The sequence below is a fragment of the Streptomyces sp. NPDC032721 genome (assembly GCF_055579625.1).
This window is the reverse complement of sequence record NZ_JBVIMX010000027.1, coordinates 1-108,286: the sequence shown is the minus strand read 5'-3', so window position 1 is coordinate 108,286 and position 108,286 is coordinate 1. Positions and strand designations below refer to the sequence as shown.

The 108,286-nt window shown below is 71.2% G+C and carries 100 protein-coding genes, 3 pseudogenes and 1 riboswitch; of the genes and pseudogenes, 61 read left to right on the top strand and 42 right to left on the bottom strand.

Annotation, left to right across the window (positions count from 1 at the left end; translation table 11 throughout):
• Positions 1-179 precede the first annotated feature (179 nt).
• From ACZ5PB_RS38775 to ACZ5PB_RS38730, 10 genes are all read left to right on the top strand, one after another.
• Positions 180-788 (top strand): CDP-alcohol phosphatidyltransferase family protein, encoded by a 609-nt coding sequence (locus tag ACZ5PB_RS38775; RefSeq protein WP_468697898.1) that lies wholly within the window; start codon positions 180-182, stop codon positions 786-788.
• A 114-nt stretch (positions 789-902) separates the two neighbouring features.
• Positions 903-3,398: a sugar phosphate nucleotidyltransferase gene (locus ACZ5PB_RS38770; RefSeq protein WP_468697897.1), complete on the top strand. Its 2,496-nt coding sequence runs from the start codon at positions 903-905 to the stop codon at positions 3,396-3,398.
• Positions 3,399-3,495: 97 nt separating this feature from the next.
• Positions 3,496-4,422, top strand: a complete 927-nt coding sequence (locus ACZ5PB_RS38765; RefSeq protein ID WP_468697896.1) for a DUF881 domain-containing protein — start codon at positions 3,496-3,498, stop codon at positions 4,420-4,422.
• Positions 4,419-4,751: a small basic family protein gene (locus ACZ5PB_RS38760; protein WP_040019805.1), complete on the top strand. Its 333-nt coding sequence runs from the start codon at positions 4,419-4,421 to the stop codon at positions 4,749-4,751. The genes ACZ5PB_RS38765 and ACZ5PB_RS38760 overlap by 4 nt, the downstream gene beginning before the upstream one ends.
• Positions 4,751-5,509 carry a DUF881 domain-containing protein gene (locus ACZ5PB_RS38755; RefSeq protein ID WP_468697914.1) on the top strand — a complete coding sequence of 253 codons (759 nt, stop codon included), beginning with the start codon at positions 4,751-4,753 and terminating at the stop codon, positions 5,507-5,509. Before ACZ5PB_RS38760 ends, ACZ5PB_RS38755 begins: the two co-directional genes overlap by 1 nt.
• Positions 5,510-5,591: 82 nt before the next feature.
• Positions 5,592-6,530, top strand: a complete 939-nt coding sequence (locus ACZ5PB_RS38750) for an FHA domain-containing protein (RefSeq protein WP_468697912.1) — start codon at positions 5,592-5,594, stop codon at positions 6,528-6,530.
• Positions 6,531-6,548: 18 nt separating this feature from the next.
• On the top strand, positions 6,549-7,292 hold the full coding sequence (ftsR, locus tag ACZ5PB_RS38745) for a transcriptional regulator FtsR (RefSeq protein WP_468697893.1): 744 nt from the start codon (positions 6,549-6,551) through the stop codon (positions 7,290-7,292).
• A 65-nt stretch (positions 7,293-7,357) separates the two neighbouring features.
• Positions 7,358-7,831 (top strand): bifunctional nuclease family protein, encoded by a 474-nt coding sequence (locus ACZ5PB_RS38740; protein ID WP_185033262.1) that lies wholly within the window; start codon positions 7,358-7,360, stop codon positions 7,829-7,831.
• Between the two features lie 218 nt (positions 7,832-8,049).
• Complete coding sequence (locus ACZ5PB_RS38735; protein WP_468697892.1) at positions 8,050-8,655, top strand: MerR family transcriptional regulator; 606 nt, start codon at positions 8,050-8,052, stop codon at positions 8,653-8,655.
• A gap of 38 nt (positions 8,656-8,693) precedes the next feature.
• On the top strand, positions 8,694-10,109 hold the full coding sequence (locus ACZ5PB_RS38730; RefSeq protein ID WP_468697891.1) for a DNA polymerase IV: 1,416 nt from the start codon (positions 8,694-8,696) through the stop codon (positions 10,107-10,109).
• 179 nt (positions 10,110-10,288) lie between these two features.
• Here the strand turns inward: ACZ5PB_RS38730 and ACZ5PB_RS38725 are convergent, their stop codons facing one another.
• The gene (locus ACZ5PB_RS38725) at positions 10,289-10,654 is read right to left on the bottom strand and encodes a PRC-barrel domain-containing protein (RefSeq protein WP_468697889.1); all 366 of its coding nucleotides are present in this window, start codon (positions 10,652-10,654) and stop codon (positions 10,289-10,291) included.
• A gap of 124 nt (positions 10,655-10,778) precedes the next feature.
• A riboswitch (glycine riboswitch) is annotated at positions 10,779-10,878 on the top strand.
• Between the two features lie 202 nt (positions 10,879-11,080).
• Between ACZ5PB_RS38725 and gcvP the strand changes: the two genes are divergently transcribed.
• Positions 11,081-13,966: an aminomethyl-transferring glycine dehydrogenase gene (gcvP, locus tag ACZ5PB_RS38720; protein ID WP_468697888.1), complete on the top strand. Its 2,886-nt coding sequence runs from the start codon at positions 11,081-11,083 to the stop codon at positions 13,964-13,966.
• A 152-nt stretch (positions 13,967-14,118) separates the two neighbouring features.
• On the opposite strand, the gene ACZ5PB_RS38715 is transcribed toward gcvP, so the two are convergent.
• Together ACZ5PB_RS38715 and ACZ5PB_RS38710 are read right to left on the bottom strand one after the other, a co-directional pair.
• Complete coding sequence (locus ACZ5PB_RS38715) at positions 14,119-14,316, bottom strand: DUF5999 family protein (protein WP_468697886.1); 198 nt, start codon at positions 14,314-14,316, stop codon at positions 14,119-14,121.
• Between the two features lie 382 nt (positions 14,317-14,698).
• Positions 14,699-15,301, bottom strand: coding sequence for a hypothetical protein (locus tag ACZ5PB_RS38710; RefSeq protein WP_468697885.1), 603 nt, complete (start codon positions 15,299-15,301; stop codon positions 14,699-14,701).
• Positions 15,302-15,828: 527 nt separating this feature from the next.
• Here ACZ5PB_RS38710 and ACZ5PB_RS38705 point away from each other — a divergent pair.
• Entirely contained in the window at positions 15,829-17,337 is a 1,509-nt protein-coding gene (locus ACZ5PB_RS38705; protein ID WP_468697884.1) for a glutamate-cysteine ligase family protein, read from the top strand.
• 222 nt (positions 17,338-17,559) lie between these two features.
• Here the strand turns inward: ACZ5PB_RS38705 and ACZ5PB_RS38700 are convergent, their stop codons facing one another.
• Positions 17,560-19,335, bottom strand: coding sequence for a substrate-binding domain-containing protein (locus tag ACZ5PB_RS38700; protein WP_468697883.1), 1,776 nt, complete (start codon positions 19,333-19,335; stop codon positions 17,560-17,562).
• A gap of 222 nt (positions 19,336-19,557) precedes the next feature.
• Here ACZ5PB_RS38700 and ACZ5PB_RS38695 point away from each other — a divergent pair, with 222 nt between their 5' ends.
• Entirely contained in the window at positions 19,558-20,358 is an 801-nt protein-coding gene (locus ACZ5PB_RS38695; protein WP_468697881.1) for a CPBP family intramembrane glutamic endopeptidase, read from the top strand.
• Positions 20,359-20,406: 48 nt separating this feature from the next.
• On the opposite strand, the gene ACZ5PB_RS38690 is transcribed toward ACZ5PB_RS38695, so the two are convergent.
• Positions 20,407-21,249 (bottom strand): PhzF family phenazine biosynthesis protein, encoded by an 843-nt coding sequence (locus ACZ5PB_RS38690; protein WP_468697880.1) that lies wholly within the window; start codon positions 21,247-21,249, stop codon positions 20,407-20,409.
• Positions 21,250-21,446: 197 nt separating this feature from the next.
• Between ACZ5PB_RS38690 and ACZ5PB_RS38685 the strand changes: the two genes are divergently transcribed.
• Together ACZ5PB_RS38685 and ACZ5PB_RS38680 are read left to right on the top strand one after the other, a co-directional pair.
• Positions 21,447-21,686 carry a hypothetical protein gene (locus ACZ5PB_RS38685; RefSeq protein WP_468697879.1) on the top strand — a complete coding sequence of 80 codons (240 nt, stop codon included), beginning with the start codon at positions 21,447-21,449 and terminating at the stop codon, positions 21,684-21,686.
• Between the two features lie 925 nt (positions 21,687-22,611).
• Positions 22,612-24,087, top strand: coding sequence for a SulP family inorganic anion transporter (locus tag ACZ5PB_RS38680; protein WP_468697877.1), 1,476 nt, complete (start codon positions 22,612-22,614; stop codon positions 24,085-24,087).
• A 40-nt stretch (positions 24,088-24,127) separates the two neighbouring features.
• Here the strand turns inward: ACZ5PB_RS38680 and ACZ5PB_RS38675 are convergent, their stop codons facing one another.
• Positions 24,128-24,559 carry a type II toxin-antitoxin system Rv0910 family toxin gene (locus tag ACZ5PB_RS38675; RefSeq protein WP_468697876.1) on the bottom strand — a complete coding sequence of 144 codons (432 nt, stop codon included), beginning with the start codon at positions 24,557-24,559 and terminating at the stop codon, positions 24,128-24,130.
• A 334-nt stretch (positions 24,560-24,893) separates the two neighbouring features.
• Here ACZ5PB_RS38675 and ACZ5PB_RS38670 point away from each other — a divergent pair, with 334 nt between their 5' ends.
• The 3 genes from ACZ5PB_RS38670 to ACZ5PB_RS38660 all read left to right on the top strand — a co-directional run bounded on the left by ACZ5PB_RS38670 (position 24,894) and on the right by ACZ5PB_RS38660 (position 27,613).
• Positions 24,894-25,340, top strand: coding sequence for a peptidase (locus tag ACZ5PB_RS38670; RefSeq protein WP_468697911.1), 447 nt, complete (start codon positions 24,894-24,896; stop codon positions 25,338-25,340).
• Between the two features lie 115 nt (positions 25,341-25,455).
• Complete coding sequence (locus tag ACZ5PB_RS38665; RefSeq protein WP_468697874.1) at positions 25,456-26,460, top strand: EamA family transporter; 1,005 nt, start codon at positions 25,456-25,458, stop codon at positions 26,458-26,460.
• Positions 26,461-26,641: 181 nt separating this feature from the next.
• Positions 26,642-27,613, top strand: a complete 972-nt coding sequence (locus tag ACZ5PB_RS38660; RefSeq protein WP_468697909.1) for a DMT family transporter — start codon at positions 26,642-26,644, stop codon at positions 27,611-27,613.
• An 84-nt stretch (positions 27,614-27,697) separates the two neighbouring features.
• Here ACZ5PB_RS38660 and ACZ5PB_RS38655 read toward each other — a convergent pair whose 3' ends face one another.
• Positions 27,698-28,399 (bottom strand): pyridoxamine 5'-phosphate oxidase family protein, encoded by a 702-nt coding sequence (locus ACZ5PB_RS38655; protein ID WP_468697872.1) that lies wholly within the window; start codon positions 28,397-28,399, stop codon positions 27,698-27,700.
• Positions 28,400-28,434: 35 nt separating this feature from the next.
• On the opposite strand from ACZ5PB_RS38655, the gene ACZ5PB_RS38650 reads away from it, so the two are divergent.
• Positions 28,435-29,826, top strand: a complete 1,392-nt coding sequence (locus tag ACZ5PB_RS38650; protein WP_468697870.1) for an aminotransferase class I/II-fold pyridoxal phosphate-dependent enzyme — start codon at positions 28,435-28,437, stop codon at positions 29,824-29,826.
• 119 nt (positions 29,827-29,945) lie between these two features.
• On the opposite strand, the gene ACZ5PB_RS38645 is transcribed toward ACZ5PB_RS38650, so the two are convergent.
• Positions 29,946-30,995 carry a DMT family transporter gene (locus ACZ5PB_RS38645; RefSeq protein ID WP_468697868.1) on the bottom strand — a complete coding sequence of 350 codons (1,050 nt, stop codon included), beginning with the start codon at positions 30,993-30,995 and terminating at the stop codon, positions 29,946-29,948.
• Positions 30,996-31,032: 37 nt separating this feature from the next.
• Between ACZ5PB_RS38645 and ACZ5PB_RS38640 the strand changes: the two genes are divergently transcribed.
• The gene (locus ACZ5PB_RS38640) at positions 31,033-31,938 is read left to right on the top strand and encodes a LysR family transcriptional regulator (RefSeq protein ID WP_468697867.1); all 906 of its coding nucleotides are present in this window, start codon (positions 31,033-31,035) and stop codon (positions 31,936-31,938) included.
• Positions 31,939-31,976: 38 nt separating this feature from the next.
• Here ACZ5PB_RS38640 and ACZ5PB_RS38635 read toward each other — a convergent pair whose 3' ends face one another.
• Positions 31,977-32,477 carry a pyridoxamine 5'-phosphate oxidase family protein gene (locus ACZ5PB_RS38635; RefSeq protein WP_468697866.1) on the bottom strand — a complete coding sequence of 167 codons (501 nt, stop codon included), beginning with the start codon at positions 32,475-32,477 and terminating at the stop codon, positions 31,977-31,979.
• 150 nt (positions 32,478-32,627) lie between these two features.
• On the opposite strand from ACZ5PB_RS38635, the gene ACZ5PB_RS38630 reads away from it, so the two are divergent.
• Entirely contained in the window at positions 32,628-33,281 is a 654-nt protein-coding gene (locus ACZ5PB_RS38630; RefSeq protein WP_468697864.1) for an isochorismatase family protein, read from the top strand.
• Positions 33,282-33,507: 226 nt separating this feature from the next.
• On the opposite strand, the gene ACZ5PB_RS38625 is transcribed toward ACZ5PB_RS38630, so the two are convergent.
• Genes ACZ5PB_RS38625 through aspT (ACZ5PB_RS38610) form a run of 4 tightly spaced genes read right to left on the bottom strand, consistent with a single transcriptional unit; the run spans position 33,508 to position 40,135 of the window.
• Positions 33,508-35,040 (bottom strand): phosphatase PAP2 family protein, encoded by a 1,533-nt coding sequence (locus ACZ5PB_RS38625; RefSeq protein WP_468697863.1) that lies wholly within the window; start codon positions 35,038-35,040, stop codon positions 33,508-33,510.
• A gap of 20 nt (positions 35,041-35,060) precedes the next feature.
• Positions 35,061-36,722 carry a bifunctional aspartate transaminase/aspartate 4-decarboxylase gene (locus tag ACZ5PB_RS38620; protein WP_468697862.1) on the bottom strand — a complete coding sequence of 554 codons (1,662 nt, stop codon included), beginning with the start codon at positions 36,720-36,722 and terminating at the stop codon, positions 35,061-35,063.
• A 30-nt stretch (positions 36,723-36,752) separates the two neighbouring features.
• On the bottom strand, positions 36,753-38,456 hold the full coding sequence (gene aspT, locus ACZ5PB_RS38615) for an aspartate-alanine antiporter (protein ID WP_468697861.1): 1,704 nt from the start codon (positions 38,454-38,456) through the stop codon (positions 36,753-36,755).
• Positions 38,457-38,458: 2 nt separating this feature from the next.
• Positions 38,459-40,135: an aspartate-alanine antiporter gene (aspT, locus tag ACZ5PB_RS38610; protein ID WP_468697860.1), complete on the bottom strand. Its 1,677-nt coding sequence runs from the start codon at positions 40,133-40,135 to the stop codon at positions 38,459-38,461.
• Between the two features lie 200 nt (positions 40,136-40,335).
• Here aspT (ACZ5PB_RS38610) and ACZ5PB_RS38605 point away from each other — a divergent pair, with 200 nt between their 5' ends.
• From ACZ5PB_RS38605 to ACZ5PB_RS38555, 11 genes are all read left to right on the top strand, one after another.
• Entirely contained in the window at positions 40,336-40,983 is a 648-nt protein-coding gene (locus tag ACZ5PB_RS38605) for an HdeD family acid-resistance protein (RefSeq protein WP_468697859.1), read from the top strand.
• A gap of 120 nt (positions 40,984-41,103) precedes the next feature.
• On the top strand, positions 41,104-41,472 hold the full coding sequence (locus tag ACZ5PB_RS38600; protein WP_468697858.1) for a VOC family protein: 369 nt from the start codon (positions 41,104-41,106) through the stop codon (positions 41,470-41,472).
• 214 nt (positions 41,473-41,686) lie between these two features.
• The gene (locus ACZ5PB_RS38595) at positions 41,687-42,565 is read left to right on the top strand and encodes a glycoside hydrolase family 19 protein (protein WP_468697907.1); all 879 of its coding nucleotides are present in this window, start codon (positions 41,687-41,689) and stop codon (positions 42,563-42,565) included.
• 418 nt (positions 42,566-42,983) lie between these two features.
• Complete coding sequence (locus ACZ5PB_RS38590; protein ID WP_468697856.1) at positions 42,984-43,256, top strand: hypothetical protein; 273 nt, start codon at positions 42,984-42,986, stop codon at positions 43,254-43,256.
• Positions 43,257-43,286: 30 nt separating this feature from the next.
• The gene (locus tag ACZ5PB_RS38585; RefSeq protein WP_468697854.1) at positions 43,287-44,159 is read left to right on the top strand and encodes a HipA family kinase; all 873 of its coding nucleotides are present in this window, start codon (positions 43,287-43,289) and stop codon (positions 44,157-44,159) included.
• Positions 44,156-44,569: a DUF3037 domain-containing protein gene (locus tag ACZ5PB_RS38580; RefSeq protein WP_468697853.1), complete on the top strand. Its 414-nt coding sequence runs from the start codon at positions 44,156-44,158 to the stop codon at positions 44,567-44,569. The genes ACZ5PB_RS38585 and ACZ5PB_RS38580 overlap by 4 nt, the downstream gene beginning before the upstream one ends.
• Positions 44,570-44,726: 157 nt before the next feature.
• Positions 44,727-45,488, top strand: a complete 762-nt coding sequence (fabG, locus tag ACZ5PB_RS38575) for a 3-oxoacyl-ACP reductase FabG (RefSeq protein WP_468697851.1) — start codon at positions 44,727-44,729, stop codon at positions 45,486-45,488.
• 41 nt (positions 45,489-45,529) lie between these two features.
• Positions 45,530-46,291, top strand: a complete 762-nt coding sequence (locus ACZ5PB_RS38570) for an SDR family oxidoreductase (RefSeq protein WP_468697850.1) — start codon at positions 45,530-45,532, stop codon at positions 46,289-46,291.
• Between the two features lie 111 nt (positions 46,292-46,402).
• Positions 46,403-47,989, top strand: coding sequence for an ABC transporter substrate-binding protein (locus ACZ5PB_RS38565; RefSeq protein ID WP_468697906.1), 1,587 nt, complete (start codon positions 46,403-46,405; stop codon positions 47,987-47,989).
• A 109-nt stretch (positions 47,990-48,098) separates the two neighbouring features.
• Complete coding sequence (locus ACZ5PB_RS38560) at positions 48,099-48,782, top strand: uracil-DNA glycosylase (RefSeq protein ID WP_468697849.1); 684 nt, start codon at positions 48,099-48,101, stop codon at positions 48,780-48,782.
• 75 nt (positions 48,783-48,857) lie between these two features.
• Positions 48,858-49,337, top strand: a complete 480-nt coding sequence (locus ACZ5PB_RS38555; protein WP_468697847.1) for a hypothetical protein — start codon at positions 48,858-48,860, stop codon at positions 49,335-49,337.
• 45 nt (positions 49,338-49,382) lie between these two features.
• On the opposite strand, the gene ACZ5PB_RS38550 is transcribed toward ACZ5PB_RS38555, so the two are convergent.
• Complete coding sequence (locus tag ACZ5PB_RS38550) at positions 49,383-49,970, bottom strand: hypothetical protein (protein ID WP_468697846.1); 588 nt, start codon at positions 49,968-49,970, stop codon at positions 49,383-49,385.
• 102 nt (positions 49,971-50,072) lie between these two features.
• Complete coding sequence (locus ACZ5PB_RS38545) at positions 50,073-50,669, bottom strand: TetR/AcrR family transcriptional regulator (RefSeq protein WP_468697845.1); 597 nt, start codon at positions 50,667-50,669, stop codon at positions 50,073-50,075.
• An 82-nt stretch (positions 50,670-50,751) separates the two neighbouring features.
• Between ACZ5PB_RS38545 and ACZ5PB_RS38540 the strand changes: the two genes are divergently transcribed.
• On the top strand, positions 50,752-51,990 hold the full coding sequence (locus tag ACZ5PB_RS38540; protein ID WP_468697843.1) for an FAD-dependent monooxygenase: 1,239 nt from the start codon (positions 50,752-50,754) through the stop codon (positions 51,988-51,990).
• Positions 51,991-52,020: 30 nt separating this feature from the next.
• A complete protein-coding gene (locus tag ACZ5PB_RS38535; RefSeq protein WP_468697841.1) occupies positions 52,021-52,926 on the top strand; it encodes a Gfo/Idh/MocA family protein in 906 nt (301 codons plus the stop codon).
• Here ACZ5PB_RS38535 and lnt read toward each other — a convergent pair.
• Both lnt and ACZ5PB_RS38525 read right to left on the bottom strand, forming a co-directional pair.
• The gene (gene lnt / locus ACZ5PB_RS38530; protein ID WP_468697839.1) at positions 52,850-54,523 is read right to left on the bottom strand and encodes an apolipoprotein N-acyltransferase; all 1,674 of its coding nucleotides are present in this window, start codon (positions 54,521-54,523) and stop codon (positions 52,850-52,852) included. The two genes, ACZ5PB_RS38535 and lnt, sit on opposite strands and share 77 nt — an antisense overlap.
• A gap of 68 nt (positions 54,524-54,591) precedes the next feature.
• Positions 54,592-55,119, bottom strand: coding sequence for a nuclear transport factor 2 family protein (locus ACZ5PB_RS38525; RefSeq protein WP_468697838.1), 528 nt, complete (start codon positions 55,117-55,119; stop codon positions 54,592-54,594).
• 163 nt (positions 55,120-55,282) lie between these two features.
• Between ACZ5PB_RS38525 and ACZ5PB_RS38520 the strand changes: the two genes are divergently transcribed.
• Positions 55,283-56,245 (top strand): S8 family serine peptidase, encoded by a 963-nt coding sequence (locus ACZ5PB_RS38520; protein ID WP_468697836.1) that lies wholly within the window; start codon positions 55,283-55,285, stop codon positions 56,243-56,245.
• Positions 56,246-56,297: 52 nt separating this feature from the next.
• Here ACZ5PB_RS38520 and ACZ5PB_RS38515 read toward each other — a convergent pair whose 3' ends face one another.
• Positions 56,298-57,173 carry an undecaprenyl-diphosphate phosphatase gene (locus ACZ5PB_RS38515; RefSeq protein WP_468697835.1) on the bottom strand — a complete coding sequence of 292 codons (876 nt, stop codon included), beginning with the start codon at positions 57,171-57,173 and terminating at the stop codon, positions 56,298-56,300.
• 188 nt (positions 57,174-57,361) lie between these two features.
• Positions 57,362-58,237, bottom strand: coding sequence for a TVP38/TMEM64 family protein (locus tag ACZ5PB_RS38510; RefSeq protein WP_468697833.1), 876 nt, complete (start codon positions 58,235-58,237; stop codon positions 57,362-57,364).
• Positions 58,238-58,358: 121 nt separating this feature from the next.
• Between ACZ5PB_RS38510 and ACZ5PB_RS38505 the strand changes: the two are divergent.
• The 5 genes and pseudogenes from ACZ5PB_RS38505 to ACZ5PB_RS38485 form a co-directional block, all read left to right on the top strand.
• Positions 58,359-58,460 (top strand): annotated as a pseudogene (locus ACZ5PB_RS38505) (DNA alkylation repair protein); the annotation flags it as partial.
• Between the two features lie 407 nt (positions 58,461-58,867).
• Positions 58,868-60,040, top strand: a complete 1,173-nt coding sequence (gene tuf, locus ACZ5PB_RS38500; protein ID WP_468697831.1) for an elongation factor Tu — start codon at positions 58,868-58,870, stop codon at positions 60,038-60,040.
• A gap of 311 nt (positions 60,041-60,351) precedes the next feature.
• Positions 60,352-60,819, top strand: a complete 468-nt coding sequence (locus ACZ5PB_RS38495) for a phospholipase (RefSeq protein WP_468697829.1) — start codon at positions 60,352-60,354, stop codon at positions 60,817-60,819.
• 83 nt (positions 60,820-60,902) lie between these two features.
• The gene (locus ACZ5PB_RS38490) at positions 60,903-61,760 is read left to right on the top strand and encodes a patatin-like phospholipase family protein (protein WP_468697827.1); all 858 of its coding nucleotides are present in this window, start codon (positions 60,903-60,905) and stop codon (positions 61,758-61,760) included.
• A 101-nt stretch (positions 61,761-61,861) separates the two neighbouring features.
• Entirely contained in the window at positions 61,862-62,710 is an 849-nt protein-coding gene (locus ACZ5PB_RS38485) for a spermidine synthase (protein ID WP_468697825.1), read from the top strand.
• Here the strand turns inward: ACZ5PB_RS38485 and ACZ5PB_RS38480 are convergent.
• Positions 62,697-63,935: an MFS transporter gene (locus ACZ5PB_RS38480; RefSeq protein WP_468697824.1), complete on the bottom strand. Its 1,239-nt coding sequence runs from the start codon at positions 63,933-63,935 to the stop codon at positions 62,697-62,699. The genes ACZ5PB_RS38485 and ACZ5PB_RS38480 overlap by 14 nt on opposite strands.
• Positions 63,936-64,055: 120 nt before the next feature.
• Positions 64,056-65,192, bottom strand: coding sequence for a DUF8017 domain-containing protein (locus ACZ5PB_RS38475; protein WP_468697822.1), 1,137 nt, complete (start codon positions 65,190-65,192; stop codon positions 64,056-64,058).
• Positions 65,193-65,336: 144 nt separating this feature from the next.
• Between ACZ5PB_RS38475 and ACZ5PB_RS38470 the strand changes: the two genes are divergently transcribed.
• From ACZ5PB_RS38470 to ACZ5PB_RS38460, 3 genes are all read left to right on the top strand, one after another.
• Positions 65,337-65,774, top strand: coding sequence for a DUF4442 domain-containing protein (locus ACZ5PB_RS38470; RefSeq protein ID WP_468697905.1), 438 nt, complete (start codon positions 65,337-65,339; stop codon positions 65,772-65,774).
• Between the two features lie 183 nt (positions 65,775-65,957).
• Complete coding sequence (locus ACZ5PB_RS38465) at positions 65,958-67,631, top strand: carboxylesterase/lipase family protein (protein ID WP_468697820.1); 1,674 nt, start codon at positions 65,958-65,960, stop codon at positions 67,629-67,631.
• Between the two features lie 102 nt (positions 67,632-67,733).
• The gene (locus tag ACZ5PB_RS38460) at positions 67,734-68,441 is read left to right on the top strand and encodes a DedA family protein (protein WP_468697819.1); all 708 of its coding nucleotides are present in this window, start codon (positions 67,734-67,736) and stop codon (positions 68,439-68,441) included.
• A 127-nt stretch (positions 68,442-68,568) separates the two neighbouring features.
• Here the strand turns inward: ACZ5PB_RS38460 and ACZ5PB_RS38455 are convergent, their stop codons facing one another.
• Positions 68,569-69,579 carry a Gfo/Idh/MocA family protein gene (locus tag ACZ5PB_RS38455; RefSeq protein WP_468697818.1) on the bottom strand — a complete coding sequence of 337 codons (1,011 nt, stop codon included), beginning with the start codon at positions 69,577-69,579 and terminating at the stop codon, positions 68,569-68,571.
• A 92-nt stretch (positions 69,580-69,671) separates the two neighbouring features.
• A complete protein-coding gene (locus tag ACZ5PB_RS38450; RefSeq protein ID WP_468697816.1) occupies positions 69,672-70,799 on the bottom strand; it encodes a LacI family DNA-binding transcriptional regulator in 1,128 nt (375 codons plus the stop codon).
• Positions 70,800-71,039: 240 nt separating this feature from the next.
• Between ACZ5PB_RS38450 and ACZ5PB_RS38445 the strand changes: the two genes are divergently transcribed.
• The 8 genes from ACZ5PB_RS38445 to ACZ5PB_RS38410 all read left to right on the top strand — a co-directional run bounded on the left by ACZ5PB_RS38445 (position 71,040) and on the right by ACZ5PB_RS38410 (position 77,823).
• Entirely contained in the window at positions 71,040-72,350 is a 1,311-nt protein-coding gene (locus ACZ5PB_RS38445) for an ABC transporter substrate-binding protein (protein WP_468697815.1), read from the top strand.
• Entirely contained in the window at positions 72,350-73,393 is a 1,044-nt protein-coding gene (locus ACZ5PB_RS38440) for a carbohydrate ABC transporter permease (RefSeq protein WP_468697814.1), read from the top strand. Before ACZ5PB_RS38445 ends, ACZ5PB_RS38440 begins: the two co-directional genes overlap by 1 nt.
• Before the next feature lie 3 nt (positions 73,394-73,396).
• On the top strand, positions 73,397-74,299 hold the full coding sequence (locus tag ACZ5PB_RS38435; protein WP_468697813.1) for a carbohydrate ABC transporter permease: 903 nt from the start codon (positions 73,397-73,399) through the stop codon (positions 74,297-74,299).
• 106 nt (positions 74,300-74,405) lie between these two features.
• Positions 74,406-74,951: a gamma carbonic anhydrase family protein gene (locus ACZ5PB_RS38430; protein WP_468697812.1), complete on the top strand. Its 546-nt coding sequence runs from the start codon at positions 74,406-74,408 to the stop codon at positions 74,949-74,951.
• A gap of 182 nt (positions 74,952-75,133) precedes the next feature.
• The gene (locus ACZ5PB_RS38425; protein ID WP_468697811.1) at positions 75,134-75,364 is read left to right on the top strand and encodes a hypothetical protein; all 231 of its coding nucleotides are present in this window, start codon (positions 75,134-75,136) and stop codon (positions 75,362-75,364) included.
• A 278-nt stretch (positions 75,365-75,642) separates the two neighbouring features.
• Positions 75,643-76,356 carry an acyltransferase gene (locus ACZ5PB_RS38420; RefSeq protein WP_468697903.1) on the top strand — a complete coding sequence of 238 codons (714 nt, stop codon included), beginning with the start codon at positions 75,643-75,645 and terminating at the stop codon, positions 76,354-76,356.
• A gap of 103 nt (positions 76,357-76,459) precedes the next feature.
• Complete coding sequence (locus tag ACZ5PB_RS38415; RefSeq protein WP_468697809.1) at positions 76,460-77,032, top strand: XRE family transcriptional regulator; 573 nt, start codon at positions 76,460-76,462, stop codon at positions 77,030-77,032.
• A gap of 77 nt (positions 77,033-77,109) precedes the next feature.
• Positions 77,110-77,823 carry a hypothetical protein gene (locus tag ACZ5PB_RS38410; RefSeq protein ID WP_468697808.1) on the top strand — a complete coding sequence of 238 codons (714 nt, stop codon included), beginning with the start codon at positions 77,110-77,112 and terminating at the stop codon, positions 77,821-77,823.
• A gap of 21 nt (positions 77,824-77,844) precedes the next feature.
• On the opposite strand, the gene ACZ5PB_RS38405 is transcribed toward ACZ5PB_RS38410, so the two are convergent.
• A complete protein-coding gene (locus ACZ5PB_RS38405; protein ID WP_468697807.1) occupies positions 77,845-78,252 on the bottom strand; it encodes a CoA-binding protein in 408 nt (135 codons plus the stop codon).
• Positions 78,253-78,344: 92 nt separating this feature from the next.
• Between ACZ5PB_RS38405 and ACZ5PB_RS38400 the strand changes: the two genes are divergently transcribed.
• The 3 genes from ACZ5PB_RS38400 (at position 78,345) to ACZ5PB_RS38390 (ending at position 83,200) form a co-directional block, all read left to right on the top strand.
• Entirely contained in the window at positions 78,345-78,971 is a 627-nt protein-coding gene (locus ACZ5PB_RS38400) for a YigZ family protein (protein ID WP_468697805.1), read from the top strand.
• 69 nt (positions 78,972-79,040) lie between these two features.
• Positions 79,041-80,210 (top strand): exonuclease SbcCD subunit D, encoded by a 1,170-nt coding sequence (locus ACZ5PB_RS38395; protein WP_468697804.1) that lies wholly within the window; start codon positions 79,041-79,043, stop codon positions 80,208-80,210.
• On the top strand, positions 80,207-83,200 hold the full coding sequence (locus tag ACZ5PB_RS38390; RefSeq protein WP_468697802.1) for an AAA family ATPase: 2,994 nt from the start codon (positions 80,207-80,209) through the stop codon (positions 83,198-83,200). Before ACZ5PB_RS38395 ends, ACZ5PB_RS38390 begins: the two co-directional genes overlap by 4 nt.
• A gap of 28 nt (positions 83,201-83,228) precedes the next feature.
• Here ACZ5PB_RS38390 and ACZ5PB_RS38385 read toward each other — a convergent pair whose 3' ends face one another.
• On the bottom strand, positions 83,229-83,678 hold the full coding sequence (locus ACZ5PB_RS38385; RefSeq protein ID WP_468697801.1) for an Lrp/AsnC family transcriptional regulator: 450 nt from the start codon (positions 83,676-83,678) through the stop codon (positions 83,229-83,231).
• A 93-nt stretch (positions 83,679-83,771) separates the two neighbouring features.
• Here ACZ5PB_RS38385 and ACZ5PB_RS38380 point away from each other — a divergent pair, with 93 nt between their 5' ends.
• The gene (locus ACZ5PB_RS38380) at positions 83,772-84,311 is read left to right on the top strand and encodes a rhodanese-like domain-containing protein (RefSeq protein ID WP_468697800.1); all 540 of its coding nucleotides are present in this window, start codon (positions 83,772-83,774) and stop codon (positions 84,309-84,311) included.
• Positions 84,312-84,346: 35 nt separating this feature from the next.
• On the opposite strand, the gene ACZ5PB_RS38375 is transcribed toward ACZ5PB_RS38380, so the two are convergent.
• The 3 genes from ACZ5PB_RS38375 to ACZ5PB_RS38365 all read right to left on the bottom strand — a co-directional run bounded on the left by ACZ5PB_RS38375 (position 84,347) and on the right by ACZ5PB_RS38365 (position 87,644).
• Complete coding sequence (locus tag ACZ5PB_RS38375; RefSeq protein WP_468697799.1) at positions 84,347-85,237, bottom strand: ATP-grasp domain-containing protein; 891 nt, start codon at positions 85,235-85,237, stop codon at positions 84,347-84,349.
• A 176-nt stretch (positions 85,238-85,413) separates the two neighbouring features.
• Positions 85,414-87,096: a DUF885 domain-containing protein gene (locus tag ACZ5PB_RS38370; protein WP_468697798.1), complete on the bottom strand. Its 1,683-nt coding sequence runs from the start codon at positions 87,094-87,096 to the stop codon at positions 85,414-85,416.
• A gap of 68 nt (positions 87,097-87,164) precedes the next feature.
• A complete protein-coding gene (locus ACZ5PB_RS38365; RefSeq protein ID WP_468697797.1) occupies positions 87,165-87,644 on the bottom strand; it encodes an Lrp/AsnC family transcriptional regulator in 480 nt (159 codons plus the stop codon).
• 59 nt (positions 87,645-87,703) lie between these two features.
• Here ACZ5PB_RS38365 and ACZ5PB_RS38360 point away from each other — a divergent pair, with 59 nt between their 5' ends.
• Complete coding sequence (locus ACZ5PB_RS38360; RefSeq protein WP_468697796.1) at positions 87,704-88,957, top strand: trans-sulfuration enzyme family protein; 1,254 nt, start codon at positions 87,704-87,706, stop codon at positions 88,955-88,957.
• Here ACZ5PB_RS38360 and ACZ5PB_RS38355 read toward each other — a convergent pair.
• The 4 genes from ACZ5PB_RS38355 to pdxR all read right to left on the bottom strand — a co-directional run bounded on the left by ACZ5PB_RS38355 (position 88,896) and on the right by pdxR (position 92,804).
• Complete coding sequence (locus tag ACZ5PB_RS38355) at positions 88,896-90,338, bottom strand: GNAT family N-acetyltransferase (RefSeq protein ID WP_468697794.1); 1,443 nt, start codon at positions 90,336-90,338, stop codon at positions 88,896-88,898. The two genes, ACZ5PB_RS38360 and ACZ5PB_RS38355, sit on opposite strands and share 62 nt — an antisense overlap.
• A 150-nt stretch (positions 90,339-90,488) precedes the next feature.
• Positions 90,489-90,800 (bottom strand): winged helix-turn-helix domain-containing protein, encoded by a 312-nt coding sequence (locus ACZ5PB_RS38350; protein ID WP_468697793.1) that lies wholly within the window; start codon positions 90,798-90,800, stop codon positions 90,489-90,491.
• The gene (locus ACZ5PB_RS38345; RefSeq protein ID WP_468697791.1) at positions 90,797-91,216 is read right to left on the bottom strand and encodes a hypothetical protein; all 420 of its coding nucleotides are present in this window, start codon (positions 91,214-91,216) and stop codon (positions 90,797-90,799) included. The genes ACZ5PB_RS38350 and ACZ5PB_RS38345 overlap by 4 nt, the downstream gene beginning before the upstream one ends.
• Positions 91,217-91,307: 91 nt before the next feature.
• Positions 91,308-92,804, bottom strand: coding sequence for a MocR-like pyridoxine biosynthesis transcription factor PdxR (gene pdxR, locus ACZ5PB_RS38340; RefSeq protein WP_468697790.1), 1,497 nt, complete (start codon positions 92,802-92,804; stop codon positions 91,308-91,310).
• Positions 92,805-92,850: 46 nt separating this feature from the next.
• Here pdxR and ACZ5PB_RS38335 point away from each other — a divergent pair.
• Positions 92,851-93,702: pseudogene (locus ACZ5PB_RS38335) on the top strand (EamA family transporter); the annotation flags it as partial.
• 93 nt (positions 93,703-93,795) lie between these two features.
• Here the strand turns inward: ACZ5PB_RS38335 and ACZ5PB_RS38330 are convergent.
• On the bottom strand, positions 93,796-94,626 hold the full coding sequence (locus tag ACZ5PB_RS38330) for an alpha/beta fold hydrolase (protein ID WP_468697789.1): 831 nt from the start codon (positions 94,624-94,626) through the stop codon (positions 93,796-93,798).
• A gap of 190 nt (positions 94,627-94,816) precedes the next feature.
• On the opposite strand from ACZ5PB_RS38330, the gene ACZ5PB_RS38325 reads away from it, so the two are divergent.
• Both ACZ5PB_RS38325 and ACZ5PB_RS38320 read left to right on the top strand, forming a co-directional pair.
• Positions 94,817-95,710, top strand: coding sequence for an RNA polymerase sigma-70 factor (locus tag ACZ5PB_RS38325; protein WP_468697788.1), 894 nt, complete (start codon positions 94,817-94,819; stop codon positions 95,708-95,710).
• 244 nt (positions 95,711-95,954) lie between these two features.
• Positions 95,955-96,719: a GntR family transcriptional regulator gene (locus ACZ5PB_RS38320; protein WP_468697787.1), complete on the top strand. Its 765-nt coding sequence runs from the start codon at positions 95,955-95,957 to the stop codon at positions 96,717-96,719.
• Between the two features lie 31 nt (positions 96,720-96,750).
• Here ACZ5PB_RS38320 and ACZ5PB_RS38315 read toward each other — a convergent pair whose 3' ends face one another.
• From ACZ5PB_RS38315 to ACZ5PB_RS38275, 9 genes are all read right to left on the bottom strand, one after another.
• A complete protein-coding gene (locus tag ACZ5PB_RS38315) occupies positions 96,751-97,917 on the bottom strand; it encodes an ROK family protein (RefSeq protein ID WP_468697902.1) in 1,167 nt (388 codons plus the stop codon).
• 142 nt (positions 97,918-98,059) lie between these two features.
• Positions 98,060-98,596 (bottom strand): G/U mismatch-specific DNA glycosylase, encoded by a 537-nt coding sequence (mug, locus tag ACZ5PB_RS38310; RefSeq protein ID WP_468697900.1) that lies wholly within the window; start codon positions 98,594-98,596, stop codon positions 98,060-98,062.
• A 19-nt stretch (positions 98,597-98,615) separates the two neighbouring features.
• Entirely contained in the window at positions 98,616-100,049 is a 1,434-nt protein-coding gene (gene purB, locus ACZ5PB_RS38305; RefSeq protein ID WP_468697785.1) for an adenylosuccinate lyase, read from the bottom strand.
• 81 nt (positions 100,050-100,130) lie between these two features.
• Positions 100,131-100,934 carry an SGNH/GDSL hydrolase family protein gene (locus tag ACZ5PB_RS38300; RefSeq protein WP_468697784.1) on the bottom strand — a complete coding sequence of 268 codons (804 nt, stop codon included), beginning with the start codon at positions 100,932-100,934 and terminating at the stop codon, positions 100,131-100,133.
• Positions 100,935-101,084: 150 nt separating this feature from the next.
• Complete coding sequence (locus ACZ5PB_RS38295) at positions 101,085-102,104, bottom strand: hemolysin family protein (RefSeq protein WP_468697783.1); 1,020 nt, start codon at positions 102,102-102,104, stop codon at positions 101,085-101,087.
• Positions 102,101-103,447: a hemolysin family protein gene (locus ACZ5PB_RS38290; protein ID WP_468697781.1), complete on the bottom strand. Its 1,347-nt coding sequence runs from the start codon at positions 103,445-103,447 to the stop codon at positions 102,101-102,103. The genes ACZ5PB_RS38295 and ACZ5PB_RS38290 overlap by 4 nt, the downstream gene beginning before the upstream one ends.
• Before the next feature lie 182 nt (positions 103,448-103,629).
• Positions 103,630-104,100: a GNAT family N-acetyltransferase gene (locus ACZ5PB_RS38285; RefSeq protein ID WP_468697780.1), complete on the bottom strand. Its 471-nt coding sequence runs from the start codon at positions 104,098-104,100 to the stop codon at positions 103,630-103,632.
• 182 nt (positions 104,101-104,282) lie between these two features.
• Positions 104,283-106,850 (bottom strand): FtsX-like permease family protein, encoded by a 2,568-nt coding sequence (locus ACZ5PB_RS38280; protein ID WP_468697779.1) that lies wholly within the window; start codon positions 106,848-106,850, stop codon positions 104,283-104,285.
• A 38-nt stretch (positions 106,851-106,888) separates the two neighbouring features.
• Positions 106,889-107,698 carry an ABC transporter ATP-binding protein gene (locus ACZ5PB_RS38275; protein WP_468697778.1) on the bottom strand — a complete coding sequence of 270 codons (810 nt, stop codon included), beginning with the start codon at positions 107,696-107,698 and terminating at the stop codon, positions 106,889-106,891.
• Between the two features lie 191 nt (positions 107,699-107,889).
• Here ACZ5PB_RS38275 and ACZ5PB_RS38270 point away from each other — a divergent pair, with 191 nt between their 5' ends.
• Together ACZ5PB_RS38270 and ACZ5PB_RS38265 are read left to right on the top strand one after the other, a co-directional pair.
• The gene (locus ACZ5PB_RS38270) at positions 107,890-108,114 is read left to right on the top strand and encodes an antitoxin (protein WP_468697777.1); all 225 of its coding nucleotides are present in this window, start codon (positions 107,890-107,892) and stop codon (positions 108,112-108,114) included.
• Positions 108,111-108,194 (top strand): annotated as a pseudogene (locus ACZ5PB_RS38265) (fic family toxin-antitoxin system, toxin component); the annotation flags it as partial. The gene ACZ5PB_RS38270 and the pseudogene ACZ5PB_RS38265, both read left to right, overlap by 4 nt.
• Positions 108,195-108,286 lie beyond the last annotated feature (92 nt).

Below are 108,286 nucleotides of genomic sequence, written 5' to 3'. Positions count from 1 at the left end.
AGGGGGGACCCTGTGGGAGAGTAGGACGCCGCCGAACAATCATTGTGGGAAAGCCCCGCACCTTATGGTGCGGGGCTTTTCTGCGTTTACGGCGCGGGCACCCCTGTGCGGTCCACCGGTGTGGCTGGGGGTAGGGTCAGGGGGAAAATCGTTGGCACGTTCCCACAGGAGGCCCCCGGGTGGAGGTCCAGGAGACTCGCGTTCAGACCGACCGAGTCCTCACCATCCCCAACATTCTGAGCATGGCTCGTCTTGTTGGCGTGCCCCTGTTCCTGTGGCTGATTCTCCGCCCTGTGTTCGGCGGGCCCAACAGTGACTTGTGGGCGCTGCTGGTGCTCATGCTCAGTGGTGTCAGCGACTACCTCGACGGCAAGCTGGCGCGTAAGTGGAATCAGATCAGCAGCTTGGGCCGGCTCCTCGACCCGGCCGCCGACCGGCTCTACATTCTGTCCACTCTGGTCGGGCTGACCTGGCGCGAGATCCTGCCCTGGTGGGTGACAGCGGCTCTTCTGGCACGTGAGCTCATGCTTCTCGTGATGGTGGGTATCCTCCGTCGGCACGGCTATCCGCCGCCCCAGGTGAACTTCCTCGGCAAGGCAGCCACGTTCAATCTGATGTACGCCTTCCCGTTGCTGTTGCTCAGCATCCGGCCCGGGTGGCTCGGGGAAATCGGTGCTATTTTCGGATGGGCGTTCGCCGGATGGGGTACAACGCTCTACTGGTGGGCAGGGATTCTTTACGTGGTTCAGGTCCGTCGGCTGGTCAAGGCGGACGCCGCGGCCGATTGAGCCTGTCGAAGTGGCGCAGTGAGGCGCCGGCCCTCCCGGACCTCTGACGTCTTCGGGGGGCTCGGGGCGGGCGAAGTCGGCTAGATCTTCTCTTCTAAGGAGGACGCTTCCGACATGAAGGCCGTCGTGATGGCCGGCGGCGAAGGCACACGCCTTCGCCCCATGACTTCGAGCATGCCCAAGCCACTCCTGCCGGTCGCCAACCGGCCGATCATGGAGCACGTGCTGAGGCTGCTCAAGAGGCATGGGCTCAATGAGACCGTCGTAACCGTGCAGTTCCTGGCTTCACTCGTCAAGAACTACTTCGGCGACGGGGAAGAGCTCGGCATGGAGCTCACCTACGCGAACGAGGAGAAGCCGCTCGGTACTGCAGGCAGCGTCAAGAATGCGGAAGAAGCGCTGAAGGACGATGCCTTTCTGGTCATCTCCGGTGACGCTCTCACCGACTTCGACCTGACCGACCTCATCCGCTTCCACAAGGAAAAGGGCGCGCTTGTCACGGTGTGTCTGACCCGGGTGCCGAATCCACTGGAATTCGGCATCACGATCGTGGACGAAGAAGGAAAGGTCGAGCGTTTCCTGGAGAAGCCGACCTGGGGGCAGGTTTTCTCCGACACGGTGAACACGGGCATCTACGTGATGGAGCCCGAGGTCTTCGACTACGTCGAGGCCGATGTTCCGGTGGACTGGTCGGGTGATGTCTTTCCCCAGCTGATGAAGGAAGGCAAGCCGATCTACGGCTATGTCGCCGAGGGCTACTGGGAAGACGTCGGGACGCACGAGAGCTATGTGAAGGCCCAGGCCGACGTCCTGGAGGGCAAGGTCGACGTCGAGCTCGACGGATTCGAGATCTCGCCCGGAGTCTGGATCGCCGAGGGTGCCGAGGTGCATGCGGACGCCGTGCTCAGGGGCCCGCTGTACATCGGTGACTACGCCAAGGTCGAGGCCGGGGCGGAGATTCGCGAGCACAGCGTCATCGGATCGAACGTCGTGGTCAAGAGCGGGGCCTTCCTGCACCGGGCCGTCGTGCACGACAACGTGTACATCGGCCAGCACAGCAATCTCCGTGGATGTGTGATCGGCAAGAACACCGACATCATGCGGGCGGCCCGGATCGAGGACGGGGCGGTCATCGGGGACGAGTGCCTGGTCGGGGAAGAATCGATCATTCAGGGCAATGTGCGGGTGTACCCGTTCAAGACCATCGAGGCCGGCGCCTTCGTCAACACCTCGGTGATCTGGGAATCGCGGGGACAGGCCCATCTCTTCGGGGCGCGCGGGGTCTCCGGGGTGCTTAACGTGGAGATCACGCCGGAGCTGGCCGTGCGGCTGGCGGGGGCGTACGCGACGACCTTGAAGAAGGGGTCCACCGTCACCACGGCGCGGGACCACTCCCGTGGTGCCCGGGCGCTGAAGCGGGCGGTGATCTCCGCCCTGCAGACCAGCGCCATCGACGTACGGGACCTGGAGAACGTGCCGCTGCCCGTGGCGCGGCAGCAGACCGCGCGGGGCAGTGCCGGCGGGATCATGATCCGTACGACACCCGGTGTGCCGGACTCGGTGGACATCATGTTCTTCGACGAGCGCGGTGCCGATCTCTCGCAGGGCGGGCAGCGGAAGCTGGACCGGGTGTACGCGCGACAGGAGTACCGGCGGGCGTTCCCCGGTGAGATCGGGGATCTGCACTTCCCGGCGAGCGTCTTCGACTCGTACACCGGCTCCCTGCTGAGGAACCTGGACACGACCGGGATCGCGGACTCCGGGCTGAAGGTCGTCGTGGACGCCTCCAACGGCAGTGCGGGGCTGGTGCTGCCCAGTCTGCTCGGGCGGCTGGGGGTGGACTCGCTGACGATCAATCCCGGGCTGGACGAGGCGAGGCCGACCGAGACGGCCGACTCCCGGAGGGCCGGGCTGGTGCGGCTCGGTGAGATCGTGGCGTCGGCGCGGGCGGACTTCGGGGTGCGCTTCGACCCGGTCGGTGAGCGGCTCTCGCTCGTGGACGAGCGGGGCCGGATCATCGAGGACGACCGGGCACTGCTGGTCATGCTCGACCTGGTGGCGGCGGAGCGGCGCAGCGGGCGGGTGGCGCTGCCGGTGACGACGACGCGGGTGGCCGAGCAGGTGGCGGCGTACCACGGGACGCAGGTCGAGTGGACGACCACCTCGCCCGACGATCTGACGCGGGTGGGGCGTGAGGACGCGACCATCTTCGGCGGGGACGGGCGCGGCGGGTTCATCGTGCCGGAGTTCAGCAGTGTCTTCGACGGGGCCGCGGCCTTCGTAAGGCTGATCGGGCTCGTGGCCAGGACGCAGTTGACGCTCAGTCAGATCGATGCGCGGATTCCGCGGGCGCACGTGCTGCGGCGGGACCTCGCCACGCCGTGGGCGGTCAAGGGGCTGGTGATGCGGCGGGTGGTCGAGGCGGCCGGCGAGCGGTCGGTGGACACCACCGACGGCGTACGGGTGGTCGAGGCCGACGGCCGATGGGTGATGGTGCTGCCGGATCCGGCCGAGGCCGTCACTCATCTGTGGGCCGAGGGACCGGACGACGACTCCGCCCAGGCGCTCCTCGACGAGTGGTCGGCGATTGTCGACAGCGCAGGTCACTGACGTAGCGCCGGTGTGCGGGAAGGGGCCCTGCGGCGCCTTTCCGCGCACCGGTGGGGCCATTCGGTGGTAGCGGCTGCGACGTGCGACGATGTGCGGCATGTCGCAGCAGCCCCCCGTCCGGAGCGCCCCCTCTCCACCGCGCCGCCCCGATGCGTCGATGTCGCTGCTGACGAACGTGATGGAGCACAGCCTCGACGACGGGTACGCGGAGGCGGCGGCCCGTCAGAAGGCCGACGGCACCGCGGGAATGCCGCGCACGCTCAAGACGAAGCTCGCCCTGGCGGCCGGTCTCGTACTGGCGGCAGCGGTCGTCACTCTGGGAGCGGCGAACGCGCGGATAGCGGCACCCGTGGTGGCGAAGGAGCGTCAGGAGCTCGTCGAGCGGATCCAGAAGGAGACCTCCGGCGCCGACACCCTGGAGAAGGACGTCGAGACGCTCCGCGCTGACGTGGGCGAGCGCCAGCGCAAGGCGTTGGAGGAGCACGGCGGAGACCAGGGCGCACTGGTCGCTCTGCTCTCGGGAGCAACCCCTGTGCAGGGTCCGGGCGTCAAACTCGTCGTGGACGATGCCAAGGAGACCGGCGAGGGTGCCGACGGGCCGCGCGGGAGCAGCGGGTTCTCCGACACCGGCCGGGTGCGGGACCGCGACATGCAACGGGTCATCAACGGGCTCTGGCAGTCCGGCGCCGAGGCGGTCTCCATCAACGGGCAGCGGCTCACGATGCTGTCGGCGATCCGGGCGGCGGGCGACGCGATACTGGTCGACAACAAGCCCCTGGTGCCGCCCTACACGGTGCTGGCCGTGGGCGGCAAGCACCTCAACACCGCGTTCAACGACAGCGCCGACGGGCAGTACCTCCATGTGCTGCAGGAGAGCTACGGCATTCGCACCAGCATGTCCGACCAGGACGAGGTACGGCTGCCGGCCGCGCCGAGCCTGATCGTACGGATCGCACAACCACAGGCCGCGGACGCCGCAAAGGGCGCGGCCGACACCAAGAAGACGGAGAAGGGCACATCGTGATCGCCGTACTGGGCCTCGTCGTGGGAGTCGTGGTCGGATTGCTGGTCCGGCCCGAAGTGCCGGCGGTGGTCGAGCCCTACCTGCCGATCGCCGTCGTGGCCGCGCTCGACGCGGTCTTCGGAGGGCTGCGGGCCATGCTCGACGGGATCTTCGTCGACAAGGTCTTCGTCGTCTCCTTCCTGTCGAACGTGGTCGTGGCCGCCCTGATCGTCTTCCTCGGCGACAAGCTGGGCGTCGGCGCACAGCTGTCGACCGGTGTGGTCGTCGTCCTCGGAATCCGGATCTTCTCCAACGCTGCCGCCATCCGGCGGCACATCTTCCGGGCGTGATGCCGGTGAGCACGGAGGAGAAGGAAGAGCGCACGGAGCTGACGGGGCGCCAGCGGCTCGCGGCGGGGCTGTGGCCGCCGAGGTTCAGCCGGGCCCAGCTCATCGTCGCCCTGCTGCTGTTCGGGCTCGGACTGGGCCTGGCGATCCAGGTCAATTCGACCAATGACAACGGGGCGCTGCGCGGTGCCCGCCAGGAGGACCTCGTACGGATCCTGGACGAGCTGGACGACCGGACGCAGCGGCTGGAGGACGAGAAGCAGCGGCTCACCGACCAGCGCACCGAGCTGGAGAGCAGCTCCGACCAGGCCGAGGAGGCCCGTAAGCAGACGCTGGAGAAGGAGCGTCAGCTCGGTGTGCTCGCGGGCACGGTGGGCGCGCAGGGGCCGGGAATCACCCTGACCATCAACGACCCGCGCAAGGGGGTCGAGGCGGACCGGCTGCTGGACACCATTCAGGAGCTGCGGGCGGCCGGTGCGGAAGCGATTCAGATCAATGACGTACGGGTAGTGGCCAACACCTATTTCACCGATGCGGACGGCGGCATCCAGGTGGACGGCAAGAAGATCGCCGCGCCGTACCGCTTCAAGGTGATCGGCAAGCCCCAGGATCTGGAGCCCGCGCTGAACATTCCCGGCGGAGTCGTGCAGACTCTGGAGAAGGAGCAGGCCACGGCCGTGGTGCAACGACTTGAGAAGATCGTCGTGAATGCCTTGCGACCGGCGAAGCGGCCTGACTACGCTCGGTCGTCATCCCAGTGAAGGCGGGGCGAATGAGGACCGTCGGACAAGGGCATGAGGTTGCGGGGGGTCGGCGCATCCAGGACGCGGTGCGTGGTGGAAACTGTCTGATGGATACGGACGTTGTGCAGATGTCCAAGTCAGCAGGTTGTTAGTTGATGCAGGGTTCGTCCTGCCCCACGGGCGGGTCTGTTTCGGTCAAGGGGAATCGCCCGTGAAGTTGTTTGCGAAATTGTTCGGCAAGAGTGCACGTGACGACAGCAGCTCCCGTACTGCCCGTCACCGTGCCCCGCGCCCCGGTGAGGCCGAGGAGCAGAGCGGCGAGCGGCCGCTCTTCCGTGACGAGGTCGGCGGGCGCGGCGCGCCGTCTGTTGACCCGGCCGGTCCCGGCCGCATAGGTTCCGGTGAACCATCAACCTCAAGTACGGGTGGAGAGTTCGCTCCCGATCCGTACGCAACCAGCGCCCACCACGCGGGGCAGCCGCGGCAGGAGGATCCGTCCATGTCGGCCTTGCCGGTTTGTACGAGGTGCGGGCACCGAAACGCCGCGGACAGCCGCTTCTGCTCCAACTGCGGTGCGCCGCTGAAGGCCGGGGCCACCGCCGAGCGTCCCTCGGAGACGACCTCGACCATCTCGATCTCCGGACTTGAGGCGTACGAGGCGGAGAAGACCGGCCAGACCGCGCTGCCGTCGCTGTCGCCCGAGGCCCAGGCCGCGGTCGACGCGCTGCCGCTCGGAGCGGCGCTGCTGGTGGTGCGGCGTGGTCCGAACTCGGGGAGCCGCTTCCTGCTGGACGGTGAGCTGACCACGGCCGGCCGCCACCCGCAGAGCGACATCTTCCTCGACGACGTGACCGTCTCGCGACGGCACGTGGAGTTCCGCCGGGGTGCGGACGGCGGGTTCACCGTCTCCGACGTCGGCAGCCTCAACGGCACGTACGTCAACCGGGAGCGCATCGACGCGGTCCCGCTGGCGAACGGCGACGAGGTGCAGATCGGTAAGTACCGGCTGGTCTTCTACGCGAGCCAGCAGGGCGTCTGATCCTTCCAGGGAAGGTCCATGCTGCGAATCCCGACGGGCGGTGCCGTGCGCGGCACCGCCTCAGCCGGCAGCCGGCTGATGAGCATCGGTTCTGTGCTCAGCCTGCTGCGTGAGGAATTTCCCGAAGTAACGATCTCGAAGATCCGCTTCTTGGAGGCGGAAGGGCTGGTCGAGCCACAGCGCACGCCCTCCGGGTACCGGAAGTTCAGCCCGGCGGACGTCGAGCGGCTCGCCCAGGTGCTGCGCATGCAGCGCGATCACTATCTGCCGCTCAAGGTCATCAAGGAGCACCTGGACGCGCTGGAGCGCGGCGAGCAGGTCCAGCTGCCGTCCCCGGGCGGGCCGCGCGAGCTGCTCGACGGCGCTCCCGACGTGGCGGCCGAAGCGCCGACCGCGGCCCGTATCGGGCGCGAGGAGCTGCTGGCCGCCGCCGAGGTGGCAGAGGGCGACCTGGACGAGTGGGAGGCGTACGGGCTGATCTCGGCGCTGCCGGACGGCGGCTACGACGCCGAGGCCATCACGGTCGCACGACTTGTGGCGGATCTGGGGCGATTCGGCCTGGAACCGCGTCATCTGCGGGCGATGAAGGCGGCGGCGGACCGGGAGGCCGGGCTGATCGGCAACATCGTCGCGCCGCTGCGGAGGCACCGTAATCCGCAGACCAGGGCGCATGCCGAGGCGACGACGCGGGAGCTGGCCGGCATCTCCGTACGACTGCATGCGGCGCTGGTACAGACGGCGCTGAGGTCCGGCTCGAACTGAGCCGGACTTGGAGTGAACAGGAGCCCGACTACCCAAACCGGTCGGGCACGTCCTAGGGTTGCTGTGTGAACGAGCTCGACGTCGTAGGTGTCAGGGTGGAGATGCCCAACAACCAGCCGATCGTGCTCCTGCGTGAAGTGGGAGGCGATCGGTACCTTCCCATCTGGATCGGACCGGGTGAGGCCACAGCGATCGCCTTTGCACAGCAGGGGCTGGCGCCCGCCAGGCCGCTGACGCACGACCTCTTCAAGGACGTGCTCGAAGCGGTGGGCCAGGAGCTCACCGAGGTACGGATCACCGATCTGCGGGACGGGGTCTTCTACGCCGAGCTGGTCTTCGCCAGTGGAGTGGAGGTCAGTGCGCGTCCGTCCGACGCGATAGCGCTGGCGCTGCGCACCGGGACGCCGATCTACGGCAGCGACGGTGTGCTGGACGACGCCGGGATCGCGATTCCGGACGAGCAGGAGGACGAGGTGGAGAAGTTCCGCGAGTTCCTCGACCAGATCTCGCCGGAGGACTTCGGTACCAACAGCCAGTGAGCGGCGTTGCCCGGCCGGGATTCCCGGCCGGGCTTCGGTGCGTTCCGGGGCCCGTGAAGCCCTGGGATTTCAGCGCATTCGAGTAGCCTTTCCCCGAGGAGAGATACGGGAAACCACTCTCAGGGTGATTATCACTCGGCGTGCCGAGTGTGGCGATCGTTGACGCACCCCGGGTGACTGCCTACCGTCGACAAGGCAGGTCAAGGACGGAGGTCGGCGTGAGAATCAGCGGCGACGGTACGGCGACGGGCGGGCCGTATCCGCTCGGCAGTTCGGCCGACCCCACGAGCAGTCAGCACCCCGCCGTTCCGGCGCGGGCCGCCGAGGCGCCCGAGAAGGTCGGATACCGGGGGCCCACCGCGTGTGCCGCCGCAGGCATCACGTACCGGCAGCTGGACTACTGGGCGCGCACCGGGCTGGTCGAGCCGAGTGTGCGGCCGGCCTACGGGTCGGGGACGCAGCGGCTCTACAGCTTCCGCGACGTGGTCGTCCTCAAGATCGTCAAGCGGTTCCTGGACACCGGGGTCGCACTGCAGAACATCCGTACCGCCGTGCAGCACCTGCGGGCGCGCGGGTTCGAGGATCTGGGGCGGATGACGCTCATGAGCGACGGTGCCACCGTGTACGAGTGCACGTCGCCGGACGAGGTCGTGAAGCTGCTCCAGGGCGGGCAGGGCGTCTTCGGGATCGCCGTGGGCGTGGTGTGGCGGGACGTCGAGACGGCCCTGTCGCAGCTGCACGGGGAACGGGTCGACACCGGCGAGACGCTGGTCGGGAACAACCCGGGGGACGAGCTGGCGCGGCGGAGGAACCGGGCCGGCTGACCGGCCGATTGTCAGTGGCGTAGGGCAGCATCGTCGGTGTGAGAAGCGTGCCGACCATTCTGCATCTGGACATGGATGCCTTCTACGCCGCCACGGAGCAGGCGGCGAAGCCGAGCCTGCGCGGGAAACCGGTCGTGGTGGGCGGGCTGGGGCCGCGCGGAGTGGTGGCCACCGCTTCGTACGAGGCACGGCGTTTCGGAGTGCACTCGGCGATGCCGACGGCGCAGGCGCGGAGGCTGGCGCCCAATGCGGCCTATCTGGTGCCGCGCTTCTCCCTGTACCGGGCGGTGAGCGACCAGGTCATGGAGCTGCTGGGGCGGTTGTCACCGCTGGTCGAGCCGTTGAGCCTGGACGAGGCGTTCGTGGACCTGGAGGCGGGCGGGTCCGCCGATGACTCGGAGTCCGCGCGGGCGGTGGGGGAGCAGCTGCGGCGGGACATTCGCGCGGTGACGGGGCTGAGCGGGTCGGTGGGGCTCGCGGGATCCAAGATGCTCGCCAAGATCGCCTCCGAGGAGGCGAAGCCGGACGGGCTGCTGGTCATAGAGCCGGGGACGGAGCGGGAACTGCTCGCCCCCATGTCGGTGCGGATCCTGCCGGGGGTCGGGCCGGCCACCGGGGACCATCTGCGGCGGGCCGGGATGACGACGGTGGCCGACCTCGCGTCCGCGGGCGTGGACGAGCTCGTACGGCTGCTGGGGAAGGCGCACGGGGCCTCGCTCCACCGGATGGCGCTCGGGCTCGACGACCGGCCCGTGGTGGCCGAGAGGGACGCGAAATCGGTGTCGGTCGAGGACACCTTCGACGTGGACCTGCATGACCGGGTGCGGGTGCGGGGCGAGGTGGAGCGGTTGGCCGAGAGGTGTGTGCAGCGGCTGCGCGGGGCGGGACGGTCGGGGCGGACCGTGGTGCTCAAGGTGCGCAGGTTCGACTTCTCGACGCTGACCCGGTCGGAGACCCTGCGGGGGCCGACGGATGATCCGGGGGTGGTGCGGGAGGCGGCGGCGCGGCTGCTGGAGGGGGTGGACACCACGGGCGGGGTGCGGTTGCTGGGGGTGGGGGTGACGGGGCTGGCGGACTTCACGCAGGAGGACCTGTTCGCGCAGGTGGCGGCGCGGGAGGCGGAGGCGTTGGCTGGGGCCGGGGCTGTTGAGGGGGAGGTGGGTGCTGCGGCTGGGGAGGCCGTGGAGGGGGCGGCCGTCGTCCCGGCGGTGGAGGAGCCGGGGACGGGGGAGGAAGCCGCGGAGGTCGCCGAGCGGCGGTGGCATGCGGGGCATGACGTACGGCACGCGGAGTACGGGGCCGGGTGGGTGCAGGGGAGCGGGGTGGGGCGGGTGACGGTGCGCTTCGAGGAACCCGGGTCGGCGGGGCCGGGGCGGGTGCGGACCTTTCGGGTGGACGACCCGGCGTTGGAGGCGGCGGAACCGTTGCCGTTGGTGGGGGAGGAGCTGGCTTAGGGGGAGTGGATGTGCGGGAGGGTCGCGCCTGCGGCGGGCTTTGTCCCTCCCCGCCCCTTCCCTGAACCGCTGGCCGCGGGGCTGGAGGGTTTCTGGCTGCGGGAGCGTCGTTGGTTGCTCGCGCAGTTCCCGTGCCCCCGACGGGGCGGGGTGGGGGAGGGAGGATGGGGTGGGGGTTGTCAGGGGTCGTCGTTGGCCAAGGTGCCGAAGTCGCGGTCCGGGGTGGTGGAGGGTGGGGTGTGGAGGCCGTAGTGGCGGTAGAGCTGGAGTTCTTGTTCGGGGGAGAGGTGGCGGCCTACGCCGAAGTCGGGGGCGTCCTTGATGAGGGACTTCTCGAAGGGGATGCGCAGGGTGTTGTCGACGAGGGAGCTGGGTTCCAGCGGGACGAAGGCGTCCCGGGAGAAGAGGCCGGTGCGGACGGCCGCCCACTCGGGGATGCCGGTGGCGTCGTCCAGATAGACCTCGTCCACCGTTCCGATCTTGGTGCCGTTCCGGTCTAGTGCCTTGCGGCCGATCAGGCTGCGCGGATCGATGTCGGTCTGCACGGTCCCTCCAACTGGTCGCAACTGCTGCATGAACCCCGTAAAACACTACGAAAGTGCAGATTCGTGAGGCTGGCCACTCGAGGGATCGGAGCGGGAGTGCGCTGGTAGGCTGGCCAACGGCTGCTGACCCCGTGCGGGAGAGTCCTTCGAGGATGATTTGTCGGAGGCGCCGAAGGAGCAACTCCTCCCCGGAATCTCTCAGGCCCCTGTACCGCATGGACGAGGTCACTCTGGAAAGCAGGGTGGAACACGGGCACGGCGCAGGCCGGGGCGTGATCCATCCTCACCGACGGTGAAAGTCGGGGCGTCGATGATCTCGGTGCTCCGGTGAAGCTCTCAGGTTGAGATGACAGAGGGGGAGGCCGTCCGGGCGCCCGTGCCGTGGTGCCCCTCGCAGGTCGTGTCAGACCAGGAGGCCTTCCGCAGATGACCGCCAACCGCATTCCGCTCGCCGAGCTTGAGCGTGGCATTCCCTTCGAGCAGCGTCACATCGGACCCGATGTGGAGGCGCAGGCGAAGATGCTGGCGCAGGTCGGGTACGGGTCGCTCGACGAGCTGACCGATGCCGCCGTGCCGGACGCCATCAAGAACGCCGCCGCCCTCGGGCTGCCGGACGCGCGAACCGAGGCCGAGGTGCTGGCCGAACTGCGTACGCTCGCCGACCGGAACCAGGTGCTCGCCCCGATGATCGGGCTCGGGTACTACGGGACCTTCACTCCGCCGGTCATTCTGCGCAACGTCATGGAGAACCCGGCCTGGTACACGGCCTACACGCCGTACCAGCCGGAGATCTCGCAGGGCCGCCTGGAGGCGCTGCTCAACTTCCAGACCATGGTTGCCGACCTGACCGGGCTGCCGACCTCCGGTGCCTCGCTGCTCGACGAGGGCACCGCCGCCGCCGAGGCCATGTCGCTCGCGCGCCGGGTGGGCAAGGTCAAGGGCGGGGTCTTCCTGATCGACGCGGAAACGCTTCCGCAGACCATTGCTGTCATCCAGACGCGTGCCGAGCCGACCGGGGTCGAGGTCGTCGTCGCCGATCTGGCCGAGGGGATTCCGGCCGAGGTCGCCGAACGCGGCGTGTTCGGCGTGCTGTTGCAGTACCCGGGCGCCTCCGGTGTCGTACGCGACATCAAGCCGGTGATCGACGCGGCGCACGAGCTCGGTGCCATCGTCACCGTGGCCGCCGACCTGCTGGCGCTCACGCTGCTCACCTCGCCCGGCGACCTTGGTGCCGACATCGCCGTCGGTACGACCCAGCGCTTCGGCGTACCGATGGGCTTCGGCGGCCCGCACGCCGGATTCATGGCCGTACGCGAGAAGTTCGCGCGCAGCTTGCCCGGGCGGCTCGTGGGTGTGTCCGTCGACGTGGACGGCAACAAGGCGTACCGGCTGGCGCTGCAGACGCGTGAGCAGCACATCCGCCGCGAGAAGGCCACCAGCAACATCTGCACCGCGCAGGTACTGCTCGCCGTGATGGCCGGGATGTACGCCGTCTACCACGGTCCGGACGGGCTCAAGGGCATCGCCCGGCGCACCCACCGCTACGCCGCGATCCTCGCCGAGGGGCTGCGGGCCGGCGGCGTCGCGATCGCGCACGGCTCGTTCTTCGACACCGTGACCGCGCAGGTGCCCGGCAAGGCCGCCGAGATCGTCGGCGCCGCCCGGGACAACGGGGTCAACCTGCGTCTCGTCGACGCCGACACCGTCTCCTTCGCCTGCGACGAGACCACGCTGCGCGCCCAGGTCGCCGCGGTGTGGGCGGCCTTCGGGGTCGAGGGCGACATTGAGGCGCTGGACGCCTCGACCGAGGAGACGCTCCCCGAGGGGCTGCTGCGGACCGACGAGTTCCTGACCCACCCGGTCTTCCACCAGCACCGCTCCGAGACCGCGATGCTGCGCTACCTGCGCAAGCTGGCCGACCGCGACTACGCGCTCGACCGGGGCATGATCCCGCTCGGCTCCTGCACCATGAAGCTGAACGCGACCACCGAGATGGAGCCGGTCACCTGGCCCGAGTTCGGCCAGATCCACCCCTTCGCACCGGTCGAGCAGGCCGCCGGTTACCTCACGCTCATCCGTGAGCTGGAGGAGCGGCTCGCCGAGGTCACCGGGTACGACGCGGTGTCGATCCAGCCCAACGCCGGTTCGCAGGGCGAGCTCGCCGGACTGCTCGCCGTACGCGCGTACCACCGGGCCAACGGCGACGAGCAGCGCACCGTGTGCCTGATCCCGTCGTCCGCGCACGGCACCAACGCCGCGAGCGCCGTGATGGCCGGGATGAAGGTCGTCGTGGTCAAGACCGCCGACGACGGCGAGGTCGACGTCGAGGACCTGCGCGCCAAGATCGAGCAGTACCGCGACGAGCTGTCGGTGCTGATGATCACCTACCCGTCGACGCACGGCGTCTTCGAGGAGCACGTCGCCGACATCTGCGCGACCGTGCACGAGGCCGGCGGCCAGGTGTACGTGGACGGCGCCAACCTCAACGCGCTGGTGGGCCTCGCCAAGCCGGGCAAGTTCGGCGGCGACGTCAGCCACCTGAACCTGCACAAGACCTTCTGCATCCCGCACGGCGGCGGCGGCCCGGGCGTCGGCCCGGTCGGCGTGCGCGCGCACCTCGCGCCGTACCTCCCCAACCACCCGCTCCAGCCGTCGGCCGGTCCGGAGACCGGCGTCGGCCCGGTCTCGGCGGCACCGTGGGGCTCCGCGGGCATCCTGCCGATCTCGTGGGCGTACGTACGCCTCATGGGTGGGGAGGGCCTCAAGCGCGCGACGCAGGTCGCCGTCCTTGCCGCCAACTACATCGCCAAGCGTCTGGAACCGCACTACCCGGTTCTCTACACCGGTCCGCACGGCCTCGTCGCCCACGAGTGCATCGTCGACCTGCGCCCGCTGTCGAAGTCGACGGGCGTCAGCGTGGACGACATCGCCAAGCGGCTCATCGATTACGGCTTCCACGCGCCGACCATGTCCTTCCCGGTCGCCGGGACGCTCATGATCGAGCCGACCGAGAGCGAGAACCTCGACGAGCTGGACCGCTTCTGCGACACGATGATCGCCATCCGCGGCGAGATCGAGAAGGTCGCCGGGGGCGAATGGCCCGCCGAGGACAACCCGCTGCGCAACGCCCCGCACACGGCTGCCGCCCTCGGCGGCACGTGGGACCACGCGTACACCCGCGAGGAGGCCGTCTTCCCCGCCGGGGTCTCGGCGGCCGACAAGTACTGGCCGCCGGTGCGCCGCATCGACGGTGCCTACGGCGACCGCAACCTGGTCTGCTCGTGCCCGCCGATGGACGAGTACGACAACTGACGACTAGCGCCTGACGGCGGGCAGTCGGGCGGACGCTGACGTGCGTCAGGGCCGGTTCGGAGTGGAAGCTCCGGGCCGGCCCCTCGTCGTAGGTAAGGCGATTCTCCTGTGTCTTTCGTGCGCTGTGCTCTAGGTCTGCTCTCGGTGTGCTTTCAGGCAGCGGTGGCCACGTCCAGCGGGCGGTGCGGCGCGATGATCTGCCCGTTGGGCAGCAGTTCGCCGGTGTCCTCGAAGAGGAGGACGCCGTTGCACAGCAGGCTCCAGCCCTGCTCCGGGTGGTGCGCCATCGGACGGGCGGCCTCCCGGTCGGCGGATTCGGCGGTCGGGCAGAGTGGCTGGTGCTGGCACATGGAAGGGTTCTTTCGCTGCGTCGTGGTGATGACAGTGTTCCTGCGGCTTGAATCGGTGTTCATGGCCGCGCCCCCGTATCAGTCGGTTCGGTCCCAGTGTTGCCCTACGGGCGGCGATCCGCAGGGATTTCACGGCAGCACTTCTTATTGGTTGAGGACGCATCACCCGTGCGGACGGTTCAGCCCAACTGGCCCCTCTCTTCGGGTGGTTCGGGGTGGCCCGAGTGGACTAGTCCGGATGGGGCATACGGGTGGCGGGCCGTCGGTGCCTACGTGCCTTCGTGCACGGGTGTGCGGGCAGCGTCGTGCCCCGCGCCCGGGGAGCCGGGGCGGGGCACCGTACGACGGGAGGAATCGGGCGACCTGAATCGGGCGCCGGGAATCAGGCGAGCTGGCTGAGCAACGGCGACGCCTGGGCCGGCACGGGGTGCAGCCGCAGGGACAGTACGGGCAGCAGGTCGGCCACGGTGCAGGGGCGGTGCGCGACGATTCCCGGTGGTGCGGGGGCCAGTGGCACCAGGACGTCGGAGGGGGCGGGAATGCCCGTCGAGGCGTCGGCGGTGGGGTCGGCGTGCAGCCACAGGGTCAGCATGTACAGGGCGGGAATGGACAGCAGACGCGGCTGGTAGGCGGCGGGCATGGCCTCCGCGTGCCGCAGCGCGCGCTCGGTGGAGCTCAGGTAGGGGCCCTCGAAGAAGTGCGAGAAGGTCCAGCCGTCGGGAGTCAGTACGGTGTCGGCCGCGGCCACGGCCCGGTCGGCGCTGCGGATCAGGAACCGCCAGCCGGTGAGCCGGGTGCGGGGCGGCCGGCTTTCCACGGTGATCTCGTCCCAGACGTGGACGGGAAGCGGCAGTTCGGGAGTGAGCGGCCCCTGGTGGGACCGGAGGGCCGGGGTGCGGGGCTCGCATACGGCGGTGGGGGAGCCGAGTGCTGCGAGGACGCTGCGCAGGGCGGGCGCGGGAGCCGGGGGTACGTGCAGCGGCATGGTGGGTCGCCTCTCGCTCGGGAGACACGGTGGAGCCTGGGCAGTGCGGACGACGCTGTCAGCTGTGCGGGGCCAGAGGGGGCCTTGGGCGATGGCCCGGCGTCAACTCTCTGCCTCGTTCGCGGAGTTTATACGACACGTGTTCACACGATGTTTCGTCTAGCTGTCGTGGATATTGCCCGCAAGGCGATATCCGGCCCTTCCGCAAGCCTGGCAGGTGCGGGAAATCGCCCGGTTATGGAGCTGCTTCGGAGGGTTTTTACAGGTCTTCTGCGGGCCTTCTCCGGGTCTTCTTCTCCGGGGCGGTCGGCTTGAACTCGTCGGCGTTTATCACCACTTCATCGAAACCGGTAACCGCACCCTGCGACATGCCCGTGGAATGTGCCTGTCCCAAGCCGCTCCGAGGGTACTGCGTACCTGGTGCGAGCGGGGCGTTATGGATCAGTCCGCCGGGGCATCATCGACCGTGAACCACACAGGTCCAGCGGCTGTCGCCGCAGGATCTCCCGGTCCAGGAAGGAAGCTCGATGGGTGAGAAGGTCGTGGCAGACGGATTCGATCTGTCGGACCGGCAGCGGTACCGGCGGAAGCTCCACGAGTGTCTGGAGGGGCTCGGGAGGCTCCTGGACGAGAAGAGGTTCGACCGGCCGAAGAATCTCATGGGGCTGGAGATCGAGTTGAATCTCGCGGGTTCCGACGGGATGCCGAAGATGATGAATGCCGAGGTGCTGGAGCGTATTGCGAGCCGTGATTTTCAGACCGAGCTGGGGATGTTCAACCTCGAAGTGAACATCGTTCCGCACCGGTTGGGCGGCCGTGTTCTCGATCAATTGGCGGAGGAACTGCGGACCGGGCTCGGATATGCGCACCGGAAGGCCGCCGAGCTCGATGCGGGAATCATGATGATCGGCATTCTGCCCACGCTGGGGCAGGACGACCTGGTGCACGGGAACCTGTCGGACGTGGACCGCTATGTGCTCCTCAACGACCAGATCGTGGCCGCCAGGGGCGAGCACTTCCAGTTGGACATCGAGGGAGTCGAGCGGCTGAACTGCACCTCCGCCTCGATCGTGCCGGAATCCGCTTGTACTTCGGTGCAGTTGCACCTCCAGGTCACGCCCGGGCGGTTCGCCGACGTGTGGAACGCGGCGCAGGCGGTGGCGGGGGTGCAGATCGCGGTGGGCGCCAACGCGCCGTTCGTCTTCGGGCGGGAGCTGTGGCGGGAGTCGCGGCCGCCGCTGTTCCTCCAGGCGACCGATACCCGGCCGCCGGAGCTGGTCGCCCAGGGCGTACGGCCCCGGACCTGGTTCGGGGAGAAGTGGGTGGACTCTGCGTACGAGCTCTTCGAGGAGAACCTGCGCTACTTCCCCGCGCTGCTGCCGATCTGCGACGAGGAGGAGCCGCTGCGGGTGCTGGACGACGGTGGGGTGCCCCGGCTCCAGGAACTGGTGCTGCACAACGGGACCGTCTACCGGTGGAACCGGCCGGTGTACGGGGTCGCCGACGGCGTGCCGCATCTGCGGGTGGAGAACCGGGTGCTGCCCGCCGGGCCGACGGTGACGGACGTCATCGCGAACGCCGCCTTCTACTACGGGCTGGTGCGGGCGCTGGCGGAGGATGCCAGGCCGGTGTGGCGGCGGATGGGGTTCGCGGAGGCGGAGGCGAACTTCGACGCGGCGTGCCGGTACGGGATCGACGCCGAGCTGGTGTGGCCGCGGGCCGGGCGGGGGTCGGGGACGCAGCGGGTGCCGGCGGTGAAGCTCGTGCGGGACGAGCTGTTGCCGTTGGCGGCCGCGGGGCTGGATGCGTGGGGGGTGGAGGCGGCGGACCGGGACCGGTATCTGGGGGTGATCGAGGAGCGGTGCCGGAGGAGGGTGAACGGGGCTTCCTGGCAGGTGGAGACGTATCACCGGGCGGTGGAGGCGGGGTTGGGGAGGGAGGCGGCGTTGGCGGCGATGACGAGGAGGTATGGGGAGTTGGCGGGGGAGGGGGAGGCGGTGCATTTGTGGCCGGTGGGGTTTCCGGGGCAGGGGTGAGGTTTGGGCCTCGGGCCGGGGTGGGGTTTGGCCTTGGGGTGGGGGCCGTGGCGTAGGTGGGGCGGGGCCGGAGGGTGCGACTCCGTCGGGGGCCGCCCCCTTGCCCGCCCGTTCCGCCCCCGGGGGGCGGCCCCGCCGCCCAAGGGGGCGGGGCAACGTGGGCGGCCGCGCCGCCCAAGGGGGTGGGGGTGTAGCGGCGGCTTCGCCGCGTAAGGGGTGGGGTTAGGGGGTGGGGGATTGGGCGGATTGGGTTATGGCTTTGAGGATGATGGCGGGGACTTCGGAGGGGTCGTTGACCTGGTAGCCGTCTCCGCCGGTGGCGCGGGCTATTTGCTGGACCTCTTCCTGGTCTGCGTCCGGGCCGACCGCGATGGCGATCAGGGGGATCGGGCGCCGCGGGTCCGCGAGGATCTTGAGCTGGGCGATCAGGGCGCTGCGGGTGAGGGACACCGTGTCCTGGTTCGAGCCGTCGGTGAGGATCACGACGGCGTTGAACTTGCCCTTCGCGTAGGTGGCCTGGGCGTCCTTGTAGGCGGCGAGAGTGGTGTCGTACAGGCCGGTGGCCCCGCCCGGTTCCGGCTGGAGCGCGCTGAAGGCGGCGTTGAGCCGGGTGCGGTGGGTGCCGCCCGGGGCGGGACCGCCGAGGCGTGAGGTCGGGACGAGTTTGCGGTAGTCCCGGGGGCCGTCCAGGTTCGTGGCGAACTCCCACAGACCGATCTCGTCCTCGTCGGTGAACTGGCTGAGTGCCGTGAGCAGGGAGTTCTTGGTGACGTCCATCCGGGTACGGCCGCCGCTGCCGGGCACCGGGGTGGCCATCGAGCCCGACGCGTCGACCACCGTGATGAGCCGGGCGCTCTGGACGGTGATCGTCCACATGCCGAGCGTCTCGTCGACGGCCTTCGCGGCCGGCGGGCTCTCCGCGGTGGCGGCGTAGGGCTGTGGCGCGCTGCTGCCCGCCGCGCGTGCGAGGGACTCGTCGGCCGGTTTGCCCGGGGTGCGGAAGCCGTGCCTGGCCAGGATGCGGCGGCCCTCGGCGTCTTCCAGGAACAGTTGGAAGCGCATCGCGGCCCGGGTCTGGTCGGTGGGCAGCTGCGGCTCGTTGACCAGGGTGAACGGGTAGTCGAGCAGTGCCGTGCCGTCCTTCGGGTAGAAGAGCCGGAGGCTCGGGGCGCCCTTCGACGCGCGGTGCGCGAACGCGGCCTGCTCGGACAGGAACACGGCCTGGTTGCGCCTCGGATTGCCCTGTTCCGAGGAGGAGTCGTTCTGCGGGAGCGTGCCCATGACCTGGGCGTCGCTGTTCGCCATGCGCTGCGAGAGCAGTTTCGCGACGGCCGCGGACCTGGTCTGCGCCTCCGGGTCCTTGGTGGCCCCCGCCGACTCGCCGACGCTGGTGAGGGCGAGCAGACCGGTCGCGCTGCGGGACGGGTCCGCGGTGCCCAGGCGCAGCGCCTTCCTGGAGGTGCTCTCGCCTGCCAACTCGGCCCAGCTGTACGTCTTGCGGGGCCAGCCGAGCGAACGGGCCGCAGCGGGCACCGCGGCGACTCCCACCGGCGAGACGGCCACCTTGCCGAGCGCGGTGAGCGTGATGGAGCTGGTACTCCTCGGGCGTTCGAGCCACAGTGCCGCGTCCGGGACCCAGATCTGGAACTCCGGGGTGGCCCCGCCCGAGCTGAGCGCGTCGGCCACCTGGGAGGAGTCGCGGGCGACCACCCGTACGTCGAGGCAGTCGCCGTCCGACTTGAGCTCCGTCCGGCGGGCGTCGTCCGCGGCGGCGCGCAGGGCGGGCGCCATGTCGGGGGAGACGGCCATGTCGAGGCGCACCGTACCGTCGCCGCAGGAACCGGAGCCGAGCAGCCCGCTCTGTACGGCGTACGTGGTACCCGCGGCCACGGCCAGCACCAGGGCGGTGGCGATGGCGACGGTCCGGCCGCGTACCGGTGAACGGCCGGACCTGGCTGTGTCCGCGCCGTGCTCGTCGGGCAAGCTGTGACGTCCCATGCGGTGGTGCCCCTCCTTGAGCCTGCTGGCAGTGAGCCTCTGAAGCGCGGCGAGCCTTGAAGCCAAGGAACGAGGGGGGGGTACGGCCGTTGAATGGCGCTCGACCCCCCCGGCCTGTCGCGCGCGATCTTCGTACCTGCATTCGAGACCCTAGCGGTGCGGAGATCTGGATGAGGCGGGATTACACAACTGGAGGTTGCGGTGCAAGCGGATCCGGGGCAGATGGCCGGTATGTCGCCTGAAGGGCCCGTTTTCCCGCGTGAACGGGTCCTGACCCGGCGGATGTTGGGGACCGAATTGCTGCTCGTGCTGGCCCTTTCGCTGGGCGCCAGCGGGGTGTCCGCCCTGATCAGGTTCGTCGGGGCGCTGACGAGGCCGGGTGGGCTGAAGGACCAGGCGGCGAACCTGAACAGTTCTGCCGCGCCGGGGCGGCCGTGGCTGGATCTCGTATGGCAACTGTTCAGCATTTCCACCGCTTTGGTGCCGGTGGCGCTGGTGGCGCACCTGCTGCTCAGGGAGGGGAGCGGGCTGCGCGCGATCGGGTTCGACCGGCTGAAGCCGTGGTCGGACCTGGGGCGCGGGGTGCTGATCGCGGCGGGGATCGGGAGCGCCGGTCTGGCCTTCTATCTGGTGGCCAACGCGAGTGGGTTCAATCTGACCGTGGTGCCGGAGTCGCTTCCCGAGGTGTGGTGGAAGTACCCGGTGCTGATCCTCTCGGCGATCCAGAACTCGGTGCTGGAGGAGGTCATCGTCGTCGGCTATCTGCTGCGCAGGCTGGGGCAGTTGGGGTGGACGCCGATGGCCGCGCTGGTGGCCAGCTCGGTGCTGCGGGGGTCGTACCACCTGTACCAGGGGGTGGGCGGCTTCATCGGGAACGTGGTGATGGGGGTGGTGTTCGTCCTGCTCTACCGGAAGTGGGGGCGGGTGGGGCCGCTGGTGGCGGCCCACGCGCTGCTCGACATCGGGGCTTTCGTGGGGTACGCGGTGCTGGCGGGGAAGGTGGACTGGCTGCCCACCTTGTAGCGGACGCGGTGAGTGGCTGGCGTGTGTGGCTGTGGTGGGTGGCTGTCGTCAGTGGTGGTTGTCGTACGGGTGCAGGAGGTCGCCCTCGATCACGGTGACCGCGTGTCCGGTGAGGTGGGTGCGGTCGCCGTGCAGGGCGGTGCGTACGAGGCCGGTGCGGGCGCCGCCCTGGAGGCCGGTGAGCTCCGTGCGGCCCAGGCGGGCGGACCAGAACGGGGCGAGGGCGGTGTGGGCGCTGCCGGTCACCGGGTCCTCGTCGACGCCCACGGCGGGGAAGAAGCAGCGGGTCGCGAAGTCGTAGCCGTTGGCGGGGTCCTGGGCCCGTGCGGTGGCGATGACGCCCCGGCGGGAGAGGGCGGCCAGGGCCCGGAGGTCGGGGGCGAGAGCCCGGACCTCCTGCTCGGAACGGCACTCGACCAGGAGGTCGCCGACCAGGTCGCCGGTGTAGTGGACGCTGAGCGGCTCGGCCCCGAGGGCCTCGGCCAGGCCGGGCGGGGCCTCCACCGGCACCAGTGGTGCGGTGGGGAAGTCCATGGTCAGGGAGCCGTCGGGGTGGGCGGTGGTGGTGAGGATGCCGCTGCGGGTGGTGAAGCGGACGGTGCCGGTGGCGGTGCCCGTGGTGTGGAGGACATGGGCCGTGGCCAGGGTGGCGTGGCCGCACATGTCCACCTCGGTGGTGGGGGTGAACCAGCAAAGGGCCCAGTCGGCGTCCTGGCCGTCGCCGGTGGGGAGCGGGTGGGCGAACGCCGTTTCGGAGAGGTTGAGCTCGGCGGCCGTCTGCTGGAGCCAGGTGTCCTCGGGGAAGGCGAGGGCGTCCTCCAGGAGGAGGACGGCGGCGGGGTTGCCCTGGAAGGGGGTGGCGGTGAAGGCGTCGACGGTTCGGATGCGCATGCGGAGAGGGTAAGGCGGGTGGTCGGGGGCGGGTACAGGGCCAATTCGGGGCGGGCGGACTGGGGCGGGTCGGCTGCCGGAGCTTCGGCTCTGCCGGTCTCGGAAGCGGGGTTGGGCTCAATGGGTGGTTCTGGGAAGGGTGTTGGGGTTTGGGAGGTTAGGGTGCTTCGGTTCGTAGTTGGGGCTGAGGAGGCGTTGTGGCGGTATTTATGTTGCAGTTGGCCGAGGGTGTCGACGATGTGGTCGAGGCGCAGGCCGCCGGGCGCACCAAGTCGGGGGAGATCGTGCTGGAGGCCACCGACGAGTCGGGGAAGCAGGTACGGATCAGGACCTACCGGCCCGACGCGGTGACCGCCGTGTTCCGGCGCGGCCCCGGGGACTCGGGGAGCTACGGATGGATCCCGCAGCCCGCGAGCGGCACTTGGTGGTGTTACTAGGGCGAGTCTGCGGGAGGGGGCAGGCCGGCTTGGGGTGCCGTGCTCTCTCGTGGTGACCGGGCGGGGCCTGGTGCATGCAGCTGCAGGGCGGGGACGAGGGGCGGGGCGACGCGGAGCGGGTGGGGTTTGCACGGCCGGGCGAAGTCGAGGGCTGGGGCTTAGGGCTGAGGCCGGAAGCTGAGGCGAGGGCCGGGGGCCGGGGCTGAGAGCTCCGGCCGAGTGCTGGAGCCAGGAGCAGGAGTTGACGGCTGAGGTCGAGGGCTGGGAGCCGAGAGTTGAGGCAGTGGGTTGGGGCCGAGGACCGCTGAGACCGGGACCAGGGGGCGAGGGCTGGAGCCGAGAGTTGAGGCAGTGGGCTGGGGCTTGAGCTGGGGCCGGAAGTTGGGGCCGGGGGCAGAAGCCAGGAGCTCCGGCCGATGGCTGAGGCCGGGCGCCGAAGCCCGGAGCTGGGGCTGGGGGCCGTGGCCGAGGGCTCGGGGCGGGGGGTGCGGCCGGGAGTCGAAGCTCGGGGCAGAAGCCGGAGGCTCGGTCGATGGCTGAGGCCGAGGGCTGAAGCCTGGAGGTGGGGCCGGGGGCTCGGGTCGGGGGCTGAGGCCGGGAGACGAAGCTCGGGGTTGGGGCCGGGAGCTCCGGTCGAGGGGTGAAGCCCAGAGTTGAGGCCAAGGGGTGAAGCTGGGGCTGGGGCTGGGGCTGGGGCTGGGGCTGGGGCTGGGGCTGGGAGCTGGAGGCGAGGGCCGGGGGTGCGGCGAGTGAGGAAGTTGGGGGCGGGGGAGTGGGAGGGGTGGCGCGGGCCGCCGGTCCGGGGGGATCCGCAGGGGGAGCTCTGGGGCATGGGCATGGGTGCTTCGGTGTTTCGGGGGTGCGGGACTAGAGTGGGGCTCTTTGTGTTTGGTGGCACCTTGGTGCGTCTATGGAAAACGGTTTTATGCCCCGGCTGTCTCTGTCCCGACCCTCCCGCCCCGAGTGGCTGGCATCTCCGCGAGTCTTCCGTACCGAGGTGCTGGGCGGCCTCGTGGTCGGGCTCGCGTTGATTCCGGAGGCGATCTCCTTCTCGGTGATCGCGGGGGTTTCGCCGAGCGTGGGGCTGTTCTCCGCGGTGATCATGGCCGTGGTGATCTCGTTCGTCGGCGGGCGCAAGGCGATGATCTCGGCGGCCACGGGGGCCGTCGCGCTGGTGGTCGCCCCGCTCAACAAGGAGTACGGGCTCGGATATCTGGTCGCCGCCGTGATCCTCGGCGGGATCATGCAGGTGGTGCTGGGGGCGGTCGGGGTCGCCCGGCTGATGCGGTTCGTGCCGCGCAGCGTGATGGTGGGGTTCGTCAATGCGCTGGCGATCCTGGTCTTCATGGGGCAGTTCCCGGAGCTGACCGACGTGCCCTGGGCGGTGTATCCGCTGGTCGTGGGCGGTCTTGTGCTGACCGCGCTGTTTCCCAGGCTGACCACCGCGGTGCCCGCGCCGCTGGTGTCGATCGTGGTTCTGACGCTCCTCACGGTGGGGGCGGGCATCGCCGTACCCACGGTGGGGGACCGGGGTGAGCTGCCGTCGTCGTTGCCGGTGCCGGGGCTGCCGGATGTGCCGCTCACCATGGACATGCTGACGACCATCGCCCCGTACGCCTTCGCCCTCGCACTCGTGGGGCTGCTGGAGTCGCTGATGACGGCGAAGCTGGTGGACGACATCACCGACACCCACTCCAACAAGACCCGCGAGTCGATCGGGCAGGGCGTCGCCAACATCGTGACCGGGCTCTTCGGCGGCATGGGCGGCTGCGCGATGATCGGCCAGACCATGATCAATGTGAAGGTGTCGGGGGCCAGGACGCGGCTCTCGACCTTTCTGGCGGGGGCCTTCCTGCTGGTGCTGTGTCTGGTGCTGGGGCCCGTCGTCTCCGACATCCCCATGGCGGCACTAGTCGCGATCATGGTGCTGGTGTCGGCCGCGACCTTCGACTGGCACTCGGTGAGCCCGAAGACGCTGCGCCGGCTGCCGCTGGGCGAGACGCTGGTCATGCTGATCACCGTGGGCTGCGTGGTCGCCACCCACAACCTGGCCGTCGGCGTGGTCGTCGGGTCGGTCAGCGCCATGGTGATCTTCGCCAAGCGGGTCGCGCACGTCGTTGACGTGGTGCGGGAGGTGGACGGCGGGCGGGCCGTCTACACCGTGACGGGTGAGTTGTTCTTCGCGTCGTCGAACGATCTCGTCTTCCGGTTCCGGTACAAGGACGACCCGGACGAGATCGTGATCGACCTGTCCCGGGCGCACATCTGGGACGCGTCGTCCGTCGCGGCGCTGGACGCGGTCGAGACGAAGTACGCCCGGTACGGGAAGACGGTCGCGGTCACCGGGCTCAACGAGGCGAGCGCGGCGATGCACGGGCGGCTGGCGGGCCGGCTGGGCTGAGTCGCAGAGCGGGGGGGGTGAGGCGGGGCTTGGTGTGCGGTCAGGTGGTCAGTTCCGTCAGTTTCGTGAGGGATTCCTTGAGGGCCGTCGTGGCCGAGTCCTTGAGCTTGCCGCCCATCAGGGACACCGCCGCGCCGGTGAACTCGCCGTCGATACGGGCCAGTGTGCCGCCCGCGTCCGTGGGAACCAGCGAGTAGCGCATCGCCAGGTTCACGCCCATCGGGCCCTTGCCCCGGATGACGAACAGCCGGTCCTGCTCCAGTTCCTCGACGGTCCACACGACTTCGGCGGGGAAACCCATCAGCTTCATGTTCTCCTCGTACGTCGCCCCGACCGCGAGGGTCTCCGGGCCGCCCGTGGGGAACGAGGTGTGCGTCGCGTTCCACCGGTCGTACGAGGTGAAGTCCGTCAGCCGGGCCCAGAGCTTGTCGGCCGGTGCTTCGATGCGTGCCTCTGCGCTGACCTCGGCCATGGGGCTCTTCCTTCCGACGGATGCCTGCACGCTGCCTGCTTGCTGCCTGCTCGGTGTCGCGGAACGTAGCCGTACGACCGCGAACATTCAATACTGATGAACCGTCAGGGGCGGGTCGCTCTCAGGGAAGATTCATCTGATCTCCTCCGCAAGGAGGAGAACCCGGGCCGGGTTGCCCAACTCCGGTGGGATGCGGGAATGCTCCCCCACGCGGATGCCCCGGACCTGCCTCCGGTGATGGGGTGGAGGCGTGCAGAGCCCTCTTCGACGGGTCTCCGGTTCCGGAGAGGCCGTCCCTCCCCGCGCCGGCATCGAGGCCAGACTCACCGTCGAGATGGCCAGGGTGGTCGCGGGCGCGCGCCGACGGGCGCAGCGGGACGGGGACCGCCAGATCGACACCGCACATCTCCTGCACTCCGTACTGGAGGCCGATCCAGAGGTGCGGGCCGCGTTCGAGGACGGGCCGCAGGTGGCCAAGGTGCTGGGCTATCTCGTGCAGCGCAGCATCGGGTACGGACTGCGGTGGCAGGCGGGCGAGGAGGGCCCGCCGAGGGCGACCCCCGTCGCGGGCTGGTCACCCTCGGCCGTCACGGCGATGGAAACGGCGCTCGCTCGCGCGGCGGCGCGCGACGATCGACGGGCGGGCGGCACCGATCTGCTGGCGGCGTTCGCCGCAGACCCGGACTGCCGGGCCGTCGAGGTGCTGCGCCGGGCGGGTGTGGACACGGAGCGGCTGGCGGGGCGCCTGTGCGCGGCTGCCGCCGCCGTCCGGCAGCCGTAGGGGAAGCGGCAGTTGGGGGTGGTGGGACGAGTGGGTTTCCACTGGTATGCCGGGGCGCTGTCTCGACAGGTGTTACACGGATGACGGTCCTGACCCCAACTGGCATGATGTGCCGATGCACGTTCAGGGACGGAGTGTCGGCCTGGGTCTCGCCCTCGTATCGGCCCTCGCATTCGGTGGTTCAGGTGTCGCGGCCAAGCCGCTGATCGAGGCGGGGCTCGACCCGCTGCACGTGGTGTGGCTGAGGGTGGCGGGCGCGGCGCTGGTGATGCTGCCGGTTGCCTGGCGCCACCGCGATCTCGTGCGGCGCAAACCCGCGCTGCTCGCGGGCTTCGGACTGCTCGCCGTGGCCGGTGTGCAGGCCTTCTACTTCGCTTCGCTCTCCCGGATTCCCGTCGGAGTGGCCCTGCTCATCGAGTACTTGGCGCCCGCGCTGGTGCTCGGCTGGGTGCGGTTCGTCCAGCGCAGGCCGGTGACCAGGGCCGCCGCCGTGGGCGTGGTGCTCGCGGTGGGCGGGCTCGCGTGTGTGGTCGAGGTGTGGGCGGGGCTCAGCTTCGACGTACTGGGACTGCTGCTCGCGCTCGGCGCCGCCTGCTGCCAGGTGGGCTACTTCGTCCTGTCGGACCACGGCGGGGACGGCGACGACGCCGCCGACCCGCTGGGCGTCATCGCGTACGGGCTGCTGGTGGGCACCGCCGTACTGACCGTGATCGCCCGGCCGTGGGGCATGAAGTGGGAACTCCTGGGCGGCGCCGTCGACATGGGCGGCTCACAGGTGCAGGCCTGGCTGCTGCTCGGCTGGATCGTGCTGGTGGCGACGGTGCTCGCGTACGTCACCGGGGTCGTCTCCGTACGGAAGCTGTCGCCGCAGGTCGCCGGGGTGCTCGCGTGTCTGGAGGCGGTCATCGCGACGGTGGCGGCGTGGGTGCTGCTGCGGGAGCACCTGTCGCTGCCGCAGATCGTGGGCGGGGCCGTGGTGCTGGTCGGCGCGTTCATCGCGCAGTCGTCCACGCCCAAGGCGCCGGGCGAGGGGCCGGTGGCGGGCGGAGCGGGGCCTGCGGGCGCCGGTGAAGTCCAGGATGCGGAAAGCGCGTTGTCCACCGGGCGGACCGCGCCGTAAGGTGCCGATCATGCTGTTGACAGTGCTTCCGCCTCCCGCCGCGTACTAGCGCGCGGGTTGGCCCAGTGAGGGCGAGGACCGGGCTCGGGCAGTCCCCGAGCGGATCTTCGCTGCCCGCGTGCGGACGGACGAGAACCCTGCTGTCCTGTTCCTCCACGTGGAGTCGTACGTGTCTGCTGTCATGTTGTCCGTCGGGCGTGGCCTGACGTATCTGATCGTTGCCGGAATCGCCTGGGGCACGGCGGGAGCCGCCGCCTCGGTGCTGTACGGGGTGAGCGATCTCGGGCCGATGGCCCTGTCCTTCTGGCGGTGTGCGGGCGGCTGCCTGCTGCTGCTCGCCGCCCGGATCCTGCTGCGCGCGCGTGGTGCGGGACGGCCGGCGGCCGTCGGGCCGCGCCGTCGGCGGGTGGGCAGGCTGCTGGTCACCGGGCTCATGCTCACCGTCTTCCAGACCGCGTACTTCGCGGCCGTCCAGCAGACCGGACTGGCCGTGGGGACCGTGGTGACGCTCGGTGCCGGGCCCGTGTTCATCGCGCTGGGCGCGCGGCTGCTGCTCGGCGAGCGGCTCGGCCTCGGCGGCGGCTGCGCCGTGGCGGGCGCGCTCGCCGGGCTCGGGGTGCTGGTGCTGGGCGGCGGCGGGAACGACGTGCGCCCCGCCGGTGTGCTGCTCGCGCTGCTGTCCGCCGCCGGGTACGCGGTGATGACGCTGCTGACCCGCTGGTCCGGCCGGGACGGGGACGGCGGCGACCCCGTCGCCACCTCGGGCTGGTCCTTCGGCATCGGGGCGGTGTGCCTGCTGCCGTTCGCGCTGGTCGAGGGCATTTTGCCGCAGACCGCCGCGCTCGGGACGGTGATCGGCCTGCTGGTGTACGTGGCCGCCGTGCCGACGGCGCTCGCCTACGCGCTCTACTTCGCCGGGGCGTCGGTTGTGCGGTCCGCGACGGTGTCCGTGATCATGCTGCTCGAACCGGTGAGCGCCGCCGTCATCGCCGTCGTACTGCTCGACGAACGGCTGACGGCCGCCACGGTACTGGGGACGCTGCTGCTGCTCGCGGCGGTGGCGGGGCTGGCTTACGGAGAGGCGCGGGAGGCCCGGAGGGCGCGGGCGGTCAGGGAGGCGGGCCCGGAGGGGCGGGTGGCCGTCGTTCTCTAGGACCGTCGCGCCTCGGTCCGCGCGTGCGTGCGTCCGGGGGCCGTCCCGTCGGACGGACCCCGGACGCGCGGGTGGGGGCCCGGCTCAGCGGGCCGCGAGGTATCCGGGTACGGGGATCGCCGGGTCGAGGTCGTCGGCGGGGATCGGGGTGCCGTGGCCCCGGGTGAGGGGGACGACGCCGGTCCAGTACGGGAGGTCCGCGTCCTCGGGGTCGTCGTTCGGGCCGCCGGTGCGGACCTTTGCTGACACCTCGTCAAGATCCAGGCGCAGTACGGCCGTTGCCGCCAGCTCCTTGGCGTTGGCGGGGCGGGAGTCGGCGGAGCGGCCGGCCACCACCTGGTCGACCAGCGCGTCCAGCGCGGTCCGCCGCTCCTCCTCGTCGACCACCGGGCGGGCGGTGCCCAGGACCACCACGGAGCGGTAGTTCATCGAGTGGTGGAAGGCGGAGCGGGCGAGCACCAGGCCGTCGACGTGGGTCACCGTCAGGCAGACCTCGATGCCGGGGGCCTCCTCGGTGCGTCCGGCGGCACGCAGCGGGCGCGAGCCCGTCGAGCCGTGCACGTACAGGCTCTCGCCGATCCGGCCGTAGAGGGTCGGCAGCACGATCGGTGCGCCGTCGCGGACGAAGCCGAGGTGGCAGAGGTATCCCTCGTCGAGTATCGAGTGCACCAACTCGCGGTCGTAGGAAGCGCGATCGGGGGAGCGGGTGGGGACGGTGCGGTCGGTGGGGGTGTACGCGTCCGTGCGGGGGGCGGTCTCCGTGGCGGCTGCTGTGCTGTCCTGCATTGCGCTCTCCATTGCACTAGTGCATAGTAGATTTTGTGCTAGGAGAGTATCGGATCAGTGGCAGGCGTGCATCGGAGATTTCCGCCAGCGTGGAACGGGGGGTGAGTGAGGGTGCCCTCGAACCGGGCCAAGTGCTGCCCCCCATGCGGGAGTTGGCCGTGGAGCTCGGAGTCAATCCCAATACCGTCGCGTCCGCCTACCGGACACTCCGCGAGCGCGGGGTGATCGAGACGGCCGGCCGCCGGGGCAGCCGGATCCGCGCGCGTCCGGTCAGTACGGCGCGCGACGCGATGCGGGCCGACGTCCCCGCGGGCGTACGGAACCTGTCGCAGGGCAATCCCGACGCCGCGCTGCTGCCCTCGCTGCGCGACGCCCTGGGCCATGCCGCCGAGCGGGCCGACGCGCGGCCCCGGCTGTACGGCGAGGAGGCCGTCGACCCGGACCTCGCCCGGCTGGCCAGGGCGGACTTCGACGCTGCCGGGGTGCCCGGCGGGCCGGTCGCCGTCGCCTCCGGTTCGCTGGACGCGATCGAGCGGGTCCTCGCCGTGCATCTCAAGCCGGGGGACGCCGTCGCCGTGGAGGACCCGGGGTGGGGTGCCCTGCTCGACCTGGTGCCGGCGCTCGGACTGCGGCCGGTACCGGTGGCCGTGGACGACGAGGGCCCGCTGCCGGACGAGGTGGAGCGGACGCTGCGGGGCGGGGCACGGGCCGTGGTGGTGACGGCCAGGGCCCAGAACCCGACGGGCGCGGCGGTGAGCGGGGCGCGGGCGCGGCGGTTGCGGGAGGTGCTGCGGGCGTACCCGTCGGTGCTGCTGGTCGAGGACGACCACGGGCACGGGATCGTGGACCTGTCGGTGCATCCGGTGGTGGGCGGCGGGCGCGGTGAGAGTGGCGTGAGCGGTGAGAGTGGCGCGCCCTGGGTCTTCGTACGGTCGGTGTCGAAGGGGTACGGGCCCGATCTGCGGGTCGCCGTGCTGACCGGGGACGCGGAGACGGTGGACCGGGTGCGGGGGCGGCAGCGGCTGGGGCCCGGGTGGGTGAGCCTGCTGCTCCAGCAGGCGGTGGTACGGCTGTGGGAGACGGGCGCGGTCGACACCGCCGCGGTCTCGCGGTCCTACGGCGAGCGGCGGGACGCGCTGATCGCGGCGCTCGCGGAACGGGGGATCGCCGCGCACGGGCGCAGCGGGCTCAATGTGTGGGTGCCGGTGGCGGACGAGACGGGGGTGGTCTCACGGCTGCTGCACGCGGGGTGGGCGGTGGCGCCGGGCGCGAGGTTCCGGATGGGGGCGGGTGCGGGTGTCGGGGCCGGGGCCGGGGTGCGGGTGACGGTGTCGACGTTGCGGGTGGGGGAGATGGCGGAGTTCGCGGAGGTGCTCGCGGGCGCGGTGGGTACGGGGGCAGGGGACCGGGGGCGGAGGTACGACTGAGGGTGGGGCGGTTGGGGGGGCAGCTGTCCGGGTTTGCCTTTTCGGGCTGTTGGGCGGTGCCGCGCCTGCGGTGGGTCAGTGACCCGACCCGACCTACCGCTCCGTGGGGGCGAGGGCCGTTACCTGCGGGCTGCGTGTGGTTGTTCGCGGAGTTCCTCGCGGCCCTTGGCTTCCCGGGCCCTGCTCTGGGTGAGGGCCGCGCCTGCCAGGACGATCAGGGCGCCCACCGGGGTGTTCCAGGCCAGGTCCTCGCCCAGCAGCGTGACGCCCGCGATCGTGGCGATCACCGGGATGAAGTACGTGACCATCTGGGCCGTGGTCGGTCCGATCTCCGCCACCAGGTTGTACTGGAGGAGCATGGCCAGCCCCGTGCCGAGCGCTCCCAGGGCCACCACCGAGAGGAGCGGGAGGACCGGGAAGGAGGTGGGCAGGGTGGTGAAGAGCGGGGTGACCACTGCCAGTTGGGCCGTGGCGAGCAGGAGTTGGGCGCCCGTCATTGAGAGGGCGGAGTCCTTGGTGCCGCCCAGGGTGCGGCGCAGGTAGATCCAGCCGATGGGGTAGCTCAGCGAGGCCAGCAGGGCCATCGCCGTACCCGTCATGTCCAGGCCGGAGAAGCCCTGCCAGGCGCCCAGGACCGTGAGGACGCCGAGGAAGCCCAGGCCGAGTCCGGCCACCCGGCGGCGGGTCGGGCGGTCCTCCGAGAGTGCGACCAGGGACAGTGCCATTCCCCAGAGGGGCGAGGTGGCGTTGCAGATGCCCGCGAGGGTGGAGGGGATCGTGAGCTCGGAGTAGGCGAAGAGGGAGAAGGGGAGGGCGTTGAGGAAGAAGGCGGCGACCGTCAGGTGACCCCAGGTGCGGGGCGAGCGGGGGAGGCGGGTGCGCTTGACCGCCATCGCGGCTACCAGTACGAGCGTGCCGAACAGCAGGCGGCCGAAGGTGACTTGGAAGGGTGCGTAGCCGGCCGTGCCCACTTTGATGAAGAGGAAGCTGAAACCCCAGATCAGCGCCAGTACGGCGAAGCGGATGCGCCAGTCGAGGGCCGGGCGGCGAGGTGGGGCGGGTGTGGCGGAGGCGGAGCCGGGCGTCGCCGTCGGCTCGGTGGTGCGGGTGCGAGCCGCGGTCACGGGGGTCATGAGGACAACGATGACGCGGACAACCTCGTAGCACAAGCAAGTATTGTTGGAGCGATCGCGTAGCATTGCTTACATGTTGAATCTGGAGCGGCTGCGTACCCTCGACGCCCTCGCCCGGCACGGCTCGGTGAGCGGAGCGGCCGAGGGGCTGCACGTCACCACGTCCGCCGTCTCGCAGCAGATGGCGAAGCTGGAGCGGGAAGTGGGCGAACCGCTGCTGGCCAAGAACGGCCGGGGCGTACGACTCACCGAGGCCGGGCGGCTGCTGGCCGGGCATGCGGCCCGGATCCTGTCGCAGGCCGAGCGCGCCCAGTCGGACATCGAGGCGCAGCGCGGACGGGTGGTGGGGGACCTGGCGTTGGCCGCCTTCCCGACCGCCGCCCGGGGCCTGGTGCCGCCCGCGCTCGCGTCCCTGCGTGAGCAGCATCCGCAACTCCGGGTGAAGATGCGTGAGTTGGAGCCCGATGCGGCGGTACGGGGCGTGGTGCGCGGGGACTTCGACCTCGCGGTCGTCCTCGACTGGTACAACAAGCCGCTGTCGATGCCGGGCGGGCTCGCCAAGCGTGCCCTCCTGGAGGACCCGGCGGACGTCGCCATGCCCGCCGGGCATCCGCTCGCCGGGCGGGACGAGGTGGACCTCGCGGAGTTCGCCGATGACGACTGGGTGACCTGGGCGGAGGGCGAGTTCTGCCACGAGTGGCTGCTGCTCACCCTGCGGGGCGAGGGTGTGGAGCCTCGGCTCGCTCATGTCGCCGAGGAGCATGCGACCCAACTGGCTTTGGTGGAAGCCGGATTGGGGGTGTGTGTGGCGCCGAGGCTGGGGCGCGGGCCGGTGCCGGAGGGGGTGCGGGTGGCGCCGGTGCGGCATGCGATGCGGCGGCACGTGTACGTGGTGTGGCGGGCGGACGCCGACCGCCGGCCGTCCATCCGGGCGGCGGTCGAGGCGTTGGTGGTCGCGGGGGAGAGGGTGGCCAGCTGAGAGTGGGGGCCGGTTGCCGGAGGGTGGTTCTTCTGTTGCTAGAGGGTGGCCATCTTGCGGAAGTCCCAGGAGGCGACGGCGTCCGGGGTCAGGCGCAGCCAGGCGTGCCGTCCGTCGTGCGGCATTTCGGTGAGGCCGAAGTACTTCTGGGTGAACAGCCGTTCCGGGGCGTTGAGTTCGGGGTACGGCTCGCCGGTGCGCGGGGCCTCGCCGACGAACTCCGCCGTGCCGGAGAGCTCCACGCCGCGCAGTTCCCCGTACTCCACCCCGTCGTCCACCACCACGGCGAGCCTCGGGTCCTTCCTGAGCTGGGCCCAGCGGCGGCTGCGGGTGATCGAGTACAGCCACAGTGCGCTGCCGTCCCACACGAACCACAGCGCGCCGATGTGCGGGGCGCCGTCGGCCGAGACGGTGGCCACTCGGCAGGTGCGCTGTTGGGTGAGGTATGTGTCGCGTTCGGCGTCGCTCATCATGATGCGGCGGCCGCGGCGTTGGGTGCTGGTGCTGCTGCTGGTGCTGCTGGTGCCGGTGCTGGTCATCTCGTACTCCTCGGGAGGGCTCCGATGTGTTATCTGATGGGACGTCAGGTGCGTCGTTATGAATCATCGGGCTTTCTTCCCTCGGTACGCAATGGCCGCTAGCCTCGCGGCCGTTCGCAGAGGCCGGCCCGGGAGCGGAGAGGTGTCGTCATGCCTTCACAGGAACGCGCGCAACAGCTTGCGGAGCAGCTCGACCCGGTGACCACGGTGTTGCTCACCGTGGAGTGCCAGGAAGGGGTGGTGGGTACGGAGAGCGCGCTGCCCGAACTCGCGGAGGAGGCGCGGTCGTCCGGGGCGCTGGGGAAGGTGGCGCTGCTCGTCGAGGCAGCGCATGCCGCCGGGGTGCAGGTCATGCACGCGGTTGCCGAGCGGCGGCCGGACGGGCGCGGGGCCAACCGCAACGCGCGGCTGTTCCGGGCTGCTGAGCGGCTGCCGGTGCAGCAGGTGTCGGGGACCAGGGCGGTGCGGGTCGCCGCGCCGATCGAGGTGGCGGACTCGGACTTTGTGGTGCGGCGGCTGCATGGGTTGTCGCCGGTGGCGGGGACGGAGGTGGATGCGCTGCTGCGGAATCTGGGGTGTCGGAACGTGGTGGTGGTGGGGGTTTCGGCGAACGTGGCGATTCCGAACGCCGTGTTCGATCTGGTGAATTCGGGATATGGGGTGGTGGTTGTGGGGGATGCGATTGCGGGGGTGCCGGGGGAGTACACCGGGGCGATGGTGCGGAATACGTTGGGGTTGGTGGCGGGGGTGGTGAGGGCGGAGGAGGTTGTGGGGTGTTGGGGGAAGGGGAGGCGGGGGGTGTAGGGGGGGCGAGGGGTGGCGGGTGGGAGCGGGGCCGGAGTGGGGGCCATGGCGGAGGTGGGGCGGGGGCGGAAGGTGCGACTCCGTCGGGGGCCGCCCCCTTGCCCGCCCGTTCCGCCCCCGGGGGGCGGCCCCGCCGACCGAGGGGGCGGGGCGCCGACCGAGGGGGCGGGGCGCCGACCGAGGGGGCGGGGCGCCGACCGAGGGGGCGGGGCGCCGACCGAGGGGGTTAGTGGGGGGTGGTGGCGGTGGTGGCTGTGTGGAGTTGTTGGCGGATTTCGCCTCGGTCTTTGGTGGGGGAGTAGACCGTCAGGGCTGAGTGGGCTTTGGAGAGGTGGAGGGTGTCGGGGGAGGGGGCCGTTTCGCCGTCGTAGGCGAGGAGGTCCACGTGTGCGAGGCCTTCGAGGGTGAGGTGCTCCACGCGTTCCGAGTGGTAGACGTGGGACTGGCCCAGGGCTCCTGCCACGGCGGAGATCACCAGCCTGGTGCGGGCCAGCCGGTGTTCGGCGTCGACGGTACGGATGTCCAGGAGCCCGTCGTCGAGGTGCGGCCGGTGCGAGGGGGCGAGGTTGTCGGGGAGGTAGTGGCCGTTGCCCGCGAACAGCAGCCACAGGGTGCGCTGTTGCCCGTCGATGTCGATGCGGAGCGGGGAGGCGTCCCGCAGGACGCGGACCAGGGAGACCGCCGCCGCCGGCCACTTCCCGATCCTGCCCTCCAGCTTCTCGCGGCGCCGCACCAGCTCCGGGTAGAAGCCGATGCTGAAGGTGTTCACGAAGTCCGTGACGTGTGCGCCGCTCCCGTCGGTGACGCGCGCCAGGTCGGCCCGTACCGCTTCCCCGTTCTGGACCGCGTGCGCGGTGTCCTCGAAGGTGGCCGTGCCGGCGTCCAGCGCGAAGTGGTTGAGGGTGCCGCCGGGGAACACCGCGAGCGGCAGCCCCGCCGCGGCCGCCTTGGCCGCCGCCGCGCTCACCGTGCCGTCGCCGCCGCACACCCCCAGCACCCCGGCCAGCTCCTGGGCCCGTACCACCGCCTTGTCGAGCACCGCCATCAGGTCGTCGTCCGCGCCCCGGACCACGACCTCCGCCTCCGGCAGCAGCACCCGCAGGTGCTCCCGCGCGGGCAGCCGGCCGGGAACGCCCTTCCCCGAACCGGAGTTGACGACCACGACCAGGCCCTGACCGCGCGGCAGCGCGGGTGCTTCGGCGCGCGTGCGGCCGCTTCGTACGAACGGATCACGGGGCGGCCACCAGTGGCAGGTCACGGCCGCCGCGGCCACGCCCAGGGCGCAGCCCGCGAGCACGTCGCCGGGGTAGTGCACCCCCACGTACACCCGGGAGAAGGCCACCGCGGCGGCCACCGGCGCGAGCAGCGCACCGTACCGGGGCGCCTCCAGGGCCACCCCGGTGACGAAGGCGGCCGCCGAAGCGGAGTGGCCGGACGGGAAGGACGTCGTCCACGGCGCCTTCGTCGGCCGCCGTACGAGCGGGACGCCGTCGACGGCCGGTCTGGTGCGGCGCACCGCGTACTTGGCGACCGTGTTCGCCACCAGCGACGCCAGCGCCAGGGAGCCGACGCCCCGGCGGGCGGCCCGCCGGGCCGTGGGACCGCCCGCCACGGCGAGTGCCGCCGCCGTGCCGAACCAGAGCCCGCCGTGGTTCGCCGCCCGGGACAGGGCGGGCAGTACCTGCTCCGCACCCGTCAGCCGGGCGTCGGCCACCCGCTCGAACCAGCGCCGGTCGATCCTGCCGAGGTGTCTTCTCATGTTCCTGGCCTCCCGTGGTACTACGCGACCGGCGTGCCGTCCGCCGCCTTCCACTCCGCGATGTAGTCGTCGAAGATCTTGCGGAGGTGGTGGCCGATCTGGAGGTAGTCCAGATCGTCGAGGTTGGCCAGCGAGGCGCGCACCGACCACTCGGGGCCGTCGAAGCCGCCGCCGTTGAGCAGCACCACCGAGGTTTGCTCGGCCAGCCGGAACAGCGGGTCGACGGGCTCGTAGTTCTGCTCCAGGAAGTCGGCGAAGGCCTTGCCCTGGACCCGCTCGGCCTCGGCGAGGAGGTCCAGCTCGATGTAGTACGCCGCCCGCTTCGGGTCCTCGGCGATCTTCATCTGGGCGCCTTCGAGCAGCAGTTGGAGCCTGCGCTGCACGATCGTGCGGATCCGGAGCTTGTACTCCTGGCCCTCCTCCAGCATGTCGAAGAGGGAGAAGAGGGCCATCATGACCTGCTGCGGGAGGGACAGTCCGGCCGTGTGGTTCAGGGCGACCTGGCGGGAGTCGGCGACAAGCCGGTCGATGAACCTGATCTTCTCCGGCTCCAGGGTGAGCGTGCCGTACCGGTCGTTGAGCCGGTCCTTCTGCTCCTGAGACTGGGCGCGCAGCATGTCGTCGATGACGTTGTCGTCGTGCAGTCCGATCACGCCGAGGCGCCAGCCGGTCGCCCCGTAGTGCTTGGAGTACGAGTAGACCAGGAGCGTGTTGCGCGGGAGGTCGGCGGCGATCGAGCGGAAGCCCTCCACGAAGGTGCCGTACACGTCGTCGGTGACGATGACGAGGTTCGGGTTCGAGGTGGCGACGATCTCCTTGATCTGGTCGGTGACCCGCTGCGAGAGCGCCAGGGACGGCGGGTTGCTGGGGTTGACCAGACAGACCATCTTGACCGTGGGGTCGGCCAGCTTGGCGACCTCCTCGGTGGGGTAGCGCCACTCGCGGACCCCGTCCTCGGCGAACATGTTCGCCTCGACCGGGACGACGTCGAACTCGTACGTGTCGAGCTCGGGGATCTCCAGGTACGGGGTGAACTCCGGGACCATCAGGGCGATCTTGTCGCCCTTCTTCAGGATCCCGTTCTTCATGAGCGAGTCGAAGGTGTAGCACATCGCCGCCGTGCCGCCCTCGGTGGCGAAGATGCTCAGGTTGTCCGCCGGCGGGTTCTTGTCGAACATCTCGTCCTGGAGGTAGCCGCGGACGATCTTCTCGCAGTGCACCAGCATGCGGTCGGGGCTCGGGTAGTTGTCCCCGATCGACGAGTCGCTCATCTCGTGCACGAAGTCGTCCGCGTCGAAGCCGAAGCGCCGCACGGCCAGGTCGAAGCTCGCCTTGAGCATCTCGATGCCGGGCAGGTCCGGATGCGTACGCACGAACCGCTCGAAGCGCTCGGCGGAGCCCGGCTTCTCCGGCATGCCGCCCAGGTTGTCGGCGGTCCACACGCGGCGGGACTCCGAGAGGGCGAAGTAGCCCAGTGCGTAGAACGCCTCGCGGGGGCCGGTGGCGACCCAGTTGGGGTTGCCGCGGCCGGCGTTGAGCATGGTGCGGGCGGCCTCGCCCTTCTGGCCGGGCTTGCCCTCCTGCACGGCCTCGGCCAGCTTGATGAACTCGGCCTTCAGCTCGAAGGGGCTGAGCGAGGAGAGCCGCTGCATCTCCTCGCGGCTGTACGTGGACTTGGGCACGGGAACTCCTTGGCTTGGCTGGGGAGGCTGTCAGTGGTGGAGGAGGACGATGACCGCGCCCCAGATCGTCAGCAGTACGTTTCCGATGGCGTACGGAATCGTGTAACCGAGCGTGGGGATCTGGGACTTGGCGTTCTCGTTGAGGGCGCCGATCGCGGCGGTGGTGGTCTGTCCGCCCGCCAGGACGCCCATCAGGATCGGGAAGCGGATCTTCTGCACGTAGTGGCCGAAGAGGAAGCCGACCAGCAGCGGGACCACGGTGGTGACCGCGCCGAAGACGAGCAGCCCCCAGCCGGCCTTGGAGAGCCCGTCGGTGAAGCTCGGACCGGCGTTGATGCCGACGACGGCGACGAACAGGCACAGCCCGAGGGTGTCCATGAACCACTGCGCGCCCGGCGGCACATTGCCGAACGTGGGGTACTTGCCGCGCAGGTAGCCGAAGACCAGGCCCATGATCAGCCCGCCGCCCGAGGTGGAGAGCGAGATCGGCACGCCGCTCACGGTGAGCGCGGGGATGCCGATGCAGCCGCCGAGAAAGATCCCGAGGCCGACCCAGATCATGTCGGTGGCGAAGCTGGTGGGGACCGACTTGCCGAGCTCCTTGCCCGCCGGGTCGACCAGCCGCTTGGGTCCGGTCAGGATCAGCGTGTCGCCGCGCTCCAGCTGGGTGGAGAGGCGGTAGGGGAACTCCGAACCGGACCGGTACAGCTTGTCGACGTACACCCCGACCATGAACGGCTCGCGCCGCAGGTCGGCGATGGACTTGCCGAGCTGTGCCTTCTCGGAGACGACGACGTGCAGGTGCTCGGTCTGGTAGCCGAGCAGCTCGACGTCGTCCGCCTCGCCGCCGACGTGGGTACGGGCGTCGTACGCGACGAGGTCGCCGCGCAGCGCGCTGAGCGCGACCACGTCGCCCTCCTGGAGGGCCGTGGACTGGGACTGCTCCAGGATGCTGCCGTCGCGTCTTACCTGGGTGAGGTAGATGCGGCGGCCGAGTTCCTTCTGCTGGTTCTCGAAGTCCTCGATGGTGCGGCCGACGAGATCGGGGCGCTCCACGCGGTAGGCGCGCAGCACCACCTCGTAGTAGCCGGCGCCCAGGTCCGGGTTCTCGTTCGGGGCGTCCATCTCCTTGGCGAGGGCGACGCTCTCGGCGGCCAGGTTGCGGCGGTAGAGCCTGGGGAGCACGTTCGCCAGGAGCATCGCGCACAGGATCGTGCCGAGCGGGTACGTCACCGCGTACCCGACCGCGACGAGGTTCTCCTCGCTCTTCGCGTCGCCCGCGCTGATGCCCGGCAGGGTGCCGATGGCGTCCTGGGCGACACCGATCGCCGCGGACTGGGTGAGCGAGCCGCTCATCAGACCGGCCGTGAGCCCGGGACCGTACCCGAGCATCGCGGCGAAGCCCCAGGCGACCAGCAGGCCGGTCACACAGACGACGACCGCGTTGAGGACCTGGGGCAGACCGTCCTTCTTGAGGCCCCGGAAGAACTGGGGGCCGACCTTGTAGCCCAGTGCGAACAGGAACATGATGAAGAACAGGTCCTTCACCGTGCCGTTGACCGGCACCTTCAGCTGCGCGCCGAAGAGCAGGCCCATCACCAGACAGCCGGTGACCGCGCCCAGCGCGATCGTCTTGTAATGGATCTTCCCGACCAGGAAGCCGAGCGCGACGACCAGGAAGACCAGCAGTTCGGGGTGCGGCTCGAAGATGTCGCGCACCAGGAAATCGATCATGGTCAGGCCCCCAGGACGCCGACGAGGATGGGCCCCGTCAGCGGCAGCAGGAAGTTGGACAGGGTGTAGGTGATCGTGTAGCCGAGCAGGGGGACCGAGCTCTGCGACACCTGGGTGATGGCGGTGATGGCGGGCGTCGAGCACTGCTGTCCGGCGATCGCTCCCACCAGCAGGGGCTTCTCGATCTTCAGCAGCTTCAGCCCGACGAAGAGCGAGATCATCGCGGGGATGAGGACCATGCCGATCCCGGCGAGCGGAAGCAGCGCCCCGTACTGCTTGAGCAGCGGACCGGCCGTCGCACCCGAGGCGAGCCCGGTGCAGGCGATGAAGACCGAGAGCCCGAGGTCCTTGATGGTGGTGGCGGCCTGCGGGGGGAACGCGCCGAAGGTGGGACGGCGCGAGCGCAGCCAGCCGAAGAGGAGCCCGGAGACCAGGCAGCCGCCGCCGGTGCCCAGCGACATGGGGACGTCGCCGAGCCGTACGACGAGCTGCCCGAGCAGGGAACCGGCGACCAGCCCGAGGCCCATGTAGACGAAGTCCGTGGACTCGTTCTTGACCAGGGCGCCGATCTTCGCGACGACCTTGCCGAGTCCGGCGCGCGCGCCCACCAGGGTGAGGACGTCGCCGCGGCGCAGCTCGGTCTCAGGGGCGGCGGGCAGGTGCTGTTCGGCGCGCAGGACGTCGGTGACGTACACACCGGCCTTGATGAACTCCGGGTTGGCCTTCTGGAGCGCGTCGATGGACTTGTGGTCCATCGCCTTGTCCGTCAGGACCACCTGACGTACCACCATCGGAGTGTCCAGGCCGGGGATCGACGGGGTCTCGGGGCCGATGACCCGGCCCGCGGAGATCACCATGGCGCGGCGGCCGACGACCTGGACGAGGTCGCTGAGGGAGAGGACGAGGTCCGGATCGGGCGTGAGCAGCTCGCTGCCGCGCTTGACGCCCTCCACGGTGACCCGGCCCTCGAACGACGACTCCAGCTCACCGATGGTCCGCCCGTCGGCGCGCGTGACGAGGAAGGTGCGGCCGACCAGGGCGGGCAGCGACTCCGTCTCGTCGTCCTCCAGCGCCGCGCTGTCGCCGCGCATCTTCTCCCACAGCTCGCGGGAGGCGTCGCGCAGGTTGATCCGCATCATCATCGGCATGATCTGGCTGGTCAGGATGACGATGGTGACCAGGCCGAAGAGGTAGCAGACGGTGTAGGCGGTGGCGACGTGGCTCTGGTACTCGGTGATCTGGTCGGCGGTCAGGTTGGTGAGCTTGCCGATGGACTCGGTGGCGGTGCCCACGACGGCGGACTCGGTGGCGGCGCCGGCCAGGATGCCGGAAGCGGTGCCGACGTCCAGGTCGAACGCTTTGGCCAGGCCGAACGCGATCAGCAGGACGCTGGCCATCTCGATCAGGGACAGTACGCCGAAGCGCAGGCCCTTGCGGTTGAGGTGGGCGAAGAACTGGGGTCCTGCCATGTAACCGAGGGCGAAGATGAACAGCGCGAAGAAGATCGTCTTCACGTCGCCGTCGATGTCGATGTGCTGGGTGCCGAGCAGCAGCGAGACGATCAGCGTGCCGCAGATCCCGCCCAGCGTGATCGGGCCCACCCGGAGCTTCCCGACGAGGTAGCCGAGGGCCAGGCAGAGGAAGACCGCGAGTTCGGGGTGGTCACGGATGACGCCCATGGGCCTCAGCCGTCGTATCGGGTGAATCGGATGAATACGGACATGTAGCGAAAAGTAGCAGTGGGGACACGGAGCGGCATTTCGCTCCATGCGACGGCGCAATGCCCGGAATGCGGCTCCTACTGCCCTTTGGTCTAGTGAGGGGGAGTGGTGACAGCCGGTGGACCGCGCCGGTGCGCCCTCGGTGGAGGAGCTGTCGTATGACCACCCAGTCGCAGCAGGAGTTCCCGCAGGATCCCCCGCAGGAAGGTGCACGGCAGGGGGAGGGCTGGGGTCCCCGCCCCCCGGAGGGCCCGTTGCACCGCATCACCCGGGGCGCCTGGCAGGCGGTGCTCGCGGCGGGGGTGCTGTCCCTGGTGCTGGGCGTCGTGGTGCTGGCCTGGCCGGGGATCACGCTGCTGGTCGTGGGGGCGTTCTTCGGGGCGTACCTGCTGGTCAGCGGTGTGCTCCAGCTGGTCGCCGCGTTCGGTACGCATGTGTCGGCGGCGCTGCGCGTGCTGGCGTTCATCAGCGGCGCGCTGTCGATCCTGCTGGGTCTCTTCTGCTTCCGGAGCGAGATGCAGTCACTGCTGCTGCTCGCCCTGTGGATCGGGATCGGCTGGCTGTTCCGGGGCATCACCCAGACGGTCGCGGCGGCCTCCGACCCCGAGATGCCCGCGAGGGGCTGGCAGGTCTGCCTCGGCGTCCTCAGCGCGATCGCCGGAGTCGTGCTCATCGCTTCGCCGCTGAACTCCGTCGCCGTCCTGACGGTGGTCGGCGGCTGCTGGCTGATCGCCGTGGGCATCGTCGAGATCGTCACCGGAATCCGCATCCGGGCCCGGGGCAAGGGCGTGCCGCACTCGGTCTGAGCGCAGTCGGCCATGGCTGGTGCGGAGGTTTGCGCGGCGGAAGGAATGGCACCCGGGGGGCGAGTTCCTCACGTTCCGACATCGAACGTTGCCGCACTGAGCAAGGAGAAGGAGGAAGGCATGGCAGTGGCGAAATTCTGTCTGGTGGCTCTCGACTGCCCCGACCCGGTCCGGCTTGCCCGGTTCTACCAGGAGGTCCTCGGCGGCGAGGTGAAGCAGTACGACGAGAACTGGTACGACCTGTACGCACCGGGCGTACGGATCTCCTTCCAGCGCGCTCCCGGCCTTCGCCCCCCGGACTGGCCGGATGCCGAGAACAACTCGCAGCAGCTGCACATCGACCTGACGGTGCGGGACATGGAAGCGGCGCAGGAACAGGTCCTCGCGCTCGGGGCCACGCCGCTGGACGTGGACGACAACCAGGGCGAGCGGGGCTTCCGGGTGTACGCCGACCCGGCGGGCCACCCCTTCTGCCTGTGCCGGGAGTAGTGCCTCGCGCACGACCGCCCGGCACACCGCGCCCCGGTGGGTGAGGGCACCGAATGACGAGCAATGGTCTGGACCTTGACAGGTCCAGACCATTGCGGTTTGCTCGGGCGCATTCTTCCCCCACCGAGGATGTGGTGACGTGTTACGCACGCGTACCTCCGCAGTCAGACCCTCCCGCCTCTCCCGACTCACCCAACTCCCGCGGCTCTCCCGCCTGGTGGCCTCTCTCGCGGTCGCGGCCCTGGTCGCCGTGCTGCTCCCGCTCTTCGCCGCCGGCACCGCGGCGGCCGCCTCCTGCGCCGCCGCCTGGAACTCCGGTTCGGTCTACACCCAGGGCATGACCGTCTCGCACGGCGGCCACAACTACCAGGCGAAATGGTGGACCCAGGGCGAAACGCCCGGCACCACCGGCCAGTGGGGTGTCTGGGCGGACCAGGGCACCTGTGGCGGCGGCGGTCAGGACCCCGACCCGTCCGGATTCGTCGTCTCCGAAGCCCAGTTCAACCAGATGTTCCCGAGCCGGAACAGCTTCTACACGTACGCAGGTCTGGTCGACGCGCTGAAGGCGTTCCCCGCCTTCGCCAGGACCGGCAGCGACACCGTCAAGCGCCAGGAGGCCGCCGCCTTCCTCGCCAACGTCAACCACGAGACCGGTGGACTGCGGTACGTCGTCGAGCAGAACACCGCGAACTACCCGCACTACTGCGACCCCGGCCAGCCCTACGGCTGCCCGGCCGGACAGGCCGCCTACTACGGGCGCGGCCCGATCCAGCTGAGCTGGAACTTCAACTACAAGGCCGCCGGTGACGCACTCGGCATCGACCTGCTGCGCAACCCGTACCTGGTCGAGCAGAACCCGTCCATCGCCTGGCGCACCGGCCTCTGGTACTGGAACACCCAGAACGGCCCCGGCACCATGACGCCGCACGACGCGATGGTCAACGGGCGCGGCTTCGGCGAGACCATCCGCTCCATCAACGGCTCCCTGGAGTGCGACGGACGCAACCCGGCGCAGGTGCAGAGCCGCGTCAACAGCTACCAGAACTTCGCCCAGCTCCTGGGCGTGGCCCCCGGCTCCAACCTGAGCTGCTGAACGCCGGCTGCTGACGGCCGCTGAACGGCCGCGGCGGTCCGCAAGACTGGCGCCATGGCCACCCCGACCTTCAGCGCACCGCCGCCAAGCCCCGAACCCCGTGCCGTCGATGACTTCCTCTCCGCCGTGGACAGCGTGATGAACAGCAACACCCTGCTGCTCACGGCGGAGTGCGAGGTGCGGATCACGGCCGCGAACCGTCAGGAAGTACTGCACGCCTTCCTGCGCAGCGCCCTTTTCGAGCAGCTGATGCGCGCCGCCGACGCGCGCCGCGACTGGTTCAACCTGGCGGACGAGTGGGAGTACGGGGACGACAGCGGTCCCCCCCCCCGCGTTCGCGTGTCCGCTCACCCGCGAGGGGTTCTCCGCCACGGCCCGGCCGCTCACCCACGACGGCTTCCTGGCGCGGCTGCGCTGGATGCTCGGCGAGGCCTTCAGCCCGTACGACCGTCATCGGCCGGCGGCGGACATCGAGCCGCTGGTGCACGACTTCGCCCGGGAACTGCTCGGCGCGGACGGCCCGGCCTGGTCCTTCGCCGCCGTCGCCCCCGACTTCCTGCGCTCCACCGGCTACTACAGCGGCGAAGAGCCGCTGCGGCCGGTGTACTTCGACGGCGGCGACTGCGACACCGCCACGCTCGCCCACCGGGACCGCACCCTCCACCTGCTGCTGACGAACGGCTCGCCATGAGGGGGTCGCGGGGCCGTATAGCCTGGGAAAATGCTGACCGAAGTCATCGCGACCCGCTACGTCACGCCCCTGCGTGAGGGCGGCTCGCTCCCGGGACTCGTCGAGGCCGACGATCTCGGTACGTACGTCATGAAGTTCACCGGCGCCGGACAGGGCCGCAAGACCCTGGTCGCGGAGGTCGTCTGCGGCGAGCTCGGGCGCCGGCTCGGGCTGCGGGTGCCTCGGCTGGTCGCGATGGAGCTCGATCCCGTCATCGGTCTGGGCGAGCCCGACCAGGAGGTGCAGGAGCTCCTCAAGGCCAGTGGCGGGCTGAACCTCGGGATGGACTTCCTGCCGGGGTCGATCGGCTTCGACCCCCTCGCCTACGAGGTCAGCGCGGCAGAGGCCGGGCGGATCGTCTGGTTCGACGCGCTCATCAACAACGTCGACCGGTCCTGGCGCAACCCCAACATGATGGTCTGGCACGGCGACCTGTGGCTCATCGACCACGGCGCCACCATGATCTGGCAGCACAACTGGCCCACCGCCCAGTCCGCCGCCAAGCCGTACAACGCCTCCGACCACGTGCTGGCCCGCTTCCGGCCCGACGTCGCGGCCGCCGCACGCGAGCTGGCGCCGCTGGTCACCGAGGAGCTGCTCACCGAGGTCACCGCCCAGGTGCCCGACGTGTGGCTGGCCGACGAGCCGGGGTTCGACAGCCCCGACGAGCTGCGCCGCGCCTATGTGGCGGCCCTGCTGCCGCGCGCCGTGACCATCCACGAGCGCATCACCCTCGAAGCACCCACGAAGGACCGCCCCTCGCAGGCGCCCGGCTGGCTGACCGAACACCTCAAGCCGTGGCCGCACCCGACCAGGGAACAGCAGCGGCGCGAGCAGGTCCAGCAGGACGGCGGCGCCAAGTGAGCGAGCAGCACAACAGTGACAGCGCCGCCGTCCAGCGGCACGTCTTCGAGTACGCACTGGTACGGGTGGTGCCCCGGGTCGAGCGCGGCGAGATGTTCAACGCGGGCGTGATGGTCTACTGCCGGGCCAAGTCGTACGCCGCCGCCCTCACCCACCTCGACGAGACCAAGCTCCTGGCGCTCGACCCACAGGCCGACGTGGTCGGCGTGGGGGCCGCGCTGCGCGCCGTGGAGGGTGTGTGCGGCGGCGGGGAGGGGGCCGGGCAGGCGGCGGCCGACGACCCCGGGCGGCGGTTCCGCTGGCTGAGTGCCCCGCGCTCCGCCGTCGTACAGCCGGGACCCGTGCACACGGGGCTGACGGCCGATCCCGAGGCGGAACTGGCGAGGCTGTTCGAGGTACTGGTGCGCTGAGACGGTCCGTCACGGGCGGCGGGCGGGGTGTGATCTTCGTCGGGGACCGGGAGGGCCGTTGACACCGGGTGCCAGGGCTTCTAGCGTCTCGTCCTGCTGGGCCTACTAAGCGGTTGCTCAGCGGTCGAGCGGTCCCCCATCGCAAGGAGAACCCAGGATGTCCACCACCGAGCAGCGCGTAGCGATCGTGACCGGGGCGGCACGCGGCATCGGCGCCGCCACCGCCGTCAGGCTCGCGGCCGAGGGCCGTGCCGTCGCCGTGCTCGACCTCGACGAGGCGGCCTGCAAGGACACCGTCGAGAAGATCACCGCGGCGGGCGGCCGGGCGCTGGCCGTCGGCTGCGACGTGTCGAACGAGGAGCAGGTCGCCGCCGCCGTCGAGCGCGTCGCCGCCGAGCTGGGCGCCCCGACGATCCTGGTGAACAACGCGGGCGTGCTGCGCGACAACCTGCTCTTCAAGATGAGCGAGCTGGACTGGGACACCGTCATGGGCGTCCACCTCAAGGGCGCGTTCCTGATGTCCCGCGCCTGCCAGAAGCACATGGTGGACGCCAAGTTCGGCCGCATCGTCAACCTGTCGTCCAGCTCGGCGCTCGGCAACCGGGGACAGGCCAACTACGCCACCGCCAAGGCCGGTCTGCAGGGCTTTACCAAGACCCTCGCCAAGGAGCTCGGCAAGTTCGGCGTCACCGCCAACGCCGTGGCCCCCGGCTTCATCGTCACCGAGATGACCGCGCAGACCGCCGCGCGCGTCGGCATGGGCTTCGAGGACTTCCAGGCCGCCGCGGCCACCCAGATCCCGGTGCAGCGCGTCGGCCACCCCGAGGACATCGCCAACGCCATCGCCTTCTTCACCGGCGACGCGGCGGGCTTCGTCTCCGGCCAGGTCATGTACGTCGCCGGCGGCCCGCTCAACTGACGCCCGCAGCCAACCGACGTACCAGCAAAGGGGCTTCGCTCATGACGGAAGAAGTGCAGGACAGCGGCAAGGTCGCGCTGATCACCGGCGCCAGCCGGGGAATCGGCTACGGCATCGCGGAGGCGCTCGTCGCCCGGGGCGACCGGGTGTGCATCACCGGACGCAACGAGGACGCCCTCAAGGAAGCGGTCGACAGGCTCGGCGCCGACCGGGTGATCGGCGTCGCGGGCAAGGCGCACGACGAGGCCCACCAGGCCGTCGCCGTCGAACGCGTCATGGAGGCCTTCGGCCGGGTCGACTTCCTGATCAACAACGCCGGTACCAACCCGGTGTTCGGCCCGATGGCCGAGATGGACCTGAACGTCGCCCGCAAGGTCTTCGAGACCAACGTCATCTCGGCGCTCGGCTTCGCCCAGCAGACCTGGAAGGCGTGGCAGAGCGCCAACGGCGGTGCGATCGTGAACATCGCCTCGGTGGCCGGGGTCTCCGCATCGCCGTTCATCGGGGCGTACGGCATGAGCAAGGCCGCCATGGTCAACCTCACGCTCCAGCTGGCGCACGAGTTCGCGCCGACGGTACGGGTCAACGCGATCGCCCCCGCCGTCGTGAAGACCAAGTTCGCCCAGGCGCTCTACGAGGGCCGTGAGGCGGAGGCCGCTGCCGCCTACCCGCTGGGCCGGCTCGGGGTGCCCTCGGACATCGGCGGGGCGGCGGCGTTCCTCACCTCCGCCCAGTCCGACTGGGTGACCGGACAGACACTCGTAGTTGACGGAGGCATCTTCCTCAACGCCGGTGTGGGCTGACGGAATTGACGATTCCGACATAGCGAACGGCTCGCCGGGTGCCCCCCTTGTCCCGGCGGGCCGTTGCGGTATGGTCTGCCGACCCATGGCCGACCGAGGAGTGTGCGCGTGTTGTACCAGGCCAGGAGACTGCGGGTTGCCGCAGCCCTCACGTCCATATCCCTGCTGGCTGGTTGCGGGGTGCTGAGCGAGGACAGCGCCGGCGGTGAACAGAAGATCACCGTCGGCACGACCAGCAAGCCGAGCGGACTCGACCCCGCCGGGGTCTGGGACGGCTCCTGGGAGCTGTACCGCAACGTCTTCCAGACGCTGCTGAGCTACCCGACCGGAAGTTCCGCCCCTGCGCCGGACGCGGCGAAGGCCTGCGACTTCGCCGACACCACACACCGTGTTTACGCATGCGAACTCCAGTCGGGGCTGACCTTCTCCGACGGGGCCAAGCTGGACGCCGCGGCCGTCAAGCACTCGATCGACCGGATCATCAGGATCAACGCCGAGGGCGGCCCCAGGGGTCTGCTCTCCAGTCTGCGGACGATCGAGACGCAGGGCGAGAACAAGGTCGTCTTCCGCCTCAACAAGCCCGACGCCACCTTCCCGTTCGTCCTCGCGACGCCCGGCATGTCGCTGGTGAGCCCGGCCGCCTACCCCGCCGACCGGCTCCGCACCGGCAACTCGCTGACCGGCTCCGGGCCCTACACCCTCCAGGCCTACCGCCCCAAGGGCGCGGACTCCGGCGCGGACCTGATCCGCAACACCACGTACAAGGGCTTCGCCGACCGGCAGAACGAGGCCGTCACCATCCGCTACTTCGACGACTCGGCCACCATGGTCAACGAGCTCAAGAACAAGCGGATCGACGCCACCTTCCGAGGACTCACCGCCGAGCAGGTGATCGGCCTCCAGCAGGCCAAGGCCGGCGCGCTCAAGGTCATCGAGTCGCCCGGCTCCGAGATCCACTACCTGGTCTTCAACCCGAAGGACCCGCACGCCGCCAATCCGGCCGTCCGGCGGGCGATCGCCCAGCTCGTGGACCGCCCCGCCCTCGTCGACAAGGTCTACAAGGGCACCGCCGAGCCCCTGTACTCGATGGTGCCGAGCGGCATCGCGGGCCACACCACCAACTTCTTCGACACCTACGGCGAACCGGACGCGGCCGCCGCCAAGCGCATCCTGCGCGCGGCGCGCATCACCAGGCCCGTACCACTGACGCTCTGGTACCCCACCGACCGCTACGGTTCGGCGACCGCACTGGAGTTCGCCGAGCTGAAGCGGCAGCTGGAGGAGTCCGGGCTGTTCACCATCACCCTCAAGGGCCGCCCCTGGGAGACCTTCCAGGACGGTGTCGAGAAGGGCGAGTTCCCGGTGTTCGGGCGCGGCTGGGCGCCGGACTACCCGGACGCGGACAGCTTCGTCTCGCCCTTCGTGGGCGCGCAGAACGCGATCTCCACGCCGTACCTCTCCTCCGAGATCACCGGGCAGCTGCTCCCGAAGTCGCGCCGCGAGGCCGACCGGGCCCGCGCCACCAAGTACTTCGTACAGGCGCAGAAGGTCCTGATGGAGGACGTACGGCTGCTGCCGCTGTGGCAGGGCAAGCTCTACGTCGCGGCCGCCGCGGACATCGGCGGCACCGAACGGGCCCTGGACCCGCAGACGGTGATGCAGGTGTGGGAGCTGTTCCGCAAGACCAGCTGGGACTAGGACCTGTCGTTCGGATCAGGCCTGGTCGCGGGGCTCGCGGGCGGCGTTGTCAGTGGTGGCCGGTAGGTTCTTGAAGCAGAGAACAGATCGTTTACCGGAGGTTGTTGACGTGACCGACACCCAGATGCTCCCCGAGTCCTGGCGCGGGGTCCTCGGCGAGGAACTGCAGAAGCCCTACTTCAAGGAGCTCGTGGAGTTCGTCGAGGACGAGCGGTCGAAGGGGCCGGTCCACCCGCCGCGCGAGGACGTCTTCGCCGCCCTCGCCGCCACCCCCTTCGACCGGGTGAAGGTCCTGATCCTCGGCCAGGACCCCTACCACGGCGAGGGGCAGGGGCACGGGCTGTGCTTCTCGGTGCGTCCCGGCGTGAAGACCCCTCCCTCGCTGCGCAACATCTACAAGGAGATGCACGCGGAGCTGGGCACCCCGATCCCGGACAACGGCTATCTGATGCCGTGGGCCGAACAGGGCGTGCTGCTGCTCAACGCGGTGCTCACCGTGCGCGGCGGCGAGGCCAACTCGCACAAGGGCAAGGGCTGGGAGAAGTTCACCGACGCGGTGATCCGCGCGGTGGCCGAGCGCCCCGACCCCGCCGTCTTCGTCCTCTGGGGCAACTACGCCCAGAAGAAGCTGCCGCTGATCGACACCGAGAGGCACGCCGTGGTGAAGGGCGCACACCCCTCGCCGCTGTCCGCGAAGAAGTGGTTCGGCTCCGCACCCTTCACGCAGATCAACGCGGCCGTCGCCGAGCAGGGCCACGAGGCGATCGACTGGACCATCCCGAACCTGGGCTGAGCCTGAGCCCGATTGCCGGTGCCTGCCGCTAGCTTTCCGTCTGTCGGTGACACGTACGGGCGAGGTGGAGGCGGAGTGGCGGAGCAGCAGGGGGCGTCGCGGGACGAGGCGTCGCAGGACGCGGTGATGACCCGGATCGGGCAGACCGCGATGCTGCTCCACGCCGGTGACCGGCAGGAGGCGCGCAGCCGGTTCGGTGCGCTCTGGGAGGAGATCGGTGCCGGGGGAGACGCCCGGCACCGGTGTCTCCTGGCGTACTACATGGCAGATGCGCAGGACAAGGCGCGCGACGAACTGCTGTGGGACCTGCGCGCGTTGGGGGCGGCGGACGAGGCGGTGGCGGAGGCGGCGGAGCAGGCGGGGGAGCTGCGCGGCTTCTACCCGTCGCTGCACCTCGGCCTCGCGGCCGACTACGCGAAGCTCGGCCGCCCGGAGGCCGCCCGGACCCATCTGCGCAGGGCGAGGGCCGCGTGCGACGCGCTGACCGACGACAGTTTCGGGCACGGGGTGCGGGCGGCGATCGGACGGCTGGAGGAGCGACTGGCGGGGGAGTGAGGGGGCTGGGGGGAGAGGCGGGGCGGGGCGCCGCTCCCCGGAGCGTCAGCCTCCGTAGGTGTCGCGGCAGATGCGGGCCTCGGGGCTGTTCGGCCGCCAGCCGCCGTAGCCGGTGCCCAGCGCGCAGACATCGGCGCCGGTCACCGGGATCTCCGGTGCCTTCTGCGGCTTGTCCGCCTTGCGGTGCGAGTTCCCGTGCCCGTGTCCGTCCTCGTGCCCGTGTCCGTGCCCGCTCCCGTGTCCGGGCCTAGGCTCGGCCGGTTCCTGGGCGGCGCGGCGGGCGGGCGGCTCAGCCCGGTGCGGCTGTGGGGGAGTGGCACCGCGGGAGTCCTGCTCCGGTGCCCCGGCGGACCGCCGGGGTGCGGAGGTCCGCTCGGCAGGCAGCATGGCCGCCTCCAGCACCTCGTGGACGGGTGCCTCGACGATGCGCTCCGGCTGGCCGGCCTGTCCTGCCTGCCCCGCTTGTCCTGCTTGTCCGCCCTGTCCGGCAGGCCGAGGGGGCGGGGCGGCGGGCGCCTGGGGCGCCGACGACTGCTGATGGCTGGCCGGAGGGCCGCTCTGCTCGGTGGCCATACAGCCGGAGGCGGCCGTCACGGCCACCCCCACCAGGAACGTCGCTGCGGTTCTCGTCACGGTTCTTGTTCGGTGCACCCGCGCAACTCTGCTGACAGCGAGCCCGGTTGGGGAAGCCGGGAGAGCGATATTGGTCCACACGAGTGACGGGCCCGCCGGAACTTACGTCCCGCAGGCCCCGAGCATCCCGCTCAGCAACTCTCCGAACCCGGTACGGAGTTCCTCCTCGGTCGGCACCGCCGCGTGATAGGCACCCACCGCACACGAGAACATCAGGCCCTCGACCCACGCCACCAGCGACAGCGCGTGCCGCTCGGGCGACTTCGACCCCGCCGCCGCCAGCACCTTCACCAGTGGCTCACGGAACCTGGCCCGCCCCGCCGCGTCGTAGAACTCCCGCAGCTCCGGCCGCCGGGTGGCTTCGAGCCCCAGCTCGTAGCGGGCCACCAGCAGGTCCCGGTGCTCGGTGAGATGCCGGTGCAGTACGCGGACCAGTACGCCGACCAGTTCCGGCAGGGGCGCGGCGGCCCCGGGCCCCGGCAGTTCGCCCAGCCCGAGCAAGGCCGCCTCCCGTACGGCCAGCCGCTGCACCCCGGCCTCCAGCAGTGCCTGCCGGGTGCGCGCGTAATTGGACGTCGACCCCTGTGGCAGCCCCGCCGCCTCGTCCACCGCCCGGTGGGTGAGCCCGCGCATCCCCCGCTCGGCTAGCAGTCGCAGGGCGGCATCGGCGATGAGTTCGGCGCGGGTGGCAGCAGGCATGGACGCAATCTACCCGCCGGACTACAGCTGTAGTAGCGTGCAGCACGTCACTACAGCTGTAGTTTCCCAGGAGGGGTCAGCCATGTCCCGGTCCCAGTTCCCGTTCCCCTTCCAGGCCCAGCACCCGCGAGCCCGTGCCGTCGTCATCGGAAGCGGCATCGGCGGCCTCACCGCCGCAGTCGCCCTGCACCGGCGCGGCTGGCAGGTCACCGTCCTGGAGCGGGCGGAGTCCCTGGAGCCGGTCGGCGCCGGAATCGGCCTCGCCCCCAACGCGCTGCGCTCGCTCGACGTCATCGGCCTCGGCGACGAGATCCGCGACCTGGCCGCCTGGCAGGGCCCCGGCGGCATGCGCACCCCCGGTGGCCGCTGGCTCTCCCGTACCGACAGCTCCGTCGCCGTCGAGCGGTTCGGCGACCCGCTGGTCCTGGTGCACCGGGCCACCTTGGTCGACGTCCTCGCCTCCGGGCTGCCCAAGGACACGATCCGCACCGGTGTGGCTGCGGAGCTGGCCGACCGGGGCGCGGTGGACGGCAGGCCCGCCGTCGTCCGTACCCCGCAGGGCGACATCGAGGCCGACCTCGTCATCGGCGCCGACGGCATCAAGTCCGCCGTGCGCGGCGCGCTGTTCCCCGAGCACCCCGGGGTCACCTACGCAGGATTCACCAGCTGGCGCATGGTGGTGCCCGCACCCACGGACCCCTTCCCGCCGCACGAGACCTGGGGGCGCGGCCGGCTCTGGGGCACCCAGCCGCTCAAGGACGGCCGGATCTACGCGTACGCGGCCGCCGCCGCATCCGAGGGCGGCCACTCGCCCGACGGCGAGAAGGCCGAACTCCTGCGCGCGTACGGCGACTGGCACCACCCCGTCCCTGAAATCCTGCGGGCCGTCACCGAGGAACTGATCCTGCGGCACGACGTGCACCACATGAGCACCCCGCTCCCCGCCCACCACCGGGGCCGCACCGTCCTCATCGGCGACGCCGCGCACGCCATGTGCCCGACCATGGGCCAGGGCGGCAACCAGGCCATCGAGGACGGCATCGTCCTCGCCCACCACGCGGACCCCGCCGGCGGACTGGGCACCGCCCTCGCCGCGTACAGCGCCGACCGGCTGCCCCGCACCACGGGCATCGTCCGCAGGTCCGCCAGGATCGCCGCGCTGATGATGCTCAGGCGCGCCCCGGCCGTGGCCCTGCGGGACGGGGCGATGACCCTCGCCCGGTTCGGCCCCGGCCTGGCGATGCGCACCTTCGACGGGATCGCCGACTGGCAGCCGCCACAGCGCACGTATGCTGCCTCCAAGGCCGCCCACCAGGGATAACGGCCGTACGGCGAGAGAAAGCAGGACCCCGTGAAGGTCGGCGTCATCGGGCTCGGAGACATCGCGCAGAAGGCGTACCTGCCGGTCTTCGCCACCCTGCCGGAGACGGAGCTGCACCTCCAGACCCGTACCCCCGCCAACCTGGCACGGGTCGCCGAGGCCCACCGGATCCCGTCCGAACGGGCCCACACCGACCTCGACGCACTGCTCGCCCAGGGCCTGGACGCCGCGTTCGTGCACGCGTCGACCAGCGCCCACCCGGAGATCGTCGGAAGGCTCCTCCAGGCGGGCGTCGCCACCTATGTCGACAAGCCGATCGCCTACGAACTGGCCGACTCGGTCCGGCTGGTGGAGCTCGCCGAGGAGCGCGGCGTCAGCCTCGCCGTCGGCTTCAACCGCCGGCTGGCGCCCGGCTACGCCCAGTGCGCGGACCACCCGCGCGAGCTGGTCCTGATGCAGAAGAACCGGGTCGGCCTGCCCGAGGACCCGCGCACCTTCGTCCTCGACGACTTCATCCACGTCGTGGACACCCTGCGCTTCCTGGCCCCCGGCGAGATCGACCACGTCGACGTCCGGGGCCGGATCGTCGACGGACTGCTGCACCACGTCGTGCTCCAGCTCTCCGGCGACGGCTTCACCGCGATCGGCACCATGAACCGGCTGAGCGGCTCCACCGAGGAGATCCTCGAAGTGTCCGGACAGGACACCAAGCGGCAGGTCGTCAACCTCGCCGAGGTCATCGACCACAAGGGCCAGCCGAGCGTCCGCCGCCGCGGCGACTGGGTGCCGGTGGCCCGCCAGCGCGGCATCGAGCAGGCCGTCACCGGCTTCCTGGACGCCGTACGGGCGGGCAGGACGCTCAGCGCACGGGACGCGCTGGCGACTCACGAACTGTGCGAGCAGGTGGTACGGAAGGTGCTGGAGCAGGCTTCCTGAGGCTCCGTACGCCCTCGGCCGCGAGCAGCAGCGCCAGGACGGCCATCGCCGAGTGGAGCGCCCAGTCGCCGTACTTCGTGTACGGGGTCCGGCCCTGCGACAGGGGTACGTCGTAGACGGCGGCGGCGCTCCGCTCGGTGCTCAGCGGCTCGCCGACGCGCACGCCGTCGGGGCCGTACACCGCGCTCACTCCGGTCAGGGTGGCGTGCACCATGGGGCGGCCGTTCTCGGCGGCCCGCAGCGCGGCGAGCGAGGCGTGCTGTGCGGGGGCCCAGCTCTGCTGGAAGGTGGAGGTCGCCGACTGGGCGATCAGCAGCTGGGCGCCGTCGCGCACCAGCCGCCGGCTCATGTCGGGGAACGCCGACTCGAAGCAGACCAGCGGGCCAAGACGCAGCCCGTTCGGCAGTGGCATCACCACGGTCCGGGTGCCGCGCATCCGGTCCTCGCCCGCCGCCTTGCCCACCGAGGTGGCCCAGCCGAGCAGCGCGCGCGCCGGGACGTACTCGCCGAACGGGACCAGCCGCATCTTGTCGTAGCGCGCCCCGGTCGGCCCCTGCGGTCCCACCAGCACCGAGGACTTGAAGATCCCGGGCGTGTCCGAGCGCCGGGCATCGACATTGACCAGGACATCCGCGCCGACCAGCCGGGACAGCGCCGCGATCCGCCGGGCCACGTCCGGGCGGGCGAGCAGGTCGGCGCCCACGCTGCTCTCGCCCCACACCACCAGGTCGACGCGCTGCCCGGCCAGGGTGCGGGTCAGCTGCTCCTCACGGGCGAGGCGCTGCTCGGTGGAGCCGATGCCGTCGAACACCCCGGGCTGTACGACGGCGACGCGGGCGGTGTGGCCGGGCGCGGGGCGCGGGGCCCACGCCCAGGCGGCCCCGGTCAGCACGGCGGCGGCGACCAGCGCGGAGCCTGCGGCGGTACGGGCGTACGGCAGCGTCAGCAGCACGACGAGGGCGGTGTTCACCGCGACCACCAGCAGCGTCACCGCCCAGACCCCGCCGAGCGAGGCCAGCCGCAGGGCCGCGGTGACGTCCCACTGCGAGGAGCCGAGCAGCCCCCAGGGGCCGCCGAGCCCCTCCCAGGAACGGGCCAGCTCGACCATCAGCCACCCCGAGGGCAGCACCGCCACGGCGGCCAGCGCGCGCGGCACCGTCGGCCGACCGCCCAGCATCAGCCGCACCAGCCATCCCCACGGCAGCCACAACAGCCCCAGCAGCGCCGCCACCAGCAGGATGAACACATGCAGACTCGGGATCAGCCAGTGGTGCACGGCCACCACGAAGCCGGTCCCGCCGAGCCACCCGTCCAGCGCGGCCCGCCGCCCGGACGGTGCGGAGCGGACCAGCAGCATCCACGGCAGCAGGGCCACGTACGCGAACCACCACAGGCCGGGCGCGGGAAAGGCGAGGGCGGGCAGCGCCCCCGCGAGGACGGCGGCCGCGCCGCGCCACCAGGGCGAGGAGAGCCGGTCCCGCCAGGGCGAAACGAGCCGGTCCCGCCCGGTCGAATCGAGCCGGTCCCGTCGGCGCGAATCGAGTCGGCGGCGCCACGACGCGGGCTCCGGCCCGGCCGGCCTCCAGCGCTTCGGCATCCGCGCCTCCTCACCACCGGAGTGTTGCCCCCAGTGTGGGGGAGGCGGGCGGGCGGGGACAGTGGGCGTCAGCCGGTGCCTGTGTTCGAGGTGGCACCGGCACCGGAACCCGTACCGGCTCCCGCGCCGAGGTCCGTCTGCCGCCACTTCTCGTGGACCGTCACCCGGTGCACCTGCCAGGAGACGCCCTCGGCACGACGCAGGCTGAAGGTGTAGCGGCCACCGGTCACGAAGTTCGGCGCCGACGCCCCGTCCGCCCCATCCGCCCCGCGCAGCCGCATCGGATTGAGGTAGTCCGCCTGGACCTCGGCACTGTCACCCGTGTATCCACCGAGCTCCTCCAGCCGCAGCCGGCGGTTCACTATCAGGTGCTGGCGCACCGGAAACAGCCGCAGCATCTCCTCCAGCCACCCGGCCACCTCCACCGCCGGCCCCTCGATGCCGCCCGCCGAGCGGTAGTCCGCCCGGCCGTCCGGGGTGAACAGGGCCTTGTACGCCGTCCAGTCGGCGTCGTCGACGGCCACCCCGTATCCGGTGATCACCGCGTCGATGGCCAGCCGGTCCATTACCGTCGCGAGCTCCACACGCTGGGTCATCGGCACAGTCTCGGGCAGCGGAGCCCAGCAGCCAAGGGCCCGTGGGGCGCGAGTGCTCGCAGTGCGGCGGCCGTACAGCGCTCCTACGATCGACGAAAACCATGCAATTGGTATTCATTCGGTTGGTATTCATTCGGTCACTCTCGAAGGTGCTCACATGGGTATGCGGCGTACGACTGCTCTCCTGCTCGCCACCGCGGTCGCCTCGGCGTCCCTGGCCACCGGCTGCGGCTCGGACGACGAGAAGAAGCCCGACCCGATGCGCGGTCAGCAGTGGGCACTGAACGCCATCAAGCTGCCCGACGCGTGGCAGACGGCCGACGGCGACAAGACGGTCATCGCCGTCGTCGACACCGGCGTCGACCGCAAGCACCCCGACCTCAAGGACCGCCTGGTCGACGGCCACGACTTCGTCGACAACGACGACGACCCCACCGACGAGAACGGCCACGGCACCCATGTCTCCGGCATCGCCGCCGCCGCGACCGACAACGGCGTCGGCATCGCGGGCGGTGCCCCCGGCGCGAAGATCATGCCCGTACGGGTGCTGGGCGCTGACGGCAGCGGCAGCGACGCCAACATCACCAAGGGCATCGTCTGGGCCGCCAACCACGGCGCCGACGTCATCAACCTCTCCCTCGGCGAATCCGGCCTGATGGCGCGGCTCCTCAAGGGCGGAGTGCTCAACACCGCCATCGCCGCCGCCCACGCCAAGGGCGCGGTCGTCGTCGCCGCCGCCGGGAACGACGGCACGGCCCTCCAGCCGTACAAGCCGCAGACCCCGGTACTGGTGGTCGGCGCGAGCGGCCCGACGGGCAGGCCCGCGGACTTCTCCAACTTCGGCGCCCAGCAGGCCGTGACCGCGCCCGGCGTGAAGATCCTCTCGACCCTCCCCACGTACGAGACGAAGGAGACGGTCAAGAACACCAGCGGTTACGGAACCCTGGACGGCACCTCGATGGCCGCGCCGTACGTCTCCGCGGTGGCCGCCCTGCTGCACCAGCAGGACCGCACCCCGGACCAGATCATGGCGGCGATCCGGGACACCGCGAAGAACCCGGAGAAGCTGCCGAAGCTGGGTCTGGGCATCGTGGATGCGAACGCGGCGGTGGCCTCGAAGAAGTAGGGCCCCAGCCCCTGGCCCCCAGCCCCTGCGTGTCCGGAGAACGGGCCCGGGCTCAGCCCGCCGACTCACCCGCGTGCGGGCTGAGCACGTCCGTGCCGACCAGTACGAACAGGACGATGCCGAGCGCGATCCGGTAGTACACGAACGGCAGGAAGCTGCGCGTGGAGATGTAGCGCATGAACCACGCGATCACCGCGTAGCCGACTCCGAAGGCGATCACCGTCGCGAGGGCGGTCGGCCCCCAGGAGACGTGCCCTTCGTCGACGTCCTTCAGCTCGTACAGGCCCGAGGCGAGTACCGCGGGGATGGCGAGCAGGAAGGAGTAGCGGGCCGCCGACTCACGCGTGTAGCCCATCAGGAGGCCGCCGGAGATGGTCGCGCCGGAGCGGGAGACTCCGGGGATCAGGGCGAGCGCCTGGCAGAAGCCGTAGATCAGACCGTCCCTGACGCCCAGGTCCTTGAGCGTCTTGCGGTGGTTGCCCGCCGTGTGGCGGCCGGTGTCGGACTCGGCGCGTGCGGCCAGCCGGTCGGCGACGCCCAGCACGACACCCATCACGATGAGGGTGGTGGCGATCAGCCGCAGATCGCGGAACGGGCCCTCGATCTGGTCCTTGAGCGTGACGCCCAGCACGCCGATCGGGATCGAGCCGACGATGACCAGCCAGCCCATCTGCGCGTCGTGGTCGCCGCGCATCGACTTGTCGCGCAGCGAGCGGAACCAGGCGGACAGGATCGTCCCGATGTCCTTGCGGAAGTAGATGAGGACCGCCGTCTCGGTGCCGATCTGGGTGATCGCGGTGAACGCCGCACCCGGGTCGTGCCAGCCCGCGAACGCGGCGGTCAGCCGCAGATGGGCGCTGGAGGAGATGGGCAGGAACTCGGTAAGGCCCTGGACCAGCCCGAGGATGATGGATTCGAACCAGCTCATGAAGGGTGGCGCCGTCCCTGATCTGGGGTGCGGCCAGGCGCGACCAAGCGACAGCCGTGCACCGTGTGGAGGGTGGGGTGAGTGGTGCGCAGCGTACCTGCGGCAGGTGGCCACAGGGTGATCAAAGGGCGGCGTCGGCGGGATCGTGTCGGGCCCGGATGTTCACCTGGGGCGGCTAGTTCCCGTGTTCAGTTCTTCGAGAGGGGCAGTGCCGGTGCCTTCAGCGCTACGGATGCCTCACCGGCCTGTTCCCCGGCACCCTCCCCGGCCTCCTTCCCGGCCTGCGGCCGGGGCCTGCCGATGGAGTGGCGCTTGAGCCAGGCGACCACCACTCCGCCCACGCTCGACACCACGATGAAGCCCATCGAGATCAGGAACGCCGGGGACATCGGCGAGGAGGCCTCGCTGCCCGCTATGACGTACGCGAGCGTGTTCGGGATCGAGCCCAGACCGGTCGCCGCCAGGAACGACACGTACCGCATGCGCGAGACCGCCGCGCAGTAGTTGGCGGCGGCGAACGGCACTCCCGGGAACAGCCGGATCGCCAGCATCGACCGGAAGCCGTGCCGGCTCAGCACCCCGTCGGCGGCCAGCAGCACCCGCCCCCTGAGCATCGGCCGCAACGCGTCCTGGCCGAGCAGCCGGCCCAGCGCGAAGGAGATCCCGGCGCCCAGGACCGTACCTGCGATGGACGTGGACAGGCCGAGCATGCTGCCGAAGAGGGCGCCCGCCGCCAGGTTGAGGATCGGCCGCGGCACGAAGGCCACCGTGCACAGTCCGTACGCCACCCCGAACAGCACCGCGGCCGTCGTCCCGCCGAGATGCGGTGGCCAGCCGTCCGCGAGCATCTTCTGCGGCTCGTACAGCAGGACCGCGGTGGCCGCCGAGGCGAGCACGACCACGAGCAGGGCGAGCCGCGACCACGGCGACAGGAGGAGACGGGCGCAGCGGGCGCCGCGCGCCTCCGGGCACGGGGCTTCGGGCCCGCCGCCGAGGTCATCGTGACGTCGGTCGTCGCGCGGTGCTTCCGTGCGGACCGTGGTCCGGGTGGCTGGGTCGAGCATCCGGGGAGAGTAACCGACATACGTGTGTGATCGCCGTAATGCGCACCTCATGAGCCGTATCCGCGGGACGGTTCCGGACAGCGCGCTCGCCGACACGGTGCCGGCGCGGCTCACCGCTTCCCTGCCCGTGGTCCGTCGGCTGCTGGTGGCCGACCCCTGGTGGGACACCGTCGACCTGCTCGCCGCGCACGTGGTGGGGCCGCTGGTGGCCACTGACACCGGGCCCCTGTCGGTCCGGTAAGCGCTCAAGAACCTCGGCTGATCAAGGGATAGTTGAGAGCTTCAATAATCATTCGACCCCGAGCGGTCCGCAGGGCAGTATCAGGCACATGTTCCGGTACGCCTTCCTCGCAGCGCAGTCCGCAGTCGCGGACGCGCCGAAGGCTGCCGTCATCGAACCTTTCGCAGCAACCGCCTTCGCGGCGGTCGCACCTGCCGTGCCTCTCGCACCTGTCGCAGCGCCCTTCGACGGCGCCCGAAGCTGACCCTCCTCGGATCGCGTCCGACGGACCCCGCACGGGGAGGGTCGGCCGGGCCCCGGGGTCCCTCCACGCTTCGTGGACCTTCAGCTTCGCGAGTCCGCAGGAATTCGTGAACTCGTGAATTCGTAGAAACAGGGATCGATCCGCCATGTCCAAAACGGCATTCGTCCGCACCAAGCCCCACCTCAACATCGGCACCATGGGCCACGTCGACCACGGCAAGACCACCCTCACCGCCGCCATCACCAAGGTCCTCGCCGACCGCGGCACCGGCACCTTCGTTCCGTTCGACCGGATCGACCGGGCGCCGGAGGAGGCCGCGCGCGGCATCACCATCAACATCAGTCACGTCGAGTACGAGACCGACACCCGCCACTACGCCCACGTCGACATGCCCGGCCACGCTGACTACATCAAGAACATGGTCACCGGTGCCGCCCAGCTGGACGGCGCGATCCTCGTCGTCTCGGCGCTCGACGGCATCATGCCGCAGACCGCCGAGCACGTCCTGCTGGCCCGTCAGGTCGGCGTCGACCACATCGTCGTCGCCCTGAACAAGGCCGACGCGGGCGACGACGAGCTCACCGACCTCGTCGAGCTGGAGGTCCGCGACCTGCTCTCCGCGCACGGCTACGGCGGCGACGCGGCCCCCGTGGTCCGAGTCTCCGGCCTCAAGGCCCTGGACGGCGACCCGCGTTGGGTCGCCGCGATCGAGGCGCTGCTCGACGCCGTCGACACGTACGTGCCGATGCCCGAGAGGTACGTCGACGCACCCTTCCTCCTCCCGGTGGAGAACGTCCTCACCATCTCCGGGCGTGGCACCGTCGTCACGGGGGCGATCGAGCGCGGCACGGTGCGGGTCGGGGACCGGGTGGAGGTGCTGGGCGCGGACGTCGAGACCGTGGTGACCAGTCTGGAGACCTTCGGGAAGCAGATGGACTCGGCCGAGGCGGGCGACAACGTCGCGCTGCTGCTTCGCGGGGTGCCACGCGACGCGGTGCGCCGGGGCCATGTCGTGGCGCAGCCCGCCAGCATCGCGCCCGCGCGTCGCTTCGCCGCGCAGGTGTACGTCCTCTCGGCGAAGGAGGGCGGCCGGTCGACGCCGGTCGCCTCCGGCTACCGGCCGCAGTTCTACATCCGCACCGCGGACGTGGTCGGCGACGTGGACCTCGGCGAGGCCGCCGTCGCCCGGCCCGGCGACACCGTCACCATGACGGTCGAGCTCGGCCGCGACGTACCCCTGGAAGCGGGCCTCGGCTTCGCGATCCGCGAGGGCGGACGCACGGTTGGCGCGGGCACGGTCACCGAAGTCCTCGGCTGACCTGACCCGGGGGAACGGGGGGCGGGGCACGGGGCACGACGAGCGGGCCGGTCCGGAATCGCACCGGGCCGGTCCGCCTGTCGAATGTCGGAGTCGAACTCCCCTGAGACGTCGGAAAGTTGGCGGAGGATACCGCTCCGGAACAGGTGGCGGAGGGGTGGATTTCGGCCGACCTGTGAGTTTGGGTGGTGGAGGAACTCAGCAGGAGACGTGATGCTTTCGGGTATTCGCTCTTCACAGGTGATCTCTGCTCTCAGTCTGTTGCCCGCCGCACCGGTAAAGATCCGGTGCCCGCAGACTGGAGATACCGCATGCGCCGCCTCCTCACCGCCGGGCTCGCCGCCGCCGCCCTGCTCGCCTTCGCCACCCCGGCGTCCGCCGCCCCGGCCGACAAGCCCCAGGTCCTGAGCAGTTGGACGCAGACGAGCGCGTCGAGCGCACAGGCCTTCCACGCGGCGCGTGCGAACCAGGGCAACTGGTCGGCGTACGGCTTCAACTGGTCGACCGACTACTGCTCCTCCTCGCCCGACAACCCGTTCGGCTTCCCGTTCCAGAACTCCTGCGCCCGGCACGACTTCGGCTACCGCAACTACAAGGAGGCCGGCACGTTCAGCGCCAACAAGTCGCGCCTCGACGACGCGTTCTACGCCGACCTCAAGCGTGTCTGCGCGCAGTACTCGGGCGCGAAGAAGACCTCCTGCGACGCCACGGCCTGGACCTACTACCAGGCAGTCAAGGCCTTCGGCGTGAGCGCCGCCGAGAGATCTCTGGTCGGCTGACGCGGAGCGACGGTCCCGGTCCTGTGCCCGTCGGCACGGGGCCGGGACCGGACCGTTCCAGCCCGTGCGCCAGACTGCCCCGCATGGCAGACACCGCACTGGTACTGGGATCCGGCGGCCTCACCGGCGTCGGCTGGGAGACAGGAATGCTTTACGGGCTCGCCGAGGCCGGGGTGGACCTGGGCACGGCCGACCTCGTCGTGGGCAGCTCGGCCGGTTCGATCGTCGGCGCCCAGCTGCTGTCCGGGCGGCTGACGCCCGGCGCGCTGTACGAGCGCCAACTCGTGCCCGCACCCCGGGGCGAGCCCGCCGGGCGCACCGCCGCCGGGCTGTTCGTCCGGTACGCGCGCGCCGTGCTGGTCTCCCGTACGCCCGAGGAGTACGCCCGGCGGATGGGCAGACTCGCACTCGACGCACTCGCCGAGGGACGGACGCCCACTCCGGACGAGCGGCGCGAAGTGATCGCGGAACGGCTGGTGTCGCACGCGTGGCCGGCGCGCCCGCTGCTGGTCACCGCGGTTGACGCGGCCAGCGGGGAACTGCGCGCCTTCGGTACGGACAGCGGTGTGCCGATCGTGGACGCCGTCGCGGCGAGCTGCGCGGTCCCCGGGTTCTGGCCGCCGATACCCATCGAGGGGCGGCAGTGGATCGACGGCGGAGTGCACTCGACCGCCAACGCGCACCTGGCCGCCGGATACCGCAGGGTCGTCGTGCTCGCACCCAACCCCCTCGGCAACAAGGTCATGCCGTCCCCGGCTGCTCAGGCCGCCGTACTGGCCGGGGCCGGGGCACGTATCCACGTCGTCACCCCGTCGCAGGAGGCCAGGAAGGCGTTCGGCCGCAACTCCCTCGACCCGGCCGCCCGCGCGGCAGCCGCCCGCGCCGGACTGGAGCAGGCACCTGCCGAGGTCCGGGCGGTGGCCGAGATCTGGCACGGCTGACGGACGGGGCGGGGGCGGGTCACGGGGACGGGGTCGGGTCGCGAGGACGAGGACGGGGACGGGGAGCGTCGCGGAGAGGGGATGCGGGGGACAATGACCCGATGAAGGATCCGATACCGGTCGTCCGGGACGTCGACGGCGGCACCGCCCGGCTGATGCCCGACGTCGACCGCGCGCACGCCTGGCTGCTCACGGTGGACGGCGCACCCCAGTCGTACGTGGACCTGGACGAGCCGGCGTACCTCGAATTCGAGTACGCGCGCAGGCTCGCCCACGTCGTCGACAGTGCCGCGGACCCCGGCGAGCCCCTCGACGTCACCCACCTCGGCGGCGGCGGCCTCTCGCTGCCCCGCTACGTCGCCGTCACCCGCCCCGGGTCTCGGCAGGACGTGGTCGAGGCCGACCGGGGGCTGCTCGCCCTGGTCACCGAGCACCTGCCGCTGCCGGACGGCGGCGCCGGGATCACCGTGCACGGCGACGACGGGCGGGCCTGGCTGGAGCGGGCGGCCGACGACTCGGCCGACGTGCTGATCGCGGACGTCTTCGGCGGCTCGCGGGTGCCCGCCGCCTTCACCTCTGTCGGGTACGCGCGGGAAGCTGCCCGGGTCCTGCGGCCCGGCGGAATCTACGCGGCCAATCTCGCGGACGGTGCGCCCTTCGACTTCCTGCGCTCCCAACTGGCCACGTTCCGGGGTGAGTTCGCGGAACTGGCGCTGATCGCCGAGCCCGGGGTGCTGCGCGGACGCCGGTTCGGGAACGCGGTGCTCGTCGCTTCGCAGCGGCCCCTGGACACCGCCGCACTCGCCCGCCGTACCGCCTCCGACGCCTTCCCTGCCCGGGTCGAGCACGGCCCGGCGCTGGTCAGGTTCGTCAAGGGTGCGGCAGCGGTCAGCGACGCGGACGCGGTCGCGTCACCCGTGCCGCCCGACGGGGCCTTCAGCGTCGCCTGAGGTTCCGTACGTCCGGGATCGTCAGCACCGCCGCCGTCAGCAGCACGATCAGCGCCGCCGAACCCCAGAGCGCCTGGGAACGGCCGAAGGCGCTCTCGGCCGGGCCCGCCAGGGACGTGGCGACCGGCACCATGGCGAGCGAGCCCAGCCAGTCGTACGCCGAGACCCGGGAGAACTTGTCCTCCGGGATCTCCTGGTGGAGCGCCGTCATCCAGGCGACGCCGAACACCTCGATCGAGACTCCGGTGGCGAACATCACCACGACCAGCGCCCACGCGGGCAGCGGCACCGCGAGCCCCGCCGACGGCAGCGCGAGCGGGAAGACGCAGAGCGCCCCGGCCAGCAGCAGCCTGCGCGGCTTCCAGCGCATCATCAGCACCGCACCGCCCACCGTGCCCGCGCCGAACCCGGCCAGCGCCAGACCCCACGGGGCCGCGCCGCCCAGATGCTCCTCGGCGACCAGCGGCCCGTACACCGCCTCGGCAGCCGCGACCACCGCGTTGATCACCGAGAACTGCAGCACGATCGCCCACAGCCAGGGCCGCGAGGAGAACTCCTGCCAGCCCGCCCGCAGATCCGCGATCAGCCCGCTGCTCTTCACCCGCTCCGGTATGTGACTCACGTCCAGGAACGCCCGCAGCGCCCCCGCCACGGCGAACGCGGCGGCGTCGATCGCCAGCACCCAGCCGGGCCCGACGGCCGCGACCAGCGCGCCACCGAGGGCGGCCCCGCCGATCGAGGCACCGTTCATCGACATCCGGAACACCGCGAAGGCGCGCCCCGCCTGCTCGCCGGTGACGGTCGAAAGCAGCATCCCCTCGGCCGCCGGGCCGAAGAACGCCTGCCCCACCCCGCCGAGCCCGGCCAGCAGCATCATCTGCCACAGCTGGGGAGAGCCGGTGAGCACGAGGAGGGCGAAGAGGCCCTGGGAGAGGCAGTTGACGGCGTTGGCCGCGACCATCACCAGGTGCCGGGGCAGCCGGTCGGCCACCGCGCCGCCGATCAGCAGGAACAGGATCAGGGGTACGGTCCTGGCCGCCGCGACCAGACCGACGTCGCCCGCGTCGCCGCCCGCCGCGAGGACCGCGAAGGAGCCGGCGATGAGCGCACCGCTGGAGCCGAGGTTGGTGACGACGGCCGCCGCGGTCAGCAACGAGTAGTTGCGGCCGGCCCAGCTCGGGCGGCGGCGCACGGCAGACGACGGCGGGGCGGCGGGGGTAGTCACTGAGGGACTATCGCCTCCGCCGCCCCGGGATGCCAAACCGAACGGGTGTGTTTACCGATATGGGGTGTTCGGTCGGCTGAACAGCCGGTCAACCCGCAAGTCGGTCAGCGGGTCGGACAGTCAGCCCGTCAGTCGGAGGGTGCCGAGGATCTTCAGGATCGTCGCGTCCGGGACCTCGTCCTTGACGCCCTTGGCGCTGTACAGCACCCAGGCCGAGTAGTCGCCCTTGCCGTTCTTGAAGCCGAAGGCGGTGGCCTTGCCGTCGGTGGCGCACTTGGTGGGCTTCTTCACGCCGGTCGCGGTGGAGGTCGAGATCTCGCCCACGAGGCCCGACGTGGTGGTGAAGGGCTTGGGCTTGCCCACGTTGAGCTTGCCGGTGCGCTTCTGGTCGTATCCGGCGTAGACCCAGTTGCCGGATTGGATCTCGGCCACCTCACCGGCGTTCTTGGCGCCGCTGGCGCCCTTGGTGCCGACGCGGGCCAGACCGGTGAAGTCCTTCTTCCCGTCGTTGTCGTCGTCGTCCTCGCACCACTTCTCCTTGAGGGAGGCGGGAGCGGACATCGCGACCACGGGCTTGCCGGTGGGGTTCTTCTCGTCCTCGAAGCCGACGATGGTGTCGGTCGTGCCGACCACCCACTCCGGCGGCACGTCGAACATGGTGCCGTGCTTCGGGTTGAGGACGACCTTCCAGCCGGGCACGGTCGGCTTGGCCTCGATGCCGCCGCGCGGGTTGCCGCTGCTGCCGCCCGGCGCGGGTGCGGCCGGGTCGGACGCGGGTGCCGAGGGCTGCTTCGGGGCTGCCGACTGGGTGGGCTTGCCGTCGGCCACCGGCTCCTTGCTGGACTTGTCGTCGTCCTTCAGGACGAAGACCCCGGTGCCCACGAGTGCGGCGATGACCACCGCGCCCGCGACGGCGGCCGTGACGATGTTCTTCTTGCGCTCGTTCTGCGGACCGCCGGGTCCACCGGGACCGCCCGCGACCACCGGACCGGGCACGGTCGGGGCCGTGTACTGGCCCTGGTACGGGTTGACCCCGGGCGGCGGCGGTGTCGGCGCCGAGCCGGGAGCCGGATAGCCGTATCCCGGCGGCGGCGGAGTCTGCTGGTAACCACCGGGCGGCGGGCCCGGCGGTGGCGTCTGCTGGCCACCGGCCGGCGGCTGGCCGGGCGGTGGGGTGCTCGGGTACCCGGGCTGCGGGTACGGGTTGGAGTCCTGCGGGTTCTGCTCGCCCCCGGGCGGCTGCTGTCCTGGCCACATGGCGAGTAACCATAGAGGGGAGGGGACGGCGGGGCTACCGCCGCCCCCGCGGGCACCGGCAGCTGTGACACACCCCTGACGTGCCGGGGGATGGCCAAGAACTACTACCCGTGGGTAACATCAGCGCCCATGAGCGCAGATCAGATGTCCGTCGGCGAGATGCTCGCCGCCACGGTTCCGATGGCCCGCACGTTGGGTCTGGAGTTCCTGGAGACCACCCCCGAGCGGGCCGTCGTCCGCCTGCCCGACCAGGCCGACTACCACAACCACGTCGGCGGACCGCACGCCGGAGCCATGTTCACCCTCGCCGAGTCGGCGAGCGGCGCGATCGTGATCGCCGCCTTCGGTGACCAGTTGACGCGCGCCGTGCCGCTCGCGGTCAAGGCCGAGATCGGCTACAAGAAGCTCGCCATGGGCGTGGTCACCGCGACCGCGACCCTGGGCCGCCCGATCGCCGACGTGGTCGCGGAGCTCGACGCGGGCGAGCGCCCGGAGTTCCCGGTCGAGATCGCGATCACCCGTGAGGACGGCGCGGTCACCGGCGAGATGACGGTGGTCTGGACGCTGCGGCCCAACAAGTAGGCCGTCCGGCAGGGATGGCAGTGACGGCAGGGGGCGGTTCCCCCACCTCGGCGGAGGTGGGGGAACCGCCCCTACTGTTTCTTGTTCAACTTATTGACTGTCCTGCCACTCGGCCCTAACTTTTACGGACGCGACAGTTGGCACGTGTAAATGCCCCATCACCTCACCGCAGAGGCAGTGGTCATGACTGGTTCACGTACCGCCCCGCCACGAACGCACAGAGCCCTTCTGCCGGTTGTCGCCCTCGCGGTGGCCGCCACCACCGCCCTCGTCCCCCTGTCCGCACAGGCGGCACCCTGGGACGGGAACGTCAGCGCCAGCCCTGTCGTACGGACCGACGCTGGCCTCGTACGGGGTGAGACCACCCCGTACGGGCAGCAGTTCCTGGGTGTTCCGTACGCCGAGCAGCCGGTGGGCGAGCTGCGCTGGAAGGCGCCGAGGCCCCCGGCCGACTGGCGGGGCGTGCGCGACGCGACCCGCTTCGGCAACCGCTGCGTACAGACGAAGAGCTGGGACCCGGGGTACGAGGAGCCCAGCTACACCGAGGACTGCCTCGCGCTCAACGTCTACGTACCGAAGCAGGCGGCGTCGCGGGCGGGGTCGCAGGCAGCCTCGCGGCACGGAAGGCTGCCCGTCCTGGTCTGGTTCCACGGCGGCGGGCTGACGGCCGGAGCGGGCGAGGACATCGTGCCCGACGAGTTCGCCGAGACCACCGGCACGGTCGTCGTCTCGGTCAACTACCGCCTGGGCGCGATGGGTTTCCTCGCCACGCCCGGGCTGGACGCCGAGGCCCAGGACCGTACCTCCGGCAACTTCGGGATGCAGGACCAGCAGGAGGCACTGCGCTGGGTGCGGGCCAACGTCCGGGGCTTCGGCGGCGACGCCTCCCGGGTGACCGTAGCGGGGGAGTCGGCCGGCGGTTCTTCGGTCTGTACGCAGCTGGCTTCGCCGGGCGCGCGGGGCCTCTTCCGGGCTGGGATCATCGAGAGCGGCGCGTACAACGACTGCGCGGCCCGCGAGAAGAAGCAGGCAGCCGAGCAGGGGACGGCCTTCGCCGCCAAGCTCGGCTGCGCCGACGTGCGGACGGCGCCCGCCTGTCTGCGCGGCAAGACCTCCAGGGAGATCCTCGAAGCACAGGGCGGATTTTCCTGGAGCCCGGTGGCCGGCGGCTCGTTCCTGCCCGTCCAGCCCCTCGCGGCCTTGAAGGAGGGGAAGGCCGCGAGGGTGCCGGTGCTCAACGGAGCGAACAAGGACGAGGGCAGGCTCTTCGCCTTCGGCATGTTCGACGGGCAGGGCAAGCCGCTGACCCCCGAGGCGTACCCGGCGGCGGTGCGGGGGTACTTCGGGCCGGCACTCGGCGCGAAGGTGCTCGCCCGGTACCCGGCCGCCGCCCACGAGTCGCCGACGATCGCGCTCGGCACCGCCGTCGGCGACCGGCTGTTCGCCTGCCCCGCGCTGCGGCTGAACCGGGCCGCCGCCACCCACAACACCGTCCACACCTACGAGTTCGCGGACCGCACCTCGCCGCCGTTCGCCTCCCTGCGCGACCATCCGGTCCCGTTCGACTTCGGCGCGACGCACGTCAACGAGGTGCAGTACCTCTTCAAGCACTTCGGGCTGAAGACACCGCTCAACGCCGAACAGCGCAGGCTGTCCCGGCAGATGGTCCAGTACTGGGGCTCCTTCATCCGGGGCGGCGCCCCCACGGCGGCCGGACAGCCGGACATGACGTCCGAGAACCGCACCCCGGGCAGCGTGCTCTCGCTGAAGACCGCTTCCGCCGGAGGCAACACCGTCGACACGAAGATCGGATCAGACCACATGTGCGACCTCTGGGACGCCGCCGCCACGGCCTGACCAGGGGGGTAGGCTGCCCGGCGTGCGCCGATCAGGCGCGGGCCGGGCGGTCTGCCCGTGGGCCCTACAGCAAGTGATCCAGGTACGACGGAGGAACAGGCGTTGCACGTCCAGGAATGGCTGGAGACCGTGCCTGCGGTCAGCATCTACATCCTGGTGGGGGTGGTCATCGGTGTGGAGAGCCTCGGCATTCCGCTGCCCGGTGAGATCGTCCTCGTCAGTTCGGCCCTGCTGGCCTCTCAGCACGGCGAGATCGACCCGTACATCCTGGGCGCGTGCGCCACGGCGGGCGCGATCATCGGTGACTCGATCGGGTACGCGATCGGGCGCAGGGGCGGGCGGCCACTGCTCGCCTGGATGGGCAAGAAGTTCCCCAAACACTGCGGGGAGGCCCAGATCGCCCTGGCGGAGCGGTCGTTCCAGAAGTGGGGCATGTGGGCGGTCTTCTTCGGCCGCTTCGTCGCACTGCTGCGGATCTTCGCGGGACCCCTCGCGGGCGTACTGCGCATGCCGTACTGGAAGTTCCTGATCGCCAACGTGCTGGGCGGCATCGTCTGGGCGGGCGGCACCACGGCCGTCATCTACTCGGTGGGCGTGGTCGCGGAAGCGTGGCTGAAGCGCTTCTCGTGGCTCGGACTGGTGGCCGCGGTGCTCGTCGGGCTGACGTCGATGCTGGTGCTGAAGAACCGCGCGAAGAAGGCCGCGGAGAAGATGGAGGCCGAAGGGGCCGCAAAGGCGGAGGGGACGGAGAAGGCCGGGGAGTCCGGGGCCGAGACCGTCCCGGAGCGCGTTCCGGCCGCCGTCGACTGAGCCGTACGCACATACATGACGTCACGCCCCCGCACCGCGCACCTGGTGACGGGGGCGTCGTCGTCCGGCGGAGGCGTCGTCCGCCGGACGGGTGCGCCGTCGTCACCTCTCAGGCGTGCGTCACCCCTCAGGCGTGCGCCACCTCTTGTACGGTGCCGGTGGCCGCCGACGCGTACGCCGCGAGGACCGTGGCCACGACGTCCCGGCCGGTGCGCGCGGTGACGGCGGGCGGGCGTTCGCCCCGTACCGTCGCCGTGAAGTCGCGGAGCTGCTCGCCGAAGGCGAACGCCACGTCGTCGTCGACACCGGCGGGCGCGCGCAGTTCGCGGGGCTCGCCCGCGCCGGTGGTCAGCCACAGCCCCTCGGCCTTGGAGGCGCGCAACGTGCCCCGCTCGCCGGTGACCTCGAACTCGTCCAGGTCGGACAGCGCCCCGGCCGTCACGGACACCGTGGCCCGGATGCCGCCCGCCAGCTCCAGGTGCAGCAGGCCCTCCGTCTCCACGGGGACGTCCCGGTGGACGGTCCTGGCGGCCACCCGCAGCGGGCGGGCACCGGTGATCCAGGTGACCCGGTCGACGCAGTGCGCGCCGATGTTCATCACGGCGCCGCCGCCCGCGAGTTCCGGGTCGAAGAACCAGGCGGGGCGGTGTCCCGGCCGGTAGTCGGTGGCCCGGCGGTCGACGACCGCCACCGGGGTGCCGATCAGCCCTTCGCGCACCGCCCGGTGCGCGGCCGCGGTCAGCGGCAGATAGTGCTGTATGTGGCCGAGGAAGAGGGCAACTCCCTTGTCCTCGAAGGCGGCCGCGACCGTGTCGCAGTCCTCCAGGCTGGTCGCCATGGGCTTTTCCAGGAGTACGGGGACGCCCGCGCGGGCCGCCGCGAGCGCCGGCTCCACGTGCAGGGCGTGCGGGGTGCACACCACGAGCGCGTCGACCAGGCCCTCGTCCAGCATCTGCGCGTACCCGTCGGTGGTCTTGGCGCCCGTGAGGTCCGCGAGCGAACGGGCGCGGGACTCCACGACGTCGTGGACGGCGGTGATCCGGGCCTCGCCGGGCATCGCGAGTGCGGCCCCGGCGTGCAGGAGGGCGGCGCCGCCCGCCCCGACGAGTCCGAGCCGTACGGCACCTGTGGGGGGCACTGCTGAGGGCATGACTACCTCGCTGGTCCGGGGAGCTGAGCCCTCACCCTCCACAATTCAATCCGCAAATACAACCCATCCAAAGGAATGAATCAGTGGGCGATGGTGGACTCCGAGGCGGCGAGCGGCCCCGTCGAGTCCCGCACCACGAGCCGGGGCACCACCAGCTGCTGCACCACGGGAGCCGACGGGTTCTCGATCCGGCGCAGCAGGGTGTGCGCCGCGAGCCGTCCGACCTCGGCCTTGGCGGGGGAGACCGCGGTCAGCGGCACCTCCGAGAGCTCGGCCACCTCGTCGTCGTACCCGACCAGGGAGAGGTCCCCGGGCACGGAGAGGCCGCGCCGTCTGGCGGCCGAGACCAGCAGGGCCGCCTCCCGGTCCGCGAAGCAGACCACCGCGGTGGCACCGGCGGCGAGCAGCTCGTCGAGGAAGGCGTCGGCGTCGGGCAGGTCCCAGCGGGCCCGTCCCGCGTGCGGGGCGCCGGCCGGGTCGAGCCCCGAGTCGGTCAGTGCCGTACGGAACCCGGCGGCGACAGCGTCCGCGGTGAACGGGCTGTGCCGCTGGAGGTAGCCGATCCTGGTGTGGCCGAGCGAGACCAGGTGGCGGACGGCGACGTACGCCCCGGCGGAGTGGTTCGAGCAGACGAACTCGTGGTGGTCGGCGGGGGTGGTGAAGCGGCGCTCGACCATCACCACCGGCACACCGAGCGCCCGGACTGCGTCGTGCTGGAGCATCGGGTCGGCGCCCGGCTCCAGCTCGGGCACCAGCAGCAGCCCGGTCGCCCCAGCCGCGAGCATCCCCGCCACCGCGGAGCGCTCCCGGGCCGCGTCGTAACCCGTGCTGCGGATCATCATCTGGGCGCCGCCACGGGTCAGTTCGGCCTCGATCGACGCGATGATCCGGGGGTAGTAGTACGTCATCGAGGGCACGCAGATGCCCACCACGGGCCCCGGCCCCGACTCCCCGGCGGCAGCGCTCGTGGCCGCCTCGTCCGCGATGTACGTGCCCGAGCCCTGGCGGCGGTAGACGAGTCCGTCGGCCACCAGCAGATCGACCGCCCTGCGCACGGTGTTGAGGCTGACGCCCTGCTCCTTGGCGAGCTGCTGCTCGGTGGGCAGGCGGCCGTCGGGCCAGCGCAGTTCGGCGACGCCGCGGCGCAGCTCCTCGGCCAGCCGCCGGAACTTCTCCCCGCGCGCTGCGGGGGGCTGGGGGACGGACATCGAGCCTCCAAAGGAACGTCGGGTGCGGCTGCTGGGGCGACCGCGAGTGGCCGCGACGGTGCTCGCGAGAGTAGCGCGGGGCGCATTCAAAGGAATGTATCGAGCCGGTAACGGAAAATTCATTCGTACGAATGTCTTGACCTCGGTACGGCGGCGGCAACAGACTCCGGGCATTCCTTCCTTCCCCAGCTCGTCCTCCTTCGGCGCCTGACGCATGCGCCCGAGAACGGTGGTGTCCCCATGAGACTTCGTACCACGACCAAGAGCACGGCCCTGATCGCCGTAGCGGCTCTGGCCATGACCCTCACGGCCTGCGGTGGCAGCGTCACCGGCAGCGGCGGCGACTCCAAGGAGTTCACGTACTGGTCGATGTACAAGGAGGACGAGCCCCGCGCGAAGATCATCAAGGATGCGGTCGCCGCCTTCACCAAGGAGACCGGCATCAAGGTGTCGCTGGTCTTCCAGGGCCGTGAGGTGCTGAACAAGCTCCAGCCGACCCTGGTCGGCGGCAACGTGGCGGCCGACCTGGTCGACCAGAGCCAGTTCAAGATCCGCGACACCCTCGCCGCGACCGGCAACGCCCGCGACCTGTCGGGGGTGTACGACGCGAAGATCACCGGCGAGAGCGCGACCGTCGGCGAGACCGTGCCGAAGGCGTACCAGGACCTGGTCAAGGACAAGGACGGGCAGACCTATCTGATCCCCACCAACGTCCAGACCTGGCAGGTCTTCTACGACAAGAAGCAGCTCCCGGACGTCGCGGCGAAACCCCCGCGCACCTTCGACGAGTTCGTGGCCCTCCTCGACAGGCGCAAGCAGGCCGGAAAGGCCCCGCTCGCCCTGGACGGCGACATCCTCACCTACGTCGACCAGTGGGTCTCCACCCTGATGATCCGCGAACTCGGCGCGGGCAACTGGAAGAAGGTCCTGGAGGACCGGTCGGGCGCCGGATTCGACAAGCCCGAGGTGCTGAACGCCGCCCGGAACGCCGAGAAGATCGGCAAGGGCAAGTACTTCGTGGACGGCTGGGACGCCAGCAAGTTCCCCGCCATCCAGCAGAAGTGGGCGCAGAACAAGGCCGACTTCCTCTACATGGGCACCTGGGGCCCGTCCGAGACCGGCGAGATCGCGGGCAAGGACTTCGAGTACGGCTCCTTCCCGTTCCCGAGGACGGCGGCCGGGCACGACTCGGAGCAGGCCAGCCTCTACGGCTACGGCATCCCCAAGAAGGCGCGGAACGGCGGCGCCGCCGAGAAGTTCATCCAGTTCTTCCTCGGCAAAAAGTGGATGGACCGCCTCGCCGCCGAGGAGAAGTCCCTCACCGTCCGCGCGGACGTCCCCGCCGTCAAGGACCTCCAGGGCTCGCAGCAGGCACTCAAGGACGCGGGCGCCATCCATGTCTCGCAGGACGGTGCCGAAGGCATGTCGGACTGGGAGACCAAGATCGCCCAGCCGCTCAGCAAGAAGCTGGTCTCCGGGCGGATCAGCGCCACCGACTACGTCGCCGAACTGAAGAAGAGCACCGTCAACTGGTGGAAGGCCAACGGCTGATGAGCACCGCTCCCGCCGGGACCCGGCCGACCGGAACGGCGGCGTCCACCGCGCCGCCCCGGACCCCGGGCACCTCGGCAGCCCCGAACCCGGCAGCCCCGGACGGCGTACGCGACGCAACGAAGAACAGGGACAGGAAGGAGGACGAGACGGCCAGCCCCCTCCAGCGGGCCCGCCGCAAGCTGTTCGTGCCGTTCGTCGGCCCGGCGATGTTCCTCTACGTCCTGGCGATCGTCCTGCCCACCGGCTTCACCCTCGTCCTGTCCTTCGCCAAGTGGGCGGGGTCGGGGCCCATCGAGTGGGTGGGCTTCGCCAACTACCGGCGCCTCTGGTACGACGACGTCTTCGCTTCCTCCTTCGGCAACACCCTCCTCATCCTCTTCGGCGTCGGCTTCTTCACCTTCCTGCTCAGCTTCTTCTTCACCACGGTGCTGCGCGAGATGGCCGGCCGGAAGTTCGTCCGCGCGGTGATCTTCTTCCCCAACGCCGTGTCCGCACTGGCGATTTCGATCCTCTGGGGCTTCCTCTTCCAGGCGGACGGCCTGATCAACAAGGTCATGTCGGCCGTCGGCGTGGACACCCCGCCGCGCTGGCTCGCCGACGACAACCTCTTCTACGTCATCTGCATCGGCCTGGTCTGGATCAACACCGGCTTCTACACGACCATCCTGATGGCCGCCGTGGACCGCATCCCGGTCACCCTCTACGAGGCTGCGGACCTCGAAGGCGCCAACGCCTGGCAGAAGTTCCGGCACGTCACCCTGCCGATGATGTGGGACGCGGTCGCCGTCAGCGCCACCCTCTGGGTGATCAGCGCGATCAAGATCTTCGAGTTCGTGTACGTCTTCGCGGGCGCCGCCGGATCCACCCCCACCACCAAGTCCTGGACGCTGTCCCTGTACGCCTTCGCCGAGGCCTTCCAGCCGACCGGCGTGGCCAGGTTCGGCGCCTCCGCCGCGGCGACGGTCGTGACGCTCGTACTGATCGTCCTCCTGATCGTGCTGACCCAGCGGGTCACGCGTCGAGAGTCCCTGGAGTTCTGACCCATGGCCAACCCCGCACTGCCCCGCCCCGTGCCGAGCCCCGCGCCCGCCTCCACTCCCACCCCGCGCCGGAAGCGCTCCCGGCCGCGCACCGGACACGTCGTGTACACCTTCGTCTGGGCGATGGTCGCCTTCGACCTGCTGGTCCTGGCGTGGATGGCGCTGTCGTCGGTCAAGACCGCCCGGGAGATCTTCGCGGCGCCGTTCGGGCTGCCGGAGAGCTGGCAGCTGGAGAACTGGGCCCGCGCCTGGGAGGTCGGCGACTTCGGCCCCGCCATCCTCCGTACGCTCCTGGTGGTCGCGGCCACCGCCGTGGGAACGGTGGCCGTCGCGGCTCCGGCGGCGTACGCGCTGAGCAGGTTCGGCGCCCGCTCGGCGGCCCCGATGACCTCGTTCATCGCGATGGGGCTGGGCATCCCGGTGCAGGCGATCATGCTGCCGCTGTTCGTGGCGATGTCGCAGATCGGCCTGGTCAACAGCCTGGGCGGGCTGATCCTCGTCTACATCGCGACCTCGGTCCCCTTCGCGGTCTTCTTCCTCACCGCGTTCTTCCGCAGCCTGTCGGCGGAACTGGAGGAGGCGGCGGCCCTCGACGGGGCGACCCCGTGGCGGACGTTCTGGCGGATCATGCTGCCGCTGGCCCGCTCGGGCATCGTCACCCTGGTCATCCTCAACGTCATCGGCCACTGGAGCGAGGGCATGCTCGCGCTGATCTTCCTCCAGGACCCGCAGCAGCAGACGCTCTCGCTCGCGCTCCTCGGCTTCATGTCGCGCGTGCAGTTCAGCGGCGCGGACTGGGGCGGCCTGTTCGCCGCGATCGGCCTGGTCGTACTGCCGCTGCTCCTGGTCTACATATGGCTGGGCCGGCGGATCATCGAGGGCATGACGCTCGGCAGCGGCAAGTGACTCCTCGCGGCGCCACCCCGCCCCCGCAGACCGGCGGAGGGTCGTCTACCGTGCCCGGCAGGACAGCGGCGCGGCAGCGATCCGAGTACGCACGAAGGAGTACGTCATGGCAGAAACAGCAGGTCGGCCCTTGATCATGGGCGTCGGCGGCAAGACGCCGCAGCTCGCCCCCGACGCCTTCGCCGCCCCCACCTCCGTGGTCGTCGGCGAAGTGACCATGGCCGAGGGCGCCAGCGTCTGGTACCACGCGGTGCTGCGCGCCGACTGCGGGCCGATCGTCCTGGGCGCCGACTCCAACATCCAGGACAACTGCACCGTGCACGTCGACCCCGGCTTCCCGGTCACCGTCGGCGAGCGGGTCTCGGTCGGCCACAACGCCGTGCTGCACGGCTGCACCGTCGAGGACGACGTACTGGTCGGCATGGGCGCCACCGTCCTCAACGGCGCGGTCATCGGCGCCGGTTCCCTCGTCGCCGCGCAGGCACTCGTCCCGCAGGGCATGCGGGTCCCGCCGGGCTCGCTGGTCGCGGGCGTCCCCGCGAAGGTGCGGCGCGAGCTCACCGAGGAGGAGCGCGAGGGCATCAAGGTCAACGCGCTGATGTACCGCGACCTGGCCGCACAGCACGCCGAAGCGGTCCGCGCCCACGGCTGACGCCCGCCGTACTCCGCCGCCGCCCCGCCCCGCAGCACACATCCGCCGGACCCGCCACCCGGGCTGCTGCACCTGCCCGTGCCGTGGATCCGAATGGACGTAACCCGGTCAGCCCTGTGGTTCGGCGGATCGCACGCGGTATGCCTACTTTCGACCCATTCCTCCTCGTACAGGAGACAGGCATGCGCAGCATAGTCGGACGTGCGGTGGCGGCTTCGGCCCTGGCCGTCATCGCTCTCGCACCCCTCGCCGGAACCGCATCGGCGAGCACGGTGGAACAGTCGGCCAAGTCGACGGCAGCGGCGGACCGCTGCTGGAAGCACCACGGTCACTGGTACTGCTCGGACTACCCGTGGCACCACCACCACGGCGGGGTCGACCTCGACGTGGGCCTGGGCCTGGATCTGCTCTGATCCCGGTCTGATTCACCGGTAAGTACGGAGGGCCGTACGGCGCATCGTCCCAGTGCGCCGCACGGCCCTCCGGTCGTGCCGCCGGGGTGGGGCGAAGATCACAGGAAGCGGCCCTGAACAGGTCGGCCGCCGCCGACTACCGTGTGCGGGTGCCGAAGAACAGAAACACGTTCTCATTCGCGGCCGGAATCGCCGGGATCGCCGGAGCCGCCAGGGCTGCCAGGGCCGCCAGGGCCGCCGGATCAGCCCGGTCCGCCGCCCGCGCGGTCCTCGACGATCTGTCGGGACTCCGCCGCCGGGCGACGACCCGCGCCGTCCAGGACGGCTGGCGGCTGATCCAGCAGGCCGGAGCGGTCAGCGCGGAGCGTCCCGGACGACTCCGGTTCGGCTCCATCGGACACGGCACAAAACTGGCCTTCCCGCAGGGCACCGTCTTCGGCGAGCGCTGGATCCACCTCGGCGACTACTGCATCGTCGGCGAGGGCGTCACGCTCACCGCGGGCATGATGCCGGACCTGGACCTCGGCCCCGACCCGATCCTCACCCTCGGCAACGGAGTCGTCCTCGGCCGGGGCAGCCACGTCATCGCCGACACGACCATCACCATCGGCAGTGACTGCTACTTCGGGCCGCACGTCTACGTGACGTCCACGAACCACAGTTACGACGACCCCGACGTGCCCATCGGCAAGCAGTGGCCGCGCACCGAGCCGGTGGAGATCGGCCCCGGCTGCTGGATCGGCACCGGAGCGGTGATCCTGCCGGGCGCCAGACTGGGCCGCAACGTCGTCGTCGCGGCGGGCGCGGTCGTACGGGGAGAGGTGCCCGACCACGCGGTGGTGGCGGGCGCGCCCGCCCGGATCGTACGCCGCTGGGACAAGGAGGACGGCTGGCAGCCGCCGCTGCGGACACCCGCCCCGGTGCCGATCCCGGCGGACATCACGCCCGAACAGCTCGTCGCACTGGCCGAGTTGGACCCCGGGACGTCCTGAGCCCAGCAGGCCGCACAGGGCCGCTCCGTACCGCTCCAGTAAAGTGAACCGGCCGTCCACCACAGTGGACGGCCCTCGTGGCCACTTCTGAGACGGGCGGAACGTGTCGGACCTCGACCAGCTCACGCAGTCGCTCGCCCGCAACCTCAAGCGCTGGCGGGGCGAGCGGGGCTTCACGCTCGACGCGCTGGCCACCCGCGCGGGCGTCAGCCGGGGCATGATCATCCAGATCGAGCAGGCCCGCACCAACCCCAGCGTCGGCACCACGGTCAAACTCGCCGACGCCCTGGGCATAAGCATCAGCACCCTCCTGGACTACGAACAGGACGCCCAGGTCCGGCTGATGACGTCGCAGCAGTCCGTACGGATGTGGTCCACCGAAGCGGGCAGCCACGCCACGCTCCTCGTCGGCACCGACCGGCGCGGACCGCTGGAACTGTGGAGCTGGCTCCTGATGCCCGGCGACGTCTGCACCTCCGACCCGCACCCCACCGGCAGCACGGAACTCCTGCGTGTCACGGCGGGCGAGCTGACCCTGGTCGTGGACGGCACCCCGTACCCGGTCGGCGCCGGAACCTCGGCCTCCTTCGTGGCGGACGTCGCGCATTCGTACCGCAACGACGGGGTGGATCCCGTGGAGATGACGATGGCGGTGTCGATCGCGCCGGTCCGCTGAGCTTGCTGAGCTTTACGATGGCGGTCGTCGAAAACGCAGCACGGAGCTGTTGAACAGTGCAGTTGAACGGGGGACCCGTGGACGAGAACACCCGCCCGGTGCCGCAGGGCACCCACCTGCCCGCGCAGACCCACGGCCACCCGCCGGCCGTCCCGGCCGGTCCGCCCTGGGGCCCGATGGACGACCACCTGCTCTACACCTGCGGCGTCGTCCACGACCTCACGCAGGGGCGCCTCGCCCACCGGCCGCCGCTGCCCACCACCTCGCGCCTCGCCCCCGGCGAACTCTCGCTGGCCGCGGGCCCGGCCGCCCGCTCCACCTACCGCCCGCTCGGCGACGGTTCGTACACCCAGACCAGCACCATGGCCATGGGCTCGACCGGGTTCGTCGTCGGCGCCCTGGCCGTCAACGCGATGGGCAACGCCTCACGGAGAAACCAGGCACAGGCCAACGCCCAGGCACGCTGGGTCCTGGAGGGCCACGGCGAGGTCACCGTCACCGACCGGCGCGCGATCTTCTCGCACCCGCAGACCTGGCTCGACCTCGGCTGGAACGGCCTGGCGACGATGGACCTGGCGGCCCCCGACACCTTCGAGTGCGCCTTCCACGACATCAACGGCAAGGGCTACACCACGGTCCGGCTGCACAGCCTGTGGGCCTCACTCATCTTCGTACTCGCGGCACACGCGGCCTTCCCCGCCCACCCGCGCCTGCTGTCGCACGGCTGGCTGCCCCCGGGCTTCGAGGCGCGGGCAGCCGCGTACGGACGGATGTGCCCGTCCGTACGCTAGGCGCTGCCGGCCCTCGCGGGCTCAGCCCAGCTTCGGGATCTCGATCGCGGGGCAGCGGTCCATGACCATGTCGACACCGGCGGCGCGGGTGCGCTCGTACGCCGCTTCGTCGATCACACCGAGCTGGAACCAGACCGCCTTGGCGCCCGCCGCGACCGCCTCGTCCGCGACCGCGCCCGCCAGGTCGCTGTTGACGAAGACGTCCACCACGTCGACCGGGAAGGGAACGTCGGCGAGCGAGGCGTAACCCTTCTCGCCGTGCACCTCCTCGGCCTTCGGGTGGACGGGCACGATCCGCTTGCCGAAGCGCTGGAGGACGGCGGCCACGCCGTACGCCGCACGGGCCTCGTTCGAGGAGAGGCCGACCACCGCCCAGGTGTCGCCGCTCTCGGTGAGGATCCTGCGGACGGTGTCCTGATCGCCGTACATGCCGTGCCTCCGGTGGGGCTCGCTGCGGGTGTCTGCCGGTGAGAACGCACCGGTGGGACGGGGGATTCCCGCTTCCGCATAGGGTGGGCGAAATGCAGGAGGAGTACCGGACCCTCGCCCAGGCGGGCGTGCACGAGGCCGAGATCAACCGATCGCGGTTCCTCTGCGCCCTCGCACCCGCCGCGACCGAGCAGGAGGCGCAGGACTTCGTCGCGCGCGTCCGCAAGGAGCACCCGACCGCCTCACACCACTGCTACGCGTACGTCGTCGGCGCCGACGCGGGCATCCAGAAGGCGAGCGACGACGGCGAACCGGGCGGTACGGCCGGGGTGCCGATGCTCCAGATGCTGATGCGGCGTGAGGTGCGTTACGTCGTCGCCGTCGTCACCCGCTACTACGGCGGGGTCAAACTCGGCGCGGGCGGACTGATCAGGGCGTACGGCGGAGTCGTCGGCGAAGCCCTGGACGAGCTCGGCACCCTCACCCGCCGGCGCTTCCGGCTGGCCACCGTGACGGTGGACCACCAGCGCGCGGGCAAGCTGGAGAACGACCTGCGGGCCACCGGACGGGCCGTGCGCGAGGTGCGCTACGCGGAGGCGGTGACCATCGAGATCGGGCTGCCGGAGTCCGACGTCGAGGACTTCCGCCGATGGCTCGCGGACGCGACGGCGGGCACCGCAGGATTCGAGCTCGGCGGCGAGGCGTACGGCGACGCCTGAGGTCAGGGGAAGGGTGGATTCCCCCGTTGCGGCCCGGGTTGTCGGACCCTCCCTTTACTCTCGTGAACCATGAGGCTTCTGCATACGTCCGACTGGCACCTGGGCCGGTCCTTCCACCGGGTCGCCCTGCTCGACGCCCAGGCCGCGTACCTGGACCACCTGGTCGCGACGGTGCGCGAGCGCGAGGTGGACGCCGTGCTGGTCGCCGGGGACGTGTACGACAGGGCGGTGCCGCCGCTCGCCGCCGTGGAGCTCTTCGACCGGGCACTGCACCGCCTCGCCGCCGAGGGCGTGCCCACGGTGATGATCTCCGGCAACCACGACTCGGCCCGCCGCCTCGGCGTGGGCGCGGGCCTCATCGAGCGGGCCGGAATCCACCTGCGTACGGACCCGGCGGGCTGCGCGACGCCCGTCGTGCTCGCCGACGACCACGGTGACGTGGCCTTCTACGGGCTGCCCTACCTGGAGCCCGCGCTCGTACGGGAGCAGCTGGGCGCAGCCAGGGCACGGCACGAGGACGTGCTGGCCGCCGCCATGGACCAGGTCCGCGCCGACCTCGCGGACCGTCCCGCTGGCACCCGCTCCGTCGTCCTGGCGCACGCCTTCGTCGCGGGCGGCACGCCCAGCGACAGCGAGCGCGACATCACCGTCGGGGGAGTGGCGGCCGTCCCCGCCGGGGTCTTCGACGGCGTCGACTACGTGGCCCTGGGCCATCTGCACGGCTCGCAGCGGGTCACCGAGCGGGTCCGCTACTCCGGATCCCCCCTCGCCTACTCCTTCTCCGAGGCCGACCACCGCAAGACCATGTGGCTGATCGACCTCGGGCCCGAGGGCCGTATCACCGCCGCCGAGCGGATCGACTGCCCGGTGCCCCGCCCGCTCGCCCGGCTGCGCGGACACCTCACCGACCTGCTCGACGACCCCGCCCTCGACCGGCACGAGAGCTCCTGGGTGGAGGCCACCCTCACCGACGCCCTTCGCCCCGACGACCCGATGGCCCGGCTCGCCGTCCGCTTCCCGCACGTCCTCAGCCTCGCCTTCGAACCCGAACGGGGACCGGACGAGCCCCAGGTCTCCTACGCCCAGCGGCTCAAGGGGCGCGACGACCAGCAGATCGCCGAGGACTTCGTGGCCCACGTGCGAGGCGGCTCCACCGCGAACGCCCTTGAGCGGGCCGTGCTGCGCGGCGCGTTCGACGACGTCCGCCTGGACGACACCGTCTCCGAGGTCGCCCGATGAGACTCCACAAGCTGCGGATCACCGCCTTCGGACCCTTCGGCGCCACCCAGGAAGTCGACTTCGACGCCCTGTCCTCCGCCGGACTCTTCCTGCTGCACGGGCCGACCGGCGCGGGCAAGACCTCCGTCCTGGACGCCGTCTGCTTCGCGCTGTACGGGTCGGTGCCCGGCGCCCGCGAGACCCGTGGCCTCACCCTGCGCAGCGACCACGCCGACCCCGAGGTCCGCACCGAGGTCGTGCTCGACCTCACCGTCGGCGGGCGGCGCCTGGAGATCACCCGGCAGCCCGCCCAGCAGCGCCCCAAGAAGCGCGGCAACGGCTTCACCACCGACAAGGCCCAGAGCTGGCTGAGCGAGTACGACGGGGAGAGCGGGGCGTGGCGGGCGCAGAGCCGCTCCCACCAGGAGATCGGCGAGGAGATCCTCCAGCTCGTCGGGATGAGCCGCGAGCAGTTCTGCCAGGTGGTGCTGCTCCCGCAGGGCGAGTTCGCCCGCTTCCTGCGCGCGGACGCCGAAGCCCGGGGAAAGCTCCTCGGCAAGCTCTTCGACACCCGCCGCTTCGCCGCCGTCGAGGACCGCCTCGCCGAACTGCGCCGCACCGCCGAGCAGCAGGTGAGGGCCGGTGACGAAAGGCTCCTCTCGCTCGCCGACCGGATGGCCGAGGCGGGCGGCGCGGCGGCGGCCGACTGGCCCGCCCCCGACCAGAAGCCGGGCGAGCCCGGACTGGCCGAGTCCGTCCTCGGCTGGGCGGCCGTCGCCCGCAGCGGCGCCCGCGAACGACGGGACATCGCGGCGGCGGCGGCCGCCACCGCCGAGAGCAGGCAGGCCGCCGCCCGCCGCGCCCTGGAGGAACAGCGCGAACTGGGCAGGCTCCAGGAGCGGTTCGCCGAGACCAGACGGCGGGCCGACGCCCTGGACGCGCGCCGCGAGGAGTTCGACCGGCTGTGCGCCCGCCAGGCCCTGGCCAGGGCCGCCGACCGGGTCGCCCCCGCACTCGCCGTGCGCACCACCGCCGAGAGCGCGCACCGCGCCGCACAGCGTGCCCACGAGAGCGCCAGGGCCCAGCTGCCGCCCGCCCTCGCCGACGCGGGCGCCGAGCAACTCGCCGAGCAGGAACGGCGGATGCGGCAGGAACTGGGCGGACTCGACTCCGCCCGCAGGGCCGAGCGGCGCAGCGCCCAGATCCGCACCGAGCGTGCCGACCTCGACCGGCAGGCCCGTGCCGACGACGACCTCCTCCAGGAGGCCGAGGAGTGGCTGGCCGGCTGGGACACCGTACGAAGGCAGCACCAGGAGCGGATCGACGCCGCTCAGGAGGCGGCCACCCGGGCGAGCCACCTGGAGTCCCAGCTCGAACCCGCCCGCGCCCGGCTGGACGCGGCGCGCCGCAGGGACGAACTGGAGCAGCGGGTCTCCGTGGGCGAGGACCGGCTGCGGGCCGCCCGCGACACCGCCGCCGACGCCCGCCAGCGCTGGCACGACCTGCGCGAGCGAAGGCTGAGCGGCATCGCCGCCGAGCTGGCCGCCGAACTGCGGGACGGCGAGGCCTGCAAGGTGTGCGGCGCCACCGGCCACCCGGCACCCGCCAGGCCCGGAGCGGGGCACGTCGACCGGGCATCCGAGCAGCAGGCGGAGTCCGAGTACGCCCGCGCCGAGGACGCACGGAGCCAGGTCGAAGCCACCCTGTCCCAGCTGCGCGAGACCCATGCGGCGGCCCGCGCCGAAGCCGGTGGCGCGACCGTCGCCGAACTGGACCGACTGGCCGGAGAACTGCGCCGCGAACACGCCCTGGCGCACGGCGGGGCCGCCGACACGCACGCCGCCCGCGAGGCCCTGGACCGGGCCGAGCGCGAGCACGCCCGGCGCGTCGACATCCAGCAGCAGGCCGAGCGGCGCAGCGCCGCCCGCACCTCGCGCCGGGAGGCCCTCGACGGCGAACTCGCCGTACTGGAAGAGGAGTTGCGGCGGGTACGGGGCGAGGCGGGCAGCGTCGCCGAGCAGGCCGGGCTGCTGGAGCGGCGGGTCGGCATCCTCGCGCACGCGGCTGCGGCGGTACGGGACCACGAGAGCTCCGCCGAGCAGCTCAAGACCGCCGACGACCGGCTCGCGGACGCCGCGTTCAAGGCCGGGTTCGCCACCCCGCAGGAAGCGGCGGACGCACTCCTGGACGACGTACGGCAGCGGGAGCTCCAGCACCGCATCGACGGCTTCCAGGCCGAACGGGCGGCGGTCGCCGAGCGGTTGCGGGAGACGGACGCGGCCGACGCAGCCGCACGGCCCGCCGCCGACCTTGAAGGGGCGCTCGCCGCCGTGGCCGCAGCCGACCGGCAGCAGCGCGACGCTGCCTCCGCCGACGACGCGGCACGCCGGCGGTGCGCGGCACTGGCCAGGCTCTCCCGGCAGGCCGAGGAGGAGACCCGGCTGCTCGGACCGCTTCGCGAGGAGTACGACCGGGTGGCCCGCCTCGCAGGACTCACCGCCGGAACCTCCGCCGACAACGAACGCAAGATGCGCCTGGAGGCCTACGTCCTGGCCGCCAGGCTCGAACAGGTCGCCGCCGCCGCGACCGCCAGGCTGCACCGCATGTCCCAGGGCCGCTACACCCTCGTCCACTCCGACGCCAGGGCCGGCGGGCGGCGCTCCGGGCTCGGGCTGCACGTCGTCGACGCCTGGACCGGGCGCGAGCGGGACACCGCGACGCTGTCCGGCGGCGAGACCTTCTTCGCCTCACTGGCGCTGGCGCTCGGCCTCGCCGACGTGGTGACGGATGAGGCGGGCGGGGTCCGCCTGGACACCCTCTTCATCGACGAGGGCTTCGGCAGCCTCGACGAACAGACCCTCGACGAGGTCATCGACGTACTGGACTCACTGCGCGAACGGGACCGCAGCGTCGGCATCGTCAGCCACGTCGGCGATCTGCGTCAGCGCATCGGCACCCGGCTTGAGGTGCTCAAGGGGCGGGACGGCTCGGCGGTCCGCCACCACCTGTGAGCCCTTCGTCCGCTGCCGCTGCCGCCGGTCACGACGGGCTGATCGCGCGGTGCGGCAGCGGCGAGGAGTAGACGACGCTGGTGGTGACCGAGCCGAGTGCCCCGATCCGCCCCGACACCTCTTCGAGGTGCTGCATCGAGCGGGCGGCGACCTTGAGCACGAAGCAGTCGTCGCCCGTGACGTGGTGCGCCTCCAGCACCTCGGAGGTCGCGTCGAGGAGGTCGTGGAACGGCTTGTAGTTGCCGTGCGGATACCGCAGCCGTACGAACGCCAGGATCGGCATGCCCAGCCGCTCGGGCTCGACCACGGCCGAGTACCCCGAGATCACCCCCGCCTCCTCCAGCCTGCGGACCCGCTCGGTCACCGCGCTCGACGACATCGAGACGGTACGCGCCAACTCGGCGAAGGTGGCGCGCCCTTCGCGCTGCAGGGCTTCCAGGATGCGCCAGTCGGTGGCGTCCGGTGAATATCCGGTCATGGAGACAGACAACAGGGGAATCACCGGCAGATCAAGAGAAGTGCCGGGGGAATCCACTTCAGCGAAATGATCATTGGTCATAGATTTCTGGCCATGACGAACACGACTTCCGCAGCCCCCGCACCTGCCGCTTCCACCGCCTTCGCCGGTGCCCCCGCCGCTGCCCCCGCCGTGAACTCCGTGCTGCGCGTCCCGCCCGCTTCCCCCGCAGCCGCCGCCGCGTACTTCGGTGCGAGCCTCGCCTTCCACGCCGATGTCTCCGACGTCGCCTCGGTGCTCGCCTCCGGCGAGGACCCCGGTTTCGTGGTGATCGACACCCGTTCCACCGAGTCCTGGGACCAGGGTCACGTCCCCGGCGCGCTGCACCTGCCCACGGCCCTGATCCCGGAGCAGGCCGAGCGGCTGCTCGACAAGAACGTCCCCGTGGTGACGTACTGCTGGGGCCCCGGCTGCAACGGAGCCACCCGCGCGGCCTTCGCCCTCGCCCAACTCGGCTACCAGGTCAAGGAGATGCTCGGCGGCATCGAGTACTGGATCCGCGAGGGCTTCGAGGTCGAGACCTGGGAAGGCCGTGAGAAGCGGGACGCGGACCCGCTGACCGCCCCGGTGGGCGCGGACGACTGCGGCTGCTGAACCCGCCGCCGAACCGGACACCCCGCGGAGGTACGTCAGACGGGCGGACCCGGCGGCCGGTCCGCAGCCCCCGCCAGTGCTTCGAAGAGCTTCTCCGCACCGGCACCCGCAGGCAGCCCGCTCACCTGCCCGTCGCCCACCTCCACCACCCGCCACTCCCCGTCGGCACGCAGCGCCAGATCGGTGGTCACCCAGCGGCAGCCGAGCGCCAGGACGGCCGGCCGCACCGCCGAAAGGTCCGGCTCCGGCAGCCGGCCGGGCGAGTCGGGATGCGCCGTGACCAGCACGGCATCCCCGTCCACCCACCACACCCGGGCCTCCCCTCCCGGTACGAAGTCCTCGAAGGCACGCACCACGAGCCCGCCCGCGAGGGAGTCCTCCTGAAGGGCGAAGAAGCGGCCCACCACGGCCGACAGCGCTGCCGCGTCCCCCAGCTCCGGTACGTAGCACGCCTCGTGCCACTCGTGCTTGCGGGACTTGACGAAGTCCTTCACCACTGCGGGCCCCGTACCGAGCGGTGCGACGAGAGCGGCAAGACCGGCGGCGTCGGGCGGCGTTCCGGGCGGCAGCTCCCGCCAGACGCTGCGCGGGGTGAGGTGTGCGAACTCCGCGTACCAGCCCGGCAGTTCATGCGCCTGCCGGTAGGCGTCCGGCCCGGTCAGCAGGGTGCAGCCGCGCTCTTCGAGGCCGCGCGCCAGGGCCTCGTACCGTACGGCGGGAATCATCCAGCCCCGGTACCAGTACGGGCCCGAGTCGCGCGGCACCCGGGCGAGTGCCGTCCCGATGTCCCCGGCGAGCAGGGCGTCGTGGTCGAGGAGCGCGACGGTGCCGCCCGCAGCGCGCGCGGCGGCGACCTCCCCGGCGAACGCGGGATCGGGGCGGCGCGGACCGAGCGGGTCCGCGCAGAAGAGCCAGCTCATGTGCATCCCAACCGGGGGAGGGGAGGAGGGAGAAGTGGTGGAGCGGTGGGGCGGTGCGGCGGGGGGGGGGGGAGGGGGGGGGGGGGGGGGGGGGGGGTGGTGGGGGGGGGGGGGGGGGGGGGGGGGGGGGTTGCCCCCCCCCCCCCCCCCCCGCCTCCCTGTCAGGAGGTGACGCCCGGGGGTCAGAGCTTCGACAGCTCGTCCACCAGGTCGTCCAGGCCGAGCGAACCCTGCGACAGCGCCGCCATGTGCCACGCCTTCAGGTCGAAGGAGTCGCCGTGCGCCTTGCGGGCGTTCTCCCGGCCGAGCAGCCAGGCGCGCTCGCCCAGCTTGTAGCCGATCGCCTGGGCGGGCATCGCCACGTAGCGGATGATCTCGCTCTCGACGAAGTCGGCCGGACGGCCGCTGTGCATGCCGAAGAACTCCTGCGCCAGCTCGACCGTCCACCGCTCGCCCGGGTGGAAGGGGGAGTCGGCCGGGATCTCCAGGCCCAGGTGCATGCCGATGTCGACGATGATGCGGGTGGAACGCATCATCTGCGCGTCCAGGTAGCCGATCCGGCGCTCCGCGTCCGGGAAGAAGCCGAGCTCGTCCATCAGGCGCTCCGCGTACAGGGCCCAGCCCTCGGCGTTCGCGCTGACCCCGCCGACCGAGGCCTGGTACCGGGACAACTGGTCGGCGACGTGGGTCCACTGGGCGAGCTGGAGGTGGTGGCCGGGCACGCCCTCGTGGTACCAGGTCGACACCAGGTCGTACACCGGGAACCGGGTCTCGCCCATCGTCGGCAGCCAGGTGATGCCGGGGCGGGAGAAGTCCTCGGACGGGGCCGTGTAGTACGGGGCGGCCGCGCCGCCGGGCGGGGCGATGCGCGACTCCACCCTGCGGACCCGCTCGGCGAGTTCGAAGTGGGTGCCGTCCAGCGCCTCGACGGCCTCGTCCATCACGGACTGGAGCCAGACGCGGACCTCTTCGACGCCCTCGATGTGCTTGCCGTGGACATCGAGGTGGGCGAGCGCCTCCCACGGGGTGGCTGCGCCCGGAAGGATCTTCTCCGCCTCGACCTTCATCTCGGCGAGCAGCCGGTGGTACTCGGCCCAGCCGTACGCGTACGCCTCGTCGAGATCCAGGTCGGTGCCGTTGAACGCACGCGACCACAGTGCGTACCGCTCACGGCCCACGGCGTCGGGCGCGTCCTTGACCGCGGGGACGTACACGTCGCGCATCCAGTCGCGCAGTGCCGCCACGGACGCTGTCGCCGCACCGGCCGCCTCGTCCAGCTCCTCGCGCAGCGCCTGCGGGCCCGGGGTCACCAGGTCGTCGAACCAGCCGTGCCCGTCGCCCGCCCAGTCGGTGAGCTGCCCGACGAACGTCGTGGTCGGACGCGGGCTGCCCAGCAGGCCCCGCTCCAGGCCGAGTTCCAGCGACTGCCGGTAGCCCTCCAGGGCGGCGGGCACACCGCGCAGCCGCTCGGCGAGGTCGGCCCAGTCCTCCTCGGTCTCGGTCGGGGCCAGGGTGAAGATCTCCCGCACGGCGTGGGCGGGGCCGTGGATGTTGCTGACCATGCGCAGGTCCTCCTGCGCGGCGTGCACGGCCAGCTCGGCGGTCAGCCGCTCGCGCAGCAGCCGCCCGCAGCGCCGCTCTGCCTCGCTGTCGGCACCGGGCTGCCGCTCCGACTCATCCAGTACGGCGAGGGTGTGGCGGGCCAGCTCCGCGACGGCCTGCCGCCCCTCGGGGGAGAAGTCGGGGAGCGAGCGGGCGCTCTCCTTCACCCCGAGCTGGGTGCCGAGGATCGGGTCGAGGGCGACAAGGGCGTCGACGTAGGCGTCGGCGACCTCGCGGGGCAGGGGCACGTTGATGTCTGACATGCGGACATCCTCGTACGAGAAGGGGGCCCGCGTCACCAGTGTGAGGGGCCAAGGACCTGACATCGGTCTCAGGGCGCCGACGGCGGCAGTAGAGGCCCGCACTCCCACTGCTGGAAGATCAGCCGCGTCTCCACCCGGGCGACCTCCCGCCGCGAGGTGAACTCGTCCAGCACGAGACGCTGCAGATCGGCGGTGTCCTTCACCGCGACCTGCACCAGGTAGTCGTCCGGGCCCGTGAGGTGGAACAGCGCCCGCGACTCCGGCAGCGCCCGGATCCGGTCGACGAACGGACCGATCAATTCCCGCCGGTGCGGCCGCACCTGTACGGACAGCAGCGCTTCGAGCCCGCGCCCCAGACGCGCCGGGTCCAGCCGCAGCTGATGGCCGAGGATCACCCCTGAGCGGCGCAGTCTGTTCACCCGGTCCAGGCAGGTGGAAGGGGCCACACCGACCTCGGCGGCGAGGTCGCGGTACGTCGTCCGGGCGTCGTTCTGCAGCAGCCGCAGAATGTGCAGGTCGACCGTGTCCAATGCGACGGAATCAGCCATCTGCCGAACGTAGCACGGGTGTTCGCCGCATCGGCCCGCCGGATGTTCAGACTCCTCGCATGACTGCCGAATCCTTGTCCGCAGCACCCGTGGCACTTGCCGTCACCCGGGCGCTCGCCACGCATGCCGTGCACGCCGGCCGCGAAGACCTCGCCGCGCTGGGCGTCCACGCCGTCCCCCTCGACCTGTCGACGACGTACCCCTCGTACGACAGCCGTGCCGAGGCCGCCCGTATCGACGAATTCGCCGCCACCGGTGCCCGGTTGGACGGCCCGCCGGTCTACGCCCGGCTCGACAATCCGACCACCGCCCGCTTCGAGGACGCGCTCGCCCGGCTCGAAGGGGCCGAGGCGGCGGTGGCGTTCGCGAGCGGGATGGCGGCGCTGACCGCCGTGCTGCTCGTACGGTCGGCCCAGGGGCTGCGGCACGTGGTGGCGGTGCGACCGCTCTACGGATGCAGCGATCACCTTCTCACGGCCGGGCTGCTCGGCACCGAGGTGACCTGGGTGGACCGCTCGGACCCGGCGTCCATCGCCGGGGCGATCCGCCCCGACACCGGACTCGTGATGGTGGAGACCCCGGCCAATCCGACCCTCGCGGAGGTCGACATCGCCGCCGTCGCCGATGCCTGCGGTGCGGTGCCGCTGCTCGTCGACAGCACCTTCGCGACCCCGGTCCTCCAGCGGCCCGTCGAACACGGGGCACGGCTGGTGATGCACAGCGCGACCAAGTACCTGGGCGGCCACGGCGACGTGCTCGGCGGAGTGGTGGCCTGCGACGAGGAGTTCGCCCGGCAGCTGAGGCAGGTGCGCTTCGCCACCGGCGGCGTACTGCACCCGCTGGCCGGATACCTGCTGCTGCGCGGCCTGTCCACGCTGCCGGTCCGGATGCGGGCGGCCTCGTCGAGCGCCGCCGAACTCGTCCGGCGGCTGTCCGCCGACCCGCGCGTCGCCCGCGTCCACTACCCGGAGATCGGCGGGGCGATGATCGCCTTCGAGGTGTACGGCGACCCGCACGCCGTCATCGGCGGCGTCCGGCTCATCACCCCCGCCGTCAGCCTCGGCAGCGTCGACACCCTCATCCAGCACCCGGCCTCCATCAGCCACCGCATCGTGGCCGAGGGAGACCGGCGGTCGGCGGGCGTCAGCGACCGGCTGCTGCGGATGTCGGTCGGCCTGGAGGAAGTCGAGGACCTCTGGCACGACCTCTGCGAAGCCCTCGCCGCCGCCGGAGCCGCCGGTGCCGACAGGGTCAGCCCCGCTCGGCCTGCTGACCGTACGCCGGAGGCCGTACCGGTGTCGGCCGCCCGTTGAGCCGTGCGGTGACGACGAGCGTCCCCTCCTCTATCTGGTAGTCGAGGGGCAGCTCAAGCCCGCGCATGGCGGCGACCATCCCGGTGTTGGACGCCTGGGTGACCGCGTACACGCTGCCGCAGTCCGCCTCCCCGGCGAGCGTCACCAGCCGGGCGAGCAGCTCGGAGCCGATGCCGCGCCGCTGCCAGGCGTCCTCGACGATCAGCGCGACCTCGGTCTCGTCGCCGTCCCACAGCAGGTGGCCGAGCGCGACGAGCCGCCCGGACGCGGTCTGCACGGCGAGCGTGCGGCCGTAACGCGGGCTCAGCAGGTGGTTGAGGTAGCGGTCCGCGTCCCCGACCGGGCCGTGGTAGCGGAGGTTGAGAGTCCGCTCGGAGCAGCGCTCGTGCATGGCAAGGGCCGCTTCGAGGTCGTCGGGGCCGGCCCGGCGGACGGTGATCTCGTTGCCCTCGGGCAGCGTGAGCACGTCCCGGCTGTGCGGCACCCGGGGCCCGAGCCGGGCGTCCAGCTCCACCAGCGCCCGCGCCCGCGCGAACTCGGTCGGAGTGAAGGGAAGGTACGGCCGCTCGATCGTGATCGCCCCGCCGTTCGGGTCGCGCAGTCGCATCACCGTTCCTTCCAGTACGCCCTCCACGGGCGCGGTCTGTCCTGTCGGGCGCCCGGTGAGTGTCGTCGCGGGCAGCGAGTGAATGGTGCACCGGCCGAGCAACTGACGCAGCGCGAGCGGCAGTTCCGCGGCATCGAGCGCGGTCCTGGTGGCCAGTCCCAGCACCCGGGTCGGGGCGTCCACCAGATCGTGCGCGTCCGCCCGCTCCAGCCAGGTGTCCCTGGCCCCGACCGAGGCGATCTCCCGGGACAGGTCCCGGATCTGGAGGTCGGCGGGGGAGCGGAGCAGGAACTCGTCCACCGTGCCGTCCCCCAGCGGGTGGGTCTGGAGGGTCAGGATGTCGACCTTCAGCCGGGCGAGCACGGTGCACAGCGCGGCCAGTGATCCCGGGGCGTCCTCCACCGTCGTCCGCATCCGCCACAGGGAGGTCGCGCCGGCCTCGTCGGGAGAGGCGGACCCGGTGGGCGGCGTCGGCGTTGTTGCCGTTGCCGTCGGTGCCGCCGCCGCTGGTGTGGGCGTGGACGTGGGTGTCGGAGGAGGCGCATGGCTGTGGCGTCGGGCCCACCAGGTGTGGAACCCGGCGGTCGCGGCCAGTGCCACTGCCGAGGCGATGAGGAGCACCGGCCCCTCCGGGCCGTGCACGATCATGTTCGCGATCGAGTCGGCGACCGCCACGGCCGTGAAGAGCGCGGCGAGTTCCACCAGGTCGCGGCGCCAGTGGTGGTGCCGGGCGGACTTCTTCGTGGAGGTCTTGGTTCCAGTCATGTCGGTCATGCCATCACTGTGGCCGAACGGTGTTGCGTGATCACGAACGTTTTGTGACTGACGGGTTAAGTGTGCTTCCGGTTGATTCGCTGTGATTTCCCGTGCGGTGGCCAGGAGCCGACCGATACTGCGACATCTCTTGTTCCACCAGGGCAGGGCTTACGTACCGGAAATCGCCCGCAGTGCGTTCAGGTGTCGCCGGTACACTTCCCGGCCCTCGGGGGTGAGGGTCAGCCATGTCCTCGGCCGGCGCTCGACGCGCCCTTTCTGCACGGCCACCCAACCGGCCTCCTCCAGTGCTGCCACCTGCTTGGACAGTGCCGAGTCGGAGACCTCCACCAGATCCCGGACGAAGCTGAACTCGGCCTTGTCCAGCGGAGCGAGCGCCGCCACCACCGACAGCCGGACCGGTGAGCTCAGCAGCGGTGCGAGTGCGTGCCGTGGGTGCGACCCGGGCTCCTTGCCCGTCATGCGGACCTCCGTATCTCGAACCAGGCGCCGAGGGCGCACGGCAGGATGCAGGCCAGGGTGGCCCCCGCCGCGAACAGTGCGTTGCCGTGGAGGGTGTTGCTCCCCAGGTACGCGGTGATGCCGAAGGCGATCCCCCATGCAACGATCACTGTCCCGTGCCGCACTCCGAATCCCCTGCGGACCGTGCGCTGCCGTGCCGCGTACACGCTCAGGCCGACAACCACCGCGGTGTTGACCCCGACCGCGACGAAGGTGCTGACGGGATGCCGCAACAGCACCAGTGCGGGGGCGATCACCAACTGCGCCAGCCCGAATATCGCCAGGTACCGCAGATACCAGTTACTGCCCTTCCAAGCGGCGCCCTCGACCCGGCCCGCACGCGTCAATGCCGTTGCGGCATCGGCGAATTCACTCATTTCTCCCCCTCGGAGCGATCCGTGAACTGCTCTTGTTTGCAAGGTTGGCATCAACTTTCCACCTTGGCAAGTACTCGGACGAGTGAACACCTCACGCCCCCGCGAGCAGCCCCACCCCGTACCCGATGTCCGCCACCGAAAGATGCGCGTACCCCATCACCAGCCGCACCGCCTCGCCCTCCCCCTCACCCCCGTCCCCGCCCCCCGTCCCGTACGACGACAACGCCCGCACCGCCACCCCCGCCCCCGCCGCCCGCTCCAGGAACCGCGACTCCGGCCCGTACCGCCCCGGCAGCGTCGCGATCACGTGCAGCCCCGCCGCTATGCCACTCACCTCCGCACCGGGGAAGTGCTCCGTGAGCGCCGCGACCAGCGCGTCCCGCCGCTCCCGGTACGCGCGCTGGCAACGGCGCAGCTGACGGTCGTACGCCCCACTCACCACGAAGTCCGCGAGCAGCGCCTGATCGAGCACCGGATTGCCCAGGTCAAGGGTGTGCTTGCGCTCCACGACCGGCTCCACCAGCGATTCCGGTACGAGCAGCCAGCCCAGCCGCAGCCCCGGCGACAGGGACTTGCTGACCGAGCCGGTGTACGCGACGCGCTCCGGGTCCAGGCCCTGGAGCGCGCCGACGGGCGCCCTGTCGTAGCGGAAGTCGCCGTCGTAGTCGTCCTCGACGACCAGCCCGTCCACCGTCCGCGCCCAGTCCAGGAGTTCGGCCCGCCGCCGCGCCGAATAGCCGATTCCGGACGGGAACTGGTGCGCCGGTGTGGTGATCAGCGCCCGCGTTCCGCTCGCGTACAGCGGCCCCGTCGCCGTCCCCTCCGCGTCCAGCGGCAGCGGCACCGACGTCAGCCCGGCCGCCGAGATCAGCTTGCCGTGCTCCGGGCTCCCGGGGTCCTCGACGCCCACGTCACGGTGGCCGCACTCCCGCAGCGCGAAGCCCAGCAACGTCATCGCCTGCGCCACCCCGGAGCACACCACCAGCCGTTCCGGATCGGCCACCACCCCGCGCCGCCGCGTCAGCAACCCGGCCAGCGCGGACCGCAGTTCGGGCAGCCCGCGCGGGTCCGGATAGCCCAGCGCGTGGTGCGGAAGTCTGGCCAGTACGCCCCGGTGGGCCGCCGACCAGGCGGCGCGCGGGAACAGCGACAGATCCGGGCTCCCCGGCACGAAGTCCGCCCGTACGCCCGGAGCACGCGGCGCCAGGTCCCGCACCCCGCGCACGGCGGGCCGCGCCGCGCCGCCCACCCAGGTACCGGCGCCCCGGCCACTGCGCAGATACCCCTCGGCCGTCAACTGCTCGTACGCCTCGGTGACGAGCCCGCGCGAAACCCCCAGGTCGGCGGCGAGCGCCCGGCTCGAAGGCAGCCGTGTTCCGGCCCGCAGCCGCCCCGTGCGCACCGCCTCGCGCAGCGCCGACCGGAGGCTGCGCCCCCGCTGCCTGGCGGGCGCGGTGGCGGCCGGAAGCAGCAGCTCCCATGCGGCCGCCCACACCTCGGACGGCCCGCCCGCCGGTGAAGGTGAACCGGTCTCCGGTGAAGGTGAACCGGTCTCCGATGAAGGTGAATTGGTCCCCGATGACGTCATGGAAGTGGACCTTAAACCGGACCGCTCCGCTCCCTAGCGTCGAGCCATGACCCGAACACCCCACGAGAGCACCGCCGTTCACGGCGCGCTCCTCGCCGCCCTCGCCTGCGTCCTCGTCGGCGGCTCCTTCACCGCCAACAGCGTCCTCGGCGCCTACCCGTACGCAGGCGGCCAGGCCATCCGCTACGGACTCGCCGCCCTCGTCCTGCTGCCGCTCGTCGCCCGGGGAGCGAAGGCCCGGCTGCGCACCCTGACCCCGCGCCTGTGGCTGCGGCTCGCCCTCCTCGCGGCCGTCGGCATGGCCGGTTTCAACTTCGCGGTGCTCGCCGCCGAACGCACCGCGGAGCCCGCCGTCCCCGGCGTGATGGTCGGCTGCGCACCCGTCGTGGTCGCCGTCCTGGTGCCGCTCCTGGACGGCCGCAGGCCCACCAGGGCCGTTCTGTACGGTGCCCTGCTCGTGGCCGTCGGCGCTTTCGCCGTACAGGGCTGGGGGCGCACCGACGCCGCCGGAATCGCCTGGTCCGTCGCGGCGCTCGGCGGCGAGGTGGGCTTCGCCGTCATCGCCGTACCCCTGCTGCGACCACTGGGCCCGAAGCTGCTGTCCGCCGCGTCCTGTGCGATCGCCGCCGTGGAGTCGGCGGCCGTCGGCCTGCTGTACGACGGAGCCGACTGGCTGCGTACACCGACCGCCCCAGAGGGGGCGGCGCTGCTCTGGCAGGCGGTGGTGGTCACCGTCGTCGGCTTCGTCTGCTGGTACCAGGGGGTGCAGCGGATCGGCGCCGAACGGGCCACCCTGTTCTCCGGCCTGATCCCCGTCTCGGCCGCGCTGACCGCGCCGCTGGTCGGCACAGGTACCTACGGCGCAGGTCAGGCGGCGGGCAGCGCGCTGGTCGGACTGGGCGTGGCCCTTGGCTCCGGGGTCCTCAAGGTGCGCAGGCCCCTGCCCCTGCCCCGCCGGCCCCGCCTGCCCAGCCGACCCGGCCGCCCGACGTCACCGGCTGGTGTCGAGGATGACCCGGGCCACCAGCGCCGGATCGTCGTTCATGGGCACGTGACCGCAACCGGGCAGCCGCACCAGCCGCGCCCCTGGAATGAGGTTCTTCGCCCGGACCCCCTGCCTGCGCAGCAGCAGCCGGTCGCGGGTGCCCCAGGCCACCGTCACCGGGACGCCGGTGACGTCGTCGCGGAACTGGACCGTGAGCCCGGCGTTCAGCGTCGGTGCGAATCCGACGCACTCCCGCAGCGCGACGGTCTCCGCGACCACGGCCTCCGGTGAACGCCGCCCCGGCTTCGCGTAGATGGTGCTGGTCAGCGCGAACCGCCCGGCCGGGCTCTGCGCCAACCGCTCCACCAGCGGCAACGGCATCGAAGTCGCCGCCGCCCGCATTCCGCGCAGCGTGCTGAAGGCGTACCGCCGCTCGGCCTGCGTCCAGAACCCGGCGGGGGACAGCGCCGTCACCGACCGCGCCAGCTTCTCCCGTCCCATGCCCAGCGCGAGCAGCCCGCCGAGCGAGTTGCCCGCGACGTGCGGCCGTTCGACGCCGAGGGCCTCGCACAGGGCGCCCAGCACCGGAACCACCGAGTCCATGTCGTACGGCAACCCCTCCGGCAGCGCCGGCGAAGCGCCGAATCCCGGCAGGTCGACGGCGATGACGTCGCGCTCGGCGGCCAGCGCCGACAGCACCGGCTCCCACGCCTGCCAGTGGTGGCCGATGCCGTGCAGCAGGAGCAGCGGCTCGCCCCGGCCCGCCCGTTCGTACGCGACGGAGGCGGTGCGCGGCCCGCCGGGGGACTGGACGGTGAACTCGGCAGTGGCGCTCATGAGGTGCTCCCTGGTCCCTGGAATCCGGCCTCGGAAAGTGGCCTTAGACACTCCGTCAGTAACAACTACCCTCCAGTAGCCACGAGTTCAAGAGGGTGGTCCGCCAGGACGGGAACACCGGCGGGGCACCGACGGGGCACCGGCGGGATACGGGGTGGACAAGGCCCGGCCCGTGGGCTGGGATGGCCCGGTGACTGCTGACACCTCGGCCGAAGCGACCGCCGCCTTCGAAGAACACCGCTCCGTACTCACCGGTGTCGCCTACCGGATGCTCGGCCGGGTGGCCGACGCCGAGGACGTCGTACAGGAAGCCTGGCTGCGCTGGTCGGCCCATGACCGTACGGACGTCCTCGCCCCCCGCGCCTTCCTCGTACGGATCACCACCCGGCTCGCCATCGACCGGCTGCGGCACGTGCAGTCGCGCAAGGAGGCGTACGTCGGACCGTGGCTGCCCGAGCCGATCGAGACGGACTTCGGGACGAGCGTCCCGGACACCGCGGAGCGGGCGGTGCTCGCGGACTCGGTCTCGCTCGCCGTCCTCGTCGTACTGGAATCGCTCTCTCCGCTGGAGCGCGCGGTGTTCGTGCTGCGCGAGGCCTTCGGTTTCCCGTACGGGGAGATCGCCACGGCACTGGACAGGACGGAGGCCGCGGTGCGCCAGCTGGCGGGCCGGGCGCGCAAGCACGTCGAGGAGCGCAAGCCGCGCTACGACGTGGACCCCGTCGAGCAGCGCGAGATGACCGAACGGTTCCTCGCCGCGGCCACCGGCGGCGACCTGGGCGACCTGCTCGCGCTGCTGGCTCCCGAGGCGCGCCTGGTCGGCGACAGCGGCGGCAAGGCGCAGGCGCCGCTGCGGGTCGTGGAGAGCGCGGACAAGGTGGCGCGCTTCATGATGGCCGTGGCGCAGAAGGTCATGCCGAACACGGAGGTCCGCTTCACCGAGCTCAACGGCGGTCCCGCCGTGCTGGTCCTGGTGGACGGGCGCCCGGACTCGGTCTTCCAGCTGGATGTCGCGGACGGGCTCATCGAGTGCGTCTACATCCACCGCAACCCGGACAAAATCCTCGGACTGGCTGCTCAGTAACCGCCACCCCGCCACCGCCCCGTATCCGTACGTCGGATGCGGGGCGTTTGCGTGTTCATGAACGTTCCATGACCTACATACGTTTCGTTACATACGTTCCCTAACCTCCGTAACGGAACGCGGATTGGTCTTGACCAACCAGATGCGCCGTCCTATGGTCGCAGAGTTAGTGAAGGAACCTTTAATAAACAAGGGCGCGGAACACGGAAAGCCGTGAGGGACGCGGCGATTGCGGAGGATCAGGGTGGGGACCACGCAGCTCGAAACGGTGCCGGAGCCGAAGTACTGGCACCTGAAGACCGTGCTCAGTGAGGCGCTCGACTCCGACTTCTCGGTCGGCGAGATCCTGCCCAACGAGCGCGAACTGGCGGCCCGCTTCGGCGTCGCCCGTGCCACGCTCCGTCAGGCTCTCGAACAGCTGGAGCTGGAAGGCCGTCTGCAGCGCCGCCGCGGCGTGGGCACCACGGTCGCCCCGCCCCGGATGGGCGTGGACGTCGGCACCTCCCGGCACAACTGGCCGGGCGCGCCGGACGACACCTGGCAGCCCGCCGACTGCCGTGGCTCGGTCGCCCCGGTCGCGGTGAGCCGGATGCTCGGCACCGAACTCGGCGAAGAGCTGCACACCGTCCGCCGCATCCGGCTCAGCCACGGCCAGCCGGTCGCCGCCGAGCTGCTGTACGTCCCGGCCGCCTCGGTGCCCGAACTCCCGGCCATAGAAGCCCCGTCCGGCCCGGCCCGCGCCCGCAGCGTGCTGCGCGAACTCCAGCGCCTCGGCCTGGAGGGCCAGGACCGCTCCGTCGAACTGGGCTCCGCCCGCGCCGACGACGCCAAGGAGCTCGACCGGCTGCCCGGCGCCCCCGTCCTGGTCGTCACCACCCGCTACTTCGCCGCGGGCCGCACCGCCGCCGTCTCCGTCGCCACGTACCGTGCAGACACCTGCCGGCTGACCTTCGGCGACGCGGGCGACCTGGAGATCAGCCACCACGGGCCGACCGCCAGGGCCTCGTAACTCACGTTTCCCGCACTGACGACGGGCCCGTTCACCGCCGGGCCGTCACCGTCGTCTCGACCGCGAACAACTGCTCCTCGACGTGGTCCAGCGCCAGCCGCAGCGCCCCCGTCGCCACCGACGCCTCGCCGAGCAGCGACAGTGCCACCCGGGGCGGCCGCAGACAGTACCGCTCCAGCTCGGCGCGCAGCGGATCCAGTACGCCGTCCAGCCCGGCCGCCCAGCCGCCGATCACGACCAGCTCCGGGTCGAGTGCCAGCACCAGTGCCGCCACGTCGTGCACCAGCCGCTGGGTGAATCGTTCCATCGCTGCCTGCGCCTGTACGTCACCCCGCTTGGCGTCGGCGAACACCGCCGCCACCGCGTGCTCGTCCAGCGGGTGCAGCGGCTCGTCCGTGGTCGACAGCAGCTTCTCGGGCCGCACCTCGCGCCCCAGCAGGTGCAGTGCGCCGATCTCGCCCGCCGCACCGCCGTACCCCCGGTGCAGCCGCCCGCCGATCAGCGAACCGGCACCGGGGCTCAGCCCCGCCAGGACGAAGACGAGGTCGTCGGTGTCGGTGCCGACGCCCTTCCAGTGCTCGGCCACGGCCGCGGTGTTGGCGTCGTTCTCCACCAGCACCGGGCAGCGGAAGGAGCGGCGCAGCCGCTCGCCCAGCGGCAGTCCCGTCCAGCCAGGCAGCGCCGTACCGAGCCGGACCGTACCGTCGGCCTCGACGATGCCGGGGCTGCCGACGCCGACGGCCCGCAGCGAACTGCGGGCCACCCCGGCCCTGCGCAGTACTTCGGCGACGACCTGCCGCACCCGCTCAAGCCGGTCGTCCGCGTCCGCGCTCTCGGACACCTCGCGCGATCCGGCCCCGACGATCCGGCCGTCGAGCCCTGACACCAGCGCCGAGACGCGGTGCGGGCCGATCTCGATGCCCAGCAGATGCCCGGCCTCGGCCCGGAAACGGAACCGCCGGGCCGGCCGGCCCTGACGCTTGGCGCCGCCTTCCTCGGCGGCGCTCTCGACGACGAGACCGGCCTCGATGAGCCCCTCGACGACACCCTCGACGGTCGGCCGGGACAGCCCGGTGATCCGGGTCAGGTCGGTCAGGGTGGGGGAGTCCGCCGAGTCCGCACCGCGCAGGGCGTGCAGCACCACCGCGGAGTTGATCCGTCGCAACAGAGAGGGGTCCCCGCCGGTCAGCCGCCCCAACGTGTCCTCCCAGGTCGCATGCTTGTCTGCCGGATCGTACTCGCCCCGGACATGCCACGGCGAGCCGCCCGGAGCGAAGCGGAACCAGATCGTTGCAGGTGTCCGGTGTGCGGGGCCCACGAGACCCCGGCCCTCGACCCGCTCAGCCGTCCGCCGCCCCCCGCAGCCGCCCGTACTCCTCGGCCATCGCCTGCACGCTCCAGTGCGCGTTGAGGCCACTGGGATTGGGCAGCGCCCACACCCGGGCGCCGCCGATGGTCCGCTCCTGCGGCCCGATCCGCGCCTTCCGCTCGCCGAAGGCCGTGCGGTACGCGGTCACCCCGACCACCGCCAGCCACTCGGGCCCCAGCCGCTCCACCTTCGCGGTGAGCAACTCCCCGCCCTCGCGGAACTCCTCGGCACTCAGCTCGTCGGCACGGGCGGTGGCCCGTGCCACCACATTGGTGATCCCGAGCCCGTACGACAGCAACTCGTCCTGCTCGTCGGGCCGCAACTGCCGGGGGGTGAACCCCGAGCGGTGCAGCACCGGCCAGAACCGGTTGCCGGGGCGGGCGAAGTGGTGCCCGGTGGCCGCCGACATCAGGCTCGGATTGATCCCGCAGAACAGCACACGCAGACCGCCCGCGGCCACGTCGGGGATGACGTGGCCGCGGGCGGCCTGCAATTCCTCTTGGCTCAGCACAGGGGGTGCGTACCCGTCAGAGGATCGAGCCCGGGGTGTAGCCCGCGGCCTCGGGGTGCTGCTTGGTGATCTGCTCGATCCGGGCGAGGACCGTGGTCACCTGCTGACCCGCCGCACCGGTGAACGACAGCTTGTCCGCCATCAGTTCGTCGAGCTGCGCCCGGTCCAGCGGCATCCGGTCGTCCGCCGCCAGCTTGTCGAGGAGCTCGTTGCGCTCGGCGCCCTGCTCGCGCATGGCCAGCGCGGAGGCGACCGCGTGCTCCTTGATGACCTCGTGCGCGGCCTCCCGGCCGACACCCGCCCGTACCGCCGCCATCAGGACCTTCGTCGTGGCGAGGAAGGGGAGGTAGCGGTCCAGCTCGCGGGCCACGACCGCCGGGAAGGCGCCGAACTCGTCGAGCACCGTCAGGAAGGTCTCCAGGAGGCCGTCGAACGCGAAGAACGCGTCCGGCAGCGCCACCCGGCGGACCACGGAGCAGGACACGTCGCCCTCGTTCCACTGGTCGCCCGCCAGCTCGCCCGTCATCGAGGCGTACCCGCGCAGGATGACCATCAGGCCGTTGACACGCTCGCAGGAGCGGGTGTTCATCTTGTGCGGCATCGCCGACGAGCCGACCTGGCCGGGCTTGAAGCCCTCGGTGACCAGCTCGTGGCCCGCCATCAGCCGGATCGTCTTGGCCATCGAGGAGGGGCCGCCCGCCAGCTGCACCAGCGCGGTCACCACCTCGTAGTCCAGCGAGCGCGGGTAGACCTGGCCGACCGAGGTGAAGGCGTGCGCGAAGCCCAGGTGGCCCGCGATGCGCTGCTCCAGGTCCGCCAGCTTCCCGGCGTCGCCGTCGAGCAGGTCGAGCATGTCCTGCGCGGTGCCGACCGGGCCCTTGATGCCGCGCAGCGGGTAACGGCCGAGCAGCTCCTCCAGCCGGCCGTACGCGACGAGGAGCTCGTCGGCGGTGGTCGCGAAGCGCTTGCCCAGGGTGGTGGCCTGCGCGGCCACGTTGTGCGAACGGCCCGCCATGACCAGCTCGGCGTAGTCGGCCGAGAGCTTGCCCAGGCGCGCCAGGACGGCCACCGTACGGTCGCGCATCAGCTCCAGCGAGAGCCGGATCTGGAGCTGCTCGACGTTCTCGGTGAGGTCGCGGGAGGTCATGCCCTTGTGGACCTGCTCGTGGCCCGCGAGGGCGTTGAACTCCTCGATCCGCGCCTTCACGTCGTGGCGCGTGACCTTCTCGCGCTCGGCGATCGAGGCCAGGTCGACCTGGTCGAGCACGCGCTCGTAATCGGCGAGGGCGGCGTCCGGCACCTCGATGCCGAGGTCCTTCTGCGCACGCAGCACCGCCAGCCACAGCTGACGCTCCAGCTTGACCTTCTGCTCGGGGGACCACAGGACGGCGAGCTCCGCGGAGGCGTAGCGGCCGGCCAGGACATTGGGGATGCGGGGCTTGGCAGTCACGTAAACAGATTCTACTGGCGGTTTGTGCAGGCCAGAGCCGCGCCCCCGTTCGTACGTTGCTACGAGGACGGCCGCGCGCTGTTACGAGGACGGCCGCGCGGAATCCCGGTCGAGCGGTTCCCCGTACGGCAGCAGCTCGGGGCGCTTCGCGGGGCGGCCGTCGCCCGAGGAGCGGCCGGTCACCCGGCGGCCGATCCACGGCACCAGGTGCTGGCGCGCGAACCGCAGGTCACTGGTGCGGCGGGCGGTCCAGCCCACCGGGGCCGCGACCGGCAGCGGAGCCAGCCAGTCGTCCTCCGCGTCCAGGCCGAGCGCCTGCCAGACCGCCTCGGCCACCCGCCGGTGCCCCTCGGCCGTCAGGTGCAGCCGGTCGGCGTGCCACATCCGCTGGTCGCCCAGGACGGCGGCCCCGTACAGGTCGACGACCACCGCGTCGTGCTCGGCGGCCAGCTCGTCGACGAGGGCGAACAGCTCCTCCACCCGGGGGCGGAAGCGTTCGAAGACCGGGCCGCTCCGGCCGGGGCTGCGCATCAGCACCAGCTGCTTGCAGGACGGTGCCAGCCGCTCGACCGCCTCGGTCAGCTTCGCCCGCACCCGGCCCATGTCGACCTTGGGGCGCAGGGTGTCGTTGAGGCCGCCGACCAGCGTCACCACGTCCGCCTGCATGGCGGCCGCCGGGGCCACCTGCTCGTCGACGATCTGGCCGATGAGCTTGCCGCGCACGGCCAGGTTCGCGTACCGGAAACCGGGGGTGCGGGCGGCCAGACGGGCGGCGAGCAGATCGGCCCAGCCGCGGTACGAACCGTCGGGCAGGGCGTCGGACATTCCCTCGGTGAAGGAGTCGCCGACCGCGACAAGGCTGGTGTACGAGGCATTCATCTCCATGGCAGGGCGATCGTACCCGGCGGCACCCTCCGGTACGAGAGCGGCCGGGCCCGCCAAGAAAGCGGCCCGGTGCGAGAACGGCCCGCCACGAAAGCGGCCGGTGCCTGCCCCGGCAAGGGGAGGGCACCGGCCGTGCGTTCACCGCCCCGGTCAGGCCTGCTGCGGCGGGCCCACCAGCTCTCGCAGTACGTCCTCCATGGTGACCAGGCCCGCGGGCCTGCCGTCCTCGTCGGCCACCGCCGCCAGGTGCGTACGGCTGCGGCGCATCGCCGTCAGCACGTCGTCCAGCGGAGTCTGGGCCCGCACCCTGGCGATCGGCCGCATGGCCGAGACCGGGAACGGCAGATCGCGCGGCGTCGCGTCCAGGGCGTCCTTGACGTGCAGATAGCCCAGGATCCGGCGGGTCGAGTCCAGCACCGGGAAGCGCGAGAACCCGGACTGGGCGGACAGCCGCTCCAGCTCCTCCGGAGTGGTCCCGGCCTCCGCGTACACCACCCGCTCGACGGGCATCACGACGTCCCCGACCGGGCGCCTGCCCAGCTCCAGGGCGTCCCGCAGCCGTTCGGCGGCCCGGTCGTCGATCAGCCCCGCGTCACCGGCGTCCTTCACAAGACGGGCCAGCTCGTCGTCCGAGAACGTCGCCGCCACCTCGTCCTTGGCCTCCACCCGCAGCAGCTTGAGCAGCAGGTTGGCGAAGGAGTTGATCGCGAAGATCACCGGGCGCAGCGCCTTGGCCAGCGCCACCAGCGGCGGGCCGAGCAGCAGCGCGGTCCTGGCCGGTTCGGCCAGCGCGATGTTCTTCGGCACCATCTCGCCGAGCAGCATGTGCAAGTACGTGGCCAGGGCCAGCGCGATGACGAACGAGATCGGGTGCGTCAGCGCGTCCGGCACGCCCACCGCGTGGAACAGCGGCTCCAGCAGGTGCGCGATGGCGGGTTCGGCGACCACACCGAGTACCAGGGTGCACAGCGTGATGCCCAGCTGGGCGGCGGCCAGCAGCGCCGAGACGTGCTCCAGGCCCCAGATGACGCTGCGCGCCCTGCGGTTCCCGGCCTCCGCCTCGGGCTCGATCTGACTGCGGCGCACCGAGATCAGCGCGAACTCCGCGCCGACGAAGAAGGCGTTGACGACCAGCGTCAACAGACCGATCAGCAGCTGTACGGCGATCATCGGCCGGCCTCCGCATCAGAGGTCCGCGGGTCCACAGCCACCAGCGGCGCGTGCATCAGCACCCGCGCCGCCCGGCGGCCGCTCGCGTCCACCACGTCCAGCGTCCAGTCCGACAGCTCCACGCAGTCGCCCACCTCGGGGATCCGTCCCAGTTCGTTCGCGATCAGGCCGGCGAGGGTCTCGTACGGGCCTTCGGGCACCCGCAGTCCGATCCGCTCCAGCTGGTCGGTCCTGGCCGCGCCGTCCGCCGACCACAGGTCGCGGCCGTCGGTGTCCTCGCCCGCGCGGGCGAGGTCGGGGGTCTCGTGCGGGTCGTGCTCGTCGCGCACCTCGCCGACGACCTCCTCGACGATGTCCTCCAGCGTGACCACACCCGCCGTACCGCCGTACTCGTCGATGACGACGGCCATCGTCCGCTTGCCGGACAGCCGGTCGAGCAGCCTGTCCACGGTCAGCGTCTCCGGTACGAGGAGGGGCTCGCGGATCAGTTCGGTCACCGGGTGGCGGGGCCTGCGCTCGGCGGGCACGGCCAGCACGTCCTTGATGTGGATCAGGCCGACGACCGAGTCCAGGCTGCCCCGGTAGACGGGGAAGCGGGACAGACCGGTCGCCCGGGTCGCGTTCGCGACGTCCTCGGCGGTGGCCTGCACGTCCAGCGCGGTGACCTGCACGCGCGGCGTCATCACGTTCTCCGCGGTGAGCTCGGCCAGGTTGAGCGTACGGACGAACAGCTCGGCGGTGTCCGCCTCCAGCGCGCCCGCCTTGGCGGAGTGCCTGGCCAGCGCGACCAGCTCCTGGGGGCTGCGCGCGGACGCCAGCTCCTCGGCCGGTTCCATGCCGTAGCGGCGCAGGATGCGGTTGGCGGTGTTGTTGAGGTGGCTGATCAGCGGCTTGAAAGCGGCCGTGAACCAGCGCTGCGGGGTCGCCACGACCTTGGCGACGGCCAGCGGCGAGGAGATCGCCCAGTTCTTGGGGACCAGCTCGCCGACGACCATCAGGACCACGGTCGACAGTGCCGTACCGAGGACCAGGGCGACCGAGGAGGCCACCGTGGGGGACAGGCCGAGCGCCTGGACCGGGCCCTTGAGCAGCTTGGAGATCGACGGCTCGGAGAGCATGCCGACCAGGAGGTTGGTGACGGTGATGCCGAGCTGGGCACCGGACAGCTGGAACGTCAGGCTGCGTACGGCCTTCAGGGCGCTCTCCGCACCCCGCTCGCCCCGCTCGACGGCCCGTTCGAGATCGCCGCGCTCGATCGTGGTGAGGGAGAACTCCGCCGCGACGAAGGCGCCGCAGATCAGCGAGAGCAGTACCGCCACGAGCAGCAGAAGCACTTCGGTCATCGGTTCACCTCCGTCCCATGGTCGGCCAGGGTGGAGAGGATCGCGCGGTGTCGGCTGTGTCTACTACTGGGAGGCTCGCCCATGGGCGGACGCTCACACCTTTCGAAGTCGGGACGGCCCGCCGTGGTGACGGAGCGTCGAAGTGGGAGATCCCATGGTAAAGGATCAGCAAAAGTACCCGGTCAGGAGTCGAGCGCCTTCACCCAGCGGGACCACTGGTCCTGCCGCGCGTACCCCGCCGACCGCCATGCGGGGTGCGCGCGCTCGTTGGCGTCCAGCACCATCGCGTCCCCACGCCGCCCGCCCAGGCGTACGAAGCGGTCCTCGGCGGCGGTGAGCAGCGTGCGCGAGATCCCCCGGCGGCGGTGGTCCGGATGGACGGCGAGACGGTAGAGCGAGCAGCGCCAGCCGTCGAAACCGGCGATCACCGTGCCGACCAGCTCGGGGCCCGTACCGCCGCCCGCTGCTCCCGCCTCGTCCCCGGCCGTCTCCGCCAGGATCAAGGCCTGCGGGTCGCGGGAGATCAGCCGCTCGACCCCGGCCCGGTCGTCGCTGATGCTCGTGCCCTCGGCGGCGACCTTCCAGAAGGCCAGGACGGCGTCGAGATCGGCGGGGGTGGCGGGCCTGAGCCGTACGGCTCCGTGATCTGTCATGGCGGCATCCCACCACCGGCCCTGCGGCGGCGTCGACCGGATTCCACGATTCGGTCGGTCGGACCGTCACCCCTTGCGGAGCTCCGCGATCACCAGTGCCGAGCTCCACGATCACCGGTGCCGAGCTTCGCGCGCCCCAACTCTCCTCGCACGAGGTTGAGTCCGGGTGCGGCCTACTCGTGCTACTCGTGCGCGATCGCGGTCAGCACGTTCATCCGCGAGGCCCGCAGGGCCGGCAGCACCGCCGCGGCGAGACCCACCAGAACCGAACCGACCACCACCGCGACCACAGTCGACCACGGCACCGCGAACGCCGTCATCCCCTGGAGCGCCAGGACCTGGCTCATCGCCACGCCCCACACCAGCCCCAGCGCGAGCCCCAGCACCGCCCCGAACACGGCGATCACCACCGACTCCAGCCGGATCATCCGCCGCAACTGCACCCGGGACAGCCCGATCGCCCGCAGCAGCCCGATCTCCCTGGTGCGCTCCACCACCGACAGGGCAAGGGTGTTGACCACCCCGAGCACCGCGATCACGATGGCGAGCCCGAGCAGCCCGTACACCAGGTACAGCAGTACGGAGACCTGCCCGCGCACCAGTTCCTTGTAGTCCGCCCGGTCCTGCACGGCCACCTGCGGGTAGGGCTTCAGCGCCGATTCCAGCGCCCGGCGCAGCGCGGGGGCGTCGAAGCCCGGGGCCGCGTTGACGTACAGCGAGGACTCCTGCCCGCCGGGGTAGTACTTCTCCGCCGTGGCCAGGCCCATGAAGAGCCCGCCCTGTACACCGCCCCCGCTCGGGGTGTCCTGGGAGGTCAGCGCCGCGACCCGGAGCCGTGCGGTACGGCCGCCGGAGAACTCGACCCGGACAACCGCACCCGCCCGCACACCGTGCTCCGCCGCGAACTTCCGGTCCATGCCCATGCTGTCCGCGCCCAGCGCCGCCGCCGTGCTGCCCTCCGCGTACGTCAGGTGGGCGACCTCGTCGAGCTGGGGATCGTAGCCCGCGGCCATCGACTTGATCCGCTGCCCGTCCGGCAGCGACAGCCGTACGGGCGTCAGGCGCATCCGCACCACCGTCCCCGCCTCCTCCACCTTCCGCACCTGCGTGGCGACCTCGGGCGGTACGGGCAGGAAGCCGGGGCTCTGCACGACGAAGTCCGCGCCCAGCGTGCGGTCGATCTGCCGGTCCAGCGACGCCGTCATCGACGCGCTCGCCACCGACAGCCCGGCCACCAGCGCCAGCCCCACCATCAGTGCGGACGCGGTCGCTCCGGTACGCCGCGGATTGCGCAGCGCGTTGCGCTGGCTCATCCGGCCGACCGACCCGTACAGCCGGGGGAACGCCGCCCCCAGCACCCGGATCACCGGCCGCACCAGCAGCGGCCCCGCCACCACCGTCGCGATCAGGGTCAGTACGACGCCCAGGCCGAGCAGCGAGGCCGCGGTCCCGGTCACCTCGCTCAGCGCACACCCGGTGAACGCCGCAGCCCCGGCCACCGCCAGCACACCCCCGGCCACCGCCCGTATCCTCAACGGCCGCCCCTGTCCCGCCACTTCGGCCTCCGCCAGCGCGGCCATCGGGGAGACCCTGGAGGCCCGCCTCGCCGGCAGGTACGCGGCCACGAAGGTGACGCCCACCCCGACCGCGTACGCGGCGACGAACGGGCTCCAGCCCAGCACCATGTCGGAGATCCTGAGCTTCATCCCGAACAGGCCCATCAGCCAGATCAGCGCCACCGCGAGACCGATCCCGGCCGCGACACCGAGCGTGGAGCCCACCAGACCGAGCAGCAGCGCCTCGGTGAGGACCGAGCGACGCACCTGACGGCGGTCGGCGCCCAGCGCGCGCAGCAGCCCCAGCTCGCGGGTGCGCTGGGCGATCAGCATGGCGAAGGTGTTGACGATGAGGAAGATGCCGACGAGCACGGCGACCCCGGCGAAGCCGAGCATCACGTACTTGATCACGTCGAGGAAGGCGCCCAGATCGGCGACGGAGGACTTGGTCTGCTCGGCGGAGGTCCGCAGCGTGTAGCGGGAGCCCAGCTCGGCGGCGATGCGCTCCTTGAGCACCTGGTGGGGGACGCCCGGCGCGGCCTCGACGGCGATCAGGGTGGCGGCGTCGGCCGAGCCGAGCAGCTTGGTCTGGGCCGTCGGGGTGTCGGTGAGGACGAGGGCGGCGCCGGGGTTGGTGGTGGTGAACGTGACGATGCCGACCACCCGGACGGCGAACGTGCCGGGCCTGGCGAGGATCCGCAGCGTCTCGCCCGTGCCGATGCGGGCACGGTCGGCGGTGTCCGCGTCGACCACCGCTTCGGCGGGGCCCTGCGGCAGCCGGCCGCTGGTCAGCTTCAGCGGATTGCGCGGGGTCTCGTACCAGTTGGTGACGATGGTCGGGGCGCCGCCCTGGAGACCGATGGCCTTGTTGTCGCTGTCGACGACGGTGATGCTGTCGGCGGTCGCCTCGACATGGGTCCTGGCGACCCCGGCCACCGACCCGATCCGGTCGGCGACGGCGGCGGGCAGTGTCCGTACGGCACCGGTCGGCAGACTCCCGCCGATGTCGTCCTCCTTGGGCGCCACCGACACGTCGGCCGAGGTGCTCGCGAACAGCCGGTCGAAGGTCCGCGACGCGGTGTCCGAGAAGATCAGGCTCCCGGACACGAACGCCACCGACAGGAGCACGGCCAGCGCGGAGAGCAGCAGCCGCCCCTTGTGGGCGAAGAAGCTCCGCAGGGTCGCCTTCAGCACGGGGTGCCTCCTGGGATCCGGTGTCGGTGCGGCGTGGATCAGTGAGGGGAGGAAGGAGAGCCCTTGCGGAGCCGGGAGATGCCGTCGAACCGCTTCATCCGTTCCAGCACCGCCTCCGCCGACGGGTCCGGCATGCTGTCCACGATCCGCCCGTCCCCGAGGAAGAGCACCAGGTCCGCATGGGCGGCGGCGCCCGGGTCGTGGCTCACCATCACCACCGTCTGCTCCAGGGCGTCCACCGCCTGGCGCAGGAAGGAGAGCACCTCGGCACCCGACCGCGAGTCGAGGTTGCCGGTCGGCTCGTCCGCGAAGATCAGCTCCGGCCGGGACGCCAACGCCCTCGCGCACGCGACCCGTTGCTGCTGGCCGCCGGAGAGCTGGGACGGCCGGTGCTTCAGCCGGTCGCGCAGCCCCAGCGTGTCGATCACCTGGTCCAGCCACGCCCGGTCGGGCCCGCGCCCCGCGATGTCCATCGGCAGCGTGATGTTCTCGGCTGCGGTCAGCGTCGGCAGCAGGTTGAACGACTGGAACATGAAGCCGATCCGGTCCCGCCGCAACTGCGTCAGCTCCCGCTCGCGCAACCCGGTGATCTCCGTGTCCCCCAGCCACACCTGCCCCGCCGACACCGTGTCCAGCCCGGCCAGACAGTGCATCAGCGTCGACTTGCCCGACCCGGAGGGCCCCATGACGGCGGTGAACCTGCCGCGCGCGATGTCGACGTCGACGGAGTCCAGGGCGAGCACGGTGGTCTCGCCGCTGCCGTACGCCTTGGTCAGTTGGCGGGCCCGGGCGGCGATCGGCAGGCCTGCCGCCAGGCCGTGGGCGGGCGGGGTGGCGGATGCGGACACGGCAGCCTCCGGGGCCGGGACGGTGCGCGGCTTGCGTACGGCTCAACTCCCTTGCACGGAAGGAGAGTAGAGCGGGGGAGGGGTCCCGCGAATCCCCCGTGGGTCCGGAATCTCCGGTCCGTGTAAGGGGCATATGGGCGGGTGGTGCGTCCGCTCTTGTGCCTGCTAGCGCCCGGCCGCTAGCGTGAAGTGTGGCGAAGACCCAGTTGAACGTACGCGTGGACGAGTCCACCGCCGAGGCCGCGCGGCAGCGGGCCCTCCAGCGCGGCGTGAGCGTGAACCGGTACATCGAGGAACTCGTCCAGCGCGACGCGGGGGAGGCCGGCCGGACCTTCGTCGAGGCCGCCGCCGACTTCATGAAGCGCTACGAGGCGGTCTTCGCGGAGGAGTTCGGCGAGGAAAACCTCCGCCGGTGACCCTGCGGATCGATCTCGCCTGGCTCCTCATGGTCGCCGAGCACCGCACCCCCGGCGACCCCCAGGTGGTCGACTGGGGCTTCTCTGAACTAACTTGATAATTGCTCAGTTGAGCGAATGGAATGGTGTTTCGTCTTGGGCGAGACGCCTTTTTTGTTGCCTTGATTTCCCT

Excerpts from the sequence above, each read along its gene's own strand:
- ACZ5PB_RS38290 (WP_468697781.1), bottom strand. The coding sequence starts at position 103,447 with ATGACCGAAGTGCTTCTGCTGCTCGTGGCGGTACTGCTCTCGCTGATC.
- ACZ5PB_RS38370 (WP_468697798.1), bottom strand. The coding sequence starts at position 87,096 with ATGTCAGACATCAACGTGCCCCTGCCCCGCGAGGTCGCCGACGCCTAC.
- ACZ5PB_RS38540 (WP_468697843.1), top strand. The coding sequence starts at position 50,752 with ATGTCCCGGTCCCAGTTCCCGTTCCCCTTCCAGGCCCAGCACCCGCGA.
- ACZ5PB_RS38590 (WP_468697856.1), top strand. The coding sequence starts at position 42,984 with ATGCTCGGCGAGGCCTTCAGCCCGTACGACCGTCATCGGCCGGCGGCG.
- ACZ5PB_RS38440 (WP_468697814.1), top strand. The coding sequence starts at position 72,350 with ATGAGCACCGCTCCCGCCGGGACCCGGCCGACCGGAACGGCGGCGTCC.
- ACZ5PB_RS38670 (WP_468697911.1), top strand. The coding sequence starts at position 24,894 with ATGGCCAGGGTGGTCGCGGGCGCGCGCCGACGGGCGCAGCGGGACGGG.
- ACZ5PB_RS38360 (WP_468697796.1), top strand. The coding sequence starts at position 87,704 with ATGACTGCCGAATCCTTGTCCGCAGCACCCGTGGCACTTGCCGTCACC.
- ACZ5PB_RS38375 (WP_468697799.1), bottom strand. The coding sequence starts at position 85,237 with ATGCACATGAGCTGGCTCTTCTGCGCGGACCCGCTCGGTCCGCGCCGC.
- ACZ5PB_RS38630 (WP_468697864.1), top strand. The coding sequence starts at position 32,628 with ATGCCTTCACAGGAACGCGCGCAACAGCTTGCGGAGCAGCTCGACCCG.
- ACZ5PB_RS38545 (WP_468697845.1), bottom strand. The coding sequence starts at position 50,669 with ATGCCTGCTGCCACCCGCGCCGAACTCATCGCCGATGCCGCCCTGCGA.
- ACZ5PB_RS38295 (WP_468697783.1), bottom strand. The coding sequence starts at position 102,104 with ATGATCGCCGTACAGCTGCTGATCGGTCTGTTGACGCTGGTCGTCAAC.
- ftsR (WP_468697893.1), top strand. The coding sequence starts at position 6,549 with ATGCTGCGAATCCCGACGGGCGGTGCCGTGCGCGGCACCGCCTCAGCC.
- fabG (WP_468697851.1), top strand. The coding sequence starts at position 44,727 with ATGTCCACCACCGAGCAGCGCGTAGCGATCGTGACCGGGGCGGCACGC.
- gcvP (WP_468697888.1), top strand. The coding sequence starts at position 11,081 with ATGACCGCCAACCGCATTCCGCTCGCCGAGCTTGAGCGTGGCATTCCC.
- ACZ5PB_RS38430 (WP_468697812.1), top strand. The coding sequence starts at position 74,406 with ATGGCAGAAACAGCAGGTCGGCCCTTGATCATGGGCGTCGGCGGCAAG.
- ACZ5PB_RS38475 (WP_468697822.1), bottom strand. The coding sequence starts at position 65,192 with ATGTGGCCAGGACAGCAGCCGCCCGGGGGCGAGCAGAACCCGCAGGAC.
- ACZ5PB_RS38655 (WP_468697872.1), bottom strand. The coding sequence starts at position 28,399 with ATGCAGGACAGCACAGCAGCCGCCACGGAGACCGCCCCCCGCACGGAC.
- ACZ5PB_RS38395 (WP_468697804.1), top strand. The coding sequence starts at position 79,041 with ATGAGGCTTCTGCATACGTCCGACTGGCACCTGGGCCGGTCCTTCCAC.
- ACZ5PB_RS38490 (WP_468697827.1), top strand. The coding sequence starts at position 60,903 with ATGGCAGACACCGCACTGGTACTGGGATCCGGCGGCCTCACCGGCGTC.
- ACZ5PB_RS38755 (WP_468697914.1), top strand. The coding sequence starts at position 4,751 with ATGCCGGTGAGCACGGAGGAGAAGGAAGAGCGCACGGAGCTGACGGGG.
- ACZ5PB_RS38625 (WP_468697863.1), bottom strand. The coding sequence starts at position 35,040 with ATGAGAAGACACCTCGGCAGGATCGACCGGCGCTGGTTCGAGCGGGTG.
- ACZ5PB_RS38510 (WP_468697833.1), bottom strand. The coding sequence starts at position 58,237 with ATGCTCGACCCAGCCACCCGGACCACGGTCCGCACGGAAGCACCGCGC.
- ACZ5PB_RS38405 (WP_468697807.1), bottom strand. The coding sequence starts at position 78,252 with ATGTACGGCGATCAGGACACCGTCCGCAGGATCCTCACCGAGAGCGGC.
- ACZ5PB_RS38525 (WP_468697838.1), bottom strand. The coding sequence starts at position 55,119 with ATGACCCAGCGTGTGGAGCTCGCGACGGTAATGGACCGGCTGGCCATC.
- ACZ5PB_RS38635 (WP_468697866.1), bottom strand. The coding sequence starts at position 32,477 with ATGACCAGCACCGGCACCAGCAGCACCAGCAGCAGCACCAGCACCCAA.
- pdxR (WP_468697790.1), bottom strand. The coding sequence starts at position 92,804 with ATGACGTCATCGGGGACCAATTCACCTTCATCGGAGACCGGTTCACCT.
- tuf (WP_468697831.1), top strand. The coding sequence starts at position 58,868 with ATGTCCAAAACGGCATTCGTCCGCACCAAGCCCCACCTCAACATCGGC.
- ACZ5PB_RS38700 (WP_468697883.1), bottom strand. The coding sequence starts at position 19,335 with ATGGGACGTCACAGCTTGCCCGACGAGCACGGCGCGGACACAGCCAGG.
- ACZ5PB_RS38520 (WP_468697836.1), top strand. The coding sequence starts at position 55,283 with ATGCGGCGTACGACTGCTCTCCTGCTCGCCACCGCGGTCGCCTCGGCG.
- ACZ5PB_RS38380 (WP_468697800.1), top strand. The coding sequence starts at position 83,772 with ATGACGAACACGACTTCCGCAGCCCCCGCACCTGCCGCTTCCACCGCC.
- ACZ5PB_RS38710 (WP_468697885.1), bottom strand. The coding sequence starts at position 15,301 with ATGCCGCTGCACGTACCCCCGGCTCCCGCGCCCGCCCTGCGCAGCGTC.
- ACZ5PB_RS38350 (WP_468697793.1), bottom strand. The coding sequence starts at position 90,800 with ATGACGGGCAAGGAGCCCGGGTCGCACCCACGGCACGCACTCGCACCG.
- ACZ5PB_RS38390 (WP_468697802.1), top strand. The coding sequence starts at position 80,207 with ATGAGACTCCACAAGCTGCGGATCACCGCCTTCGGACCCTTCGGCGCC.
- ACZ5PB_RS38515 (WP_468697835.1), bottom strand. The coding sequence starts at position 57,173 with ATGAGCTGGTTCGAATCCATCATCCTCGGGCTGGTCCAGGGCCTTACC.
- ACZ5PB_RS38690 (WP_468697880.1), bottom strand. The coding sequence starts at position 21,249 with ATGCGCATCCGAACCGTCGACGCCTTCACCGCCACCCCCTTCCAGGGC.
- ACZ5PB_RS38770 (WP_468697897.1), top strand. The coding sequence starts at position 903 with ATGAAGGCCGTCGTGATGGCCGGCGGCGAAGGCACACGCCTTCGCCCC.
- aspT (WP_468697860.1), bottom strand. The coding sequence starts at position 40,135 with ATGGGCGTCATCCGTGACCACCCCGAACTCGCGGTCTTCCTCTGCCTG.
- ACZ5PB_RS38665 (WP_468697874.1), top strand. The coding sequence starts at position 25,456 with ATGCACGTTCAGGGACGGAGTGTCGGCCTGGGTCTCGCCCTCGTATCG.
- ACZ5PB_RS38470 (WP_468697905.1), top strand. The coding sequence starts at position 65,337 with ATGTCCGTCGGCGAGATGCTCGCCGCCACGGTTCCGATGGCCCGCACG.
- ACZ5PB_RS38705 (WP_468697884.1), top strand. The coding sequence starts at position 15,829 with ATGGGTGAGAAGGTCGTGGCAGACGGATTCGATCTGTCGGACCGGCAG.
- ACZ5PB_RS38680 (WP_468697877.1), top strand. The coding sequence starts at position 22,612 with ATGCCCCGGCTGTCTCTGTCCCGACCCTCCCGCCCCGAGTGGCTGGCA.
- ACZ5PB_RS38675 (WP_468697876.1), bottom strand. The coding sequence starts at position 24,559 with ATGGCCGAGGTCAGCGCAGAGGCACGCATCGAAGCACCGGCCGACAAG.
- ACZ5PB_RS38435 (WP_468697813.1), top strand. The coding sequence starts at position 73,397 with ATGGCCAACCCCGCACTGCCCCGCCCCGTGCCGAGCCCCGCGCCCGCC.
- ACZ5PB_RS38450 (WP_468697816.1), bottom strand. The coding sequence starts at position 70,799 with ATGTCCGTCCCCCAGCCCCCCGCAGCGCGCGGGGAGAAGTTCCGGCGG.
- ACZ5PB_RS38355 (WP_468697794.1), bottom strand. The coding sequence starts at position 90,338 with ATGACCGACATGACTGGAACCAAGACCTCCACGAAGAAGTCCGCCCGG.
- ACZ5PB_RS38485 (WP_468697825.1), top strand. The coding sequence starts at position 61,862 with ATGAAGGATCCGATACCGGTCGTCCGGGACGTCGACGGCGGCACCGCC.
- lnt (WP_468697839.1), bottom strand. The coding sequence starts at position 54,523 with ATGCCGAAGCGCTGGAGGCCGGCCGGGCCGGAGCCCGCGTCGTGGCGC.
- aspT (WP_468697861.1), bottom strand. The coding sequence starts at position 38,456 with ATGATCGATTTCCTGGTGCGCGACATCTTCGAGCCGCACCCCGAACTG.
- ACZ5PB_RS38425 (WP_468697811.1), top strand. The coding sequence starts at position 75,134 with ATGCGCAGCATAGTCGGACGTGCGGTGGCGGCTTCGGCCCTGGCCGTC.
- ACZ5PB_RS38585 (WP_468697854.1), top strand. The coding sequence starts at position 43,287 with ATGCTGACCGAAGTCATCGCGACCCGCTACGTCACGCCCCTGCGTGAG.
- ACZ5PB_RS38640 (WP_468697867.1), top strand. The coding sequence starts at position 31,033 with ATGTTGAATCTGGAGCGGCTGCGTACCCTCGACGCCCTCGCCCGGCAC.
- ACZ5PB_RS38285 (WP_468697780.1), bottom strand. The coding sequence starts at position 104,100 with ATGACAGATCACGGAGCCGTACGGCTCAGGCCCGCCACCCCCGCCGAT.
- ACZ5PB_RS38495 (WP_468697829.1), top strand. The coding sequence starts at position 60,352 with ATGCGCCGCCTCCTCACCGCCGGGCTCGCCGCCGCCGCCCTGCTCGCC.
- ACZ5PB_RS38385 (WP_468697801.1), bottom strand. The coding sequence starts at position 83,678 with ATGACCGGATATTCACCGGACGCCACCGACTGGCGCATCCTGGAAGCC.
- ACZ5PB_RS38765 (WP_468697896.1), top strand. The coding sequence starts at position 3,496 with ATGTCGCAGCAGCCCCCCGTCCGGAGCGCCCCCTCTCCACCGCGCCGC.
- ACZ5PB_RS38465 (WP_468697820.1), top strand. The coding sequence starts at position 65,958 with ATGACTGGTTCACGTACCGCCCCGCCACGAACGCACAGAGCCCTTCTG.
- ACZ5PB_RS38365 (WP_468697797.1), bottom strand. The coding sequence starts at position 87,644 with ATGGCTGATTCCGTCGCATTGGACACGGTCGACCTGCACATTCTGCGG.
- ACZ5PB_RS38600 (WP_468697858.1), top strand. The coding sequence starts at position 41,104 with ATGGCAGTGGCGAAATTCTGTCTGGTGGCTCTCGACTGCCCCGACCCG.
- ACZ5PB_RS38400 (WP_468697805.1), top strand. The coding sequence starts at position 78,345 with ATGCAGGAGGAGTACCGGACCCTCGCCCAGGCGGGCGTGCACGAGGCC.
- ACZ5PB_RS38330 (WP_468697789.1), bottom strand. The coding sequence starts at position 94,626 with ATGAGCGCCACTGCCGAGTTCACCGTCCAGTCCCCCGGCGGGCCGCGC.
- ACZ5PB_RS38570 (WP_468697850.1), top strand. The coding sequence starts at position 45,530 with ATGACGGAAGAAGTGCAGGACAGCGGCAAGGTCGCGCTGATCACCGGC.
- ACZ5PB_RS38695 (WP_468697881.1), top strand. The coding sequence starts at position 19,558 with ATGGCCGGTATGTCGCCTGAAGGGCCCGTTTTCCCGCGTGAACGGGTC.
- ACZ5PB_RS38445 (WP_468697815.1), top strand. The coding sequence starts at position 71,040 with ATGAGACTTCGTACCACGACCAAGAGCACGGCCCTGATCGCCGTAGCG.
- ACZ5PB_RS38605 (WP_468697859.1), top strand. The coding sequence starts at position 40,336 with ATGACCACCCAGTCGCAGCAGGAGTTCCCGCAGGATCCCCCGCAGGAA.
- ACZ5PB_RS38715 (WP_468697886.1), bottom strand. The coding sequence starts at position 14,316 with ATGTGCCAGCACCAGCCACTCTGCCCGACCGCCGAATCCGCCGACCGG.
- ACZ5PB_RS38345 (WP_468697791.1), bottom strand. The coding sequence starts at position 91,216 with ATGAGTGAATTCGCCGATGCCGCAACGGCATTGACGCGTGCGGGCCGG.
- ACZ5PB_RS38300 (WP_468697784.1), bottom strand. The coding sequence starts at position 100,934 with ATGGAGATGAATGCCTCGTACACCAGCCTTGTCGCGGTCGGCGACTCC.
- ACZ5PB_RS38660 (WP_468697909.1), top strand. The coding sequence starts at position 26,642 with ATGTTGTCCGTCGGGCGTGGCCTGACGTATCTGATCGTTGCCGGAATC.